Here is a 113937-nt window from a genome sequence, read left to right on the forward strand (position 1 = left end):
GCGCCGGCTCGTGCGGGACTATTGTTTCGACTATGTAACGGTGCCGTACTCGGGCGACAGGATCGTGGATTCGGTCGGTCATGCATACGGCATGATTTCGCTCGGCGAGCCGGCTTCGAACGACGCTTCTCAAGGCGCCGAAGGTGAAATGGTCGGTTCGTGCGACGCGATGCTGGCGCTGTTCCGCTCGATCCGCAAAGTGGCCATGACCGACGCGCCGGTATTTATCTCAGGCGAGTCGGGCACCGGCAAGGAGCTGACCGCGGTCGCGATCCACGAACGCTCGGCGCGCCGTAATGCACCTTTTGTGCCGATCAACTGCGGCGCGATTCCCCCACATCTGTTGCAATCCGAACTATTTGGCTATGAGCGCGGCGCGTTCACCGGCGCCAACCAGCGCAAGATCGGCCGCGTGGAAGCGGCCAACGGCGGCACGCTGTTTCTCGACGAAATCGGCGATCTGCCGCTCGAAAGCCAGGCGAGCCTGCTGCGCTTCCTGCAGGAGCGCAAGGTGGAGCGGCTCGGCGGCCACGGTTCAATCGACGTCGACGTGCGCATCATTTCGGCAACGCACGTAGATATGACGGCCGCGATGATCGAAGGACGGTTCCGCTCCGATCTGTATCACCGTCTGTGCGTGCTGCAAATCGACGAACCGCCGTTGCGTGCACGTGGTAAGGATATCGAACTGCTTGCGCGGCACATGCTGGAACGTTTCAAGAAAGATGCAAGCCGCCGTCTGCGCGGTTTCGCGCCCGACGCCATCGCGGCGCTGCATAACTACGGCTGGCCGGGCAACGTGCGCGAGTTGATCAATCGCGTGCGGCGCGCCATCGTGATGTCGGAAGGGCGCGCGATCACGGCACGTGATCTCGAGTTGGCCGAGTATGTGGAGATCGTGCCGGTCTCGCTCGCGCAGGCGCGCGAAGCGGCCGAACGCCAGGCCATCGAGCTCGCGCTGCTGCGTCATCGCGGCCGTCTCGGCGACGCCGCGCAGGAACTCGGCATTTCACGCGTGACGCTGTATCGCCTGCTGTGCTCGCACGGCATGCGCCATATGGAAGGCGAACCGCTGGTCACGCCGCACGGCGAATTGCCGGCCTCGGTACCGCATCTCTGACGGGCGTCGTTGTCCACTTAGCGCCCGCTCAGTGGCCCAGTTAGTGGCCCCTCAGCCACCGATATTTTCTCCGCGGCGCGCCTCGACCGGGCGCCGTCCGGCTGCGCTTGTTAAAATCGGGTTTTCCGCTCAATCTCCGTGGCGTGTGTGCCTGACCAGGCGCGCGCTTCGTCGAAGGAACCCGCATGAAACAATACCTCGACCTCGTCCGCACGATTCTCGACACCGGCACGTGGCAGGAGAACCGCACCGGCATCCGCACCATCAGCATGCCAGGCGCCATGTTGCGCTTCGACCTCCAGCAGGGCTTTCCCGCCGTCACCACGAAAAAACTGGCGTTCAAGTCGGCAGTGGGCGAGCTGGTCGGTTTTCTGCGCGCCTCGCGCAGCGCCGCGGATTTCCGCGATCTGGGCTGCAAGGTGTGGGACGCGAACGCCAACCAGAATCCGCAATGGCTCGCCAATCCGTATCGCCAGGGCCCGGACGATCTCGGCGACGTGTATGGCGTGCAGTGGCGCCAGTGGCCGGCCTACAAGGTGCTGGACGCAGCCGCCGCCGCGCAGTTGGCCGACGCCACGGCGCGTGGCTTCCAGGTCGTGACGGAATTCGAGGAAGACGGCAGCCCCAAGGTGCTGCTGTACAAGGCGATCGACCAGTTGCGGCAATGCCTCGACACGATCATGCAGAACCCGGCCGACCGGCGAATTTTGTTTCATGCCTGGAACCCCGCCGTGCTGGACCAGATCGCGCTGCCGGCTTGCCACCTGCTTTATCAGTTCCTGCCGAATGTTGCGCGGCGAGAAATTTCGCTGTGTTTGTACATCCGCAGCAACGACGTTGGCCTCGGCACGCCGTTCAATCTGACCGAAGGCGCGGCGTTGCTGCATCTGGTGGGCCGGCTGACGGGTTATACGCCGCGCTGGTTTACCTACTTCATCGGCGACGCACACATCTACGAGAACCAGCTCGACATGCTGCAGCAACAGCTCACGCGCGAGCCTTATGAAAGCCCGGCTTTCGCGATCTCGGACCGTGTGCCGGACTATGCGAAAACGGGCGTGTATGAGCCGGAATGGCTCGAGAAGATCGAGCCGTCGGACTTCTCGCTGGTCGGCTACCGGCATCACGAGCCGCTCACGGCGCCGATGGCGGTCTGAGCGTGAACGCGCGCTGAGCATCTGCTCGCAGGCTGCTCAAAGAAAAAAACCCCCGCGATGCGAATCGCGGGGGTTTTTTCTTGCCGCTTTCCGGCTATCGGGTTGTCAGCGCATCTAGCTGCGCGCGTAACCTTTAGCCTTTGTGATGCTCGTCACGATTGCCGCCGCTCGAATGCTGGTCGGCGTGCTGCGGTTGCGGCTGGGGGCGCGGCTGCTGCGCCTGCTGCGGACGCGGTTCAGGGCGCGGCTGCTGCACCTGTTGCGGTTGCGGGCGCGGTTCAGGGCGCGGCTGCTGCACCTGTTGCGGTTGCGGGCGCGGCTCAGGGCGCGGCTGCTGTACCTGCTGCGGTTGCGGGCGCGGCTCCGGACGTGGCTGCTGCACTTGCTGCGGTTGCGGTTCAGGACGCGGCTGCTGTACCTGTTGCGGCTGCGGACGATATTCCTGACGCGGTTGCTGCTGCGCCTGCTGCATCTGTTGCGGCTGGGCGTGCACTTCAGGTGCGCGCGGCGGCTGCGCTTCTGGCTGGCGCTGAACCTGTTGCTGCGGCCCAGGACGTGCCTCCGGCTGGCGAGCCTGTTCCTGCGGGGCACCGTGCTGCTGCGCCTGCTGGGCCATCGGCGTATGCGGCTGCGTCCATGCAGGCTCGTGCCTTCCTTCTGCGCCCGGTTGCTGACCTGCTTGCATCGGCGCGCCGTGCTGCTGCGCGAAAGCGTTCGGGTTCGCGCCGTTCGCTTGCGGCGGACGGGGCACACCATTGGACGGATGAGCAGCCTCGGTGGGTTGCTGATGCACGTTGGCCATTTGCGGCGGCATGCCTGGCCGCGCCTGTGGTTCGCCGCCGCGTTGCGGTTGACCGTTGACCGGCGCTTCGCCCGGCCGCTGACCAGCCTGCTGCATGCCATTAGGCGCACCCGGCACACCCGGTGCACCCGGCGCTGCACCCGGTGTCCGTCCTGCTATATGCGACTGCACGACCCGCACGTTCTGCACCGGCATGGCCCCAGGACCGCCCGCCATGTGAGCCGGCACCGAGGTTCGCACGATCGGCGCGCCCGCGCCTGGCACTCGTCCGCCGCTCTGCGCAAAACGTTGCGCAAGGCTGTCGTGGTACGCCGCCGGCACGGCCGGACTGCGGGTAGCCACGACCGGGCGCGCCATCGCGCCGGCCGGCGGACGGTAATTCGCGTTACGCAGGCCCGGTCCGAAGCTTTCCTTCACCGGCGCGATCCCCGGACCACCCGGATTGATCCGCGCGTTGCGCCACTGCTGCGGGTCAACCTTCTGCGCGAAGCGGCCCACCGATTGACCATGCACGAAGGCCGTCGCCGGCACCGCGGTCACGCCACCCGGCGCGCGATAGTTGATGTACGTGTTGTGAATGTTGGTCACATTCACGTTCGTCACGTTGCGGTTGTAGTTGTTGACGACCGTCGTGTTGTTGACGCGGTTGTAGTAACCCGGGCTCCAATGATCGTGATCGCCCCAGTGCGGGTGCCACGGTTCGCCCGGGCCCAGCGGGAACCACGCGACGCCGGCCGCGACCGCACCGCCAATCGCCAGGCTCACGCCCCAGTCGACTCCGCCGCCACCGCCGCCCACGAAGGCAACCAGTGCGGGTGCGTAGACAGGCGGTTCGCTGACCACGACTGGTCCCGGCACCCACGCCCACGAGTCGTCGACGTAGGCCCAGCGGCCGTAGTGGTAGGGCGCGAAGCCCCACGGCGCGTCGTCGACCCAGGTCCAGCCCCACGGCGCTTGCCATACCCAATGGCCGTCGTGATAAGGCGCCCACCCTGTGGGTGTCGCGCGCGGCACCCACACTTCACCGTACTGCGGGCTGCTGCGCCACGTACCGTTGGCGTCGAGGTCCTGATAGCCGGGGATGTCGCGCGACAGATAGCGCGCCGACACCGAGCGGTCTTCCGCTGCGTCGCGGCTCGCTGCCCATTGATCGAAGCCGTCGAGACCAGGCGCGCCGTTGTCGGCGACCTGTTGCAGGTTGGTGCCGGCAAAGCGGATCTGCTGGCCGGCCGCGACCGGCACCTGGCCGCTGTCGCCGTACACGGTCGCGCTGCCGCTGCGCACGGTGACGGTGGTGCTGCTGCCGTCCGGCGCAACGTCGACGCGATAGTCGCCGGGGCCGTTCAGGCCGAGCGCCACATTCGGCGTGTCGATTTCATAGGTGGAGCCCGGCGCCAGTTCGCGCACGCGTGCCGACAACGTGCCCTGAGCGACCTTCAGCTGCGCGCTGTTGTCGTCGAGATTGAGGATGTCGAGGCTGGTGGACTGGCCGAGGCGCACGGCCGTCGAACCGATGTGCAGTTCGGAGCGTGCGTTCTGATCGTTCCACAACTGATCGCCGGTAGTGAGCGGGCGATTGATCTGTGCGTATGACCAGTCGGTTGCGCCGGCCGGTTCGGTGGTCACGGCGCCGGCCGTGTAGTTCAGACGTGCAATACGCCCAGGCGGATCGGTGTTCTGTTGTGAAGCAGCCTCTGGCGGCGCCTGTTCGGCTTCCTGCGCGAGGGTGGCTTGCGCCGCGAACAGGAACGCCGCGGCGGCGATCAGTGTGTAGCCGGTGATCCGACGTTTCGATTGTTGGGGTGTGGTTACTGTTCTCATGATTTGGCTCCGACGGACGCGCATTGTGCGGCATCCGTGAGAGTCACTCTACCCTTGCGGTTTGTTTCAAGGCCCCCACTTTTGTAAGGCTTCCCCACGAGCGTGTAACAAAAGGTCTCGATAAGGCGTTTCGTAAGCTGAATGCGCAAATTCTGTAATCGCGTCAATCAGTTAAGCGTGTTTCAAGCGGCCAGGAACGCGTCGAAATGGCGGTGGCCTGCCGGGGTGATGCGCAAGATCCGCGGCCGCTCAGTGCGTTCGACCCAGCCATGCGCCGACCACGAATCGAGCAGCGCGGCGCCGAGCGCGCCGCCCAGGTGCGGACGCCGTTCGCTCCAGTCGGGACAGGTGCAGGCGAAGCGGCGCCGGCGGCTCTTCTGGGTGGACATATCGATGCCCCATTCGGCGAAGCGGGCGGCGCCGTCGGTCGTGGCTTCGAGCGAGGAGCCGTGCAGCGTCAGCAGACCGCGTTCGACCAGCCGCTCGAACACCCGCACCGACAATTCTCCCGCCATATGGTCGTAGCAGGTGCGGGCGTAGCGCATGTCGACCGGCACGGTGCGCACTGGACGCGGCACGGCCCGTTGCGGCGCGCTGACCTGCGCGACGTTGGCGAGCGCTTCGATGGAGGCGGCGATATCCGGCGAGGCGATGCGGAAATAGCGATGCCGGCCGCGCACTTCGAGCGCGAGCAGGCCGCCGTCGGTGAGACGCGCCAGATGAGCGCTGGCTGCCGACGGCGAGAGCCCGGCGATCATCGTCAGTTCACCGGCCGGGCGGGCGCTGCCGTCCATCAGCGACCACAGCATCGCGGCGCGGCCGGGATCGGCGAGCAGCGCACCGATGCGGCTCAAGCCGGGGAAGTGATTCTGTTCGTCGGTGAGAGTGGTGGGCATCAGGCGTCTCCGGTTGGCGGCGCGGGCAAGGCGCCATGCAGTCCACTGTATCCGGCTGCTGTATTCGATGTTTCAGCTTAGCGTGAATCGTCGAATGCAGTGGCTACGAAAATCCGGCGGGAAGGGCCGGCTGGTGGGCGCTTCGATAAGGCGCTGTTTCTGCGCTTCGGCGCGGCGATGCCGCTTTGACGTCGCGTTGGGCCGCCAGGCTAGAATCGAACTCTGTCTTTGCCGGAACACGCTGTCATGAAATTTCTTCTTGCCGCCGCTGTCGCGGTTCTGTTGTTCAGCGCGTGCGCGCAGGGCGGTTCCGGCTCGAGCTCGGGTGCAGGCACGGGCAGCATCACGATGTACGGCACGATCGACGAAGGTATTACGGTTCGCAAGTAAGCGCGAGGCGCGCGGCCACATTTTCAGGTGGCCGAGTGCGGCGATTGGCTGGAATTGATGCATCATTGTCATTCCTGCCACCTCCGGCCATGTGACGATCCAGGCATCGCCACTTTCGCCGTTTGAGGCCTACCGATGCCGCCACCCGCTGCTCCCTCTGCCGCTTCGTCCTTTGCCGGCACGCAAACCGACTCCGGCCACTCCGATCCTCATAGCCGGCGCGCCGCGCGCGTGCTGGCGGTCTGCCAGGCGCTCTACACCTCATCGGTCTCGATCGATCTGACCTTGACCGGTCTGGTCGGCTACACGCTTGCCGATGACAAGGCGCTTGCGACGCTGCCGTTTTCACTGATTACCGTCGCCGCCGCACTGACCACCATCTTCGCGTCGTTCCTGATGGCGCGCATCGGACGGCGCGCGGGCTTCATGCTCGGCGCCGGTGTCGGCGCGCTGGGCGGGGCCGTCTCCGTGTGGGCGATCTTTCATCACAGCTTCTGGGCGTTCTGCGCCGGTACGGCGACCGTCGGCGTGTTCCAGGCGTTCGCGCAGTACTACCGGCTGGCGGCCGCGGATGCGGTGGGAATCGAAGGCAAAAGCCGCGCGATTTCGACGGTGCTCACCGGCGGCGTGGTGGCCGCCGTCTGCGGACCACTGCTCGCCGCATGGAGCAAGGACTGGCTCGCGCCGGTCGCGTTCGCCGGCTCCTATGCGCTCGTCACCGGCTTCGGGCTCGTATCGATTGCCATGCTGGCGCTGCTGTATCGCGACGCCGCACCGTCCGCGAGTGCGGCCGTGACGCACGAAACGGCGCGGCCGCTCGGCGAAATCGTGCGACAGCCGATCTTTGCAGCGGCGCTCGCCAATAACGCGCTCGGCTACGCCGTGATGATGTTCGTGATGACCGCGACGCCGATTGCGGCAGTGGCGTGCGGCCACACGATCGGCGACGGCGCGGCGATCATCCAATGGCACCTCGTCGGCATGTTCGCGCCGTCGCTGTTTTCCGCGCGGCTGATCCGGCGCTTTGGCGTGCTGCCGGTGATCGGTGCGGGGATCGTGCTGTCGGCGCTGTGCGGTGTGTTGGCGCTGCGCTCGACCGATCTGCCGCACTTCTACGCGGCGCTCGCCTGTCTCGGCGTGGGGTGGAATTTCATGTTCGTCGGCGGCTCGACGCTGCTCGCACAATCGTACCGGCCGTCCGAGCGGGCCAAGACGCAGGCGACCAGCGAATTCACGACGTTTGCGTTTTCCGCGCTGGGCTCGCTGTTTGCCGGGCAATTGCTGGCGCGCTTCGGCTGGGCGACGATCAATGCCGCGATCTTTCCGCTGCTGGGGATGGCGGCGTTGGCTACGCTGGCGTATGCGTGGTCGCGGAAGCGGCAACTTGCGGCGGGGGTGTCCTGATGACGGTACGTCATATCGTTTTCGCGGTCGCTCCTGATCTCGTGCTGCTCGATGCATGCGGGCCGCTTGAGGCGTTCTGGCGCGCAGAGTTGACGATGGCGGCTGCGGCGGGCAAGTCCGGCAACGCCGCCGAGCCGGTCGCCTATCGCACGACGGTCGCATCGATCGACGGCGGCGTGCTGCAAACCTTTCCGGGTCTGCCGGTCGTCACCGAACGGCTCGATTCACTCGACGACCAACCGATCGACACGCTGATCGTCCCCGGCGTCCCAATCGACGAACACTGCACGTTGCAGCCGGAACTCGTCTCGTGGATCAGGCGGCGTGCGCCGGAGGCGCGGCGCGTGTGTTCAGTCTGCACGGGCGCCTTCTATCTCGCCGCGGCGGGCCTGCTCGACGGCCGCCGGGCGACCACCCATTGGCGGGAAGCGCCGCATCTCGCGCAGCGCTTTCCCAACGTACAGGTCGACGCTGATCCGATCTTTATCCGCGATGTGGGCCATGGCGAGGGAAAGCGCGTCGTCTGGACATCGGCGGGTGTGACGGCGGGCATCGATCTGGCGCTGGCGCTGATCGAAGAAGATGTCGGCCATGCGGTCGCGATGCAGGCGGCGCGGCGGCTCGTGGTGTTCATGAAGCGGCCCGGCGGCCAGTCGCAATTCAGCGCGGCGCTTGCTGCACAGGCGTCGGCGGGCGGACCGTTCGAAGCGCTGCATAGCTGGATGGCGGGCCATTTGCGCGACGACCTGTCGGTCGAGCGGCTGGCCGAGCGTGCGCAGATGAGTCCACGGACTTTCGCGCGGCGCTACGTCGACGAGGTGGGCCGCACGCCGGCTAAAACGGTGTCGGCACTGCGGCTGGAGGCGGCCGCGCGGGCGCTGGCGGAGTCGCGCCGGCCGCTGAAGCGGATTGCGCTCGATTGTGGCTTCGGCAGCGAGCAGAATTTGAGGCGAGCCTTCGTGCGGCGCTTCGGCGTGTTGCCGCTCGAGTATCGGGAGCGGTTCGAGTCGGCGGTCGTGCCGCAGCGCGCGGCGGTTTCTGCGCTTGTGGCGGCGAGTTAAACAGGTCGCCAAACGAAAGTAAAACGAAAGAATTTCGCTCGTCCAGGCCGAAATTCGGCCACATGTCCCCACCCGATCCGCGACGGAGTCAATATTGCGCTCGTATAATCGCCTCCTTTAAATGCGTCCGATTGACCGGAGTCAAGATGAGCACCCCTGCCTTAGCGCCCCTGGACCGTTCCGAAACCACCTTCCGCTTTCTCGCCGAGCCCAGCTCGGTCAACTTCGGCGGCAAGGTGCATGGCGGCGCGTTGATGAAGTGGATCGACGAAACCGCGTACGCGTGCTCGGCGGTGTGGTCGGGGCGCTACTGCGTGACGGTCAGCGTCGGCAATATCCGTTTTCGCCGGCCGATCCTGGTCGGCAACCTGGTTGAACTGCGCGCGCGGGTCGTGGCGACGGGGCGTACCAGCATGCACATCCACGTCTCGGTGCAGGCGGGCGATCCGAAGGGCGGCGAGCTGCTGCAAACCACGGACTGCCTGGTGGTGATGGTCGCCGTCAACGAGAACGGCCACCCGGTGCCGGTGCCGGCGTTCGTCCCGGAAACGGATGAACAGAAGCGCCTTGCCAGGTACGCGATGGACGTGAAAGACGCGCTCGACGCGATCGTCGAACTAAAGCCGGAAGAAGTGGCGCAGGGGAAGGTTTAAGCGGCGCCTCGGGCGGCATCGGCACGCCTTGCGGAAGACGTGCCGCCGCTTGCCAGAAGCATGCACAACAGGGCGCGCGAACATTGCGTCCGCGCGGCCTGCTATTTGCAATCACGTCAGCGAATCTGCCAGACCGGCCAGGCTCCTGCCGATCCCGCCGGCAATCACCCCGCCGAATGCCCGACCATATCCTTCGGCTGCACCCATTCGTCGAACTGCTGCTCGGTGACATAGCCGAGCTTGAGCGCTGACGCCTTCAGCGTCGTACCTTCCTTGTGCGCCTTCTTTGCAATCTGCGCGGCCTTGTCGTAACCGATGTGCGGATTGAGCGCCGTCACCAGCATCAGCGATTCGTTCAGCAATGTCTCGATGCGCTCGCGATTCGGCTCGATCCCCACTGCACAGTTGTCGTTGAAACTGTGCGCGCCGTCGGCGAGCAAACGGACCGATTGCAGCACGTTGTGCGCAATCATCGGCCGGAACACGTTCAACTCGAAGTTGCCGCTCGCACCGCCGATATTCACCGCGACGTCGTTGCCGAACACTTGCGCGCACAGCATCGTCAAGGCTTCGGATTGAGTCGGATTGACCTTGCCCGGCATGATCGAGCTGCCCGGTTCGTTCTCCGGAATCGACAGTTCGCCGAGGCCGCAACGCGGGCCACTTGCAAGCCAGCGGATGTCGTTGGCGATCTTGTTCAGGCTCGCCGCCACCGTCTTCAACGCGCCGTGCGCGAACACCAGCGCATCGGCCGCGGCCATCACTTCGAATTTGTTCGGCGCGGAGACGAACGGCAAGCCGGTCAGTTTGCCGATCGCGGCCGCCACCTTGTCGGCGAACTGTGGATGCGCGTTCAAACCGGTGCCGACCGCCGTGCCGCCCTGGGCGAGTTCGTACAAATGCGGCAACGCCGATTCCACGTGACGGATGCCATGATCGAGTTGCGCGACGTAGCCCGAAAACTCCTGGCCGAGCGTCAGCGGCGTAGCGTCCTGCAGATGCGTGCGGCCGATCTTGACGATGTCCGCGAAGGCTTTTGCCTTGCCGTCGAGCGTTTCGCGCAGCGTCTTCAGCGCGGGCAGCAGATGCTTGACGATCGCATAGGCGGCGGCCACGTGCATTGCAGTCGGAAACACGTCGTTCGACGACTGGCCGCGATTCACATCGTCGTTCGGATGCACCTTGCGCGCTTCGCCGCGCTCGCCGCCGAGCAGCTCGCTCGCGCGATTCGCGATCACCTCGTTGAGGTTCATGTTGGTCTGCGTACCGGACCCGGTTTGCCAGACCGCGAGCGGAAATTCTTCAGGATGCTTGCCGTCGATGATCTCGTCGGCCGCCTGCATGATCGCCTTCGCCTTGTTCTCGTCGAGCACGCCCAGACCCTGGTTGACCTCGGCGGCGGCGCGCTTGATGACCGCCAGCGCGGTGATCAGTTCGGGCGATTGTTTTTCGGACGAAATGCGGAAATTCTGCAGCGAGCGCTGGGTCTGCGCGCCCCATAGACGAGCGTTCGGTACGGCGATTTCACCGAACGTATCGCGCTCCACTCGTACGTCTTCAGCCATGGTTTAACTCCGCTTCTTAAAGTTCTGCGTTGACAGGCAATAAGGAGAATAGACCCGTTAGCGCGTTCCGGTAAAAACCCGCTTGGGGGTCGAAGATATAGGTGCGGCGCGTGCCGTCTTCGACGTCGGTCCAGACGAGCGGCGAGAGGGGCGCGCCGATCGAGCGCAGATAGGCGAGTTGCGCCGCGTCGGCGAGCGTGACGCGGTAGCTGGCTTCGGGCGCAATGGCGCGTTCGAAGATCTGCGCGACCTGTTCGGCGAGTGCCGGGCTGTGGATGACCAGTGTCTGCTCGGTGTTCAGATTGGCTGAGCGCGGATCGAGATTCATCGAGCCGATCACGAGGATCTTGTGGTCGATGACATAGGTTTTTGCGTGCAGGCTGGCTCGCGAGCTGGATCCGCCGAAACCGACGCGCCGCTCCCTCTGCTGCGATTTGAATTCATACAATTCCACGCCCTGTTGTAGCAGCGGTACGCGGAAGGGGCTATAGCCGGCCTGCACCGCTACCGCATCCGTCGCGGCGAGCGAGTTGGTCAGCACCGCGATGCGCACGCCACGATGCGTCAGTTCGCCGGCCGCCTTGACGCCGCTCTGGTGCGGTACGAAGTAGGGCGAAATAATCAGAAAATCCTTCTGTGCGTCGTGCATCAGCTCGCCCAGCCGCTGCATTGGCGGACTGACGTAGTCCGGCGATGGATGTTCGATTTTCTCCGGCAAGTCTGCCTTGAATTCGGCCGGCGCCCACGTCAAGCCAAGTTGATCCTGGGCAATCTGCGTGGCGAGCGGCGTAGCGTTCAGCGGTTTCGCGTTGTACGGGTCGGCGTTGGTGCGCCAGTGCTGGCGTAAATCGTCGCGCGTCTGGTCGAGTTCCTTTGCATCGAACTTCTGCTTGTTCAAAGCCCGCAGCGGATAGGCGATGCTGCTGTTCCAGTAGTCGTCGAAACTGGCGGAGACGTCGGCGACGACCGGGCCGGCGGCCAGCACGTCGAGGTCGCGGAACTGCAGCGTTTCGCTCGCGCTGAAATATTCGTCGCCGAGGTTGCGGCCGCCGACGATAGCCAACTGGTTGTCGGCGATCATCGACTTGTTGTGCATGCGGCGCGTGAAATGGCCGATCTGCGTGAACACGTTCGTAGTGCGTTCGAATACGCCTTCCTGCGCGCTGCCGAACGGATTGAAAACACGGACCTCGATGTTGTCGTGCGAGTTCAGACCCGCCATGGTCTGGTCAATGTCCTTGAAGTTCAGATCGTCGACCAGCATGCGTACTCTCACACCGTGATCGGCCGCATAGAGCGCTGCGCCGAGCAGCAGCTTGCCGGTGGTGTCCTCGTTGGCGATGTAGTACTGCATGTCGAGGGTTTTCGTCGCCGCGCGTGCGAGCGCAATGCGCATCTGCAAGGCGTCGGTGCCGCTAGCGAGCACCCGGAAACCGGTCTGACCCGGGTGCGCGGCTTCGAGTGGCGCAAGGGCCGTGTGAAGCGGCGTTGTTTCAGTGGCGGGCAGTGCGTGGGTGACCGGACGGTCGAACGCGGTGGCGGGCGGCTTGGTCGCGCAAGCGGTCAGAAATGCCGTTGCGCAACACAGCAGGAAGAAATGTCTCGTCGTCTCCCACGAGGTCTTCCTGCTGGGCGTGATGAACGCGCACTTGCGATGCGATGCGGTCTGATCTTGATTTTGATTTTGATGCCACGACACGCCGGCTCTCCCTGGGTTGCACGCTTCTCATCGCGGCAGCGCGGATAGCGCGCTTACGCTGTCGAGAAATGCATTCTAAGGGGAATCAGGCGTGCGGGCTTTCGATCTTCCGTGTAGCTACGGGGCGCGTCGCAGGTTCGCGATTATCCGCGCTCGACGTTCAAGGCGCGCTCGCCATCCGGATGCGTCGATCCTTTCGCGGGACGGCCTGCCCAATATCCCGCGAGCAGCGAGCCGGACAGGTTGTGCCACACCGAAAACAACGCGCCCGGCAACGCCGCGATCGGCGTGAAATACAGCTTACCGAGTGTTGCCGCGAGTCCCGAGTTCTGCATACCCACTTCGATAGCGAGCGTGCGGCAGACGGCTTCGTCGAAGCCGAGCAGACGGCCGCCCCAGTAGCCGCCGAGCAAACCGATACCGTTGTGCAGCACCACGCCCAGCATGACCACGAGGCCTACCGACGCGATGCTCTTCTGCGTGCCGCCCACCACCGCGCCGATGATCAGCACGATCGCGACCATCGAGATCAGCGGCAAGATCGGTTCGATCTTGCGCACCGCCTTGTTGAACAACTGGTTGACGATGAGGCCGACCACGATCGGCAGCGCGACGATCTGCAGGATGCTCATCAGCATGCCGTGCACGTCGACGGCAATCGATGCATCCACATAAAGACGCGTGAGCAGCGGCGTCGCGAATACGCCGACCAGCGTAGACAACGCGCTGATCGTCACCGATAGCGCCACGTCGCCGCGCGCCAGATAGATCATCACGTTCGACGCCGTGCCGCTTGCCACGCTGCCTACCAGTACCATGCCGGCGGTCAGATCTGGCGGCATGCGCAGTGCCTTGGCGATGACCCACGCGGCGAGCGGCATCACGAGGTAATGCAGCACGATGCCGGCAACGACCGGCGCGGGTCGGGTGAAGACGCGCTGGAAATCGGCCACCGAGAGCGTGACGCCCATGGCCAGCATGATGATCGTCAGGAGGGTGGTGACGTGCGGCGCAATACCGGTGAACGAGGCGGGCGAGAAGTATGCGGCAATCGAAACGAGCACGGCCCAGAGCGGAAATAAACGGGTGACGCGGGCAAGCATGACGGGTGGTCCTTGGTTATGTTTTGTAGCGAGATTCGGCGGTCGGTCGGGTGGCATGGCGCGAGGCGCGGTGCATGCTCGGGGCGCCGCTCGCGAGGAGCGGCGGATGCTGGCGGCGGGTGTCGGGCCGCCAGGCGGCGCGGGCCTTCGTGAGGCGCGCGCGTGGCATCGCGCGGGTGCGCGCGGTTTTGCCAGAGGGCGCATTTTACCGTTCGCGGCGTGTTTGCCGGGAAACGATGGTTGCGGGCGCAACCATCCGCGACATGCCGGGTTAAGGCCGACCGCAGGCTCACCTCAGGTGACTTCAGGTGACTTCAGGTGACTTCAGGCCGAAGGGGCAGGTGGCGTGCCCGGCATAACCGGCACGCGCCGCAAGCTCAGTTTGTGAAAGCGCAGCGTCATCAGCAGCGCGACGCTGGCAAGGCCGGCCGCGAGTCCCCACCACAAACCGCGCGCGCCCAGCCCGAAGTGAAATGCCATCACGTAACCGGTCGGAAAGCCGATGACCCAGTAGCCGAACGTCGCGGCGATCATCGGCACGCGCGTGTCCTTCAGACCGCGCAGGCAACCTGAACCGACCGTCTGCATGCCGTCGACGATCTGGAAGATCGCCGCCACGCCGAGCAGCGAACTCGCCAACGTCACCGTCGCGGCGTTGGCCGGGTCGTCGAGATGCAGATAGAGGCCAACGATCCAGTGCGGCGCGGCGATCAGCACGATGCCCGACAGCGTCATGAAGCCGACGCCGAGCGCGAGCGCGACGAAACCCGCGTGGCGCGCGGCGAGCGGCTGGCCGGCGCCGGACCAGTAGCCGACCCGCACATTGGCTGCCTGACCGATCGCGAGCGGCACCATGAAGGCCACCGAGGCGACGTTCAAGGCGATCTGATGCGCGGCCAGTTGCGACTCGCCGAGCAGGCCGACCATCAGGCCAGTGGCGAGGAACAGCGTCGATTCGACGCCATAGGTGATCGCGACCGGCCAGCCGATGCCGAACAGCTCGCCCATCAACGGCACGTTCGGCCGCGTCGCGACGACGAAATGCTTATAGCGTGGCCGCAGATGCAACAGGGCCATCAGCACGAGCGCGCTCAGCCAGACGGTGATCGAGGTGGCCGCCGCAGAACCGAGAAAGCCCAGGCGAGGCAGTCCGTAGACGCCGTGAATCAGCCCGTAGTTGAGAAAGCCATTGACGAACACACTGATGAGCGACACCCACAGGAGCCGCTTGGCCGCGCCAATGGCCGGCAGGAACGAGCGCATCAGGCCGACGCCGATCAGACTGCCGAGCGAACCCCAGCGCAGCACCGCTGCGTATTCGCCGACGTTGTGCGCGAGCAGCGCGGGTTCGCCGAAGGCCAGCAGGATCGGCGTGGCGAACGACAGCAGGAAGAACGCGGGCACCGACAGCAGCACCGACAGCACAAAGCCGGTCCAGTAGATATGCGGCACGCGGCCTTCGTCCTGCGCGCCGCGCGCATGCGACACGCTGACGCTGACGGAGGTAAGCACGCCCTGCAGCAGCGTCACCACAACGAAGAACAGATTGGCGCCGAGGCCGCCGGCGGCGAGCGCGTCGGGGCCGAGCGAGCCGAGCAGGATCGTGTCGGTGACGCCCATCGCCATTTGCGAAAGTTGCGCGATGGCGAGCGGCGCGGCGAGCCGGGCGGTGTCGGCGGCGTGGCGGGTCAGGGTCGGAGGCCGGGCGGCCACCCGGGTGAAGCCGGATTGAGTCATGGAGCGCTTTGAAGCGGAAGGGGCGACAGCGTGGCGGAGGGCGCAGCCCGGCCGATTCGCGGGGCGTGCGTGCTGCCGGTGAGGCAGCGATGCGGCGAAATGCGCGGGCTCACCGGAGCGTAGGGCGGCTGTCAGCCGATTGTTTGTCTGTCGAAACTGACAGCTTATTGCTTAGGCGCGGGGATGTCGATGGAATGGGCACGATTTTGGTGCGCGCGGTCCCCCGAGTTTTCGGACTCGGCGCGTCAGGCCTCGTGCACCGCGATGCGCGTATCGCCCAGCAGCACGACCTGGCCCGCGCGGATTTTGCAGGTTTTACGCGTTTCGACCCGGCCGTCGACGGTCACCGCGCCGTCCGCGACCATCATTTTTGCCGACCCGCCGCTGTCCGCAAGCCCCGTTATCTTCAGGAGATTGTGCAGTTCGACGTAGTCGCCGGTCAGTGTGAAATCGAGGTTGGGCATGGCGTTTGCGCCTTCAAGCAAAGGGTTCGCATCATAAGCCACAAGCTTGCCCTAATGAATAGTCGGCGTGTAGTCCGTGTACTGCCGGAGCGTTTTCGGGCGATTGCAAGCAGATGTTATGTAGTTGTCAGAAAATGAAACGTTCCGTAACACCGGTCGTCTATTACGAACTTCACTCGTAAAGTGCGGGTCTGTAGAAAAGCTTGCTGGATTTTTCCCGGCAACGAATAGACCGGGCGAGGTGCGCATGGCATGAAGCACACGTCAATGTGCCGCACCGGATACGGCGCCCGCGTCACAACAACCTTAGAGAGGATTTAGCCATGACTCAGATTCGTACGCTCCTGATCGGTACCGCCCTGACTGCTTTTGCTGCCACCGCGGCGTTCGCGCAGACCGCGCAACCGGCCGCCGGTGTGAACGGCCAGGCACAGGTCCAAACCCAAGGCGCCGACGTCGCGCCTGCGGCTCCGGCCGCGCAAGGTGTGCAGCCGGTGACGCCGGCGCCGACGCGTCTGACGGCATCGGGCTCGACCGATCCGCTGGTCCAGAAGCGCGACGCCAACGCGCAGGCTAACGCCGAATACAAGGCGTCGAAGAAGGCGTCCAAGGCGGAGTTGGCGCAACAGCAAAAGGCTGCCAAGTCGCAGTACAAGCAGCAGGTGCGCGACGCCAAAATCAACCAGAAGGCTGACAAGCAAACAGCCAACAACGAAATGAAGATGAACATGCAAGGCCAGGCGTCCGATCAGGACAACGGCGCCGACGTGAAGCACTAAGCCTGAGTTGTTCTGATGAACCACAAGGCGCGGCGACAAGCTTAGCCGCTGCCTCAACCAGCCTTGCCGCGGGACGTCGTCAACGTCTCGCTGTGTCCTGGCAATGAAATGGCCCGGAGCGCGTATGCGTCCGGGCCATTTCTTTTGGGATGCGGTACGGAAAAAAGGGTCGCTTGTCTCCGATACTTGTATGGATATACAGTATGCGTCGCCGCGTCAATTCCACCTCAGACCCGAATCCACTGTGCTCTCCGTCGCTGAATCTTCGCCTCCGTCTGCTTCCGGTACAGATAACGATACCGCCGCCTGGCTGGCCAAGCTCAACCACGCGCAACGCGAAGCCGTCGAATATGGCGCAGACAGCCCTAACGCGCCGCCGGGCGCGCTGCTGGTGATCGCGGGGGCCGGCTCCGGCAAGACCAACACGCTGGCGCACCGGGTCGCCAATCTGGTGGTGAAGGGCGCCGATCCGCGCCGTATTCTGCTGTTGACCTTCTCACGCCGCGCCGCGCTCGAAATGACCCGCCGTGTCACGCGCATCGCCGGAGCGGCGCTCGGTACGCGGGCTGCGCTGGCGCAAGGGCTGACCTGGTCCGGGACCTTCCATAGCGTCGGCGCGCGGCTTTTGCGCGAATACGCGGACCTGATCGGCCTCGCGCCCGCCTTCACGATTAACGACCGCGAGGATTCCGCCGACCTGATGAATCTCGTGCGCCACGAGCTCGGTTTGTCGGCGAAAGAGCGGCGCTTTCCGGCCAAGGGCACCTGCTTTGCAATCTACTCGCGCGTGGTGAATACCGGCGCGTCGCTTGCCGACGTGCTCAACAGCGCCTTTCCCTGGTGCCGCGAGTGGGAAGCCGATTTGCGTATGCTGTTCGCCGCGTACGTCGAAGCCAAGCAGAAGCAGAGCGTGCTCGATTACGACGATTTGCTGCTCTACTGGTCGCATATGGCCGCGGAGCCGGCGATCGCGGCCGATCTGTCGGCGCGCTTCGATCACGTGCTGGTCGACGAGTATCAGGACACCAACCGCCTGCAGGCGTCGATCCTGCTCGCGCTGAAACCGGACGGCCGCGGCCTGACCGTGGTCGGCGACGACGCCCAGTCGATCTATTCGTTTCGCGGCGCGACCGTGCGCAACATTCTCGACTTCCCGGCGCACTTCAATCCGCCCGCGAGGCAAATCACGCTCGAGCGCAATTACCGCTCAACCGGGCCGATTCTGGCGGCGTCGAACGCGGTGATCGAGCTCGCCAGCGAGCGCTATACGAAGAATCTGTGGACCGACAAAGCGTCGGCGCAGCGCCCGCGTCTGGTGACGGTTGCCGACGAAGCGGATCAGGCGCGCTATATCGTCGAACAGGTGCTCGAAGCGCGCGAGCAGGGCATGAAGCTCAAGTCACAGGCGGTGCTGTTTCGCGCCGCGCATCACAGCGCCGCGCTCGAAATCGAACTGACCCGGCGCAACATGCCGTTCGTGAAGTTCGGCGGCCTGAAGTTTCTCGATTCGGTGCACGTCAAGGATGTGCTCGCTGTGCTCCGCTGGGCGGAGAATCCGCGCGACCGTGTCGCGGGTTTTCGCGTCGTGCAATTGCTGCCGGGCATCGGCCCTGCCACCGCTGCGAAGGTGCTGGACGAGGTTGTGGCGCGGGCGCGTGACGGCGATCCGGCCGATTTCACCCACAGCGCCGGTGGCGCGCTGGCCGCCTTTGCGCCGCCCGCTCGCGCGCAGGAGGACTGGCATCCGTTCGTCAAGCTGATGTCGAGCGTGTACGGGCGGCAGACGCCGTGGCCGGCCGATTTCGAAATGGTGCGGCGCTGGTACGAGCCGCATCTCGAGCGCAACCATGAGGACGCAGCGATCCGCCATGCGGACGTGCTGCAGATGGAAAGCATCGCGGGCACCTATGCGTCGCGCGAACGCTTCCTGACCGAGTTGACGCTCGATCCGCCCGACGCCACCAGTGACGAATCGGGCGTGCCTTTGATCGACGAGGACTACCTGATTCTCTCCACGATCCATTCGGCGAAAGGTCAGGAGTGGCGCAACGTGTTCGTGCTGAATGGCGTCGACGGTTGCATTCCGTCCGATCTCGGCACGGGCAGCGAAGAGGAAATCGACGAGGAACGCCGCCTGTTATACGTGGCGATGACGCGCGCGAAGGAAGACCTGCATATCGTCGTGCCGCAGCGCTTTTACGTGCATAACCAGACGCACATGGGCGACCGTCATGTGTGGGCGTCGCGCACGCGCTTCATTCCGGCGCATCTGATGCCTTTGTTCGACGCCTACGCTTGGCCGCGCGTGCCCGTGCCGAGCGCGCCGACAGCGGCGGGACTGGCCGCGGCGGCGCAGGCGAAGATCGAGATCGGCGCGAAGCTCAGAAAGATGTGGGACTGAACCTGCTTTTACCGCGACTGCCGTTGTTGCTGTTGCGGCGCCGGACGCGGCGGTACAAAGAAATTGCGCAGCCAGGCGGCGAGGCGTGAGAACACGTCATACGGTTCTTCGACGAAGATTTCCGGCTTCAGCAGGCGCAGATACTCCATGATCTGCTGCGCTTCCTGCTTCTGGAACGAGCCGTGCGAAATGCCGAGGCGCAGGAGTCCGCGCAGTTCGCCGAGCTTTTCGCGCGCCGTGCTGCCCACGCTTGTTTCGCAGGCCACTTTCGCTTCGTAGACGCGCTGACGCAGCGATTCCACCAGACGCCAGGCCGGCGTCTGCATGACTTCCTCGAGCGCCTGAATGTCCTGCGCGGCGCTCTTGATCTGCGCCGCGAGCGGATCGATCAGCACTGCGTCACCTTCCGCTTCCTTGACGATGGCCGCCGCCCAGTCGCGGCACTGCTTGGTGAGCTCTTCCGGCGTCCATTCCGAGCGGGCCGCAAAGCCGAAACCGAATTCTCCCGCCTGCCTCATCAGAATCGCGACGACGTCCGGGAATTCCTTGTCCAGTGTGCGTTTTGCCCATGCGTACTGGCCACCCTGCAACATCCGCTGAACCGCGTGTTCGGTTAGCGGCACCATGTTGTCGAGCAGCTTGGCGCGCAAAAAATCCTCAAACGACGGCGTCGCGAACTGCGGATCGAGCTTCAGCGAAACCCGCAGAAAAGCGTCGAAGTCCTTGCGCAGCGTCGCAATGGTCTCGTCTTTGAGCGTGAGGGTGATTTGACCCATGTGTTATCCCGTTTGGTCCTGCCGCGCTGCATTGTCATGTCGGCGGTTCGCGCACTAACCCCGTGAGACGCGACGCCCGTGCTAGCGCGGTTGAATCCTGCCTGTTGCCGCGTAACCAGCGGGACGTATCCCGATGAGCGGACCTCGACTTCATATCGGCGGATTCAGGGAAAACTTAAGGGTGTGGGGCGTAGTGGCAGCGGCTTTAGAAGGATGCGTCGCTTGTGAAGGCAGCGCGAGGCGGGCGCCGCCCCATGGCGAGCCCGCTGCGCTTGGCGCCTGCGGCAACGTGGGCGCCGTAGGCGCGGGATGTAGACCTCGCAGTGCTATGAGCTGCGCCTATTTAAGCACAACGCCTTGCCAGACAAAAAAGACTGCCAGGCCGACCGCGATAGTCAGGAGCGGTCGCCGCGTCAGCGCGCTGACGACGATGGCGGCCAGCGCCCCGACCAGTTGCGGATTGCGCCAGGTCAGTTCGGCGTCGGCACCGTGCGGCGAGACCGCCATCGGGACGATGATCGCCGTCAGTACGGTAACGGGCACGAAGCCGAGCGCGGTGCGCACGAGCGGCGGAAACACCAGCCGGTCGCCGAGCACGAAGACCGCGGCGCGGATCACCCACGTAATGGCGGCCATGCCGAGGATCAGAACGACGTAGTTCATCGCGATGCCTCCATGGTTTCCTTCGAGGTTTTCCTCGGGGTGTCCCGGCGGGGGCCCTGTGGGCTTTCACGCGACGCTGCTCGCGAGGATTCGGGATTGCCCCGCGCGCCTCGCCCAAAGCGCGGCGCCGACAGCAGGACACCGATGGCGACGCCCGCGAACACGGCGCCGAGCAGGCCGAGCTTGTACGGCCACGCCTGCCAGAAGAAAGCCAGCGTGCCCGCGGTCGCGGCCGCCGCGATATAGCGCACTGCAACGAGCTGCGGCACGACGATCGCGATGAACGTGGCGACCATCGCGAAATCGAGCCCGAGCGACTGCAGGCCCGGAAAGGCCGCGCCGAACAGCAGGCCGGCGACGGTCCAGAGCTGCCAGTTCAGGTACATGGCCAGACCCGCGCCAAAGAAGTAGTGCGGGCCGACCGTGCCGGGCTCCCGATGCCGGTAATGCTCCCACGCGACCGCGAAGACTTCGTCGGTGAGCAGCGCGCCGAGCGCCCAGCGCCAGCGAGAGGGCAGGTGCGCTACGTGTGGCGCGAGCGTCGCGCTATACAGCACGTGACGCAGGTTGACGACGAGCGTGGTCGCCCAGATCACCGCAAAACTCGCGTGGCCGGCGATCAGGCCCAGCGCGATGAATTGCGCCGAACCGGCGAACACGACGAGCGACATCAACTGTCCGTGCCATAGATGCAACGGGCCGGATGCGACCAGGGTGCCGAAGATCACGCCGAAGGGCGCTGCGCCGACCATCATCGGGATGATGTCGCGCGCGCCGGCGGTGAATTCTTTTAAGTGGCCTGCGCTTGAGGGCTGGCCTGGGTTGGAATGGGTCAATCTTGCCTCCTTGATTCGGGAAGCATAGCGACTGGTGGCGGACGGGGCTTGTACGTTCTTGCGGTGGTCTTGCGGTAGGTGGGGGCGAAGCGTGCGTCAGTTGCCTTGCCAGCGCCCCGGCGGCACGCCGAACATGCGGCGGAAATGGCGCGTGAAATGGCTTTGATCCGTGAAACCGCTCGCCGCGGCGACATCCGTCACGGAAACGCCGGCGCGCAATGGCGCGAGCGCGCGCTGCAAGCGCACCTGGTTGCGCCATGCGTGGGGCGGCAATCCGGTGGTCTGCGTGAAAAGGCGCGCGGCGTGGAAGGGCGAGAGTCCTGCTGCCCGTGCGACCTCGGCTAACGTGACAGCTTCGGCGAGGTCGCCGGTCAGGCGCTCCTGCATTGTCGCGACGCGGGCGTCGTCGGCGGCGAGGCGCCACGCTTCCGGCTGTGTTTGCGCGTAGCGGACCAGCAAGGTGGACAGCGCGTCGAGCATCGCGGCCTCGGCGGCGAGTGGATCGTCGCCGGCCTCCAGCAGGCAGTGAGCGCGTGCCAGACGCTGCGCCAGATCGGGATCGCGGATGACGCCCGGCGCGAACCACGGCAATGCTTGCGGCTTGCCGGCAACGTCGTTGGCAAGCTCGTGAATGAAATCCACCGGCGCATACATCACGCGATAGCGCCAGCCCGCCTCGACAGCCTTCGAGCCCGTGTGCAATTCGCCCGGATTGATGATCGGCACGCTGCCCGCTTCGGCGACATAGTCCGAGCCGAGATACCGATAGCCCTCGGCCCCCGCGACGATCACGGGAATCGTGTACGCATCGTGCCAATGCGGCGAGAACTCGTGATCGTGATATTCCGCCGTGAGCAGATCCGCGCCGGGCAAAAGCGGCGTGCGCCAGTAGCGGGCGGAATCCTGGAAACGATGGGCGGTCATGGTGAAAGTCTGGCGATCCTGCTGTCCGGCATGACCGGTCAGTGTAGCGCGCCGCGGCCGTTGCGGTCACGCATGCGTGTACGTGCGTATACGTTCTTGCGCAGTGAGCGTGGCCGCGGAGCGGCGATTACTTGACCGGAATCGTCGTGCCGGCCGGCATCGGCACGGCGCTCACGCTGTTTTTCGCGCTGCCGCTGACTACACGATCGCTGTACGTCATGTACACCAGCGTGTTGCGCTTCGCGTCGACCACTCGCACCACATGCAGCGATTTGAAGATCAGCGACATGCTGACCGAGAACACATCGGATTGCTGCTTCACAGGGCCGGTGAAATGAATCGCGCCCACTTGCCGGCAAGCGATCGATGCTTCGGTCGGATCTTCGGCGATGCCGAGCGTGCCCTTGACGCCGCCCGTGCGTGCCCGCGAGACGTAGCAGGTCACGCCCTGGACGAGCGGATCATCGTAGGCCTCGACGACCACGCGGTCGGAGCCGGTAATGCGGAAGTTGGTATTGACGCTGGCGACTTCTTCGCTGTGAACGAGTGGGATGGAAAGGGCTGTGGCGGCTGCAAGCGCAAGGCGCATCACGGTGGGTTTCATGGGCGGGCCGGGAATGAGTGCTTGGGTTGGGCGCGAGAGATCCGCGCCGATAAAGCACCATCGTATAACGGTGTGGCCGCCAGAGGGTCAGTGCAAATGCGCCAGGTCATGCGCTATCTTCCGGCCGGAGCCGACCACGTCGCCCCTCGATTCAAGCCACCGGATCCGGCATTGAAATAGGGCAGACCAAAAGGCCAGACCAAAAGGCCAGACCAAAACAAAAAGGCCCGCACGAATGCGGGCCTTTCAAATTTTTGGCTCCTCGACCTGGGCTCGAACCAGGGACCTACGGATTAACAGTCCGGCGCTCTACCGACTGAGCTATCGAGGAACAGCAGTACAACTTGATCTACATAAAAAAGCCCGTATTGGTTAACGGGCTTTTGCAATTCTTGGCTCCTCGACCTGGGCTCGAACCAGGGACCTACGGATTAACAGTCCGGCGCTCTACCGACTGAGCTATCGAGGAACAGAACAACAAACAGCAGAGAAGCGAAATTGTAGGAGGTGACTAGACGCCTGTCAATACCCTGCATTCATCTCGATTTGGTCCGAATGCAACGGCAGGGGCGGGCGCGGCGCCGCTCAGCGTACGAGCAGGGCCAGCTTTTCCTTCACGTCCTTGAATTCGTCGGCTTCCGGCAGCGGCGCTTTGGTCTTGGTGATGCTCGGCCAGTTCTTCGCGAGATCGGCATTCAGCTCGGTGAAGTGCTGCTGGTCGCCCGGCACGTCTTCTTCGGCATAAATGGCGTTCACCGGGCATTCGGCCACGCACACGGCGCAGTCGATGCATTCATCGGGGTCGATCGCGAGGAAGTTGGGACCTTCGCGAAAGCAGTCCACCGGGCACACATCGACGCAGTCGGTATAGCGGCACTTGATGCAGCTTTCGGTCACAACGTGAGTCATTCAGGCAGCTCCTGCATGCGGAATCAGGGGAGGCGAAACGCCAAAAGCGCTATTGTAACGTAACGTCAAGAGCCGCATGCAGCATCGGGCAACGGCTTTTATACGTTTTTGTGATTAGTTTATGGCGTCCGGCGAGCGCCGCCCGCCGACGCGCTGAATCCGGATGCATTCGGGTAACATGCGTCAGGTTGGCGCGCACGGGGCGCGCCGCACGCGCATGGGTTGACGCGGTTGGTCGAGCCAAGCCTTCCGTTTTTCCTGCAGTCCAGTTCGCACCATCATGATTATTACTTCGCTGCTCGACACCGATCTGTACAAGTTCACGATGATGCAAGTGGTGTTGCATCACTTTCCCGCGGCGAATGTCGAGTACCGGTTTCGCTGCCGCACGCCGAATGTCGACCTCGTGCCGTATATCAGCGAGATTCGCGACGAAGTGCGCAAGCTCTGCGATCTGCGCTTCACCGACGACGAGCTCGACTACCTGCGGCGCATGCGCTTCATCAAGGGCGACTTCATCGAGTTTCTCGCCCTGTTCCATCTGAACGAGAAATACATTTCGATTTCGCCCTCGCCGAAGGGCAATGGTGAAATCGACATCGAGATCAAGGGGCCGTGGCTGCACACGATCCTGTTCGAGATCCCGATGCTCGCGATCGTCAACGAAGTCTACTTCCGCAACACCCAGCAGAAGCCTGACTACAGTGAAGGGCGCGGCCGTCTCGTCGAGAAGATCAAGCTGCTCGGCGCCCGCCCGGAATTCGCCGACTGCAAGATTGCCGACTACGGCACGCGCCGCCGCTTCTCGAAGCAATGGCACGAAGAAGTGATTCTCACGCTGAAAGACGGCCTCGGCGAACAATTCGCCGGCACTAGCAATGTCTTTTACGCGATGAAGCACAGCCTCACGCCGCTCGGCACGATGGCGCATGAATACCTGCAGGCGTGTCAGGCGCTCGGTCCGCGGCTGCGCGATTCGCAGATCTTCGGCTTCGAGATGTGGGCGAAGGAGTATCGCGGCGACCTGGGTATCGCACTGTCGGACGTGTACGGCATGGAAGCCTTCCTGCGCGACTTCGACATGTACTTCTGCAAGCTGTTCGACGGCGCGCGCCACGATTCCGGCGACCCGTTCGACTGGGGCGAGCGCTTGCTCAAGCACTACGAGGCGAACCGCTGCGACCCGCGCACGAAGATCCTCGTGTTCTCCGACGCACTCGACATTCCGAAGGTGCTGCAACTGTACGAGCGTTTCCGCGGCCGCTGCAAGCTGGCATTCGGCGTAGGAACGAATCTGACAAACGACCTGGGCTACAACCCCTTGCAGATCGTCATCAAGATGGTTCGCTGCAACGGTCAGCCGGTGGCGAAGCTGTCGGATTCGCCGGGCAAGAACATGTGCGACGACAAGGCCTATCTCGCGTATCTGCGTCAGGTGTTTGGCATTGCGCAACCCGAGGAAGACGCGGCGAAGTAAGGTGGCGTCTGCGCGGCGCGTGTGCGACTCATGTGTCGATGTCTTGTGCCGATATTTTGCTGGGATCTCGCAGAGATCGTGCTCGCCGCGTGGCCGATACGCTGCCTTAGGCCGTTCGGCCAGGGTGTTCGCGCGCAGGGTGGCCGGTATAATTCCCGCCATATCGCACGGCTGTCGACACGAGGATTTCGCATATGGACACATCGATTGCCCGCCGCAACATCCTGGCGCGCATCCGCGCGGCACAAGGGCGCGAGCCTGAGCCCTCCGCTGCCGAGCGCGAGGCGGCTGCGGACTATCTGGCGCGCCATCCCGAGGGTCCGCGTCCGGAGATGCCGGCCGATCTGACCACGCGCTTCATCGAAGAAGCGCAGAGAATGGCCACCACGGTCGACACGGTCGACTCGCTGGGCGACGTGCCTTCCGCCGCGCATCGCTACCTCACTGAACACGCTTTGCCGCTGCAAGCGATCGCATGGCAAACCCTGCAAGATCTTCAATGGGCCGAAGCCGGCCTTCACGTCGAATTCCGCAAACCTGAAGACGGCGACGTAGTCGGTCTCACTGGCTGCTTCTGCGCGACTGCGGAGACGGGCACGCTTGTTCTGTTGTCCGGACCGGAAACCTACGCATCGGCAGGCTTGCTGCCGGAAACGCATATTGCAATCGTGCCGGCTTCGCGCATCGTCTCAGGACATGAAGAGGCATTTGGGCTGATCCGCAGCGAACGCGGTGAACTTCCGCGCGCGGTCAATTTTGTCTCCGGGCCGTCGCGCACCGGCGATATCGAACAGACTATCGTGCTTGGCGCACATGGGCCGTATCGGGTGCATGTGATCGTCGTGCGTGGCGCTTGAGCGTGGCGAGCGGCCAGGCCTCCGGCCGCGCACCGTCACTCGCGCAAATAAGGACTTCAAGAATATGAAACGACATGCCGTGTGGGCGAGCATGACGCTCGCTGCTGCTCTGACGTTGGCCGGGTGGCCTCAACTAGCATCGGCGGCTACGCTTGATGGCGCGACGCTGTCGGCGATGTGGGGCCTGCCGTTTGCGGGCGTGCTGTTGTCGATCGCGGTGTTTCCGTTGGTCGCACCGGCATTCTGGCATCACCATTTCGGCAAGATCGCGGCAGCGTGGGCACTGCTCTTCCTGGTGCCGTTTGCGCTTACCTTCGGCACGGGCGTCGCATTCGGAACCTTGGTGCACGCGGTGCTCGAAGAATACATTCCGTTCATCGTGTTGCTGACGGCGCTTTATACGGTCGCGGGCGGCATCTGCGTGCGCGGCAATCTGCATGGCACGCCGCGCCTGAATACTGCAATTCTCGCGCTCGGCACGCTATTGGCCAGCATCATGGGCACGACCGGCGCGGCGATGCTGCTGATCCGCCCATTGCTGCGCGCAAACGACAATCGCAAGCACGTCGTTCATGTGGTGGTGTTCTTCATCTTTCTGGTCGCGAACGCGGGTGGCTCGTTGTCGCCGCTCGGCGATCCGCCGCTCTTCCTCGGCTTCCTGCAAGGCGTCAGTTTCTTCTGGACCACCACGCATCTGGCGGTGCCGATGCTGTTTGTCTGCGTCGTGCTGCTGGCCGCGTTCTATGCGTTGGATTCGTACTATTTTCATCGGCGTGAAGAAGAGCGTTCGCGCTTTCTCGATCCGACGCCGGATTCGCCGCCGCTAGGCGTCGACGGCAAGATCAACTTCCTGCTGCTTGCGGCCGTGATTGCGCTGGTTCTGATGAGCGGACTCTGGAAATCCGACGTCGTGTTCGACGTTTTCGGTACGCACGTCGCGTTGCAAAATGCCGTGCGCGACGTCGCGCTGATCGGCGTCACCTTGCTCTCGCTGGCGTTGACGCCGCGCGCGGCACGCGCCGGCAATGACTTCAACTGGGCACCGATCGAAGAGGTCGCCAAACTGTTTGCGGGCATCTTCGTGACGATCGCGCCGGTCATCACAATCCTGCGCGCCGGCGAGGCGGGCGCGTTCGCCGGCATCGTCCATCTGGTCAACCCGTCCGGCCAGCCCCACGACCTGATGTATTTTTGGGCGACTGGCCTGCTATCGTCGTTTCTCGACAATGCGCCGACCTATCTGGTGTTCTTCAACCTGGCTGGCGGCGACGCGCAGACACTGATGACCACTGGCGCCACGACGCTCGCGGCGATCTCGGCCGGCGCGGTGTTCATGGGCGCCAACACGTATATCGGCAATGCACCGAACTTCATGGTGAAAGCGATCGCGGAGTCGCGCGGCGTTCGCATGCCGAGCTTTTTCGCGTATCTCGGCTGGTCGGTTGTGGTGCTGGTGCCGCTGTTTCTCGTCACCGGCTGGCTGTTTTTTTGACGCATGATTTCACGCCTATTCTGACGCCGAGGTAGTTGGACTCGACGCGCTATCCGGAGAATTGCAATGCAGAAGATCCTCGTCGCCCGCCCGATCTTTCCCGATGTGATCGAACGGCTCAAACAGTATTTCGATGTCGACTGGCACCAGGGTGAAGTCTTGCCCGCAGACGAGTTGACGCGCCGTCTCGCGGATAAAGACGGCGCGCTGACCGCGGGCGATCCGGTCGGCGCGGCGACGCTCGCCGCGGCGCCGCGTCTGCGCGTGGTGTCGAACATGGCGGTGGGCTACAACAACTTCGATATGGCTGCGTTCAACGCGGCGAACGTGCTCGGCACCAACACGCCGGACGTGCTGAACGAATCGACCGCCGATTTCGGCTGGGCGCTGATGATGGCCGCGGCGCGCCGCATCGCCGAATCGGAGCACTGGCTGCGCGCGGGCAAATGGCAGAAGTGGACCTATGACGGTTTTCTCGGCACCGACCTTTACGGCTCGACACTTGGCGTGATCGGCATGGGCCGGATCGGTCAGGCGCTGGCGCGTCGCGCCAAGGGTTTCAACATGCAGGTGATTTATCACAACCGTTCGCGTGTCGCGCCGGAGATCGAGGCGGAGTTGAACGCGGAATACGCGTCCAAACAGGACCTGCTGCAGCGCGCCGATCACGTGGTGCTCGTCTTGCCGTACACGAAGGAAAACCACCATACGATCGGCGCAGCCGAATTCGCGCAGATGAAGCCGACCGCAACGCTCACCAACATCGCACGCGGCGGCATCGTCGACGATGCCGCGCTGGTCGAAGCGCTCCGCACGAAACAGATTGCCGCAGCGGGCCTGGATGTTTACGAAGGCGAGCCGCGTCTGAATCCGGATCTGCTGACGGTGCCAAATGTCGTACTGACACCGCATATCGCCAGCGCGACCGAAGCAACGCGCCGCGCCATGGCGAACCTCGCCGCGGACAATCTAATCGCGGCACTGGGCGAAGGTCCACGTGCCGGCCGGCCGCCGAATCCGATCAACCCCGAGGTCATCGGCAAGGCGCGTTCATGACAATGATTCTGGTGGCGGCCGTTGCCGTGCTGGCGGTCGCCTTGGTCATCGCGTTGGCGTTGCTGATGCGCGGTAGTCGCACTGACGGAAGCGAGCAGTTCGAGATTCTCAGCGAACGTATCGATACGGCGGCGGATGCGCAGTCGCATGCTTATGAGCGGCTCGAGCGGCAACTGCGCAACGACATCACGGAAACGGCGCGCGTCTCGCGCACCGAGCAGAGCAGTGGGTTCGCGCACTTCCAGCAAACGCTGGCATCGCAATTCAGCAGTATGACGACGGTGCAGGGCGGCAAGATCGATGGCTTCGCGCAGCAACTCGACGCCGTGCGTCACAGCTTGCAGCAGCAGGCGCAGCAGGCACGCGATGAGCAGGGGCGCACGCTCAAGCAGTTCGGCGACACGCTGACCCTGCAACTGGGCCAGCTCACCGAGTCGAACGATCGCCGCTTCGCCGAAGTGCGTGCGACCATCGAGCAGCGCCTGAAAGACATCGAGGCGAACAACTCGACCAAGCTCGACGAGATGCGTCGCACCGTCGACGAAAAATTGCACGCCACGCTCGAACAACGCCTGGGCGAATCGTTCAAGCTGGTGTCCGACCGGCTGGAGCAGGTGCATCGCGGTTTGGGTGAAATGCAGACGCTGGCTGCGGGTGTCGGCGATCTGAAGAAAGTGCTCACTAACGTCAAAACGCGCGGCACGTGGGGCGAAGTGCAGCTCGAAGCATTGCTCGAACAACTGCTCACGGCGGATCAATACGCAAAGAACGTCGCGACGATACCGAAGAGCGCCGATCGCGTCGAATTCGCGATCAAACTGCCGGGCCGTGCGGAGGTGGGTGGTCCAGCTACGCCGGTCTGGCTGCCGATCGACGCCAAGTTCCCGCGCGAAGACTACGAGCGGCTGATCGAGGCCCAGGAGCGCGCCGATCCGGTTGCGGTGGAGGAGGCGTCGCGCGCACTCGAAGCGCGGATTCGCGCCGAGGCACGCACGATTGCAGAGAAGTACGTGTCACCGCCGCACACCACTGATTTCGCGCTCCTGTTTCTGCCGACCGAAGGTCTGTACGCAGAAGTCCTGCGTCGGCCGGGCCTGACGGACCTGCTGCAACGCGACTATCGCGTGACGATTGCCGGCCCGACCACGCTGACCGCCTTGCTCAATAGCCTGCAAATGGGCTTCCGCACGCTGGCGATCGAGCAGCGGTCGAGCGAAGTGTGGCAAGTGCTCGGCGCGGTGAAAACGGAGTTCGGGAAATTCGGTGACGTGCTGGCCAAGACCAAGGCGCAGCTTGAAACCGTCACGCGTTCGATCGAAGCCGCGGAGACGCGCACCCGCGTCATGAACCGCAAGCTGCGTGACGTCGAGGCGTTGCCGGGTGAAGAGGCGAGCGGGTTGCTCGGCGATGCGCTAACGGGTGTGGATCCCGACGAGCAGTAGAGTCTGACGGTTGGCTTGAATGTAAACTCAGGAAGCGGCTGCGGCGGCCAACTGTTCCAGCGCGTCGCCCGTCAGACGCACGACGCGCCAATCCGGCATCACTGTCGCGCCCAATTTTTCGTAGAAGCTAATGGCCTGCTTGTTCCAGTCGAGCACGGTCCATTCAAAGCGTCCGCATTGCCGCTCGACTGCCAGTGCCGCCAGCCTCGCGAGCATCGCGGCGCCTAGCCCGCTACCGCGCTGACCCGGTTGCACGTAGACATCTTCGAGATATAGTCCGCGCTTGCCGGCGAAGCTCGAGTAATTGTGGAAGAACAGCGCATAGCCGACGATGCGTCCTTCGTTTTCCGCCACCAGTGCTTCGATCGAGGGCCGCGCGCCGAACAGGGCGTCGCGCAATCCGTCTTCGGTCGCGACGAATACGTGCGTGAGGCTCTCGAATTCGGCCAGTTCGTACGTCAGCGCGAAGATAGCGCCCGTATCCGCAGGCGTCGCGGCGCGGATCGTGGCGGGCATTACGCTTCTTCCGGCGCGTCGGTCAGTTGGATTTCGATACCGCCAAAGCGCGACGCCACCCAGTTGTAGGCGTGGCACGCAATCCACAGCAGGATGAAGCCGAGAATCGCGTTCAGCAGCAGCGCACTGAACACGGTGCTCAGTTCGACCGAGCCATAGCGGATGAACGCCACCAGCACGCCGAGCAGCACGATCGGCACCGAGAATGTCAGGTACACGAGGATAAGCGCTTTGGCCGTCTGTCCCGGTGCAATGAACGAGATCTGTTTTTTCATGTAAGTCAAACCCGTGTGTCGTAGTGGTAATGGGTAAAGCGTGCAAATGAGGCTGAAAGCGCGGCCGCAAAACGCCGCCGCGAAAGCGTTCAGTCAGGCGTCAGATCAGGCCGTCGAACAACATGATATCGACGTGCTCGCCCTCGCCAATATCGGCTTCATCGTGCCCGAGAACGATGAAACAATTTGCTTCGCTCATCGAACTCAGCACGCCGGAGCTTTGAGAGCCGGTCGGCGTGACATGCCATTGGCCGTGCGCATCTTGCCCGGCGACGCCGCGCTGGTATTCGGTGCGGCCGGCGCGCTTGCGGATGGCCTGGCGGCTGGCGGCGCGCAAGACCGGCAGCGGCTGCGGCGTAGCGCCGGACATCAGCAGCAGCGCTTCGCGCACGATCTGGTAGAACGTCACCATCACGGCCACGGGATTGCCCGGCAAGCCGAAGAATAACGCGGGTAGCCCGAGACCCGGATGCGCGCCGGACCAGACGCGGCCAAAAGCGAGCGGCCGGCCCGGACGCATCGCGAGACTCCAGAAGGCGACGTCGCCGAACGTCTGCAGCAATTGCTTGGTGAAATCCGCCTCGCCGACCGAGACGCCGCCCGACGTCAACACCACGTCGGCGCTGGCTGCGGCGCTGCGCAATGCAGCCTCGAGCGCCGCGGGTTCGTCGCGCACCACGCCCAGATCGAGCGTATCCATGTTCAGGCGCCGAAGCATCGCAAACAGCGTGTAGCGGTTGCTGTCGTACACCGAACCCGGGTCGAGCGGCTCGCCCAGCGAGCGCAATTCGTCGCCGGTTGAGAAAAACGCGACGCGCAGGCGCCGCCGCACGTTGACTTCGCCGATGCCAAGCGAAGCCAGCAAGCCGAGGTCCGACGCGCGCATGATGCGGCCGGCGCGTAGCGCGGCATGGCCGCGGGCGAGGTCTTCGCCGGCGAGCCGCCGGTTGGCGCCGCCCCGCAAGGCGTTGGCGGCAAAACGGATCGAGGTGGAATCGGCGCTGCGCTCGACAAGCTCCTGCGGCACGACGGTGTCGCAGTCAGCCGGCATGCAGGCACCCGTCATGACGCGTACGCATTGCGTCGTGTCGACGTGGCCCTGGAACGGATGACCCGCCAGCGCTTTGCCGGCGATCGTCAAATTGACCGTGGATTCACTCGTTGCCAATGCCGCGCTATTGAACGCGTAGCCGTCCATGGCCGAATTGTCGTGCGACGGGACGTTGATCGGCGAAACGATATCGGCTGCGAGCACGCGGCCGAGCGCATCGCGCAAGGGCACGCGTTCGACCGCCGTGACGGGCGTTGCCCATTGACGGACGATCGCCTGGGCGGCCGAAACAGGTAGCGCATGAGGATCGTACTGCGCGACGCAGCTGGAAAATTCGTTAAGCGTGGTCATGAAGGGCTGGACGTCGCGATCGGCGGCGGAAGCGGCTGTTGCCGTGCGGCCGGAGCGGGATTTCAACCGGGGCCTCAGCAACGCTCGAGGTCGGCGAGTTCTTGTAACGAATTGATATTGTAAAACGCGCGCTCGTCGGTAAAGGCGACTTCGACCGTCTTGTGGCGCGCGTACCACGCGCGAACCTTACGCTCGCCGGCGTCGAGAAAGGCCGCCAGGTCGTCGGCGAGACTCGTGCGCAGCAATGCGAACACGGGATGGAGCGAGACGTGGCCTTCGGCGTTCGTGGTCGTGACGGTGGCGATGTCGGCCTGATGCGAGCTCAGTGCCTGCGTGAGATGGGCGGCGAGATCGGCGGGCAGCCCGGGCGTGTCGCAGGGCGCGCTTAGCACGTACGCGGTGCCGGCCGCGCGTAGACCGGCGAGCAGGCCCGCCAGCGGTCCGGGGAAGCCGGGCAGGGTGTCCGCAAGCACCTTGGCGCCGAACGGCGCGCCCAGCGCCGTATAGACCTCAGGGTGACGATTGGCGCTGATCAGGAGGGCGCCGGTTTGCGGTGCGAGCCGCTTCAGCACGTGAGCGGCGAGCGGCTCGCCGTGCAGCGTTTGCAGGCCCTTGTCGACGCCGCCCATACGCACGCCGCGTCCGCCCGCGAGGACCAGACCGGTGATGTGTTCGCGAGCCGGGTTCATGGGCGCGGCCGGTTTAGCCGCCGATGTACGACATTTCCACGCGGCGGGCGTCCTGCGCGCGCGGTGCGGCTGCATTGCTGCCGCGCAATTGTGAATAACGGTCGCCGCGGCCTTGCCAGATTTCGGCGACGGCGGTGGCGATATCGGCATCGCTCGCACCGCTGCGCAGCAGCCCACGCAGATCGTGACCGGACGAGGCGAACAGGCACAGATACAGCTTGCCCTCGGTCGACAGACGCGCTCGCGTACAACTGCCGCAAAACGCGCGCGTCACGCTCGAAATCACGCCGATTTCGCCACCGCCATCCACGTAACCCCAGCGCTGGGCGGTTTCGGCTGCGCTGTGCGCTTCGAGCGGCATGAGCGGGAAATGCTCGGCGATGCGCGTCACGACGTCGGCGGAAGGTAATACCTCGGTCATGTTCCAGCCGTTCGACGTGCCCACGTCCATGTATTCGATAAAGCGCAACACCGCGCCCGAGCCTTTGAAATGCCGCGCCATCGGCACGATTTCGCCGTCGTTGGTGCCACGTTTGACGACCATGTTGACTTTCACCGGCGCGAGTCCCACCGCGTGCGCCGCGGCGATCCCGTCCAGCACGTCGGCGACCGCGAAGTCGGCGTCGTTCATGCGGCGAAACAGGGTGTCGTCAAGCGCGTCGAGACTCACCGTCACGCGGGTCAGGCCGGCGTCTTTCAGGCTGCGCGCCTTACGCTCCAACAGCGAGCCGTTGGTGGTCAACGTCAGATCGAGCGGGCGGCCTTCCGGCGTGGCGAGTTGCGCGAGCCGTTCGATCAGGAATTCCAGATTTTTGCGCAGCAGCGGCTCGCCACCCGTAAGACGGATTTTCTCGACGCCGTGCGCGACGAAGAGCCGCGCCAGCCGTTCGATTTCTTCGAAGCTGAGCAGTGCGCTATGTGGCAGGAAGGCGTAATCCTTGTCGAACACCGCGCGCGGCATGCAGTAGACACAGCGGAAATTGCAGCGATCCGTCACCGAGATGCGCAGATCGCGCAGCGGGCGCGCCAGCGTGTCGTGCAGCGCGCCGCTGGGCGCCTGCACGGGGCCGGTAATGACCGGCACCGCGCTGAGATCGGCAACAGGGATGATGCGTCGGGACATGAATTGCTTCGCTTGATGCTTCGTTTCGGGCTGCTTAAGTGCCGGGCCTGGTGCTGCGACCGGTGCTGCGATTGGAACCTAGATATTCATTCTAGCGGAAATGCATCCGGCGGCTGCCGGCGCCAGGACGCCGTCCGGGTATACGGGGAGGGGCATAAAGCCCGTAATCGGACGGGGCCGCGGCGCCCATAAAACAAAAAGCCCGCCGGTGAGGGCGGGCTTTTTGCCTGGCGGCGGTTCGCTTACTGCGGATGCTTACCGGTTTCCACCATTTGCATCGGCGCGGTTTCGACCGGCGGCAATGCCTTACGCTCGCGACCTACGCGAACCGGCTTGGCCGCTTGCGCAGCCGCTTCCTGCGCGGCCCGCAGCTTGTCGGCGTCGGTGTTCACCCAGACGAGACCGGCTTGTTCCAGCACCGGCTTCAGGGCTTCAGCCGACACACCGGCATTACGTGGCGCTTGCGGCGCAGCAACTGCAACGGGCGTCGGCTCAATTGCTGCCGGTTCAACGACCGCTTCAACTGCCGGTGCGACCCCTGCCGCGACCGGTTGCGCTTCGAAGATATCGGCTTGCCGTGCCGGCTGGGCGGCCGGCGCTTCGACCACTGCTGCCGGAGCCACCGTTTCCACCGGAGCCGGTGCGGCTTGCGCTTCAACTACCGGAGCAACTGCCGGCGCTTCGACCCGAGTTTCAACCGGAGCTTCAAAGCGGGCGACCGGTTCGGCGAGCGAAACCGTCTCGCTGGCAGCCGGCGCAGCTTGCGCGGCTTCAACCGGCGCGGCAACGGCTTGCGCCACCGGCGCTTCCACGGCCTGCTCGACCGCAACCGGTGCAACCGGCGCTTCTGCGACCGGCACAACCGTTTCCGTCTTCGCAGCCTGCTCGGCGGCCAGCGCCGGCGTTTCGGTTACAGCGTGCAGTTCGCTGACCACAACGGTTTCCGTCGCGACAGCAGCAACAACCACTTCCACCGGCTTGACTGCAGCCGCTTCGTTGACTTCAGCCTTGTGCTCGACCGCTTGGTGCGCGGTGCGCACCGGTGCGTCATCGGTCACATTGATGTTGTCGCCTTCACCTTCCGCAACGTCCGCAGCCAGGTTGCCGTTCACGTCTTCTTCACGCTCACGACGACCACCACGACGGCCGCGACGGCGACGACGGCGCTCTTCACCTTCACGCGCCACCGCTTCCTGATCGACCGGCATACCGTTTTCGCCCAGGGCGGTCTGGTTTTGCGCCAGCTCTTCCGCCGTTTGCGCGTCGCTCTGCGTCAGTGCATCTGCGGCTTCCGGCTGCTGCTTGCGGCGTTCGCCACGTTCAGCGCGCTCGCCACGCTCACGGCGTTCGCCGCGTTCCTGGCGTTCACCACGTTCCTGGCGTTCACCACGTTCGGCGCGCGGTGCGCCCTCGACGGTTTCCGCACGATCGCTGCCGCGATTGTCGCGGTCACGGCCCTCGCGACCTTCACGCGGCTCACGAGCCTCGCGCGGTTCGCGGCCTTCACGGGTCTCACGCGGTTCACGCTGCTCACGGTTAGCGCGCGGCTCGCGCGATTCACGTGCTTCACGCGGCTCACGACCTTCGCGTGCTTCACGCGGTTCGCGTTCCTCGCGACGCTGCGACGGTTGCTGACCCTGAGCCTGACGGCCGCCGGTCGCGCCTTCGCCACGGCCCGTTGCATCGCGGCCGCCTGCGCCGCTACGGCGGTTGCGGTTGCGATCGCCGCCGCGTTCGCCGGTGCGCTCACCGCGCTCCGTGCGTTCGCCGCGTTGCGGACGCGTCTGCTTTTCGGTCGTAGCCGGTGCGACAGGCGCCGGCGCGGCCGGCTGCATGCCGAACAGATTCTTCAACCAGCCAATAAAGCCGCCGCCGGCCGGAGTGACGGCCACCGGTGCCGGGGTTACTGCCGGACGGACCGGCGCGCTCGGGGCCGGCTTCTCAGGCGTGATGCCCTTGACCGCGGCTTCCTGCTTCGGCTTCACTTCCTCGGCGCGCTTGCTGTAACCGGTTTCCGATTCCAGTTCACGGGCCGCTTCTTCGGCCATCTTCCACGAAGCGCGCGGCTCGTCGAGGCGCGCATCGTCGTGACGCAGGCGCTCGAGCTTGTAATGCGGCGTGTCGAGATGCTTGTTCGGGATCAGAACGACGTTGACCTTGAAACGCGATTCGATCTTGTTGATTTCGGCGCGCTTTTCGTTCAACAGGAAGGCGGTCACTTCGACCGGCACCTGGCAATGGATCGCCGCGGTGTTTTCCTTCATCGCTTCTTCCTGAATGATCCGCAGCACTTGCAGCGCGGACGATTCGGTATCGCGGATGTGGCCCGTGCCATTACAGCGCGGGCACGTCACATGGCTGCCTTCCGACAGAGCCGGGCGCAGACGTTGACGCGACAGTTCCATCAGGCCGAAACGCGAGATCTTGCCCATCTGGACGCGTGCACGGTCGTGCTTCAGCGCGTCTTTCAGGCGTTGCTCGACTTCGCGCTGGCTCTTGGCCGATTCCATGTCGATGAAGTCGATCACGATCAGGCCGCCCAGGTCGCGCAGGCGCAACTGGCGGGCCACTTCGTCGGCGGCTTCGAGGTTGGTGCGTGCCGCCGTTTCCTCGATGTCGGCGCCCTTGGTGGCGCGTGCCGAGTTCACGTCGATTGCGACTAGCGCTTCCGTGTGGTCGATCACGATGGCGCCGCCCGAAGGCAGCGGGACCGTGCGCGAATACGCGGTTTCGATCTGGTGTTCGATCTGGAAGCGCGAGAAAAGCGGCACGTCGTCGTGATACCGCTTCACCTTGCTGACATTATCCGGCATCACGATATCCATGAAGGCGCGAGCCTGGTCATGGATTTCGGTGGTGTCGATCAGAATTTCGCCGATATCCGGCTGGAAATAGTCACGAATCGCGCGAATAACGAGGCTCGATTCGAGATAAATCAGCATCGGCTGGCCGCTCGAACCGCTTTGCGACGCGGCTTCGATGGCGCGCCACAGTTGCATCAGGTAGTTCAGGTCCCACTGCAGCTCTTCGGCGGAGCGGCCAATACCGGCCGTACGCGCGATGATGCTCATGCCTTCCGGCAATTGCAGTTGCGCCATGGTTTCGCGCAGTTCCTGGCGGTCGTCGCCTTCGATCCGGCGCGATACGCCACCGCCGCGCGGGTTGTTCGGCATCAGAACCAGATACCGGCCGGCGAGCGAGATGAAGGTGGTGAGGGCCGCGCCCTTGTTGCCGCGTTCTTCCTTTTCGACCTGAACGATCAGTTCCTGGCCTTCACGGAGGGCGTCCTGAATGCGCGCGGAGCGCATGTCGACGCCGTCACGGAAATACTGGCGGGCGACTTCCTTGAACGGCAAAAAGCCGTGGCGGTCTTCGCCGTAGTTGACGAAACAGGCTTCGAGCGACGGCTCGATGCGGGTGATGATGCCCTTGTAAATATTGCCTTTGCGCTGTTCGCGGCCGGCGGTTTCGATGTCGATATCGATGAGTTTTTGCCCATCGACGATGGCGACGCGCAGTTCTTCCTGCTGCGTCGCGTTGAACAACATTCGTTTCATTGAACGGCTCCAGGCGGCTTAGCTAGCCCTCAGCTGCGCGGTTGTCAGTCGCGAGAGCCACGAGGGCAGCGGCATGCCGCGCCTTATTGTGTTTTCACAAGCACGCTGGAGCGGGAAAAATGGCGGGAGAATTGCCTGAGAGGGCCCGGCCCCATTGAAAAATGGGCGCGGTGCCGCAGGGCACATGCGAACACGGCTTCAAATAACGACCCGACACGCCGCGGGTTCTGCCAGCAGACCTTCATAAGCCTTTCGTCCACTCGCGCCGGTGCGCCAACTGGGCGCGTGACCGGAGGGCCGGAGGCTGCGGTCATGCCGCAGCGGGAAGTTCGCGCAGTCGGCGCGTCTTTTCTCGCTGGGGGTGTCTCGCCTCATTTTGACGTCGCCATGTCTTGTATTTTCTACAAGACGCCTCGGGCGCACGCCGTATTTTCGCAACTCGCAGCTTCCTACAGCAGGGCGTCAGACCGCCCGATACCGAAGCTGAAAGTTAAATTCTTTTTTACCAAAATTCCGTTACCGTCGAAGCCGACCTTGACCGAACGCGCCTGTGGGCGCCGTCCCTGCCGGGCACTGACTTCGTGCGTGCAACATGTTGCATCTCATTTTCAGGGTGAGCAACCAGACCCCGGCGCAAGTAAAATAACGGTTTATCGCTTGCACCTGCGCAATCCGCCCGAATTCCGGACACTGCGCCGGCCGCCGCAGACTGCTGGGCAAATTATATTCATAATGAAAGAGTTAGGCAAAATATCCCAGAAATCGGTCGCAAGCGACCAGGTCTCGATGATCGAGATCGATGACAGTGCGGCCGGACAGCGCATTGATAACTTCCTGTTGCGCGTCTGTAAGGGCGTGCCCAAAAGCCATATTTACCGCATCCTGCGTAGCGGCGAGGTGCGTGTGAATAAGGGTCGGATAGACGCGCAGTACCGCCTCGAGCTGGGCGATCTGGTGCGCGTGCCGCCCATTCGCGTCGCTCAACCGAACGAAGCGATTGCCCAGGTGCCAGTGCCGAACGCCGATTTCAAAATTATTTTTGAAGACGAGCACATGCTCGTGCTCGATAAACCGGCCGGCGTGGCGGTCCACGGGGGTAGCGGCGTGGCGTTCGGCGTGATCGAACAGATGCGCGAAGCGCGGCCCCAGGCGAAATTCCTCGAATTGGTGCATCGGCTGGACCGTGAGACCTCCGGCATCCTGATGCTCGCCAAGAAGCGCTCCGCGCTGGTCAATCTGCACGAGCAGATTCGCGAGAACAAGATGGATAAGCGCTACTATGCGTGCGTCCACGGCGAATGGGCGAGCGACTGGGGCCGCCGCCGCGCGGTCAAGGAGCCGCTGCATAAGTATTTGACTGCGGACGGCGAGCGACGCGTGCGTGTCCAGGCCGACGGCCTCGCGTCGCACACGGTTTTCAATCTGATCGACCGCTGGCCGGGGTACGCGCTGCTCGAGGCGGAACTGAAGACCGGCCGCACGCATCAGATCCGCGTCCATTTGCAGCATCTGGAACTGCCGATCGTCGGCGATGCCAAATACGGCGACTTTGCGCTGAACAAGGCGCTGGCGCGCGCCAACGCCAAGCCTGGCCTGAAACGCATGTTCCTGCACGCATACCGCCTTAAGCTGACGCATCCGGCGACCGGCGCGCCCGTGCAGTTCGAGGCGCCGCTGCCGGCCGAATGCCGCAGTTTCGTGGCGCAGCTCAATGAATTACGTGAATCACAAAATGGGTCAAACCCGGAGACGACACCGCATGGCTAGAGAGCAATTTGATCTGATCGTCTTCGACTGGGACGGAACGCTGATGGATTCGACCGCGCACATCACGCGCAGCATCCAGTCGGCGTGCCGCGATCTCGGTCTGCCGGTTCCCGCCGATGAGGCCGCCAGCTATGTGATCGGCCTCGGCCTGCGCGACGCGCTGCAAATCGCCGCGCCTACGCTCGATCCGTCCGACTACCCGCGTCTGGCGGAGCGCTATCGCTTCCACTATTTAGTGAAGGATCAGACCACCGAGCTGTTCGTCGGCGTGCGCGAGATGCTGCAAGAATTGCGCGATCTGGGTTATCTGCTGGCGGTGGCGACCGGCAAGAGCCGCGTCGGGCTGAATCGCGCGCTCGACCAGTCGCGTCTGACGAGCCTGTTCGACGGCACTCGCTGTGCGGACGAAACCTTCTCGAAGCCGCATCCCGCGATGCTGCACGAGCTTACGCGTGAACTGGGGCAGGATCCGGCGCGCACGGTGATGGTGGGGGATACGACGCACGATCTGCAAATGGCGATCAATGCGGGCGTCGCGGGCATTGGTGTCACATACGGCGCGCATCCTGCCGGCTCGTTGACGGCTTTGTCGCCGAAATTTGTCGCCTCGAGCGTGACCGACCTGTCCGGTTGGCTGCGAGAGAACGCATGAGTACGGGTATAACCGAGGCGGCGACGGAAGCGGTTCGCATTTGCGCGTCCGAAGAACTGGTCGATGGCGGCGCTGGTGTACGGCGCGCGGCCAGGCTCGGTGGTGGCGACGTCGTGGTATTTTTTGTTCGCTATGATGGCCGTGCATACGGCTATTTGAATCGCTGCGCCCACGTGCCCATGGAGCTCGACTGGGCCGAAGGGCAGTTCTTCGAATCGTCCGGTTTATACTTGATGTGCGCCACACATGGCGCGATTTACGCGCCAGATACGGGCAAATGCGTCGGCGGCCCGTGCCGTGGCGGCCGCTTGCGCCCCGTCCAGGTTGATGAGCGGGATACACCTGAAGGCCGTGCCGTGTTCTGGCTGCCGGACGGCGAACTGCGCCCGGCCACCCCCTGATTTTTCGCCTCTTCGATCTTTCCACTGCACCGCATGTCCGACAATTTGACTCCCGAACCGAAGGAACCGTCCCTGACAGGCCGCCCCCGCACGCCTGCCGATGAGCCGGGCTGGGAGCGCGCCGCGCTCGAGCGCATCGCGCTTGCGGCCATCACCGAGCAACGCGCGGCACGGCGCTGGAAGATCTTCTTCCGGTTTGTGTTCCTGATCGTCCTGCTGCTGGCGGTATGGGGCGCGTTCGATTTCTCGGGCGACAAGGTAACGACCACTGGCCGGCATACGGCCATGATCACGCTTGACGGCGAAATCTCCGCTGATACGAACGCGAACGCGGAAGATATCAACACCGCGCTGGAAAGTGCGTTCGACGATGCGGGTACGGCAGGCGTGATCCTGCGTTGCAACAGCCCGGGCGGCAGCCCGGTGCAGGCGGGCATTATCTACAACGAGATTCGCCGGCTGCGCGCCAAGTATCCGTCGATCCCGTTGTATGTGGTGGTTGGCGATATGTGCGCGTCGGGCGGCTATTACGCGGCCGCGGCGGCCGACAAGATTTACGTGGACAAGGCGAGCATCGTCGGTTCGATTGGCGTGCTGATGGATAGCTTCGGCTTTACCGGCTTGATGGACAAGCTGGGGATCCAGCGCCGCCTGCACACTTCGGGTGAGAACAAGGGCTTTTTCGACCCGTTCTCACCGGAAACGCCGAAGATGGACGAACATGCGCAGGATATGCTCGACCAGATTCACGCACAGTTCATCGACGCCGTGCGTCAAGGTCGCGGCAAACGCCTGCACGAAACGCCGGACATGTTCTCGGGCCTCTTCTGGACGGGGCAGAAGAGCGTCGAGCTGGGGCTTGCAGATGGTCTCGGCGACGCGGATTACGTTGCGCGCGACCTTTTCAAGGCGCCGGATATCGTTGACTACACGGTCAAGGAGAGCATTACGGACCGCGTGGCGCGCAAGTTCGGTGCGGCAGTCGGCAGTGGCGCCGTTCACGCGATGGCGCTTGGCGGGAAGATGAGCTTGCGGTAATTCAATATGGAAAAAGCCCCGTGCGATCGAGTGCTGATCGCGCGGGGCTTTTTTGCTTTTTGACGTTAGTAAACAGCGACCGATCGCCAAGCTGATCGGTTCGAGCCGCGGCAGCGGTCAGACGGCGAGGATCAGGAAAATTGCCGGCCGTTTGTGGAGATCGATCGCCGGTTTCTTTTTCCAGTCGGCCACAGTGCGGCTGGCGATGGTTTCCGTTTCCAGCGTCAGATCGACGGCGACGCAGACCAATGTGGAGGGCGCGCACGTCGCCAGCAAGGTGTCGAGCAGCGGCTTATTCCGATAAGGCGTCTCGATAAAGATCTGCGTTTGTTTGGCTTTGCGCGACTGCTGTTCCAGGTCGCGCAGGCGCTTGGCCCGTTCAGTGGCGTCGACCGGCAGATAGCCGTGGAACGCAAAACTCTGGCCATTCAGGCCGGAAGCCATCAACGCCAGCAGAATCGAGCTCGGCCCGACAAACGGCACGACCTTCACGCCGCGCTCATGCGCGCGGCGCACCAGCAGGGCGCCCGGATCGGCGACCGCCGGGCAACCGGCTTCGGAAACTAGGCCGGCATCCGTCCCCGCCAGCAAAGGCGCGAGCAGTTTGTCGATCTCACCGGCCGGCGTGTTGACGTTCAGTTCGCGAATCTCGATTTCCTGGATCGGTTTTTCGGTGCCGACCTTCTTCAGGAAAGCGCGGGTGGTTTTCGCATTTTCGCCGATGTAATAGCTGAGCGAGGCCGCGCGGGCGCGCACCGGCGCGGGCAGGACGGCGTCGAGGGCGTCGGCATCGCCTTCGCCTAGTGTGTTCGGGATCAGATATAAGGTGCCGCTCATTGCGCCCCCAGGAGTGGATAGCCTACTGCGAGCAGCATGCGCGACAGTGCAATCAGCGGCAGTCCGATCAGCGCGGTCGGGTCGTCCGAGTGAATGGCTTCGAGCAGCGCGATGCCGAGGCCTTCGGATTTGGCGCTGCCCGCGACGTCGTAGGGCGTTTCGGCATGCAGATAGGCGTCCAGCGCGGCGTCCGGCAGGTCACGGAATTGCACGCGAGTGATGATGTCGGCGGTTTGCGCCGCCCCCGAACGGCTGTCGAATAGGCACAGCGCACTATGAAACAGCACTTCGCGGTCGCGCATTGCCTGCAACTGGGCGAGCGCCTTGTCATGTGTGCCGGGCTTGCCGATCTGCAGACCGTCGTAAGTGGCAACCTGATCCGAGCCGATCACGAGTGCGGCTTCACCGGCGCCGAGCCTGGCTGCCGCCGCGCGGGCTTTTGCCTCGGCGAGGCGCAGGGCCGTCACTTCGGGCGTTTCGCCGGCGAGCGGCGTTTCGTCGATTGCCGGCACGACGACTTCGAACGGAATCCGCAGGCGCTCGAGCAGCTCTCGACGATAAGGTGAACTCGACGCCAGGATCAGGCGTGGCGGGCGATTGAGGGAATCTGGCATGTGCAACCAACGGCTAGAGAGGCGGGTCGTACGAGGCTGTGCGGGTGGCGCACGTGTACGGGCTTAAGTGTTTGACTCGAAAAGACAAAACGGATATGATTTCGGGCTTTTCATCGGTATGCTATTGCACAGGCGGGCCGCTGCTTAGGTAGCGCGCTTGGGTCAGTGAGCAATACCGACTGAGCAACGCGGGGCAGCGCATGAGTTCCGCGGACTGCTTTGCAAACCGATTTACCCCCGGCGAAATCCTTGCCGACGCAGGAGCGCACATGACTCAACATCCTGGCAACCCTGCTGGTCTGTCCGACCCGCACGATATCGATCTGTTCGAATTTGCGCGGAGTGGGCGTCAGGCCGCGGGTGTCGTGCGCGTCTCGCAACTGCCGCGCATGTTAAACGAAGTCCCGGTTGAAGCGCCAGACCGCGATACCGCGTTCACCTGGCAAGCCGAAGGGGCGACGCAGCCGGAATTGCAGGACGACGGCACCGAGGGTCCACAGCCTTATCTGAGGCTGGCGATTCACGGTGCTGCATGGCTCGAATGTCAGCGGTGCATGACACCGTATCTGCAGGCGTTCAATGTCGATGCAACTTACCGGATCGTCAGCACTGAGGCGGAAGCCGAAGAGTTTCCGCTCGACGAGGATGAAGTCGAAGTGATCGTGGGCTCGCGCCAGTTCGATCTCATCGACTTGATCGAAGAAGAGTTGCTGCTTTCCTTGCCGCTCGTGCCCAAGCACGAGGTGTGTCCCGAAGTGTACGAGAGCCTTGTCTCTGGTGTGGCTGGAGCAGAAGGCGAGGGCAACGAGGCTGCGCCGGATGAAGCTGGTGAGGGCGGTGAGCCTGAGCGGCCCAATCCGTTTGCGGCGCTCGAAAGTCTCAAGCGCGGTGAGCCGGGCGACAAGAAGCACTGAACAGTTGCATGGGAGCGCGAAGCGGGCGCATTGGCCATTCGGTCAATGGCGGACACCGGGTCGGGCTGTGTTAGAATTCGGAAAATTTTTAGGAGTTAGTCATGGCAGTTCAACAAAATAAGAAGTCGCCGTCGAAGCGCGGCATGCACCGTTCGCACGATTTCCTGACGGCAGCGCCGCTGGCCGTGGAACCGAGCACGGGCGAAGTGCATCTGCGTCACCACGTTAGCCCGAACGGCTACTATCGCGGCAAGAAAGTCGTCAAGACGAAGAACGACTAATCGTTTCACTGCGTTGCGCCCCTTGGCGTTTCGCGTGGCGATCGGCTCGCTTGACATTTTCCCGGCTCGGCAAAAAGGCGGCATTCATCTGCCGCTTTTTTGTGTCGATCGCAGTTGGCGCTTTAGCGCTTACTGTGGTTCCATGCAGGGCGCCTGAAATTCGTCGCACTCCATGACAGTAAAGCTCACGATAGATTGCATGGGAGGCGACCACGGCCCGTCCGTGACCGTTCCCGCAGCCGTCAACTTCGTTCGTTCGCATCCTGATGCTGAGCTCCTGCTCGTCGGCATTGAAAGTGCGATTCGTGCGCAGCTGAAGAAGTTGAAGGCTCAAGACCTGCCGGCGCTGACCGTCGTACCTGCTTCCGAGATCGTCGCCATGGACGATCCGGTCGAAGTCGCGCTGCGCAAGAAAAAAGACTCATCCATGCGCGTGGCGCTCAATCGCGTCAAGGAAAACGAGGCGCAAGCCTGCATTTCCGCCGGCAATACCGGCGCGCTGATGGCGGTCTCGCGCTATGTGCTGAAAACGCTGTCGGGCATCGAACGCCCGGCCATTGCGTCGGCACTGCCCAATCCCAATGGCTACACGATGATGCTCGACCTGGGCGCCAACGTCGATTGCGAGCCGCAGCATCTGCTGCAGTTCGCGGAGATGGGGCACGCGCTCGTGTCCGCGCTCGAGGGCAAGGAGCGGCCCACCATCGGCCTGCTCAACATTGGCGAAGAAGCCATCAAGGGCAACGACACCATCAAACGCGCCGGCGAACTGCTGCGCGCGAGTACACTTAACTTTCACGGTAACGTTGAAGGCAACGACATCTTCAAGGGCACGGTCGACGTGATCGTCTGCGACGGTTTTGTCGGCAATGTCGCGCTGAAGACGTCGGAAGGCCTCGCGCAGATGCTCTCCAACATCATCAGGGAAGAGTTCGGCCGCTCGTGGCTCACCAAGGTGATGGCGGTGCTCGCCTTGCCGGTATTGATGCGCTTCAAGAAGCGCGTCGATCATCGGCAATACAATGGCGCCGCGTTGCTGGGCCTGCGTGGGCTGGTGATCAAAAGCCACGGTTCGGCGGATGCCTACGCGTTTGAGTGGGCTATCAAACGCGGGTATGATGCCGTCAAAAACGGCGTGCTGGAACGCCTTGCGCGAGCAATGGAAGAGAATGCAGGTTCTCTCGAACAGGCAGCGCGCGATGCAAGCGGTGCGGGCCACGCAAGCCCGATCGCAGGCCAGCCAGCCGAGCCCTACGCTGCGCAATCCTCGAAGGCATAATGGCTCAATCGACAATTTATTCCCGCGTGCTGGGCACCGGCAGCTACCTGCCGCCCGGGCGCGTCACCAATCAGGATCTGGCCGAACGTCTCGCCAAGCAGGGTGTCGAGACGAGCGACGAATGGATCGTTGCCCGCACGGGCATCCATGCACGCCACTTCGCCGAACCCGATGTCACCACCAGCGATCTGGCGCTCATCGCCTCGCAACGCGCGATCGAAGCGGCGGATATCGATCCGCAATCCATCGATCTGATCATCGTTGCAACCTCCACGCCTGACTTTGTGTTTCCGAGCACGGCGTGCCTGTTGCAGAACAAGCTCGGCATCAAGAATCACGGCGCGGCATTCGACGTGCAGGCCGTCTGTTCGGGCTTCGCTTATGCGGTGGCAACGGCGGACAGCTTCATTCGTAGCGGCCAGCATCGCACGGCGCTCGTGATCGGCGCGGAAACCTTCTCGCGCATTCTCGATTTCAAGGACCGCACCACCTGCGTGCTGTTCGGCGACGGCGCCGGCGCGGTGATCCTGCAGGCGTCCGAAGAACCGGGCGTGCTGGCGAGCGCTCTGCACGCCGACGGCAGCCATTCGAACATTCTCTGCACGCCGGGCAATGTGAACGGCGGTGTGATCGAAGGCAGCGCGTTCCTGCATATGGACGGCCAGGCTGTATTCAAGCTCGCGGTCAATGTGCTCGAAAAGGTCGCGGTCGAGGCACTTGCAAAAGCGAATCTGTCGGCCGAGCAGATCGACTGGCTGATTCCGCATCAGGCCAATATCCGCATCATGCAAAGCACCTGCCGCAAGCTCGGCTTGCCGCAGGAACGCATGGTCGTCACGGTGGGCGAGCACGGCAATACGTCGGCTGCGTCCATTCCGCTCGCATTCGACGTCGCGGTGCGCGACGGCCGCATCAAGCGCGGCCAGAACGTGCTGATCGAAGGCGTCGGCGGCGGCTTCACCTGGGGCGCGTCGGTTATCCGCTACTGATAGCGGCGACGTTATGGCGAGCGCTCTTTGCGGCGCTCGGCTACGCTTGAGCGCGCTTGCCATCAATCGGGCGCGCCACCCACATCTGACAACATCGATTTTGGGGACGATATGAAATTTGCGTTCGTTTTTCCTGGGCAAGGTTCGCAGTCGGTTGGCATGCTTAACGCATTCGCCGATCACGCGGTCGTGCGTGAGACGGTTCAGGAAGCGTCCGACGCGCTCAATCAGGACCTCGGCAAGCTGATCGCCGAAGGCCCCGCCGAAGATCTGAACCTCACCACCAATACCCAACCGGTCATGCTGACCGCCGCGTACGCGATTTACCGCGCGTGGCAGCAGGCCGGCGGCCCGAAGCCGGCTATCGTCGCCGGTCATAGCCTCGGCGAATACACCGCGCTGGTCGCGGCAGGCGCGATCGCGTTTCGCGATGCCGTGCCGCTCGTGCGTTTTCGCGCGCAAGCTATGCAAACGGCCGTGCCGGTCGGCGTTGGCGGCATGGCCGCGATTCTCGGCCTCGATGACGATACGGTCCGCGCGGTTTGCGCCGAAGCGTCGGTCGCGGGTGTCGTCGAAGCGGTGAATTTCAACGCGCCGGCGCAAGTCGTGATCGCGGGTCACAAGGCCGCCGTCGAAAAGGCCTGCGAAGTTGCGAAGGCGAAGGGCGCCAAGCGCGCGTTGCCGCTGCCGGTGTCGGCGCCGTTCCACTCGTCGCTGTTGAAGCCCGCGTCGGATCAATTGCGCGAGTATCTGGCCAGCGTCGACGTGCAGGTGCCGTCGATTCCGGTGATCAACAACGTCGACGTCGCGGTGGTCAACGAGCCGGCAAAGATCAAGGACGCGCTGGTGCGTCAGGCAGCCGGTCCGGTGCGCTGGGTCGAAAGCGTGCAGGCAATGGCTGCGCAAGGCGTCGCGCATGTGATCGAATGCGGTCCGGGCAAGGTCCTCGCGGGCTTGACGAAGCGTATCGACGGCAATCTGGTCGGCGCTTCGGTGTTCGACCCGGCTTCGCTCGAAGAAACGCTCAAGCTGGTGACGGCGGGCTAAACGCAGCCTCCTGGGGCGCCAGCAGGGCACCAGGCCTGACATCAAGAATCAATCAGCCCTCCGAAAGGGCATTCGGACTGACAGATGGAAAAGACTCTCGACAAGCAAATCGCAATCGTGACGGGCGCATCGCGCGGCATCGGCCGTGCGATCGCGCTGGAACTGGCGCGCCAGGGCGCGACGGTGATCGGCACGGCAACCAGCGAAAGCGGCGCGGCAGCGATCAGCGAAGCCTTTAACGCGGCTGGCGTAAGCGGCCGCGGCGCGGTGCTCAACGTCAACGACGCCGCCGCAGCCGAAGCGCTGATCGACGGCACCGTGAAGGAATTCGGCGCGCTGCACGTGCTGGTGAACAACGCCGGCATCACGCAGGACCAGCTCGCCATGCGCATGAAGGACGACGACTGGGACGCGGTGATCGACACCAATCTCAAGTCGGTCTTCCGCCTGTCGCGCGCGGTGCTGCGTCCGATGATGAAGGCCAAGGGTGGCCGGATCATCAACATCACGTCGGTGGTCGGCTCGGCCGGCAACCCGGGGCAGGTCAACTATGCAGCCGCGAAAGCGGGCGTAGCAGGCATGACGCGTGCGTTGGCACGCGAGATCGGCAGCCGCGGCATCACGGTGAATTGCGTGGCGCCAGGCTTCATCGATACCGACATGACCAAGACCCTGCCGGAAGAGCAGCAAGCCGCACTGAAGACGCAGATTCCGCTCGGCCGCCTCGGCAGCCCGGACGACATCGCACACGCTGTGGCGTTCCTCGCGTCGCCGCAAGCGGGCTATATCACCGGCACGACATTGCATGTGAACGGCGGAATGTACATGTCGTAACCAAATTCGGTTACTATCCGCGCCTTGACGCGTTTGCAAAAGCGTAAGGCGCATGCCTTGACAGGAACCCGATGCGCCGCTTTTTTGCCGGGTCAAACCTGATAAAATGCGCGCACCTGTATTTTTGAACTTCTTTTCCCTTGGAGGGGTAATGGACAATATCGAACAGCGCGTCAAGAAGATCGTCGCAGAACAACTGGGCGTTGCAGAAGCTGAGATCAAGAACGAAGCTTCGTTCGTGAACGACCTCGGCGCCGACTCGCTCGACACCGTTGAACTCGTGATGGCCCTCGAAGACGAATTCGGCATGGAAATTCCGGATGAAGAAGCCGAGAAGATCACTACCGTTCAGCAAGCGATCGACTACGCTCGCGCGAACGTCAAGGCCTAAAGTCATTCGCGCCTGCGTTTCTGCGTTGGCGGCGTATGACGCCCTGCCGTGTCGGTTTCCGACGCCAGCAGGGCTGGCGCTTTTTGCCGTGCAGGAGCCAGCGATGTTGACAGCGCAACTTTTCGCGCGATTGCCGACTTTCAAGAAAACGCCGGGCCGCCCCAAGTTTTCTTGCCCCTCTCGGGGGGACCTGGTGCGAAGCGCCGGGGGTAGGGGGCGGCTAACAGCCACAGGGCACACAGGGCAGGTTCCTGTGGCCGCTGTGGCTTTTGTGCTTTTGTCATCTATGAAAAAGGGGTTACCGTGAGCCGCCGTCGTGTTGTTGTTACAGGCCTGGGGCTGATTTCGCCTGTTGGCAATAATGTTGCCGACGGCTGGGCCAATCTGGTCGCCGGCAAGTCGGGTATTGCCAATATCACGAAGTTCGATGCGTCGAACTTCTCGACTCGTTTCGCCGGCGAGGTGAAGGGCTTCAACATCGAGGACTACATCCCCGGTAAGGAAGCGCGCCACATGGATACGTTTATCCATTACGGCGTCGCGGCCGGCATCCAGGCGATGCAGGACAGCGGCCTCGAAGTCACCGACGAAAATTCGGAGCGCATCGGCGTGGTGGTCGGTTCGGGCATCGGCGGTCTGCCGATGATCGAAGCGACGCAAACCGAGCTGCTCAATCGCGGCCCGCGCCGTATTTCGCCGTTCTTCGTGCCGGCATCGATCATCAACATGATCTCCGGTCACCTGTCGATCAAGTTCGGCATCAAGGGTCCGAATCTCGCCATCGTTACCGCGTGTACCACGGGTCTGCACTGTATCGGCGAGGCTTCGCGCCTGATCGAATACGGCGACGCCGACGTGATGATCGCAGGCGGTGCCGAATCGACCGTGTCGCCGCTCGGCGTCGGTGGCTTTGCGGCGGCGCGTGCGCTGTCGCAACGCAATGACGATCCGGCAACGGCGAGCCGTCCGTGGGACAAGGATCGCGACGGTTTCGTGCTGGGCGAAGGCGCCGGCGTGATGGTGCTCGAAGAGTACGAACACGCGAAGGCGCGTGGCGCGAAGATTTACGCCGAAATCAGCGGCTACGGGATGAGCGGCGACGCCTATCACATGACCGCTCCGCTGGAAGATGGCGACGGCGCGCGCCGCTGCATGCTGGCCGCGTTGAAGAATGCGGGCATCAATTCGGATCAGGTGAATTACCTGAACGCGCACGGCACGTCCACGCCGCTGGGCGACCTGGCTGAAACCACCGGCATCAAGCGCGCTTTCGGCGACCACGCCAAAGACATGGTCGTGAATTCGACCAAGTCGATGACAGGTCACCTGTTGGGCGGCGCCGGCGGTCTGGAGTCCGTGTTCACCGTGCTCGCCGTGCATCATCAGGTGTCGCCGCCGACAATCAACATCTTCAATCAGGATCCCGCCTGCGATCTCGATTACTGCGCCAACACCGCGCGGGAGATGAAGATCGACGTCGCGCTGAAGAACTCGTTCGGGTTCGGCGGCACGAATGGCACGCTGGTCTTCAAGCGCGCCTGATCGCTTGCTGACACGCCAGTCGAAAACGCCGGCTTGCCCGGCGGTTTCCCTCGAATCGGCAACGCCCGACGGAGCGCCACAGCGGATCACGTTGCGGCGCTCCGTCGCCATGCGCGCCGCTTTGGGTATGTTCGTCCTGATGGCGACTGGCGCTGCCTATACATGCTTCGCGTCGCATCTGGGCGCCTGGCAGGCGGTTCCGTTGACGCTTGCCGTGTGGGCGCTGCTGACGCTCTGTGCGGTAAAGCATGAGCATGCGCAGCCGGTCGCGCTGAAAATCGGCCCAGACGGAGTGTCCACCTGGAACCGGGCCGGCAGTTTGTTGACGCAGGGTCGCATTGCCGGCTGTGCGCAATGGAGCGGTCGCCTGCTCGTTCTGGCGCTGGCGCCGGATCATGGGCGCTGCCGCACGCTGCTTCTTGCTGCCGACGCGCTTCCTGCGTCCGTTTTCCGGGAGCTGGCCGTGCTGGGCCGGCGTGGCGCCGGCGCCTGACTGTAACGACTGTAACCGCTGTTACCGGAGTAACGTGCCGCGATGATGGGGACGCTACAATGGTCCCCCGCCATGCGCCCTATAGTTAACGGATTTATCAGGTGAGCGAAAAAGAAATTGATCAGGTGCTGGTCGAGCGCGTCCAGAAGGGCGACAAGGCCGCGTTCGAGCTTCTGGTCTCCAAATACCACCGCAAGATTCTCCGGCTGATCTCCCGCCTCGTGCGGGACCCGGCCGAAGTGGAAGACGTCGCTCAGGACGCCTTTATCAAGGCGTACCGGGCGTTGCCGCAATTTCGCGGCGAATCGGCCTTTTATACGTGGTTGTACCGGATTGCGGTCAATACGGCAAAGAACTACCTTGCGACCCAAGGGCGGCGCGCACCGACTTCGACCGAAGCAGATGCTGAAGAAGCTGAAACTTTCTCGGACGCCGACCAACTAAGGGATATCAACACGCCTGAGTCGATGTTGATGAGCAAGCAGATCGCTGAGACGGTCAATGCTGCGATGGCGGTTTTACCGGAAGAGTTGCGCACCGCCATTACTCTTCGTGAAATTGAAGGTTTGAGTTACGAGGAAATCGCTGAGATGATGGGTTGCCCAATTGGCACAGTCAGATCACGAATTTTCCGCGCTCGCGAAGCCATTGCGGCAAAATTGCGTCCGTTGCTTGACACACCTGAAGGCAAGCGCTGGTAAACACCAGCCCGCCGGACGGGGCGCGGGTGCAATATCTGGATTAGTGGTGTCACTACGGGGTATTTGTAAGATGGGGAGCATCATGGGGTCGGTCTCGATGCAATCGCAAGCCAGCTCGCGCGGCGAGCGTCTGTCCGCTTTTGTCGACGGTGAGCTGTTCGGCGAAGAGCATCTGAACACGTTTGTTTCCGAACTGGACGGCGAAGATCGTGCCGCCTGGTCGTGCTATCACCTGATCGGCGACGCTTTGCGTTCCGACGATCTGGCGGTCAGCCCGGCGGCGAGCAGCGCGTTTCTGAGCGGTTTTGCCGCACGTTTCGACAATGAGCCGCACGTGCTCGCGCCTGCTGCAATGCCGGTCGCGCGGCGTTTGCTGGCGCTGCGCCGCCGCGTTGTGCCGGCGTTTGCTGTTGCCGCCGCCGCTGCCACGCTGACGTGGATCGTCGTGCCGCAACTGCAAGGCGTGCCGGGCGGCCCGGGTGTGGCGCAAGTTGCGTCGACCCAGTCGCATGGTGGTTCGCTGCAACGTGTGGCTATGGCGTCGGTGCCGGCCGCTACGCTCCAGCCGGTTGCGCAAGACGCCAACATCATTCGTGACGCCAGTCTCGATCAGTATCTGGAAGCTCACCAGCAATTCGCGCAACAGCCGGTCATGCCGGGCTCGATGCCGCTGATTCGCGCTGCCGCCGTTTCTACGCAAGGCCAATAGTTTGATGCAGACTCCGCGGTTGAATAAAACGACTATCTGGGGGCGGCTGCCGGCATTTCTGTTCTGCGCAGCCGTATTGTTGTCCGCCACGCCGCGGGTCTTTGCACAAACCGACGATCCGCTCGTCGCCCGTCGCACGGCCGCAGAGCTGCTCGATCGCATTCATCAGGCTGCCCAGCAGCAGAACTACGAGGGTGCGTTTGTCTATCAGCGCGGCAATTTCGTCCAGACGTCGCGGATCGCGCACTACGCGACCCGTACTGACGGCGAATTCGAGCAACTCGAAAGCCTCGACGGCAAGCCGCGCAAAATGCTTCGTCACAACGAAGATCTCTACACGTTCGTGCCCGAGCGACATCTGTGCGTGGTCGAGAAGCGCCAGAACAAAGATTCGTTTCCCGCGCTGCTCGCTGTAAGCGGCGAGCAGGTGCTGTCCGTCTACGAGCCGAAGCTGCTCGGCGACGACCGCGTCGCGGGTATCGATAGCCAGGTAATCGAGCTCGATCCGAAAGACGCATATCGCTTTGCTTACAAACTGTGGGCCGACAAGAAGACCGGCCTGCTGTTGCGTGCGCAAACGCTCGATCCGAACGGCCAGGTGCTCGAACAGTTGTCGTTTTCGCAGATTCGTATCGGCGTGCCGGTCGACAAGACCGCCATCGTCAACGGCATTCGTAATACAACGGGTTGGACGGTAGTGCGTCCGCCGGTCGAGCCGGTCGATATGGCTGCGCAAGGCTGGCAAATCACGCCGACGGTGCCGGGCTTCCGCAAGATTCGCGAGCTTCGCCGTCCCATGGCCGCGCGTGACCCCGGCCAGCCCACCATTCCGGTTGATCAGGCTGTATTCTCCGACGGCCTTGCGGCCATTTCGGTATTCGTCGAGCCGGTCGAGAACAATACTCGCAAGGAAGGCGCGGGCAGTAGCGGCGCCACGCACGTGCTGGTCAAGCGGCGCGGCGACTTCTGGATTACTCTGCTTGGTGAAGTGCCCCAGACCACATTGCAGCAATTTGCGTCTGCCATAGAATATAAAGCTCCGAAGTAATCCTCCGAATCACACGAATCCCTCGGCTTGCTACGATATGACGACTTTCTCGGTGCGCAAATTCCTCGCGGCCGCGGTGGTAGCGGCGTGTTTGCCGCTCGTGCCGCACACGGCATCGGCCGCTCCCGCAGCCAATCTGCCCGACTTTACTGACCTCGTCGACAAGGTCGGCCCGGCAGTCGTCAACATTCGCACGACCACGCGCGTGTCGACCAGCGGTGCTCGCGGCGGGTTGCCGCCAGGCATGGACGACGGCGACATGTCGGAGTTTTTCCGGCGCTTCTTCGGCATCCCGTTACCGCAGTCGCCGCAATCGCCGGGTTCGCCACGCGGTGGCGACAACGGTGGCAGCGGCAGTGGCGGCAACCAGGACTCGCCGGATAACAGCGATCCCGAACAGAACAGCGGCGTCGGCTCAGGCTTCATTCTGTCGGCGGACGGCTACGTGATGACCAACGCGCACGTCGTGGACGACGCAGACACCATTTACGTCACTCTCACTGACAAGCGCGAGTTCAAAGCCAAACTGATCGGCGTGGACGATCGGACCGATGTTGCCGTCGTGAAGATCAGCGCGGCCAACTTGCCGACCATCACGATCGGTGATTCGAACAAGGTGCGGGTGGGCGAGTGGGTGGTGGCAATCGGTTCGCCGTTTGGTCTCGAGAACACGGTGACAGCCGGTATCGTCAGCGCCAAGGGGCGCGATACGGGCGATTATCTGCCGTTCATCCAGACTGACGTGGCCGTCAATCCGGGTAATTCGGGCGGTCCGCTGATCAATATGCAGGGCGAAGTGATCGGCATCAATTCGCAGATTTACAGCCGTACTGGCGGCTTCATGGGCATCTCGTTCGCGATTCCGATCGACGAGGCGATGCGCGTGGCCGATCAGCTGAAGGCATCGGGCAAAGTCGTGCGTGGCCGGATCGCGGTGGCGATCGGTGAAGTCACTAAAGATGTTGCCGATTCGCTTGGTTTGCCGAAGGCGCAGGGCGCGCTGGTCAGCAGCGTCGAACCGGGTGGCCCGGCAGACAAAGCCGGCGTGCAGCCGGGCGACATCATCCTGAAGTTCAATGGCCATTCGGTCGACACGGCAACGGACTTGCCGCGTATGGTCGGCGATACGAAGCCGGGCACCAAGTCGACCATTACGATCTGGCGCAAGGGTCAGACGCGCGATCTGCCTGTCACGATTGCCGAGATGCAGCCGGACAAGACCACCAAGGCGGATGATAAGAAGCCGCCGGTGCCGAAGCAGCGCGCCACGAACGTGTTGGGTCTTGCCGTTAGCGATATCCCCGCCGACCAGATGAAGGCGCTGAAGCTGCGCAACGGTGTGCAGATCGACGCGGTAGACGGCCCGGCCGTGCGCGTTGGACTGCAAAAGGGCGACATCGTCCTGCGTGTGGGCGATACGGATATCACGAGCGCGAAGCAGTTCGACGAGCTGACAGCGCACCTCGACCCGCAGAAGATGGTTGCGTTGCTGGTCCGTCGCGGCGAGAACACGCAGTTCGTGCCGATTCGCCCGCGCAGCGCCCAGAAATGAAGTCAATGGCGCCACTCACGCTCTACGGGCGCGCGTGGTGCCACTTATGCGACGACATGCGCGCCGCGCTCGAGCCGTTGCTGGCCGAATTCGCTGCGCAAGTCGTCGTGATCGACGTCGACACGGATCCTTTGCTGGAAGCCCGTTATAACGAGCTGGTTCCGGTTCTGGTCTGTGACGGCGTCGAACTGTGTCACTATCACCTTGACGTGGCGCGGGTTCGCGCCGCGCTTACTGCACGCGTTGTAGTAACCCATCCGGGATCCGGTTAAGGGTCCAAAACAGGCGCGAACGTGCGCTGTTCACACCCCGTTTCACGTCTCTCCTAAGCCGTCTTTTCCGCCCGAGCCTTGCAAGATGCGCCGGGCGATAGCCTTTTCGGCTAAAATAGATAGGTTTTTCACCTACTTACAAGGCGTGCTCCGCTATTGTCCGAGCGCGCCTTTTTTGCTTGATCGGCACTGAATGGATCATATTCGTAACTTCTCGATCATTGCGCACATCGACCATGGCAAGTCGACGCTCGCTGATCGCATCATCCAGATCTGCGGTGGCTTGTCCGACCGCGAGATGGAATCTCAAGTGCTCGACTCGATGGATCTCGAGCGCGAGCGCGGTATCACCATCAAGGCACAAACTGCTGCACTGACGTACAAAGCCCGTGACGGGCAGATCTACAACCTGAACATGATCGATACGCCGGGCCACGTCGACTTCTCGTACGAAGTCAGCCGCTCGCTGTCCGCGTGTGAAGGCGCGTTGCTGGTCGTTGACGCAAGCCAGGGCGTGGAAGCGCAAACCGTCGCCAACTGCTACACCGCGATCGAACTCGGTGTCGACGTTATTCCGGTGCTCAACAAGATCGATCTGCCGGCCGCGAATCCCGAGAACGCGATCGAAGAAATCGAAGACGTGATCGGTATCGACGCAACCGATGCGACGCGTTGCAGCGCGAAGACCGGCCTCGGCGTGGAAGACGTACTCGAAGCGCTGGTCGCTAAAGTGCCGCCGCCCAAGGGCGATCCGGAAGCACCGCTGCAGGCGCTGATCATCGACTCGTGGTTCGATAACTACGTGGGCGTCGTGATGCTGGTGCGTATCGTCAACGGCACGCTGCGCCCGAAAGACAAGATCCGAATGATGGCGACCGGCGCGCAGTATCCGGTCGAGCATATCGGCGTGTTTACGCCGAAGTCGAAGAACCTCGAATCGCTGTCGGCGGGGCAGGTGGGTTTCATCATCGCCGGCATCAAGGAATTGGCCGCTGCGAAGGTGGGGGACACCGTCACGCTGTTGAACCGTCCTGCTGCCGAACCGCTGCCGGGCTTCAAGGAAGTGAAGCCGCAGGTGTTCGCCGGTCTCTATCCGGTCGAAGCGAACCAGTATGACGCGCTGCGCGACTCGCTGGAAAAGCTGAAGCTGAACGACGCCTCGCTGATGTACGAGCCGGAAGTGTCGCAGGCGCTCGGCTTCGGTTTCCGTTGCGGCTTCCTCGGCCTGCTGCACATGGAGATCGTGCAGGAGCGTCTCGAGCGCGAGTTCGACATGGACCTGATCACCACGGCGCCGACCGTGGTGTACGAAGTTCTGCAGCGCGATGGCACGATCCTCATGGTCGAAAACCCGGCCAAGATGCCGGAGCCCTCGAAGATCGAAGAAGTGCGCGAGCCGATCGTCACCGTGAATCTGTACATGCCGCAAGACTACGTCGGCTCGGTGATCACGCTGTGTACGCAAAAGCGCGGCAACCAGATCAACATGCAGTACCACGGCCGTCAGGTGCAGTTGACCTACGAAATCCCGATGGGCGAAGTCGTGCTCGATTTCTTCGATCGTCTGAAGTCCATCTCGCGCGGCTACGCGTCGATGGATTACGAGTTCAAGGAATATCGCGCGGCCGACGTCGTGAAGGTCGACATGCTGATCAACGGCGACAAGGTGGACGCCTTGTCCGTGATCGTGCACCGTTCGCAAAGCCAGTATCGCGGCCGTGAAGTCGCGGCGAAAATGCGTGAACTGATTCCGCGCCAGATGTACGACGTGGCGATTCAGGCCACCATCGGTTCGAACATTATTGCCCGCGAGAACATTAAAGCCTTGCGTAAGAACGTGCTGGCAAAATGCTACGGCGGCGACATTTCCCGTAAGAAGAAACTGCTCGAGAAACAAAAGGCAGGCAAGAAGCGAATGAAGCAGGTCGGGTCCGTCGAGATTCCGCAAGAAGCTTTCCTCGCGATTCTGCGTGTCGAAGACAAATAAGACGAACAACGGAACCCTATGAATTTTGCGCTGATTCTTTTTGTGCTCGTCATTTTGACGGGCGTCGCATGGGTCGCAGACAAACTGGTTTTCATGCCGCAACGGCGGCGCGCGGCGGAAGCCGTGGTCGCCGAGTTCGACCGCCAGCAGGCGCGCGTCGGCGAGCGTTTCGCCGACGAAAACGCGGCGCAAACGCGTGCCCGTCTGCGTGACGACAAGCTGCGTCAACCGTGGTGGCTCGAGTATTCGGCGAGCTTTTTCCCGGTGATTCTGGTGGTGTTCGTGGTGCGCTCGTTCGTGGTCGAGCCGTTCAAGATTCCGTCGGGTTCGATGGTGCCGACGCTGCTGGTGGGCGACTTCATCCTCGTCAATAAATTCGACTACGGCATCCGTCTGCCGATCACCAACACGAAGATCACCGAAGGCCGTCCGCTCGAGCGTGGCGACGTGGTGGTGTTTCGCTACCCGAAAGACGAATCGGTCGACTACATCAAGCGCGTGATCGGTCTGCCGGGCGACACTGTCGCTTATCAGGACAAGCAACTGACGATCAACGGCAAGCCGGTGCCGGAAACGCCGCTGCCTGACTACCTCGACGAAGAGCGTCTCGGCTACGCAAAGCAATTCGAAGAAAATCTCGACGGCCGCAAGAACGCGATTCTGAACAACCCGGCCGTGCCGCCGTTCATCGTCGGCGCGGAAGATTATCCGTATCGCGATAACTGCACGTACAACGCACGCGGCGTGATCTGCAAAGTGCCGCCTGGCAATTACTTCATGATGGGCGACAACCGCGATAACAGCGCGGACAGCCGTTACTGGGGTTTCGCGCCGGATAAAAATATTGTCGGTCGCGCGTTTTTCATCTGGATGAACTTCAGCGATCTGAAACGCATCGGCTCATTCCACTGAGCACGCATGTCTTGATCGCACAGCACGCCGCGCGGGTGGCCCACACTTAGGTCACATCAGTCGCGGCGTGTTATCACGCTACTTTAAGAATCTGCGGTAACGTCGCTTCACCACGCTTTTTCCGCTGGCCGTCCCGCGTTTTCGCCGGGGCAGGCGCCCGCGTTATACTCTGCCCATGCCCCTATCTCCGTTGGAAAGCCGTCTGCGCTACGAATTTCGCAATGCGGAATTGTTGCGCCAGGCTTTAACGCACCGCAGTCATAGCTCCACGCACAACGAACGGCTCGAGTTTCTCGGCGACTCCGTTCTAAATTGCGCGGTGGCTGCGCTTTTGTTCCAACGTTTCGGCAAACTGGACGAAGGCGACCTGTCGCGCGTCCGCGCCAATCTGGTCAAACAGCAGTCGCTTTACGAAATAGCTCAGGCCCTTAATATCTCTGAAGGCCTGCGTCTCGGTGAGGGCGAACTGCGCAGCGGCGGCTTCCGCCGTCCGTCGATCCTCGCTGACACGCTCGAAGCCGTGCTGGGCGCGGTGTTCCTCGACGGTGGGTTCGATGCCGCCCAGACGGTCATCAAGCGCCTTTACGTTCCGATTCTCGATCACATCGACCCGCGCACGCTCGGCAAGGACGCCAAGACGCTGCTGCAGGAGTATCTGCAGGGCCACAAGATCGCGTTGCCAACCTACACGGTCGTCGCGACGCATGGTGCGGCGCACAATCAGCAATTTGAAGTTGAGTGCACGGTGCCGAAACTGGACGTTAAGGTGTCCGGTTCTGGCGCGAGCCGTCGTGCGGCCGAGCAGGCCGCGGCCAAGAAGGCGCTCGACGAGGTCATGGCTGCCGCGCCCGCCGTGGTCGCCAAGCCGAAGCGTTCAAAGGGTGCCCGTGCCGCGAAGAATGCCGAGCAGGAGGTCGTGCCCGGCGTGACCGGCGTACAGGCCGCGCTCGACTTGCGCAGCCCGGATCGCAAGAGCGAACGCGGGACTGGGCGGGGTGAAACACGCTCGGCGCCGGCGGCGGAGTCCGTAGCCGAACGGCAGACCTTGACCGCGACGTCCGCGCCGCTGGCGGTGATTCGCGCCGCGCACGTGGAATACAGCGGGCAGGACAAGTCAGAGCGCGCTGAGAGAGCTGACAGGTCTGCTGACAAAGCGGCAGCCGACAAGCCCGACGCCAAATCTGCTGAAATCAGATCCGAAGCCGGGAAGCCCGTAGACGCAAAGGCTGCTGAAGCCAAGCCCGCAGACGCAAAGGGCGCAGAAGCCAAGCCAGAAGCCGTCTCCCGCAGCGCCGACAAACACCGCAGCCGTGAAACCACACCCGGCGCAGCCGTGCCCACGCCTGGCGTGCCGGCACCTATCGAACACGAACCCGGCGTAGCCGACGCGGTGCAAACCCGCGTCGCCGATGCGGGCCATTGATTTCCATCGGCGCGCCATTCCCCGCGCGTCGATCTGAACCTGCCGTAGCCCGAATATGAACGCTCCCACTCCCACTGGTTTTCGCTGCGGCATGGTCGCGATCGTTGGCCGCCCGAACGTCGGCAAATCCACGCTGATGAATGCGCTGGTCGGCCAGAAAGTCAGTATCACGTCGCGCAAGGCGCAGACCACGCGCCACCGCATCACCGGCATTCACACATTTGAAGACGCGCAGTACATCTTCGTCGACACGCCGGGTTTCCAGACCAAGCACAGCGGCGCGCTGAACCGTTCGCTCAACCGCGCGGTCACGTCCACGCTGAGTTCGGTCGACGCGATTCTGTTTGTGATTGAAGCCGGCCGCTTCGGCCCGGACGATCAGAAGGTGCTCGACCTGATTCCGCCGTCGGTACCCACGCTGCTGATCGCGAACAAGCTCGATCGCGTGTCGGATAAGGACTCGCTGTATCCGTTCATGCAGCAGGTGAGTGCGCTGCGTCAGTTCAACGAGATCGTGCCGCTGTCGGCGAAGAATGCGGACGACATCAAGCGTTTGCTGGAGACGATCAAGCCGTTCCTGCCGGAAGGCGCACCGATTTACGGCGAAGACGATCTGACCGATCGTAGCGAGCGCTTTCTTGCCGCCGAAATCCTGCGCGAAAAAGTGTTCCGCTGGACCGGCGACGAACTGCCGTACACGAGCACCGTGCTGATCGACAAGTTCGAAACCGAGGGGCGTCTGCGCCGCATTTTCGCGACCATCCTGGTGGAGCGCGATACGCAAAAAGCGATGATCATCGGCCAGAAGGGCGCCAAGCTGAAGCAGATCAGCACCGAAGCGCGCCTTGATATGGAAAAGCTGTTCGACGGCCCGGTGTATCTGGAAACCTTCATCAAGGTGAAGAGCGGCTGGGCTGACAACGAAGCCGGACTCCGTGCGTATGGGTACGAATGACGCGTGGATGACGCTGAATTCCGACGCTGACCCGGACGACTCGGCGCCGGCAGCGCCGGCACGCGAGCCGTCCAAACCGGCTCGCAGTACCAAAAAATCCTCATCGAGCGCCAAAAGCGCTCAGCGTGCTCAAAGCGGCGCTCAAGGCGCCGAAGGCGAGCCGCGCAAAGCGCCGGCGCGCCGCGCGCCTCGCACCTCCGCGTCCGATTACCGGATCGCTGAGCAACCCGCTTTTGTCCTGCACAGCTATCCGTATCGTGAGACCAGCCTGATCATCGACGTGCTGTCGCGCGATCACGGCCGTCTTGCGCTCGTCGCAAAGGGCGCGAAGCGTCCGCACTCCGCTTTGCGCGGCGTGCTGCAGACGTTCCAGCCGCTCGCCTTGTCGTGGACCGGCAAATCCGAAGTGCGCACGCTGACCGGCGCCGAATGGGTCGGCGGCATGTTGCCTTTGGCGGGCGACGCGCTGCTCTGCGGTTTCTATGTCAACGAACTGCTGGTCAAATTCTGCGCGCGCGAAGACCCGCATCCGCAACTGTTCCATCACTACGTCGTCACGATGACGCGCCTCGCGCATGACGAGCCTCCCGTGCAGGTGCTGCGTTCGTTCGAGCGCGTGCTGCTGCGGGAAACCGGTTATGCGATGGCGCTCGATCGCACCGTTGCGCGCAAAGCGGTGCAGGCCGAAGGTCGCTACGTGTTCGATCCGGAGCGCGGCGTGCGCGAAGCCTCCGACGATCTGCCCGCGCAATGGCCGGTGATTGCCGGACAGACCTTGCTCGATATGGAAAAGGACGATTACCATCGAGCGCAGACTGTGGCGCAAAGCAAAACGCTGATGCGCTTTCTGCTCAACACTTACCTTGGCGGCACGCCGCTCGCGACGCGCCAGATACTGATCGACTTGCAGAACTTATGAGCTTCTTTCTTACGTCGCCGAACGTGATTGACCTGGGCGTGAACATCGATCACGTCGCCACGCTGCGCAACGCGCGCGGCACGTCTTACCCCGATCCGATCCGCGCCGCGTTGATGGCCGAAGAGGCCGGCGCTGATGTGATCACGCTGCATCTGCGTGAAGACCGCCGCCATATCGTCGACGCCGACGTGCGCAAGCTGCGGCCGCTGTTGAAAACGCGCATGAATCTGGAATGCGCGGTCACGCAGGAAATGCTCGACATCGCGTGCGAAGTGCAGCCGCACGACACTTGCCTCGTGCCGGAAAAGCGCCAGGAACTGACGACTGAAGGCGGCCTCGACGTCGTCGGCCAGTTCGAAGCCGTGCGCGCCGCATGCAGGCAACTCGCCGAAGCGAGCTCGCGCGTGTCGCTCTTCATCGATCCGGACGAAACGCAAATCCGCGCCGCGCACGAAGCGGGCGCGCCCGTGATCGAGCTGCACACGGGCCGCTATGCCGAAGCGCACGATCCCGCCGAACAGCAGCGCGAATATGAGCGCGTGGTGCGTGCCGTCGAATTCGGCGCGACACTCGGCATCAAGGTCAATGCGGGTCACGGCCTGCACTACACCAACGTTCAGCAGATTGCCGCGATCGAAGGCATCGTCGAATTGAATATCGGTCACGCGATCGTCGCGCATGCGATCTTCGCCGGGTGGGACAACGCCGTGCGCGAGATGAAGGCGATCATGGTCGCCGCCCGTCTCGGCGCAAGTGCGTAACGCCGCGGCGCCGAACATGACAATCTACGGCATCGGTACGGATATCGTTCAGGTCAGCCGCGTGGCCGCGGTGATGACACGCACCAACGGCCGCTTCGCTGAGAAGGTGCTCGGCCCGGACGAGCTGCGCGTGTATCACGCGCGTCACGCGCGGTCGGCGGCGCGCGGACTCGCATTTCTCGCCACGCGGTTCTCGGCCAAAGAAGCCTTCTCAAAAGCGATCGGCCTCGGCATGCGTTGGCCGATGACCTGGCGCGCGCTGCAAACGCTCAACAAACCGAGCGGCGAGCCGATGGTGGTGGCATCGGGCGAACTGGCCGAATGGCTCGACGCGCGCGGCATCACGGCGCGCGTGACGATCAGCGACGAACGCGATTACGCGGTGTCGTTTGTGATTGCGGAAACCGGGGATGCGGCGCGAGGGCCGGAGCCCCCCCACGCACCCGCCAGCGACGAATAAAAATATTCTGAACGCGGCGCACGTCGGCCGTGTCTCTCTTAGCTTCAGGCTTTTTCTAGCGGAATTCGATGAAACTCACTCCCGGACCGGTAATGCTCGACGTGGTCGGCACAAGGCTGAACCACGACGACAAACGCCGCCTTGCCCATCCGATGACCGGCGGCGTGATCCTGTTCACCCGGCATTACGAGAGCCGCGCACAATTGATCGCGCTCACCGATTCGATTCGCGCGATTCGCGACGATCTGCTGATTGCCGTCGACCACGAAGGCGGCCGCGTGCAGCGCTTTCGCACCGACGGCTTCACGGTGTTGCCGGCCATGGGCAAGCTCGGTACGTTGTGGGACAGCGACGTGCTGCACGCCACGAAGGTGACGACTGCAGTCGGCTACATTCTCGCGTCTGAGTTGCGCGCGTGCGGCATCGATATGAGTTTTACGCCGGTGCTCGATCTGAATTACGGCCAGTCGCAGGTGATCGGCGATCGCTCGTTTCATCGCGACCCGCGCGTCGTGACCTTGCTGGCGAAGAGCCTCAGTCACGGCCTTGCGTTGGCCGGCATGAGCAATTGCGGCAAACATTTCCCAGGACACGGCTTCGCGCACGCGGACTCCCACGTCGCGATGCCGGTCGACGACCGTTCGCTCGATGAAATCCTGCGCGAGGACGCGGCGCCGTACGACTGGCTCGATGTGTCGCTCGGGGCGGTGCTGCCCGCCCATGTGGTTTATCCGCAGGTCGATTCGAAGCCGGCGGGCTTCTCGCGTGTCTGGCTGCAGGACATCCTGCGCAAGAAATTGCGTTTCGAAGGCGCGGTCTTCAGCGACGATCTTTCGATGGAAGCCGCGCGCCAGGGCGGCACGCTGACCGAAGGCGCGACCGCCGCACTGCAGGCCGGCTGCGACATGGTGCTGATCTGCAATCAGCCGGACGAAGCGGAGAAGGTGCTGGACGCGCTGCGCTTCACGCCGTCGAAGGAGTCGCAGCAGCGGCTCAAGCGCATGCGGCCGCGCGGCAAGGCGCTCAAGTGGAGCAAGCTGGTCGCCGAGCCGCAGTATCTGCAAGCGCAAACTTTGTTGCGCAGTGCGTTTGCTTGAGCAATCGATAGCAGCCGCTTGCAACTGATAGAGAGCAGATCTACAACTCAAGCGGTTGCATCGAACAAAAAACGGCGCCTCTTTCAGGCGCCGTTTTTCCATTCAAGCGAGGCCTGCCGCAAAGCCGGCCTCACCCGGTCAGTTCAAACGCATCCGTTGCAGCTTGTTGTACAGCGTCTTCGGACTGATCCCCAGCAGCGACGCCGCGCGATGGCGTGTGCCGCCAACCGCATCGAGTGTTGCGCGAATCAGCATTTCCTCGACGTCCGCGAGGGGCGTGCCGACGGTGACCTGCACGCGGCTGCCGTTCAGATCGCGCCCGTTTACCGAGCCCGCTTCATCGGCGCGCAACGATTCCAGGACGTCGCCCGATGCGTGATACGCGCGGCGCACGCGATCCTGCAACTCGCGCACATTGCCCGGCCACTCGTACGAGAGGCACTCGCGCAGGAAGTTGGGTCCGACCTGCTTGGCCGTTTCCGAGGTGCCGCGCGTGATCGCTTCGTGATTCAACTCGTCGACAACGGCTTGCGCGATCAGCGTCGGATCGTCGCCGCGCTCGCGCAACGGCGGCAGCGATATCGCGGCCGCTTCGAGACGCAACGCCAAGTCTTCGTGCAGGCTGCCGTCGGCGACTGCCGCGCGCGGGTTTTTGCGCGTCGAGGCGATCAGCCGGAAGTCGGTCGCCACCTGATTCGTGCCGCCGACCCGCATGAAGGTCTGCGAATCGAGTGCGCGCAGCAGCGCTTCCTGCTGGGCGCGCGGCAACTCGGCGATTTCGTCGATGAACAGCGTACCGCCGCTGGCCTGCTCGAACAGGCCCGGCTCGCGCTGTTCGGCACCGCTGAACGCGCCGCGTTCGTGGCCGAACAGCACGCTGTCGAGCGAGCGGTGCGCCGCGACGCTGGCCGCCGTCCGGCAGTCGAACGTAATGAACGGTCCTTTCCGGCGCCGGCTCATGTCGTGCAGCGTGCGCGCGGCAAGCTGCTTGCCCGTGCCGGCTTCGCCGGAAATCAGCACGGCGGCTTCGGTCGGCGCGATATGTTCGATCGTGTCGTAGACATGCTGGATCGCACCGCTGCGGCCGAGCAGCGAGCCGAAACGACCGAGTCGGCGCAGCGACGCGCGTAGCGTCTGGACTTCTTCGGTCAGCTCGTACGGACGCGGAATCCGGGCGAGCAGGCTGCGCAGGCGCGGGATATTGACCGGTTTAAGCAGATAGTCCCAAATGCCGTGCCGCAGACCCTCGATCGCGCTCTCGACCGTCGCGTTGCCGGTCATCACGATCACGGGCAGGGCGCCGCCGGGCGGATGCGCGGGCAGGTGCTGCAACACGTCGAGCCCGCTGCCGTCCGGCAGATTCAGGTCGACCAGCACGACATCGGGGATGAAGCGCGTCAATGCGGCCCGGGCCTCGGCGATGGTGGTCGCGGTGTCGACAGAGAAGCCGTCGGCGGCGAGGATGGCGGACAGGCCTGACAGGCTATTGGGATCGTCTTCAACAATCAGGGCGTGTGGCATGGCGAGCGCTATTTTTGGATGGACGGAATACCCGATACGCCGCGCCGGTGCTCTGGCGCGCGCCACGGGCGCGATGGCTGGCCGGTACTGTCGGTCGAATGCCGGACCGCATGGGCAGCGCCTGCCGGGACGGCGGGATAGCCGCGGCCCGATTGGCATGGGCGCAGCGCAAGCCGCGGAACACGGCCTGCAAGCGGATCTGGGGCGATTCGACTCACGTAGTTCTGGTCCTTTGCTTTTCAGTGGATGCCCGCCCTGACGCGTTGTGACGCGTGGAGGGGCACCTGTATTTTCTTCATTCGACCGGTCAGAAATCCCGATGGCTGTCGAAGAAACGCCGTACCTCGAGTTCCGCTTGCTGGCGAGTCTTACCGTAGCGTTCCTGGATCAGGCCGGCCAATTTGTCGACCCGGCCTTCTGCCTTGGTCAATTCATCGTCCGTCAATTCACCCCATGCTGTCTTGGCCTTGCCGACCATTTGCTTCCACTTGCCTTCAGCGATGTCGTGATTCATGTCGCATCTCCGGAGTTGAGGGAATCAAGCCTTACTGGCCTCTATCGGAGAGAAGCATGGACTGTGCCACAGACAATTACTTAAGCTTATCAATGGTTTATTTGACGCAAGATAGGAAGGAAAGCACAACGGACAGGCATTTTTGAGAAAGGGCCGGTAAAGATTTCCACAACCATACACGGCGGCGCAAAAAAGAAAAAGCGCCCAAAGTGGGCGCTTTTTTCTTGCCAATTATTTTTCGCCGCGCCGGACTTGCTCCGCCGCGGGATTCAGGCTGCAGGCGCTTAGGCGCGGCTGCGGTACTCGTGCGTACGCGTGTCGATTTCGATCTTGTCGCCGATGTTGCAGAAGAGCGGCACTTGCAGTTCGAAACCGGTGGTCAGCTTGGCGTTCTTCAACACCTTGCCCGACGACGTATCGCCCTTGACTGCCGGTTCCGTGTAGATGATTTCACGGACCAGCGTGGTCGGCAGTTCGACGGAAATGGCTTTCTCGTTGTAGAAAACGACTTCGCAAGCCATGCCGTCTTCGAGGTAATGGAGGGCGTCGCCCATCATTTCACCTTCGACTTCGAACTGGTTGTAGTCGGCGTCCATGAACACGTACATCGGGTCAGCGAAGTACGAGTACGTGACTTCCTTGCGTTCCAGCACGACGACGTCGAACTTGTCGTCAGCCTTGTACACGCTTTCCATGCCTGCGCCACTCAGCAGGTTCTTGAACTTCATCTTGACGACGGCGGAGTTGCGGCCCGATTTGTTGTATTCGGCCTTTTGCACGACCATCGCGTCTGCGCCGATCATGACTACGTTGCCGGTGCGGAGTTCCTGTGCGGTCTTCATAAAACTGTCCTGTACGAAATAAGTAGCTTCAACTTTTGCTCAACGGCATACGGCGCAAGCGGATTGGCCTGCCGGGTTTGCCTTGCGAATTGGTCTGGCCCGTGGGTCTAGCCCCTGAGTTTGGTCCCTGAGTCTGGCCCTTGAGTCTTGCTCCGTTATCCGGGCGAATTTGCCAGACGAATTTGCAAGACGAGTCTGCCGGATGAATTGGTCAAACGAGTTTGCCAAACCTCGCCACGGTCGGGCCGCGCTTGCGCCGTCGGCCGTTGGATAACCGCTTATTTTAACTGAGTTTTTGCGAACAAGGCCAGATTTCCGGCGAGGTCGCCCACCTGGACCAGTTCGCCGGACCATTCGGCCGCGCGCTGCTTCAGCGCCGCGCGGTGGCGCTGGAATTCCGCCCAGTCCGGCCGGCCCGCGCCGTTCCATGCGTGCCAGAAGCGCGCGAGGGCGTCCCGCGCCTCGGTGGGCAGGGTGCGGGCGTAGTGGGCGAGCGCGGCATCGAGCTTCGGCAGATGGGCGTCGTCGGCCTGGGGGTAGATGTGCCAGACAAAGGGTTTGGCGGCCCATTGGGCGCGCACGAACGAATCTTCGCCGCGCACGAAATTGACGTCGCTGGCCCACAGGAGCGTGTCGTAACCCGGTTGCTCGGTGAAAGCGAGTGCGTGAACGCCGAGGCTGCCGCGCTCGGCGTGCGAACCGGCAGCGAATGCCGGCAACCCGAAAAAGCGCGCGACCGCGCCCGAAATGCGCCCTTCCGGCACCAGCAGAACGACCGGTTCGGCGCTGTCGCGCCATTGTTCGAGCAGGCTGTCGATGGCGGGGTTTTCGTAGGCGAACAGCGAGACGACTGTGGCTGTGGGCGGGGGCGGCGCACGGCCGGTGGTCTTGAGCCACCACGCTTCGCGCTCCGGTTGCGAGGCCTCGAAGGCCGCGCGTGCGGCGTCTAGATGCCGCTCCTTGAGTACGCCGCCGGTGCCAAGGCCGAGTCCCGGGAAAAAGAAGGTCTTGGTCAGCGGGTAGCGTGGATGCGGCGACGGTCGCAGATGGAAATCCGCGACCCAGTCCTCGGCGCTCAGGTATTCGAGGTTGAACCAGACCGGCGCTCGCTCGCGCCGCGCCATTGCGGCGACGTAGATCGGCGGCAACTCGCAGCCGAATGCCTCGATCACGACGTCAGCCACTTCGAGCGTATCGCCCGCGTGGGCCGGCTCGTGCCAGTGCTCGACGATGATGCCGCCGACTGCCTGGCGCGCGCGATCCGGCACCAGCGACGGGCACAGTTTCTGGAACGCATGCAGATCGTCGACGAACACACGCACCTGCCAGCCGTGCTCGCTTGCCAGTTGGCGCGCGAGACGCCAGCACACGCCGATATCGCCGAAATTGTCGATCACCGCGCAGAAGATGTCGCAGGCAATCCCTGTGGGCGCGGCCGCGGGTTGTTCGGAAACGGGCCTAACGGAGGAAGCGGAGGACATGGTGGCGTGGTCGCAGAGTGGAACAGGTGGCGCGGTCGGGTTCGGCAGGGTCTTGCTGGCGGGTGGCGCAAGCGGCTTCAGCCGCCGGCTTCTCCCGGAGCATCACACCATTCGATGCAGCAGGGTTCGAACGCACGCGGAATGCTCTAAACTGGCGATTCTAAAGCACTCGCCCGCGGTTCCGCGCCTCAGTGAGCACTCAGCGCGCCGCGTGTAGGCAGAGGCTTTGCGACACTGTCCCAGCCAACCGATTCTGCATGACCGAACCCGAAGCAACTGACGTTTTCGAGCCGAAAAAAGTGCTCGCCCAATTGCCGCATCTGCCCGGCGTCTATCGCTATTACGATACGCAGGGCACGGTGCTTTACGTGGGCAAGGCGCGCGATCTCAAGAAGCGCGTCTCGAGCTACTTTACGAAGACGCAACTGTCGCCGCGCATCGCGATGATGGTGACGCGCATTGCGCGCATCGAGACGACCGTCACGCGTTCCGAGGCCGAAGCGCTGCTGCTCGAAAACAACCTGATCAAGGCGCTGGCGCCGCGTTACAACATCCTGTTTCGCGACGACAAGTCGTATCCCTATCTCAAGCTGACCGGTCACAAGTTTCCGCGCATGGCGTACTACCGCGGCTCGGTGGATCGCAAGAACCAGTACTTCGGGCCGTTCCCGAGTGCGTGGGCGGTGCGCGAAAGCATCCAGATCCTGCAGCGCGTTTTTCAGTTGCGCACGTGCGAGGACTCCGTGTTCAACAACCGCACGCGGCCGTGTCTGCTGCATCAGATCGGCCGCTGCACGGCGCCGTGCGTCGCGGCGATTAGCGAAGAAGATTACGCGCGCGATGTCGCCAATGCGTCGCGCTTTCTGCTCGGCCGGCAGGGCGAGGTAATGAAGGAGCTCGAGCAGAAGATGCACGCGTTCGCGAGCGAGCTGAAGTTCGAGCAGGCCGCGGCGGTGCGCAATCAGATGAGTTCGCTGTCGACGGTGCTGCATCAGCAGGCGATTGAAGTCGGCGGCGATAGCGATGTGGATATTCTCGCGGTGGTCGCGCTCGGTGGGCGCGTGTGCGTGAATCTCGCGATGGTGCGCGGCGGGCGGCATCTGGGCGACAAGGCGTATTTTCCGTCGCACGTGGAAAGCGCATTGACGGTCGGCGAGGGCGGGCTTGAACAAGGCGGCGACGATGAACTGCTGGTCGATGTCGCGAGCGATGCTGACCTGGTGTCTGACGAGGCCGCAAACAGCATGAACACATCGTCCGATGCAGCTGACGCGCTCGCAATCGCCGGGGAGATGCCGTCCGAAGAAGATGACGACGAGGCCGATGCTGCTGTCGAGGCTGAAGGTGAAGAGGGCGATGAGATCGAGTCCGAAGTCGAGCCTTCGGCGCCACGCAAAGGCCGTGCAACCGTCGGCGGGATCGAATCTGAAGTGCTGGAGGCGTTCATCGCGCAGCACTACATCGGCAATCGCGTCCCGCCGGTGCTCGTGGTCAGCCATGCGCCGTCCACGCGCGAACTGGTCGACGTGCTGATCGAGCAAGCCGGCCACAAGGTGACGGTGCTGCGCCAGCCGCAAGGTCAACGGCGCGCATGGCTCGCAATGGCCGAGCAGAACGCGCGGCTCGCGCTCGCACGCCTGCTCTCGGAACAAGGCTCGCAGCAGGCCCGTACGCGCGCGCTCACCGACACGCTCGGCATGGAGTGCGATGACCTTGCGCATCTGCGTATCGAGTGCTTCGACATTAGCCACACGATGGGCGAGGCGACGCAGGCGTCGTGCGTGGTGTATCACCATCACAAGATGCAGTCGTCCGAATACCGGCGCTATAACATCACCGGCATTACGCCCGGCGACGACTACGCGGCAATGCGTCAGGTGCTGACGCGTCGCTACGAGAAGATGGTCGCGCAGGCGGCTGCGAACGCCGCGGACGAAGCCGCCGAATTGCAAAGCGACGCGGCCGCGGACCCGTCGCTCGCAGCGGATGCCGCGGAACCGGCTGCGGCCGGCGGCATCCTGCCCACCATTGTGTTGATCGACGGTGGCAAGGGTCAGGTTGAAATCGCGCGCCAGGTGTTTACCGAACTGGGTCTCGATACCGGCATGCTGGTCGGTGTCGCGAAGGGCGAGGGACGCAAGGTCGGTCTCGAGACCTTAATTTTCGCGGACGGCCGTGCGGCGCTCGAACTTGGCAAGGAGAGCGCGGCGCTGATGCTGGTCGCGCAAATTCGTGACGAGGCGCACCGCTTTGCGATTACCGGCATGCGCGCGAAGCGCGGCAAGACTCGCCAGACCTCTCGGCTCGAAGAGCTCGAAGGGGTAGGCGCGAAGCGGCGTCAGAGGCTATTGGCGCGCTTCGGCGGGCTGCGTGGGGTGGTTGCGGCCAGTGTCGAGGATCTGGCTAGCGTCGAAGGAATTTCGCAGGCGCTTGCTGAGCAGATCTATCGGCAATTGCACTGATCTGTTGTACGCCACGCTGCCCCAGGCGGGCAACGTGCGGCCAATGGGTCGCGCAGAAGCGCTCAGCAAGCTGCTGATAAGTGCCCGACAAACGGTGCTCCGGCGCGGCGCCTGCCAGGCCCCGCGCGCCGCTTTGCTTGTGGCAGGCCCTGTGACACGGCACAATTGCATCTCCCTTGTCAGACGCTGCGCCTGCCCATGCCGTTTAATTTCCCGATTTTCCTGACTTGGCTGCGGATCGTCCTGATTCCGCTCGTCGTCGGCGTGTTCTATTTGCCCGACATGATGATGAGCCCGGCGCACCGCAATCTGGCCGCCGCGACGATTTTCATTCTGGCGGCGCTCACCGACTGGTTCGACGGCTTTCTGGCCCGCAAATGGAATCAGACCTCGGCGTTCGGCGCGTTTCTCGATCCGGTCGCCGACAAGCTGATGGTGACGGCTGCGTTGCTGGTGCTCGTGCAACTCGCACGGATCGATTCGGCGATCGCGCTGGTGATCGTCGGGCGCGAGATCGCCATCTCGGCGTTGCGTGAATGGATGGCGCAGATCGGCGCATCGAAGAGTGTCGCGGTGAATTCGCTCGGCAAGTTCAAGACGGTGTGCCAGATGGTCGCGATTCCGATGCTGCTGTTCTACGGGCCGTTGCCGTTCGGTGGCGGGGTGTCTGTCGATACGCGCGTGTGGGGCCTGTGGCTGATCTATCTGGCCGCGTTCCTGACGATCTGGTCGATGCTCTATTACATGAAACTCGCGTGGCCGCAGATCCGCGAACGGAGTGGCGTCGCCTGATTGGAAAACGTTCGGGGCGCGATGCCCGAGCGGCTGAAGCGTGCCCGAACGTCGGTCAAGCATGAGTGAAATCTTTTCCGTTAAAGACATTCGCAAAAGGGGTTGACACGTTTCAGTCGTTTCTCCATAATCTCGTTTCTCCGATGCACGCAGTTTGAAGCGCGGTGGCAGTAAGAGAGTAGTTGCAGTAACAAGGCAGAAGTTAGCAGCACATTGCGGGAGTAGCTCAGTTGGTAGAGCGCAACCTTGCCAAGGTTGAGGTCGCGAGTTCGAGCCTCGTCTCCCGCTCCAAATTTTGAAGCAACGCGTTGTTTGGCGCAGTAAAAGTGCAAGGCGTTGTGAAGTAGGGCAATGCGGGAGTAGCTCAGTTGGTAGAGCGCAACCTTGCCAAGGTTGAGGTCGCGAGTTCGAGCCTCGTCTCCCGCTCCATACATAAGGGGAAGCAACGCTTCCCTTTTTGTTTGGTGGGTCAGTCCTTACGGTCGCCCGCCAGACAAATCTGAGAATCTGCAGCTAGATTCCAGTCCGCTTGCGGCGCGATAGCAAAGCGGTTATGCAGCGGCCTGCAAAGCCGTTTAGGCCGGTTCGACTCCGGCTCGCGCCTCCAGTAGTTGATGTAAAGAAAAGCCCCGACTTGTCGGGGCTTTTCTTTTTTCGGCGACGTTGTCGCCGAAATCAACCTGGCGCGTTTCGGTGTCCGGCATCAGCGCTTACCGTGTTGCACCACGCAGCCGAACAACCGCTACTTCAAATCAAATGGGATGATTCAGATCGGCCGCGAGCTGGGATGCGATGTTGTTCGCCCCTTCCGTCAAACCCTGCTTGATGTCGGTAGCAGACACATTCAACTTCGCGTAGTTGAACGTTTTCCGGTATATGGCATTACCGGAATTGAGCGGGTCGGAATCGTTCGGTTTATTCCTGAACTGCCGCAAGTTGTCGGACTTCGGATACATCACGACATTAGCGGACACATAAAGGTTTCCAGACTGCAACTGGTAGCCGACATCGACGAACATGACTGCGCTTGCTGAAGCATTGTCAAAGACGATTCTTTTCTGCGTGCTCGAGTTGACAGTCTCGACATTGAGCGGCGCTGCAAACTTGATGGTCTCGAGCGAGCCGACTGCGTCGTTGGACGCCTGCTTCATGACGGCGCGGAAGTCATAATCGTGCAGTTGCTCAAACATCGGAGCGGCGGCGCTTTCCGCCGAGGATCGGCGGGCCGCATCGATGCCCGCTACAATCAGCGCGCCGAGCAGGCCTGCGCCACCGGCGTTGGTCGGCGTTACTGTCACCAACAAGCTATTCTGGGGAATGAATAGCGCACCGGCTACCGGCCCAAGTTCATGCTGCTCCTGCTTCGTTACCGACATGGGCGGCGTCGTCGCGCATCCCGCCAACGCTGCGATAGACAGCAATAAAAAGAGGTTTCTCAGGTTCATTTAGGGGATCAGCTTCCGAGTTAGCGTGTAATTAAGATTTCAGCGCTCGTAAGCCATATGGCCTTCCCACCCGTCGTTTCGGCGAAGTCCTGCGGTATCGCAGAAAGTCGAATAGAGGAAGTCAAATGGATCGTGCGTCTGCGATATTCTTAACGACAGATCCGCGGTTAACTTTAGCGCACGGTGACATTAAAGCGTCGTCGAAGACGGGCTGCATTCAGCGAGGGGTCGTTCTCGAATCGTGCGGTCTGTATTCACGAAGAGGGCAGTGACTCAATACAAGCAAGCCTGAGAGGTCCATGCCATCGCGACTGTTATCGGTTAGCCGTGACCGGTCATCTGTGTCTTTCATTTTTGTTGTTTTGTCTTTCAATTTTATTCCAGGTTTTTTTAGAGTCCGGAATAAAGCATTGATCGCTGGCGGTTCGACGCCGATCATGTAAAGTAGCTCAGGCTGCTTCGCATATTCGGAAACATCGTTAGAGATACGATGCAATGGTTCTAGATGTTTCCAGGTCGCGAAAGCACGGGGCAGGGCAAACCCGCTGTTAATACAACATACGACCAATGAAAAAAAACATAACCGCTGCTGTGCTGTTTACCATTGGGTTGCCACTGCTGGCGATCGCGCAATCGGCACCGCCTCCCGACATTAAAGGCGGGGATTCGTGGACCTACGTCAACACCTTTGAGAAAACGCCTTCAATATGGCGCCAGACGCACGACGAAGTGACGGTCCTGCGCGCAACCCCTGCCCACATTTATTACACCTCGAAGCAGGCGGGCTCGACCCAGGTGCCGAACGAAGTGATAGCAGGCGCCGACTGGAGCCGCGAGCGCAACGTGAATGGCGCGGAGGTGGTCGTCAATCGGCCGTTCGTTTTCCCGCTATCGCCGGGCAAAACCTGGAACCTCGAATATACGGAACAGCATCCGAACAAGACCTTCGCTTCGCAAAAGTGGAGCAGCCAGTATCGGGTGGTGGATACTGAAACCGTCGAGGTACCGGCAGGAAAATTCCAGGCGATTAAAGTCGAAGCGGAAGGCGAATGGGTTGCGCAACTCGAGCCGACTCAGACCGTTACTCAAGCCGTGCAGACGCAGCAAGGCGACACCGCCATGATCACTCACGCACAGAAAACCGGCCCCGTTCAGGTGACCGGACGCACTTATAAAGCGTTCTGGTATGTGCCTGAGATTGGCCGCTGGGTAAAGTCAGTGGAAGAATATTACGGCAGTAATGGTGTGCGAAACGAGCGCTATACAGGCGAACTGGAGTCGTTCAAAAGAGGCACGGAATGATTCGAATGTTGACGATTAAACTGTCCGCTTTTGCTGCGTAAAAGAAAAAGCCCCGTACGCCGGGGCTTTTTTAATCCTTTCTGAATGCAAAACGGATAAGACATGCGTATCGCAAACTCCGTACGCCGCTCCTTCTATTTGCGCCTGATCTACGCGCTGTGTCTCTGCGGCGCCACCTGGACGCATCTGCAGGTGGCTTTGATCCACGGGCTCGGGTGGGACTACGGCGGCGCGGCGCCGCTGACACAAATCTACTGGACGTCGCTGCTCTTCATCGATCCGCTAACGGTTCTGCTATTGCTGTTGAGTCCGAGAGCAGGGCTGATCCTCTGCGTCGCTGTCATCTTCACGGACGTGGTGCACAATTCATGGTTCGCGTTGCACTATCCGATCCGCTTGGACCTGTACGTTTCGCAGATCGCTTTCCTGCTGTTCGTCGCGTTCACGGTGCGGACCGCATGGCGAGGGGCCGCGAGTCGGGCCGCCGCCCCGCGCGCCGCTGATTGAATTGCCCGATTGCCGCTTTGCGCAATTGCCCGTCTACACGAGGCTGCATGTACCTACAACTCACCGGCACCAACGTCCGTCTGCTCGGCTCGATGCATCTGTTTCCAGCGACGAGCCGCAGAACGCCGCCATGGATCGCCGAAGCGTATGACTGGGCCGAATCGCTGGTATTCGAATCCGATCCGCCGACGATCCTGCCGTTTCTCAAGGCGCCCCCGCAGGGCGGTGCCGATCAGCTGCGGCCTTTGCTCTCCGCCGATGCCTGGAATCAGCTCCAGGCTGTGTGGCCCGTCGAGGGCCCGTTGGCGCCGCTCGTCGAGCTACGTCCTTGGGCCGCGCTGATCGTCGCGCCGACGCTGTTCCAGCAGGTCGTCGAAGGTGTCGAGCCGCGCATGCTGCGCTCGGCGCTCACGCAAGCCAAACCGTACCAGTATCTCGAGACCGCGCAGGACGTGGCGGCATCGCTCGAATCGATTTCACTTGAAGCAGTTGGCACTGCGCTCGGCATGCTGATGTCCGATCTCGACGAACCGCAGCGCACGCTCGAGCGGATGCACGCCGCGTGGTTGCATGGCGATCTGGAAGCCGTGCACCAGATCGCTGTCGAGTCGCCGATGTTCAACCTGCCCGGCATCCGCCACGCCATTCTCGATGCGCGCAATCGCGCGTGGGCGGCGCGCGTGACGGCGCTGCTCGGGCGGCCGGAGCGCACGCTGGTGGTGGTGGGCGCGCTGCATCTGTGTGGGCCCGGTAACCTGATCGACTGTCTCGCACAGCCCGTCGAGCCGGTTTTCTTAAGCTGCTAGCGGATTTGCCGCCGGGCGGCAGCGCCGGCGCAATTCACCGTCAATACCGTGATAGCGGGGCCGGGTAGGACCCAGGTAGGGCCCGGATTAGGGCGCAATCAGGCGGAACTCCGGCAGCCGGGCTCAATCCGACGGTATGGATGCCGCTATACACTATGTGCCTGCGACGCCGGTCAACCTCCATGGCTTTACGGAATACGACATGCATGTCCCACTGACGCCCGTTAATGAAAGCGCCCGCCTCGACACACTGCGTGCGCTGAACATCCTGGATACCTTGCCCGAAGAGCGTTTCGACAGGCTGACGCGTCTCGCCAAACGGCTATTCGGCGTGCCGATCGCGCTCGTGAGCATCGTCGATGCAGACCGGCAGTGGTTTAAGTCGTGCGTCGGCTTGAGCGCGAGCGAGACTTCTCGCGACGTGTCGTTCTGTGCACACGCAATTCTCGGCGACGAAATCCTGATGATCCCCGACACGCTGGCCGACGAGCGTTTCCACGATAACCCGCTCGTCACGAACAATCCGAATATCCGTTTCTATGCCGGCTGTCCCCTTACGGTTCCGAACGGCAGCAAGCTCGGCACGCTTTGTCTCATCGACGTAAAGCCACGCGGGCTCGACGAGGAAGAGCGCGAGTTGTTGCGCGATCTGGCGCGTATGGCTGAACAGGAACTGATGGCGGTGCAACTGGCCACACTCGACGACCTGACGTTGTTGTCGAACCGCCGCGGTTTCGAAGCGCTCGCACAACATGCGTTGAATGTCTGCAAGCGGATGGACAAACCGGCGTCGCTGCTGTTTTTCGATCTGAACGATTTCAAGCTGATTAACGATACCCACGGCCACGCGGAAGGCGACCGCGCATTGAAGACCTTCGCCGAGGTGTTGCGCTCTGCGCTGCGCGAAAGCGATGTGATCGGGCGGCTCGGCGGCGACGAGTTCGTCGCGCTTCTGACCGACTCGGACAGCGCGGAGACGCTGGAGGTCACGCAACGTCTCACGAAACTGCTGGACGAGCGCAATGCAGAGGCACAGCGTGGTTATCAGATCCGCTATAGCGTCGGCCAGATTCAGTACGATCCTGAGCGGCATGCGTCAATCGCCGAATTGCTCGCGGCGGCCGATGCGGCGATGTATAGCCACAAACAGGCGTCGAAAGCGCGGGCGGCGCGCGGCGGTTGAGCGCGGCCGAATGAAGCGTGCGTGCGGGTGGGGCGTCGGTCGTGGGTCGCAGCTGAACTCGCCAGGATCTGCGCGGCATAGTCTAAGATCCCCACGCGCGGCATAATTTCGCATTGCCGCCACCCCTGCTGGCGCACCTCTCTTTGAAGCCTTCCCATGACTGAACCGCAGCAAACTGCCAGCACGCGACTGGCGCAACTCGAATGGCGCTGGAAAGCGTTCGAAGACCTCACGGCCGCGGAAGTTTACGCGATGCTGGCCGCGCGCAGCGCGGTGTTCGTCATCGAGCAGAACTGCTTGTATGGCGATATCGACGGGCTCGATTCAGATGCCTGGCACCTGTTTGCCTTTGGCCCCGGTGAAAAGAAGCCGGCGCTCGCGGGCTATCTGCGCGTGCTGTTGCCGGACGCCGACGACACCGATATCCGCATTGGCCGCGTACTGACCACGGCGGAATTCCGCGGCATCGGCGTCGGCAACGCGATGCTCGAACGCTCGCTCGCGCATATCCGCGCGCAGTGGCCGGGTACGCCGATCCGTTTGCATGCGCAGGCGCATCTGCAAGGCTTTTACGGGGCATTCGGCTTTACGCCGGTGTCGGAGATTCACGAAGAGGACGGCATCCCGCACGTGTGGATGCGTTCGGCCTGAAAAGCCAGGGCGCAACCGGACTCGGCGTTCGCGCGCCGACCGGCTTCAACCGCCGCGACTTCAATCGATTCGAGAATGCTTAGCGCTGGCTGCTCGCAGGCGCTGACGCGGGCTGCGTCAAACCGTGCGTCGCCTTGACGCGCCGCTCGCTGCGCAGCCGTCCGCGTGCCGACAAGCGCATCCAGTGACGCAACGCCAACAGCGCGCCGATCACGCTCATCATCGAGCCCGGAATCCACAGCAACAGCCCGCCGATTTGCTGATCGCGCATCGGGCTCAGCCACGTGAAGGCGCGGCCGCAAATCGAGTAGATCGGATACAGTTCGCGCGGCGTAAAGAAGATAAACGCGCCGAGCATGATCTGCGGCGGAATCGCAGCAATCACCACCAGTACGCGCTTGCCGGGCGACAAACGCGCCGGCGGCGCCGGGCGCGGATCGAGCACGAGCCACCAGAACAGCAGCCCGTCGATCACCATGCTCCAGTTCATCACGCGATAAAGCCGCCAGTCGAGCATCGCCATGAAATGAATTGGCGACATCAGCCAGAAGTAGATCAAGCCGACGAACAACGTGACGGCGACCACCGGATGCATCACCACGTCGAGCAGCTTGCGTACTACCGGCGTCTCCAGCGCAGGCCGCACGAAGCGTTGCCGCCAGCTGAATGGAATGCCCGCGCGCAACGCGGCGCCCGGATAGGAGAGGGCGATAAAGAACGGCCCGAGGTGATGCAGCACCAGATGCTGCGCGCGATGCATGAAGAACTCATGCTCGAAGAAATAATCGAGCCGCGTATGCAGCGCGACGTACAACGCCACCAGCCCGAACCAGAAGGAAATGCGCCGGCGAATCGACACCTTCGCCTTGTGCGCACCGCGCACGAAAAGAATCGCCGGCACCAGCAAGGCGATGATGACGGTCGGCGAAAACTCCCAGGGGTCGAGCCAGTAGAGCAGGTTCATCGCGAGGCGTTACTTGGTCTGGGCGGGCGACTTGACGGCGAACGGTGTATCGAGCGTTTCGCCGTCGGAGAACTTCAGCGTCAGATGCACGGTGTCGCCCGGCGCGACCTTGTGCTTCGCGTCTTCGAGCATCACGTGATAGCCGCCCGGCGCAATCGCCACCTGGCCGTGTGCGGGCACCGTCAGCTTGTCGACCATCACCATCTTTTGCGTCGAGCCGTTCGATACGGTTTGATGCAGCATCGCGTCGCCGTAATCGTTGCTGGAAATATCGACGAGGTCGACCGGCTTGTCGCTCGCGTTCACCAGCGTCACGTAGCCGGCGGCGGGGAGATTGTTCGGCAGCCAGCGCACCCACGCGTCCTTGACGCTGATCGCGTTCGCACCGGCGGCATGCGCGGCCGATGCGAAACCGAATGAGAGGGCGAGGGTGCAGCTCAGTGCGGCGAACGTTTTGATCTTGATCGACATGGGTGAACTCGAGAAAGGTCAGGAACGGTCATCAACGATGCGGCGCAGGTCTTGTGCGATCGCATCGGGCGTATCGTGATCGGTGGCGAGCAGGCGCGCGTGGCCTTGCGGGTCGAACACGTAGACGGCCGAGCTATGGGTGACTTCGTAGTTGCCGTTGGGGTCGCGCTTTTCCATCTGATAGGCGACCCGGTACCGCTTGGCGAGCGACTCGATCTGCCAGTCGGTGCCGGTCAGGCCTTCGGCGTGCTGCGAGTCGAAGGCGCCGACGTAGTCATGCAGCGCTTTGGGCGTGTCGCGCGCCGGATCAACCGTGATGAACAGGATGCGCACTTTTTGCGCGTCAGGGCCGAGTTTGCCGAGTACCTGCATCAGGCGGCCCATCGTTTCTGGGCAGACGTCCGGACAATGCGTATAACCAAAGTAGACGAGCGACGTGCGGCCTTTGAACGAATCACCGGTTACGGCGCGGCCGTCGTCGCCAGTTAGCGTGAAGTCGAGATCCGGCAAGTGGCCGGTCACGTTGGTCAACTGGAACGGTTCGGTGGGATGCGTGCAGCCGGTTAGCGCAGCGAGGGCGCCCACCATCGCGGTCAACGCGACCAGGCGCCCGGGCCACGGCCGGCGTGGCGTTAAGCGGTTCGACTGTTGGTGGCGGGGCGAGAGGATGGGGAACAAAGCAGGGTTCAATGACTCGATTGAAGAGCGGCGCGTGACGCTGCCCGTGAACGGACTCGGTTGATTCGTGCCAGGCGTGCGGCCTGTCATGGTGTGCGAATAGGGTCGTCGCTGCAATGGTCTGCGTGGCAGCGACTGTATCGCAAAATCTTCGATGACGTCGTGCAGCGCCCGCGGGCGCGCGGTTTGCGAGGCAATTTGACGCAGGCGACTGAAAGCTCGCTGAAGCCCGATTGTTCTCTTTTTGAACGCAATCGTGAGCGGCGTCGGCTGCGCCGGCCTGCCAGGCTTGTGTCCCGGCTTACTTTCTCGAAAAATTGACGGATGCGCGGTAAGATGCGCACACTTTTCCGGCCGCAGAAGGCTGAAAGGCAAAATTAACCGATGCAAGCACTTCCGGCTGTTCTGTCTCCTGGTGAGACGGCATTTTTCTTCGACTTCGACGGCACGCTCGTCGAACTTGCGCCCACGCCGGACGGCGTGCTGGTGCAACCGCGCGTGATCGGGCTGCTGACCGAGTTGCGCAGTCTCACGAACGGCGCGGTCGCGATCGTGTCGGGCCGCGGCATCGACAGCATCGACAGTTTTCTCGGCATGCCCGATCTGCCGATCGCGGGTCTCCATGGCGCCGAGCGGCGCGACGCGAACGGCGACACACAGCGCATCGGTTTTCACGACGAGCGCCTGTTGCGTATGGAGCAGGTGCTCGCGCAGGTCGTCAACGAACATCCCGGCATGCTGCTCGAGATCAAAGGGGCGGCGCTCGCGCTGCACTACCGCAACGCGCCCGACCGCGAGCCGGTGGCGCGCGAGGCGACCGAGCGGCTGGTGGCCGATTATCCCGGTTCGTATGTGTTGCAGCCGGGCAAGATGGTCTACGAAATCAAGCCGAAGGACGTCGACAAGGGCCGCGCGATGCGCGCGTTCCTGGAAGAGCCGCCGTTCGTGGGGCGCACGCCGGTGTTTGCCGGCGACGATCTGACCGACGAGAAAGGCTTTGCCGTCGTCAACGAGCGCGGTGGCCTGTCGATCAAAGTAGGCGCGGGCGACACGATGGCGCATACGCGAATCGAGTCGGTCACGGCGCTGCTCGACTGGCTGGAATCGATTGTCGCGGCCGCGCGCGGAGCGTGATCTTGACACCGCCCGTGGCGCCTCATCCCCTAACGACTATGACTTACTGCATCGGGAATCGCGCTTCATGAGCCGACTGATCATCGTATCGAACCGGGTTGCGCCGATCTCGGAGGGCGGCCCAGCGGCGGGCGGCCTGGCAGTCGGCGTGTACGACGCGCTGAAAGAAACCGGCGGCATGTGGTTCGGCTGGAGCGGCGATGTGCTGAGCTCGGGCCAGCCGCAGATCAAAGTGGAAGAGCGTGGGCCGGTGACCTTCGCGACCATCGCGCTGATGCGCCGCGACTACGACCAGTACTACCGCGGTTTCTCGAACGCCACGCTGTGGCCCGCGTTCCACTATCGCGCCGATCTGCTGCAGTACGACCGGCACGATTTCGAAGGCTATTGCCGCGTCAACGCGTGGCTCGCCCAGCAACTGGTCCCGCTATTGCGCGAAGACGACGTGATCTGGGTCCACGACTATCACCTGATTCCGTTCGCCCAGGCGTTGCGTGCGGCCGGCGTGAAGAATCGCATCGGCTTCTTTCTGCATATTCCGTTTCCGGCATCGCAGGTATTGCTGGCCGTGCCGCCGCATCGCGAGCTGGTCGAAGCGCTGTGCTCGTTCGATCTGCTCGGTTTCCAGACCGCGCCGGATTTGCGGGCGTTCTGCGACTACATCATCAATGAGGCGAACGGCACGGTCGACATATCCGCCAGCGGCCCGCTCACGGTCCATGCGTTCGGCCGCACCTTGCGCGCGGCGGCGTATCCGATCGGCGTCTATCCGGACGAAATCGCCGAGCTCGCGAAGGCGGGCGAGCGCGGCAAGCCGGTTCGCACGATGAAGACGGCACTGCATTCGCGCAAGCTGATCATGAGCGTGGACCGCCTCGATTATTCGAAGGGGCTGGTCGAACGTTTCCGCGCGTTCGAGCGCTTGCTGGAACATTTCACCGCGCAACGCAACCAGGTGTCGTTCCTGCAAATCGCACCGCCGACGCGGGCCGACATGAACGCGTATCAGGACATCCGCCTGCAACTCGAAGGGGAGTCGGGGCGCATCAATGGCCGTTTTGCCGAACTGGACTGGACACCAATCCTGTACATCCATAAGCAGTACGAGCGCTCGGTGCTGGCTGCGCTATTTCGTACCGCGCATGTCGGCTACGTCACGCCGTTGCGCGACGGCATGAACCTCGTCGCCAAGGAGTACGTGTCGGCGCAGGATCCGGACAATCCGGGCGTGCTCGTGCTGTCACGCTTTGCCGGCGCCGCGCAGGAACTGGATGGTGCGCTGATCGTGAATCCGGTCGACATTGACGGCATGGCCGAGGCGCTGGCGCGAGCGCTGGAGATGCCGCTTGTGGAGCGTCAGGCGCGTCATCGCGACATGATGGTGCAGCTGCGCGAGAACAACGTATCGGTGTGGCGCGACAACTTCATGCGCGATCTTCAGCGCGTCGATGGTGCGAAAAGCACCAGAACCGTGAAGGTGCGTGCCGGATCGGGCAAGAAGACGGCGCGCGAAACCACGGTCGGATAGGTGGTTTCGAGGCCAATTAGAATTGCCTCTGGAAAACAAAAAAGCCGCTAGGAAGCGGCTTTTTTGTTTGTTGCTGCTGCGATTCTCGCTGAAGCAGCAGAAGGCGGTGTGTTGACTAGACCACGTGCTGTTCATCCACCTTCTTGCCGCCGACATGCAGCGTGGTGCCCTTGCCGTACTGCTTCGAGAGCAGATCGCGATACAGGCCCGGCCGCTGGCGCAACTCTTCCGGACTGCCGTCGTCGATAACCTTGCCCTGGCTCATCACGATGATCCGGTCGAAGTTATTCAGCGTCGACAACCGGTGCGCGATCGCGATCACCGTGCGGCCCACCATCAAGCGGTCGAGCGCCTTCTGAATCGCTTCTTCCGATGCGCTGTCGAGCGCCGAGGTGGCTTCGTCGAGCAGCAGGATCGGTGCGTTCTTCAAGATCGCGCGCGCAATCGCGATGCGCTGGCGCTGTCCGCCGGAGAGCTTGACGCCGCGGTCGCCGACGATCGTGTCGAATCCTTCCGGCATGGCTTCGATGAAATCGCTGCAGCGGGCTTCGCGCGCGGCAGCGACCACTTCTTCCCGGGTCGCCTCAGGGCGGCCGTAGGCGATGTTTTCATACACCGTGCGATGGAACAGGGAAATATCCTGCGGCACCAGTGCGATTGCGTGGCGCAGGCTGTCCTGGGTAATCGCGGCGATGTCCTGTCCGTCGATCTTGATGGCGCCGCCCTGCGTCTCGTAGAAGCGTTGCAGCAGCGCCAGCACGGTGGATTTGCCCGCGCCCGACTTGCCGATCAGGCCGACCCGCTGGCCCGGCTCGATATGCAGATCGAAGTGATCGAGAATCGGCCGGCGGCGCGGGTAGGCGAACGTCACGGCTTCGAAATCGACCCGGCCGCCTTGCGGCACGAGTTCGGTAGCGCCATCGCGGTCCGGCATGCCGTGCGGCTCGAGCAGGGTGCGAACGGCTTCCGCGAGCCGCGCGACGTGCTGCGTGACGTCGACCAGCGCCACGGCCAGATCACGCGTGCCGTGCAGAATCGTGAAGCCGAGCGAGCTGACCAGCACGATGTCGCCGGAGGTCGCCTTCCCTTGATCCCACAGCCACAGCGCCCAGCCCAGCAAGCCGGCTGAGAGCAGCGCCGTGATCACCGCATGCAGCAGGCGCAGCTTTTCCAGATACAGCAGGCTCTGCTGGCGCGCTTCCATCTCCGCTTTGACGGTCGCGCCGAAACGCTGCTGCTCGCGAAACGTCATGCCGAAGGCCCGCACGAGGCCCATGTTGCTGATCACGTCGACCAGCTCACCGTCCACCGACGCTGCTTTGGTGGCGAAATGGTGATGCCGCGCCGAGCCACGCCCGGCAAGTTTGTAGAGCACGACCGACAGAATGGCCGAGCACAGCATCAGGCCGCCGGCCATCAGCGGATTCACGGCGGTGATCATGACGATCGCGCCGAGCACGGCAATACACGGCGGCAGCACGTTCCAGGCGGTGGTGTTCTCGGCCGTGTAGACCGCGTTCGAGGTTGCCGTGATGCGGCTCGCCAGCATGCCCGGCTGTTTCTCCGAGTAGTAAGTCGGCGAGTGGCCGCTCAGATACTGGAAGAGGTCGCGCCGCAGGTCGCCGGTCACGGCTACGAAGGTATGCGCGGCCACCCATCCGCCGACCCGCCACAGCAGGTTGTCGGCGGCGATCAAACCAACCAGGATGGCGAACGCGCCCCACAGCGGACCGGGATGATGCCGGCCTTCGCCGAGCACATCGATCAGATGCTTGATCGCGTATTGCGAAGCGAGCGCACAGCCCACGGCCGCGAACACGCTGCACAGGACGATCGCATGCGCGAGCGGATGGCGGCGAATAAAGCGGAAAAGAAACGCAAGCGGCCTGTGCGCATAGCTCGCAAGCTTTGCGTTCTGGGCGTTACGCTGGGCGATGGTTAAGTGTTCCAATTGATCGTGAGGTCGGTGTGTTTCAGGTTGTGCATGCAAGGCATGGGCCACAGCAAAAGCGTTCGCCGCGAAGCCGATGCTTCGCATTGTAAACATGCAAAAGCGATTGCGCCCTGTGTATCCGGGCGATGGCGCGACTGATTTCGCGATAGACGACCGCGACCTACTGTTGCTCGACCCGCCGATCGGGCGGTGGTTCACGCAGGCTGCGGAATATTTCGGGATATAATTACAAATTGCATTCAACTGCGGTGCGGCATTTCTTCAATGCCTGCCGGCAAAGTTGACTCAGGACCTTACAGCTGCCGTATTCGGGTCAGCGTTGCAAGCCAGTTGCTACTGTAGAACTGTCTTATAAAACAAGGGTTTGTAAAGTGTTTCGCCTTTGTAACAACGTAAAGACTTTGAAATGTTGTGGTGCAGCGAGATCCCCGGCATTGATAATGCATGCTCTGCTAGCCCACCGAAATATCTGACAGTTTGTCAACGTAGGTGTCATGTGTGCGTTTACCGGCACATGCGCAGACAGCAAACTGCTGATCTGGGCTCACTACCCAAGCGATCCATCGCAGGATTTCTCGAAAGAATCAGGCCCGCGCCGGCATATCCGGCCAGACTGCCCTGGCGAGCAAGCGAATCGCTTTTACCAAACGCAGTACTTTTGCCTGATTTTTTACGAGGAGTTCTTCATTATGCGAATCGCTCAAATCGCTCCCTTGCACGAGGCGGTTCCTCCCAAGCTTTACGGCGGGACGGAACGCGTGGTGTCCTACCTGACCGAAGCGCTGGTTGAACAGGGCCATGACGTCACGCTTTTCGCAAGCGGCGATTCGCAAACCTCGGCGAAGCTCGAAGCGTTCTGGCCGCAGGCATTGCGCCTCGACCCGACCATCCGCGACGTGATGGCGCCGCACATGCTGCTGCTCGAAGAAGTGCGCCGCCGTGCGGACGAATTCGACGTGCTGCATTTCCACATCGACTACTACCCGTTCTCGCTGTTCGCCCGCCAGCCGGTGCCGTTCCTGACCACACTGCACGGCCGTCTCGATCTGCCGGAACTGCAGCCGATCTTCAACACGTTCAACGACGTGCCGGTGGTGTCGATTTCGGACAACCAGCGCATCCCGCTGCAACAGGCGAACTGGCTGCAAACCGTTTATCACGGCCTGCCGGAAAACGTGCTCACGCCGATCAAGGACGTCGAGCCGGGCTACCTCGCATTCCTTGGCCGTGTCTCGCCGGAGAAGGGTCTCGACCGTGCGATCCGCATCGCCGGCCAGGCAGGCATGAAGCTCAAGGTCGCCGCCAAGATCGACAAGGCCGATCGTGCCTATTACGAAGAAGTGATCAAGCCGCTGATGGCGCTCCCGCACGTCGAATACATTGGCGAAATCGGCGAAAGCGAAAAGCGTGAGTTCCTCGGCAACGCGCATGCACTGGTGTTCCCGATCGACTGGCCGGAGCCCTTCGGTCTGGTGATGATCGAAGCAATGGCTTGCGGTACGCCGGTGATCGCGTTCAACCGTGGTTCGGTGCCGGAAGTGATCGAAAACGGCGTGTCGGGTTTTGTCGTCGAAGACGAAATCAGTGCGGTCGCCGCAGTGAAGCGTCTGCACACGCTGCCGCGCACCAAGGTGCGTGCCGCATTCGAATCGCGCTTCTCGTCGAAAGTGATGGCGCAGAACTACGTCGCCGCCTACGAAGAGTTGCTGCGTCAGAAGCATCGCACGGTGCTGCGCGAAGTTAACGCCAGCTGAGCGCCAGCTAAGTACGGTACGTAAAAGCAGCCAGACCGGCTGGCCGGGCGCGCACTTTCGGCGCCCGGTGATCGATGGTCCGGCTGCCCCAGCAACGCCCCGCGTGCATCTCGCCTGCGGGGCGTTGTTGCATGCGCGCCGAGATTTTGCGCGTATGCGGCAGAAAGTACGGTTTTGGGACCGGCAAGCATGAGCCTGTCTCGGTAATATCCCTATAATGGCCCTGCCGCAAATCTGGCTGCGGCGCCGTCGACGACAGGAGGATGCTTTGGCGAGAACGAAAGAGACGCGTGCGAACGCGGCGCCCGGCGCCGGAATGATTTTCGCGCTGCGCGCCATCGGTCTCGTGCTCCTCACTCGCTGGCTTTTTTCGATGGCGCAGATGGACCTGGGCGCGTCGTTGTCGGCGATGGTGTCTTCGCCGTGGGCGTGCATCAACCTGGTGTTCCTGTTCCTGCTGATCTTCCTGCCGGGCGCCCGCGCCGTGGCTGAGCGTCCGTTGCATCCGCTGCCGCAATGGTTGCGGCAGGCAGTGCGCCTGTTTGCTTTCCTCGGATTCCTGTTTGCTGTCTGGTCGGTCGGCGCGTTTGCGGCGAGCGCCGGTTGGCGGCGCGCCGCGCAGGCGGTGGCGGCTACCAACGGCTGGCTGTTGGCGGCACCGGCGTTGTACGCGGCGGTCGTGTGGATTTGCCGGCCGCGCGCGCTGTGGCGAACCAATATCGCCGCGCGACGCTTTGCGATCGGCCGCTATGCGGTCGCGCTCGATCCGGCCACACGCACGGTGGTCGTCTGGGCCGAGCGTCGCAAGGTAGGGCAGTACGACGCCCGCGAATTGTCCGTGCGCTGGGCGGCGGCCCCTGGCATGAGCGCGCCGTCGGCGCCTGCTCCTGCGGTGGCGTTCGGTGTTGCCGGCGAGGCGGGTGGACCTGCGGCGCCGCTCGGTTCGGTCGGCGCGCCTGCGCTGGTGCGCGGCGGCTTCGGCCGACGTCCGAAAATCGAATTGCTGTGGGATTCGCCGGCTGCGGCGGGCCACAACCGGCAAACCGTGTTCCGCACCGCGCTGACTACCGAGGGCGATCGGGTCGCCGCGCGAGCGCTCGACACATCGTTGCGGCAAGTCTGAAACTGTCGCTTCGTTCGGTCAGCTACAACGCGCGGGTGAAGCAGACGTCGTAAAGTGCGGTAGTCGATAATAAGACATGTAAGAAAAAGTGCCGCCCGGCGTTTCGGCGGGCGAGTGAGAGATACATCGATCGTATTGCGTCGTTTGCAGGAGTCGCTATGCTGGTTCGCTGGTTGCTTGCCGCCCTTCATCTACTTGCTTATGGCTTTGCCCTCGCGTCGATTCTCCGGCGCACCTGGTCACTTCGGCGAGCCAGCGTGCCTGCTGCGCTGCGATCCGTATTCCGCTCCGACTCGCGCTGGGGTCTTTCGGCTTTGGTGCTGATCGTCACCGGTCTGATGCGCGCCTTCGGCGGTTTCGAAAAGGGCGCCGACTATTACCTGCATGAACCGCTCTTTCACTTGAAGATGACGCTGCTCGTGCTGATCCTCATTCTCGAAGTCCCGACGATGCTCGGCCTGATGCGCTGGCGCGCCAGCATCAGAAAAGGCGCCACGCCTGATTTGCGAAAGGCGCGTACGTATGCGCGTTTCAGTGTGATCCAGACCGTGCTGCTGGTGTTGATGGTGTTCGCGGCGACCGGCATGGCGCGCGGCATCGGGCTGCCTGCGGGCGTGGTGTAGGCGTGCGTTAGGGGGCGAGCGCCTGCAGAAAGCGCCTGTTACGGCGGCTTCTGCAGGACGTCCCGCATGCTTTTTCTTAATTTACTTCTCGACGAGCAAGTCCGAATCATCGAGTCGATTCGCTTTCGCGGCATTGGTCTTGTGCGCGACCTCCGAATCGCCCAGGCCCTTGATCAACTCCAGCGCCTGACGTTCGAACAAGCGCCTGTACAAGCCGTTCTCGAGTCTGATCAACGCCTCGTGACTGCCTTCCTCGATGACCTTGCCCTTGTCCAGCACCAGCAGTCTGTCCAGCGCTCGCACGGTGGAGAGGCGGTGCGCCACCACCAGCGTCGTGCGGCCCATCATCAGCCGTTCCATGGCCTGCTGGATCAGCACTTCGCTTTCGCTATCGAGGCTCGAAGTCGCTTCGTCCAGAATCAGGATCGGCGCGTCCGCGAGAAACGCCCGCGCGATCGCGACGCGCTGACGTTCGCCACCCGAGAGCTTGATGCCGCGTTCGCCCACCAGCGTGTCGTAGCCTTGAGGCAGCGCCGAGATAAAGCCGTGCGCACTCGCGAGCTTCGCGGCGCGTTCGATCTCGGCACGGCTCGCGTCGGGCCGTGCATAGGCGATGTTCTCCGCCAGCGAGCGGTGAAACAGCACCGGCTCCTGCTGAACGATCGCGATCTGGCTGCGCAACGACGCCTGCTGCACACGGGCAATATCCTGACCGTCGATCGTGATCCGGCCTTCTGAAATGTCGTAGAGCCGCTGGATCAGCTTGATGAAAGTCGTCTTCCCCGAACCCGAATGTCCGACCAGTCCGACGCGTTCTCCTGGCGCGATGCGCACGGAGAAGTTGTCGTAGAGCGGCGTGGCCTTCGCACCGTAGTGGAAGGTAACGTGCTCGAAGCGAATTTCGCCTTTGCCGATCGCGATCGGGCCTGCGCCGGGACGGTCTTCGATACCCAGCGGCTGGCTCTCCAGCGACACCAGTTCTTCCATGTCGTTGACCGAACGCTGCAGGTTGCGGATGTGCATGCCCACGTCGCGCAGATAGCCTTGCAGCATGAAGAACATCGTCAGCGCGAAGGTGATGTCGCCGACACTCGCCTCGCCGCGCACCCACAACAGCAACGCGACGCCGAGAATGGCGGCCTGAATCGCCACCAGCATGCTGCCTTGTACGCCGCCGTTGATCGTGCCGCGAATCCACGTGCGGCGCGTGCGATGACGCCACTTGACGATCACGCGCTCGAGCAGGGCTTCTTCGCGATCTTCGGCGCCGAACGCTTTCACCACGCCGTTGCAACTGACCGCGTCGGCGAGGGCGCCACCCATGCGTGTGTCCCACGCGTTAGCGAGGCGCGCGGCGGGCGCAACGAAGCCGAGCGACAGCGCCACGGTCACCGCGATATAGAGCACCGAACCGATACCGACAACCGCGCCCATCATCGGCCAGCGCCAGCCGAGCAGCACCGTTGCGCCGACCAGCATGACCAGCGACGGCAGCAACGCGACCAGCAACGTGTCGTTGAGCAGGTCGAGTGCCCACATGCCGCGCGTGATCTTGCGCACGGTGGATCCGGCGAAGCTGTTGGCATGCCAGTCTGTCGAAAAACGCTGCACGCGATGAAAGGCGTTGCCGGCGATCTCGCTCATCATCTTGAGCGTCAGCCTGATGAGGTTGAAGAACACGCCTTGACGAAGCAGCTCGGCGCCGAGCCCGAGCGCACCCAGCACGCAGAAGGCCGTGATCGCCGCGTGCCACGCGACGGCGTTACTGGCGGAGCCGGATGCGATCGCGTCGACGAGCCGTCCGGCGAACATCGGCGTGAGTACGTCGGCCAATGCCGAGAGCAGCACCAACGCCGCAGTGACGAAGATGCGCCAGGGCTGTTTGGCCCAGTGACGGAAGGTAAAGCCGAGGACGTCCTTGAAGGCTTGTCCACGAAAGTCGAGTTTTTTTCTAGTCATTTGCCACGACCCGGTGGCGCGTGAGCGCACCGAGGTTCCAGTCAAGAAGCGAAAGGAAGAGACAGTCAAGCGAGCCGCGCTGTGTTGACAGCAATGCCGGCAATGGGACTACGGACTGTCTGGGAATTGCGCGGAACGCCTGATCAGGCAGCACCGCGTGAGCGACAACGCGACAAACTTAAAGTCGCGAGAATGGTCGTGAGGCCATCCCAGGGAGAGCGATATGCACTGCGAACATGTGACGCCTCCCTGTAGTCGAATGAAGTGAAGGAATGGACGGGGCAAGTGCCCGAAAACTGACTATATCAGCAGTATTTGGCCGCCGCAATCGTACGGAAGTTCGGTGTTGACTTCGAAGCAGAGCGGGCGCAGATGCCTACCAACGTACGCGCACTTGAATCAAAAACAAAAAAGCCCTCGACTTTCGTCTAAGGGCTTTCTCTTGTGGTTCTTCGGGAACCAGCGAATCTGGTGGGTGGTACAGGGATTGAACCTGTGACCCCTGCCGTGTGAAGGCAGTGCTCTACCGCTGAGCTAACCACCCGAAGAGAGCCGAATTATGTCAGGGATTTTTCGACTCGTCTAGTACTTTTTAAGCGGTTTGCTCATCCGCGGCCGCAGCCGGAGCCGGTTCGAGACGCCACACGCTCGTGCCTTTGACCGCTTTGTCGAGACCGTCGAGCACGGCCTGATGTTCGGCGACTTCGTCGTCGCTCGCGGCGATCACGACCAGATTCAGCGAATCGATCGCGATGCGCGGTGCACTCGCATCGCCGCCGCCGTGCGAATCGCCGAGCATGTCGATGACGAGGCTCTCCTGGCCGCGCGTCATCGCCAGATAAACCTCGGCAAGCAGTTCCGAGTCGAGCAGTGCGCCGTGCAAGGTGCGGTGTGCGTTGCTGATGCCGAAGCGGTCGCACAGCGCGTCGAGCGAATTGCGCTTGCCCGGGAACATCTGCTTGGCGCGCGCGAGCGTATCGATGATCTCGCCGCAGTAGGTTTTCACCGGCGGCAAACCTAGCAACGCAAATTCGGCATCGAGAAAGCCGATGTCGAACGGCGCGTTGTGAATGATCAGTTCCGCGTCCTGAATGAAGTCGCGAATCTGGTCGGCGATCTCGGCGAACTTCGGCTTGTCGCTCAGGAACTCGGTGGTCAGCCCGTGGACCGCCAAAGCGCCCGGATCGCTTTCGCGTTCCGGGTTGATATAGAAATGCAGGTTGTTGCCCGTGAGCCGGCGGTTCACCATTTCGACGCAACCGAGTTCAAGGATCCGGTCGCCGGTTCGTGCATTCAGGCCGGTGGTTTCGGTATCGAGGATGATTTGACGCATGTCGGATTAGCCTGCTCTAAAAAAAATCAGCAAAAAAAGAAGGGCGCGCGAGTGATTGTTGCAGCGGGCGTCATGGCACGCGTCACATTTCCGCGAGTGACGCGACGCCGCGATTGGCCAGTTGATCCGCGCGTTCGTTTTCCGGGTGGCCATTGTGACCGCGCACCCAGCGCCATTCAATTTCGTGCTGCGCGACGAGCGCATCGAGCCGCTTCCAGAGATCGGCATTCTTCACCGGTTGCTTCGCGGCGGTGATCCAGCCTTTTTTCTTCCAGCCGTGAATCCATTCGCTGATGCCTTTCTGCACGTACTGCGAGTCGGTGTGCACGACGGCCTTGCAGGGACGCTTGAGCGCTTCGAGCGCGGCGATCACGCCCATCAGTTCCATACGATTGTTAGTGGTGTTGGGCTCACCGCCGAACAGTTCTTTTTCCTGGTCGCCGAAGCGCAGCAGCGCGCCCCAGCCGCCGGGGCCGGGGTTGCCCTTGCAGGCGCCGTCGGTGTAAATATCGATGATGTCGGGAGTCATTGAGTGTGGTTGCGTGTGTTCGGAGTGGCGGCGGGCGCGAGGCCCGCGGCGAGGACAGGTTTCTTCACTTTCAGCGGGCCGACGAGGCGCATGCCACGCACGCGCTTGATCGCCTTGATCATGTAGGTGGCGCCGAAAATCGGCCACCAGCGGTCGCCGGCGGCTTCCATGAAGCCATAGCGGGACAGCCATTGTTCGCTGCCGAGCGGCGGACGATAGCAGCCGAAGCGCCCGCGTTCAAGGTCGAAACCCAGCAATTTGATCCAGTCTTTCAGGCGCGTGAAGGCGATCAGGTCGACTGCGGCGGGCACGAACGGCCGGCCGGTCATCTTGCCGACCGATTGGCGCGCGCCCCACAGCGACAGCGAATTGAAGCCGAGAATGATCAACTGTCCTTCGGGCATCAGCACGCGCTCCGCTTCGCGCAGCAGCCGGTGCGGGTCGCTCGTGAATTCCAGCGTATGCGGCATCACGATCAGGTCGACGCTTTGTGCTTCGAACGGCAAGTCGAGCAGATCGCACCAGACCGCGCTGCGCCCAGCGGGCGCAGGCAAACCCGCGGGCAGACCCTGCGCGGCGCTGTTACCCATGTTCTTGCCCGAGCCGTTCCCGGCGCGCCCGAGGCCGCGCGGAAAAGTGTAGGGCGCGCTCGCGCCGCTCGCTGCGTCGAGCACAAGCCCGCGGCACGGCATGCGGTTCTCGCGCAACGCGTCGAGCTGCGGCAGGCCGAGTTGCAGCGCATGGTAACCGAACACGTCGGACACCACGCGATCGAGCTGGGTCTGTTCCCACTCGAGTACGTAGCGCCCTGGCGGCGAATCGGTCCAGGCAGGCCAGTCTATAATTGCTCGATCAGTCATATCAGAGAATGCGTCGCCTATGAATGCGCTCGAGTACGTACCGGTCCCGGCGTTTGAAGACAATTACATCTGGGTCGTTTCCGACGGGCATCATGCGGTGGTCGTCGATCCGGGTGAGGCCGCCCCCGTGCGCGCATATCTGGCGAAACGGGGTTGGCGGCTGAGCGCTATTTTACTCACCCACCATCACCAAGACCATGTCGGTGGGGTGGCCGATCTGCTGAACGGCCAGGCCGTTCCCGTGTACGGCCCCGCTGGCGAGGCGATCCAGCATCTCACGTATCGTCTCAAAAACGGCGATCATGTGACGATTGCGGCCCCCGCGCTCGAATTCAGCGTGCTCGACGTGCCTGGTCACACGAGCGGTCACATCGCCTATTTTCAGGCGGCCGACCCGCGCGGCACGCCGCACGTGTTTTGTGGCGACACGCTGTTCGCATGTGGCTGCGGCCGCTTGTTCGAAGGCACGCCCACGCAGATGCTGGCGTCGCTGGATTCGCTGGCCGCGCTGCCCGGCGCGACCGAGGTTCACTGCGCCCACGAGTACACCTTGTCGAACATCCGCTTCGCGCTCGCCTGCGAACCGGGCAACGCCGAACTGCAAGCCTGGCGCGACACGGCGAGCGAATTGCGCGCTCGCCATGTGCCGACGCTGCCCACTACCATCGCCCACGAACGCGCCGTGAATCCGTTTTTACGCGCCGACAGTCCGGCGATTCGCGCCACCTTGCAGGAGCAGTTGCACGAAAAAGTGTCCGATCGTTTGGCGGCATTTACGCTGATGCGCGAATGGAAAAACCGCTTCCGTTGACCCGTTCAGCATCAGGGTATTGCTCACGCGAAGAATCGCAAAAATTCGCCAAGCCCAAGATTTCCTTGATATTTTTCGTAATTTTCCGATTGACGTAAACGTTGCCGTTTCGTACTATCGGCTGCAAATTCCAGCCCTTGTGGAAGCCGAGACGTTCATGCGATTTATCTTTAGTGCGTTGTTGGTCCTGACACTCGCCGCTTGCGCGAGTCAGGGACCGGCGACGAATAGCCCTACCACCGCAACAAACCTCGCCAGCCAGCAAGCCGTAGCCGACGCCCTTCGCAAGACAGCCACCGCCAAAGAGACGATCAACGTCGATCAAGGCTCGGTCAGTCAACTGACGAGCGCGGACGCCGATTTGTGGGGCCGTATTCGCCGTGGTTTTCAAATGCCGGATCTGCAAACCGACCTCGTCGACATGCAGGTCAACTGGTATGCGCAGCGCCCGGATTACGTGCAGCGCATGACCGAGCGCTCGCAGAAATACCTGTACCACATCGTCGAAGAGCTCGAGGCGCGCAATATGCCGACCGAGCTCGCGTTGCTGCCGTTCATCGAATCCGCGTACAGCCCGCAGGCGTTGTCGGTGGCGAAGGCCGCGGGCATGTGGCAGTTCATGCCGGGCACGGGCCGCACCTACAACCTCAAGCAGAACATGTGGCAGGACGAGCGCCGCGACGTGCTGGCTTCGACTAGCGCCGCGCTCGACTACCTGTCGCGTCTGCATGACATGTTCGGCGACTGGCAACTGGCGCTCGCCGCGTACAACTGGGGTGAGGGTAACGTGCAGCGCGCGATCGCGCGCAACGAAGCGGCGGGTCTGCCCACCGACTACCTCAGCCTGCGCATGCCGAACGAGACGCGCAACTACGTGCCCAAACTGCAGGCGGTGAAGAACATCGTGATGAACCCGCAGATGTACGGGCTCACGCTGCCGTCGATTCCAAATCACCCGTATTTCGTCACGGTCACGACTTCGCACGACATCGACGTGGACATGGCGGCGAAACTCGCCAATCTGTCGCCGGACGAATTCCGCTCGCTGAACCCGTCGTTCAGGAAGCCGGTGATTCTCGGCGCCACGCAGCCGCAAATCCTGCTGCCGTTCGATAACGCCAGCGCCTTCGAACGTAATCTGAAGGCCTATTCCGGCTCGCTGTCGTCCTGGACCACGTACACGGTCACGGAGCGTTCGGCACCGGCGGCTATCGCGCAAAAGATCGGTGTCGACGCCGACACGCTGATGGAAGTGAACAAGATTCCGGCCGGCATGCGTTTGAAACCGGGCTCCACGATCGTGGTGCCGCGTGGTTCGGACGACGACGAAGACATCAGCGCCGACGTCGCGGAAAGCGCCGTGCTCGCCATGGAGCCTGACGTTCCCGACACGCGCAAGATGCTGATCCGCGTGCGTCGCAATCAATCCATGGCCGCGATCGCAGTGCGTTACGGCGTTTCGATCGGTCAATTGAAAGCGTGGAATCGCACGCATCGCGATCAGGTTTCGCGCGGCCAGGTGATCGTGCTGCACGTGCCGGTCGGCAAGGCGATGCCGAGCGAACCGGGTCCCGAGCGCATCGCAACCGACGTGCAGGGCGGCGGCGTCGAGAAGATCGGCACCCGTGTCACAGACACGAAGAACGATTCGCGCTACGATAAGAAGAAGGGTCGTGGCCGTTCCGCCGTGGTGAAGGTATCTGATCCGGTGGTTAAAGCGAGCAAGCCGACAACGTCCGGCGCCACCAAGGGCAAGGTGACGAAGGTGTCGGCTTCCACGTCCAGCAAGGCGTCGAAGGCCGCGGCAGATAGCCGCCAGAAGACCGTGGCCAACGCGAAGAAGGGTAAGTAGACCAAAAAGCGGCTCCACGGTAGTGACCACATGCGTTGCGGGGGCAGCGCATGAATTGCGCTCCGATCACGCACCGTGTTATTCCGACGCCGTCACCTCAGGGTGACGGCGTTTTTCATTCTGCAGATCAAATCAGGCGAATTTCGCTCATTTCATTTATCGTTCGTGCTCAGGCCTTGTCGGCCGCTCTTTTCAAAGCTCATGTCGTCCACCCAGTTGCGCGTTTTCCTCCTGTTTTCTGCCGGTTACTTCGTTTCGTACCTGTTTCGCGGCGTCAATCTGGGCTTTGCGCCCTTCATCACGCACGATCTCGGCTTGTCGGCCACTGATCTCGGTTTGCTGACCAGTCTGTATTTCCTCGGCTTCGCGGGTGCGCAGATTCCGGCGGGTGTGTTGCTCGACCACTTCGGCGCGCGTCGGGTGACGGCGGCCACTCTGCTATTTGCCGCGCTGGGAATCTGGGTGTTCGGCGCGGCGCACGGCGTTGGCGCGATGATGATCGGGCGTCTGCTGATCGGCGTCGGCGTGTCCGTGTGTCTCGGCGCCGCCTTCAAGGCGTTGGCCCAGCATTTCGCGTCGGCACGGTTGCCGCTGATGAACGGGCTGGTGATGGCAATTGGCGGCTTCGGCGGCGTGATGGTCGGCTCGCCACTCACGTGGGTGCTGGGTTTCGCCAGTTGGCGCGCGGTCTGCGTCGGCTTGGGCTTGCTGACGGTTCTTGTGGCGGTCGCGCAGTGGACCCTCGCGCCGGACGCAAAGGAAACACATCACCAGGCAAGTCTCGGCGCCCAGTTCAAGGGCACTTTGCACATCCTGAAGAGCGCGGCGTTCTGGAAGATCGCGTCGTTTTCAGTCGTGACGCAAGGTGTGTTCTACGCGATGCAATCGCTGTGGGTTGGCGCCTGGTTGCGCGACGTGCAGGGCTTCGAGCCGCGAGAAGCTGCCGCGCTGGTATCGATTCTCGGCTTCGCGATGATGGCCGGCTGTGTGGGCTTCGGCGCGGCGGCGCGCAGCCTCGAGCGGCGCGGTATCTCGCTGTACGTGTTTTGCGGCATCGGTATGGCGCTGTTCGTCGTGACCCAGTTGCTGATCATGTTCAATGCGCCGCTGCCCGCGAGCCTCCTGTGGGCCGCGTATGGGATCTTTGGCGGGACCGGGATTCTCAGCTACGCGGTGATGGCGCGGCACTTCCCGGCGCAGATGATCGGCCGGGTGAATACCACCCTGACGCTGATCATTTTTTTGCTGATTTTTGGGTTTCAGATCGGTGTCGGCGCAGTGTTGTCGCACTGGCCGGCCAGTGGCGGACACTATCCGGCCGCCGCACATCTGACCGCCTGGGGCATTCTGATGGCGCTGCAATTGTTAAGCGCGATCTGGTACGTATTGCCCGGCCGCGCAGAGCTTCAGCCGGCGCACGCGCACGCCGAGCGGCAGGTTTAAGGTCGTTATAGAGGGTTCGGCCGGCCGGGTCATATTTACCGGCGCTATCCCGATTCTGGCCCTCGCAAATTTTGTAGGCCGGCTTCTGAGCCATGCGCAGCAAGACTTCGACCCGTTTGGGAGGGCGCGCCGCTCTGCCGGCGCCCCATCTCGGATTTGGAGGGAAGGGTAGTTTCACGCTATAATTTCAAGGTTTGAGCTTATCAACCCGCACCCTAGCGCCTACCTCTCCCATACCGTTCATCCGCCGCGCGCTTTTGACGCCCCGCACCCCAGCCCGAGCCGTCCACACAATGGACCCATCGCGCCCCTTGCGACGTCGCTAGCAGTACGCGAGCGAGTCTGCGCGCGCATCCTTGCCGGTGCGTTTCGCTGCGGCTCGCAGTCGGATAGACAGGTCGGCAACAGGGTGTTCCCCAAGGAGTCTCCCGTGTTGCCGTCATTTTCTCCCGCTTTGCTCGCACTCGCCGACGGCACGGTCTTTCGTGGTTACTCGATCGGCGCCCCCGGGCATACGATCGGCGAAGTCGTGTTCAACACCGCTATCACCGGTTATCAGGAAATCCTGACCGACCCGAGCTACGCGCGCCAGATCGTGACCCTCACGTATCCGCACATCGGTAATGTCGGCGTGAATGCCGAAGACGTCGAAGCCACGAAAGTCCATGCCGCCGGCCTGATCATCCGTGATCTGCCGGTTCTCGCGTCGAACTTCCGCATGGAGCGCACGCTCCCGCAATACCTGAAGGACGAAGGCGTGGTCGCCATCGCCGGTCTCGACACCCGTATGCTGACGCGCGTGCTGCGCGACAAGGGTGCGCAGAACGGCGCCATTCTGGCCGGTTCGGACGACGAAGCGAAGGCAATCGAACTCGCGCGCTCGTTCCCGGGTTTGTCGGGCATGGACCTCGCGAAGGTCGTGTCGACCAAGGAAAGCTACGAATGGACCCAGACCGAATGGCGTCTAGGCACCGGCTACGGCACGCAGAACGCGCCGAAGTACCGCGTGGTCGCGTTCGATTACGGCGTGAAGTACAACATTCTGCGCATGCTGGCTGAGCGCGGCTGCCACGTCACCGTGCTGCCGGCGCAAGCTTCCGCGGCTGATGCGCTCGCGCTCAACCCGGACGGCGTGTTCCTGTCGAACGGCCCCGGCGATCCGGAACCGTGCGACTACGCAATCGCGGCGACCAAAGAGCTGATCGAGCGCGGCATTCCGACGTTCGGCATCTGTCTCGGCCACCAGATCATGGGCCTCGCGCTCGGCGCCAAGACCCTGAAGATGAAGACGGGCCACCACGGCGCGAACCATCCGGTCAAGGATCTCGAAGACGGCCGCGTGGTCATCACGTCGCAGAACCACGGTTTCGCGGTCGACGCCGACACGCTGCCGGCCAACGCCAAGGTCACGCACATCTCGCTGTTCGACGGCACGCTGCAAGGCTTCGCGCTGACCGACAAGCCGGCGTTCTGCTTCCAGGGCCACCCGGAAGCATCGCCCGGTCCGCACGACATCGCCTATCTGTTCGATCGCTTCACCGCGTTGATGGACACGAAGAAGGCCGGCAAGGCGACAGCGGCATAAGCAATAGAGTGTGAGGCGCCCAGGCGGCGCACGGCTTGCGGCGCGAACAGCGCCTCAGCGCACAAGCGCAGCGAGCCGCACACAACAGAGCGCGCGCAACGTATCAACGCAGCGCGCCGACGGAAAGAATTCAGGAATACATTAGCGAGAGCGTTATGCCCAAGCGGACAGACATTAAAAGCATCCTCATCATCGGCGCGGGTCCGATCATCATCGGCCAGGCGTGCGAGTTCGACTACTCGGGCGCACAGGCATGCAAGGCGCTGCGTGAGGAAGGCTACAAGGTCATTCTCGTCAACAGCAATCCGGCGACGATCATGACCGACCCGAACACGGCCGACGTCACCTACATCGAGCCGATCACGTGGGAAGTGGTGGAGCGCATCATCGCCAAGGAGCGTCCGGACGCGATCCTGCCGACGATGGGCGGCCAGACCGCGCTGAACTGCGCGCTCGATTTGCACGCGCACGGCGTGCTGGAGAAGTACAAGGTCGAGCTGATCGGCGCCTCGCCGGAAGCGATCGACAAGGCGGAAGACCGTCAGAAGTTCAAAGACGCGATGACCAAGATCGGCCTCGGTTCGGCCAAGTCGGGCACCGCGCATTCGATGGAAGAAGCACTCCAGGTGCAGGCCGACATCGCGACGCAAACGGGCAGCGGCGGTTATCCGGTCGTGATCCGTCCGTCGTTCACGTTGGGCGGTTCGGGCGGCGGTATCGCGTACAACCGCGACGAATTCGAAGAGATCTGCAAGCGCGGTCTCGACCTGTCGCCTACGCGTGAGCTGCTGATCGAAGAATCGCTGCTCGGCTGGAAAGAGTACGAGATGGAAGTGGTCCGCGACAAGAAGGATAACTGCATCATCGTTTGCTCGATCGAAAACCTGGACCCGATGGGCATCCACACCGGCGACTCGATCACCGTCGCGCCGGCGCAAACGCTCACGGACAAGGAATATCAGATCCTGCGTAACGCATCGCTCGCCGTGCTGCGCGAGATCGGCGTGGACACGGGCGGTTCTAACGTGCAGTTCTCGATCAATCCGAAAGATGGCCGGATGATTGTGATCGAAATGAACCCGCGCGTGTCGCGTTCGTCGGCATTGGCCTCGAAGGCGACCGGCTTCCCGATCGCCAAGGTCGCGGCAAAGCTGGCGGTAGGCTACACGCTGGACGAGCTGAAGAACGAAATCACCGGCGGTCAAACCCCGGCATCGTTCGAACCGACGATCGACTACGTCGTCACCAAGATTCCGCGTTTCGCATTCGAGAAATTCCGCGAAGCCGATGCGCGTCTGACCACGCAAATGAAGTCGGTCGGCGAAGTGATGGCAATCGGCCGCACCTTCCAGGAATCGTTCCAGAAGGCGCTGCGTGGCCTCGAAGTGGGCGTGGATGGTCTCGACGAAAAGACCAATAACCGCGACGAGATCATCCGCGAGATCGGCGAAGCCGGTCCGGATCGCATCTGGTATGTCGGCGACGCGTTCCGGGTCGGCATGACAGCCGAAGAGATCTTCGAAGAGACCTCGATCGACCCGTGGTTCCTCGCGCAGATCGAACAGATCATCCTGAAGGAAAAGGCGCTGGCCGGCCGTACGCTGGCAAGCCTGTCGAAGGAAGAGCTCAAGTATCTGAAGCAAAGCGGCTTCTCGGATCGCCGTTTGGCCAAGCTGCTCGGCGCGAAGCCGGCGGAAGTGCGCCAGCGCCGTATCGAGTTGAACGTGCGCCCGGTCTACAAGCGCGTCGACACGTGCGCGGCCGAATTCGCCACGAAAACCGCTTACATGTACTCGACCTACGAGGAAGAGTGCGAAGCGAACCCCACGAACAACAAGAAGATCATGGTGTTGGGTGGCGGCCCGAACCGGATCGGCCAGGGTATCGAGTTCGACTACTGCTGCGTGCACGCTGCGCTCGCCATGCGCGAAGACGGCTACGAAACGATCATGGTCAACTGCAACCCTGAAACGGTTTCGACCGACTACGACACGTCCGATCGTCTGTACTTCGAATCGCTGACGCTCGAAGACGTGCTCGAAATCGTCGACAAGGAAAAGCCGGTTGGCGTGATCGTGCAGTACGGCGGTCAGACGCCGCTGAAGCTCGCACTCGATCTCGAAGCGAACGGTGTGCCGATCGTCGGCACGTCGCCGGACATGATCGACGCCGCCGAAGACCGCGAGCGTTTCCAGAAGCTGCTGCAGGACCTTGGCCTGCGTCAGCCGCCGAACCGCACCGCGCGTGCTGAAGACGAAGCGCTCAAGCTTGCTGAAGAAATCGGCTACCCGCTGGTGGTGCGTCCGTCGTACGTGCTGGGTGGCCGCGCCATGGAAATCGTCCACGAGCCGCGTGACCTCGAGCGCTATATGCGCGAGGCCGTGAAGGTCTCGAACGATTCACCGGTGCTGCTCGACCGCTTCCTCAACGACGCGATCGAATGCGACGTGGATTGCATCTCGGATGGCGAAGCCGTGTTCATCGGCGGCGTGATGGAGCACATCGAACAGGCAGGCGTTCACTCGGGCGACTCGGCTTGCTCGCTGCCGCCGTACTCGCTGTCGAAGGAAACGATTGCCGAGCTGAAGCGTCAGACCGGTGCGATGGCCAAGGCGCTGAACGTGATCGGCCTGATGAACGTGCAGTTCGCGATTCAACAAGTGCCGCAGGCGGATGGTTCGAAAGAAGACGTGATCTACGTGCTCGAAGTGAACCCGCGTGCCTCGCGTACCGTGCCGTACGTCTCGAAGGCGACCAGCCTGCCGCTCGCCAAGATTGCCGCGCGCGCGATGGTCGGCCAGACGCTCGCGCAACAGGGCGTGACGAAGGAAATCGATCCGCCGTACTTCAGCGTGAAGGAAGCCGTGTTCCCGTTCGTCAAGTTCCCAGCAGTCGATCCGGTGCTCGGACCGGAAATGCGCTCCACGGGTGAAGTGATGGGCGTGGGTCAAACGTTCGGCGAAGCGCTGTTCAAGTCGCAGCTCGCCGCAGGCTCGCGTCTGCCGGAGTCGGGCACGGTACTGCTGACCGTGATGGATGCCGACAAGCCGAAGGCCGTCGAAGTCGCGCGCATGCTGCACGAACTCGGCTATCCGATCGTCGCGACCAAGGGCACGGCAGCCGCAATCGAAGCGGCCGGTGTGCCGGTCAAGGTCGTCAACAAGGTGAAGGACGGCCGGCCGCACATCGTCGACATGATCAAGAACGGTGAAATCGCGCTGGTCTTCACGACCGTCGACGAAACCCGTGCCGCGATCGCCGACTCGCGTTCGATCCGCATGAGCGCGCAGGCGAACAAGGTCACGTACTACACGACGATGTCGGGCGCACGGGCCGCGGTTGAAGGTTTGCGCTATTTGAAGGACTTGGAAGTCTATGATTTACAAGGTCTTCACGCTCGCCTAAACTAAGGCTTCGAATACCTGTCCAAGATGTAAGTGCCGCGGTTAAGCGGCGTTCCGCAGGTGCTGGGCCCCGGGCTTTGTCCGGCGCTCTGGCCCCCGCGGAATGCACTTAACCGCGGTGATTTTTTTTACGGCTGTTTTTTGCATAGAGTTGTTTATGAGCACTGTTCCATTGACTAAGCGCGGCGCGGAAATGTTGCGCGATGAATTGCAGCGCCTGAAATCGGTTGAGCGTCCCTCGGTGATCAATTCGATCGCGGAAGCGCGTGCCCAAGGCGATCTGTCGGAAAACGCGGAATACGACGCGGCGAAGGAAAAGCAGGGTTTCATCGAAGGCCGCATTGCCGAAATCGAATCGAAGCTGGCCGGGGCGCAGGTGATCGACCCGGCAGCGGTCGAAGCGGACGGGCGCGTGGTGTTTGGCGCGACGCTCGAACTCGAAGACCTCGATTCCGGTGCGAAGGTCAAATACCAGATCGTCGGCGACGATGAAGCGGACATCGACCACGGTCTGATCTCGATCAGCTCGCCGATCGCGCGCGCATTGATCGGCAAGTCGGAAGGCGACGTTGCATCGGTGCAGGCGCCGGGCGGCGTGCGCGAGTACGAAATCATCGCGGTTAGCTACGTTTGAAGGCGGCCCCGGTGTCCTTGATGCCGCATCGACTGTTCCGTCTGCTGACGGTTGTTTGGGTCGGTAGTCTGTTGACTATTGGCTATGCCGTCGCGCCGGTGTTGTTCACATCGCTCGATCGCATGACGGCGGGCGCCGTGGCGGCGCAACTGTTTCGCATCGAGGGCGTGCTGGGTGCGGTGTGCGGCATTTTGCTGCTGGGCTTGGCGAACGTACTGGTGCGCCGGGGCAGCGACGCTTATCGCCGTTTGCGCTGGTTGATCGTCGGCATGCTGGTGTGCGTGCTGGTGGGTTACTTTGCGCTGCAGCCGTTCATGAATGCAATGCGCATTGCCGCGCTGGAAGCGGGCAGTGATGTCGGGCATTCGGCTTATGCGACGCGCTTCGGCATCCTGCATGGCGTATCGAGTCTGTTTTACCTGATCGAGAGCCTGCTGGGTGTGGCGCTGGTGTGGAAACTGCCGGCGAGCCTCGGTGTCGTGAGCACGGAGCAGGGCGCTCGCAGCGCTGCGGGGAAAGTAACCAGTTGAGTGGTATGGTTCTACCTTGCTTGAGCGGGTCTGCCCATAGCGTTACCCAGATGGGCATCAAATAGGCATCACCCGGGCCCGCTGAGCAGTTCACCCCAAGGTGCGGACACCGCCCGCACCCTCATCATTCGCTTACTTCGACGACTGATGCGCGCGCTTCGCGCTGGTCTGGCGCTTCTTGGCGCGTTTGATATTGCCGCCTTGCGTGACGCGTTCATTGCCGCGCACCACGACCGCTTTTGCCTTCGGCTTGCGCATCGGGATTTCGCTGGGCTTCACCACCGTGACCACGCGCGGTGCGCGGCCTTTGCCCGGTTTGGCTTCGACAGCCGCTTCGCGGGCGCTCGGCAGGGCGCCGCGCTTGGCCTTGACAGCCGGTTGCACCGCGGCTTCCGGCTTCCAGATCACCAGCAGCTTGCCGATATGCTGAATCGGCGCCGCGTTCAGCGTGTCGCAGATCTGTTCGTAAATGGCGATGCGTTCTTCGCGTTCGTCGCCGAACACGCGGATCTTGATCAGTTGATGCGCGCCAAGGTGGACCTTGATTTCCGACAGCACAGCGTCGGTCAAGCCTTCGGCGCCGACGAGCACGACCGGTTTGAGCGCATGTGCCTGGGAGCGCAACTCGGCGCGTTGGTCGGAAGAGACTTTAAGGGCTGGCATGGAAAGTGGGAGACTCGACTAAAATGGCGGCACCTGCATTTCCGAGAGATTCGGCCAATAGCGCAGGGCGGCGCGTCAGAACAACAGAATCGCGGATGACTGCCAGTTTTGGCGGTGGCCGCGCGAATTAACCGCGTATTATCCCCTAAAGCGCCACATTTCGCAGCAAGAGTTCACCTTTAATGGCAAAAAACAAGTTCAACACGGCGTGGTTGCATGATCACATCAACGACCCGTACGTCAAAATGGCGCAGCGGGAGGGCTATCGCGCCCGCGCGGCCTACAAGCTGAAGGAAATCGACGAGCAGGACAAGCTGATCCGGCCAGGCCAGGTAATTGTCGACCTCGGCTCGGTGCCGGGCAGCTGGAGCCAGTACGCCCGTAACAAGCTCGCCAAGGGCTCGCAGCGCGACGCCGAGCGCGAGGGCGGCATCGACGGCACGATCATCGCGCTGGACATGCTGCCGATGGAGCCAATCGCCGACGTGCATTTCATCCAAGGCGACTTCCGCGAAGACTCGGTTCTCGAGCAACTCGAAGAATTAGTCGGAGAACGCCAGGTTGATCTTGTAATTTCGGATATGGCGCCCAACCTGTCGGGAGTGGCGGTGGCGGATGCCGCGCGAATCGAGCATCTGTGCGATATCGCGATGGAATTTTCGCAAAACCACCTGAAGCCGGATGGCGCCCTTTTAGTCAAATGTTTTCATGGCAGCGGTTATAGCCAGATTGTCGAAAAGTTCAAGCGCCAGTTCAAGGTGGTGGCGGCCCGCAAGCCGAAAGCCTCGCGGGACAAATCGTCAGAAACGTTTATTTTGGGTAAGCATCTGAAGCGCCCCGCGTAGGTGCGCTGCAGGAAGGTTCCGCATCTGCCGATAATGTGCCGACAGCACCGGAAATTGGCGCTGAAATGGCCCGCTGCGCTATTTGTGTGGTAGCGAAACCTTATGGCAGGGGTCTGCGGACTGGATTAGAATGCTTTCGTGGTGCCGCAAGGCAAATGTAGGCGCCCGTCTAAGTGAAGGAGTGGTGCTTTGAACAACAATATGTTTTCGAAAGCAGCAGTGTGGCTGGTTATCGCACTGGTGCTGTTTACGGTGTTCAAGCAGTTCGACAAGCCCCGTGTCCAGGAAGGCGTTTCCTATTCGCAGTTCATGGACGACGCGAAGAACGGCAAAGTCAAGAACGTCATTGTCCAGGGGCGGAACCTCACGGTCACTCCAGCAGACGGCCAGAAGTACCAGATCGTGTCGCCCGGCGACATCTGGATGGTCGGCGATCTGATGAAGTATGGCGTTCAGGTGAGCGGCAAGGCTGATGACGAACCGAATGCGCTGGTGTCCGCGCTGTATTACCTCGGACCAACGATCCTGATCATCGGCTTCTGGTTCTACATGATGCGACAGATGCAGGGAGGCGGGAAAGGCGGTGCGTTCTCGTTCGGTAAATCCCGTGCACGTCTGATCGACGAAAATAACAACGCTATCAATTTCACCGACGTCGCCGGTTGCGACGAAGCCAAGGAAGAAGTTTCCGAACTGGTCGACTTCCTGCGCGATCCGCAGAAATTCCAGAAGCTGGGCGGACGCATTCCGCGCGGCGTGCTGCTGGTGGGCCCTCCGGGAACGGGTAAGACCTTGCTGGCGCGCGCTATCGCCGGCGAGGCGAAGGTACCGTTCTTCAGCATCTCGGGTTCGGACTTCGTGGAAATGTTTGTGGGTGTCGGTGCGGCTCGTGTGCGCGACATGTTCGAGCAGGCCAAGAAGCATGCGCCGTGTATCGTGTTCATCGACGAAATCGACGCGGTCGGCCGTCATCGCGGCGCCGGCATGGGCGGCGGTAACGACGAACGCGAACAGACCTTGAACCAGATGCTGGTCGAGATGGACGGCTTCGAAGCGAATTCGGGCGTGATCGTGATCGCTGCAACGAACCGTTCGGACGTGCTCGACAAGGCGCTGCTGCGTCCGGGCCGTTTCGACCGTCAGGTGTACGTCGGTCTGCCGGACATCCGCGGTCGCGAGCACATCATGAAGGTTCACCTGCGCAAGGTGCCGATTTCGAACGACGTCGACGCAGCGGTGATCGCACGCGGCACACCGGGCTTCTCGGGCGCCGATCTGGCGAACCTGGTCAACGAAGCAGCCTTGTTCGCGGCTCGCCGCGGCAAGCGCATCGTCGAGATGAACGACTTCGAAGACGCGAAAGACAAGATCTTCATGGGTCCGGAGCGCAAGTCGGCCGTGATTCGCGAAGAATCGAAGCGTGCTACGGCGTATCACGAGTCGGGTCACGCAGTCATCGCCAAGCTGTTGCCGAAGGCCGATCCTGTGCACAAGGTCACGATCATCCCGCGCGGCCGTGCGCTGGGCGTCACGTGGCAGTTGCCGGAGCATGACAACGAAACGTATTCGAAAGACTACCTGCTGGACCGCCTCGCGATCCTGTTCGGTGGCCGTGTCGCGGAAGAGCTGTTCCTGAACCTGATCAGCACCGGCGCATCGGACGACTTCAACAAGGCGACGGCTACGGCCCGCGCCATGGTGGCTCGCTTCGGTATGACGGACGCACTCGGACCGATGGTCTACGTCGACGACGAAAACGACGCAACGCCGTTTGGTCGTGGCTTCACGCGCACCATTTCGGAAGCGACGCAACAGAAGGTCGACGCGGAAATCCGCCGCGTGCTCGACGAGCAGTACAACCTCGCCAAGCGCCTGCTGGACGAGAACCGCGACAAGGTCGAAGCGATGACCGCCGCACTGATGGAGTGGGAAACGATCGACGCCGATCAGATCAACGACATCATGGCAGGCCGTCCGCCGCGTTCGCCGAAGAGCTCGCCGCCGTCGGCAAGCGACGCCTCGTCGGGCGGCAGCCCGGGCACCGAGGTCAAGCCGGGCAGCGCGACCGCGCCGGCCTGATCGGCGACCAGTAGAAAGTGCGGGCCGGTGTGATTCACACCGGCCCGTTTTGCATTTATTCGTTTTACGTGATTGACCGCTACGTGTCGAAAGTCGAATTTCCCTCTCTTCCCATTCCCGAACCGCTGCAATGCGGCCGCTTCAAGCTGACCTTTGAACGCCCGTTAGTCATGGGCATCCTGAACGTCACTCCCGATTCGTTTTCCGATGGCGGCCAGTACGCGATGCGCGGCGACGCGTTACGCCAGGCCGAGCGCATGCTGCTCGACGGTGCGGACATCATCGACATCGGCGGTGAGTCGACCCGTCCGGGTGCGCCGCCCGTGCCGCTCGATGAAGAGCTGGAGCGGGTGATCCCGCTGGTCGAACTACTGCATGGCGCGAACGTGCCGCTGTCGGTCGACACCTACAAGCCGGAAGTGATGCGTCACGCACTGACCGCGGGTGCGGACCTGATCAACGATATCTGGGGTTTCCGGATGCCTGGTGCGATCGACGCCGTTCGCGACAGCGAATGCGGTCTGTGCGTGATGCATATGCTCGGCGAGCCGCAGACCATGCAGCTCGGTGAGCCTGCCTATGACGACGTGGTAAGCGAGGTTCGGCAGTTTCTCGAAGAACGGGTGGCAACGCTGAAGCAGGCGGGCATCGCTCGTGCTCGCATCAGCGTGGACCCGGGCTTTGGTTTCGGCAAAGCGGTGATCGAACACAATTACGCGCTGCTCGTGCATCTGCCGGATACGGCGCCGCGGGCCGAGCCGCCGTATCCCATTCTCGCCGGCATGTCGCGCAAGTCGATGGTCGGCGCGGTCGTCGGACGCCCGGCGCCGGAGCGCGTGGCGGGTAGCATCGCCGCCGCGGTGTGTGCCGCCGGGCGCGGTGCGGCAATTCTGCGCGTGCACGACGTCGCGCAAACAGTGGATGCATTGAAAGTATGGGCTGCCATGCGCGACGCGGCGAATCACAGCCGCGCGCGCGGCTGAACCCACAAGCCAAGGAGGAACATAAAACATGGCACGTCGTTATTTCGGAACAGACGGGATTCGGGGCAAGGTCGGCGAAGGGCCGATTACGCCGGAGTTTGTATTGCGGCTCGGCTACGCGGCCGGCAAGGTGCTCGCGGGCGCGGACCGCTGGGCGAGAACGGGCGCACGGCCCACGGTGCTGATCGGCAAAGACACCCGCGTGTCGGGCTATATGCTCGAAGCCGCGCTCGAAGCGGGCTTTTCCGCGGCGGGTGTCGACGTCATGCTGGCCGGGCCGATGCCGACCCCGGGTATCGCCTATCTGACGCGTGCACTGCGGCTCGCCGCGGGCGTCGTGATCAGCGCGTCGCACAATCCGTACTACGACAACGGCATCAAATTCTTCTCCGCCGACGGCAACAAGCTGCCCGACGAAGTGGAATTGCAGATCGAAGAACAACTCGATCTGCCGCTCGCATGCGCCGCCTCCGAGCAACTCGGCAAGGCGCGGCGCCTCGACGACGCAGCCGGCCGCTACATCGAATTCTGCAAAAGCACGTTCCCGGCAGCATTCGACTTGCGCGGCCTGAAGCTGGTGGTCGATTGCGCGCACGGTGCCGCGTACGACGTCGCGCCGCACGTGTTCCATGAGCTCGGTGCCGATGTGATTCCGATCGGCGTCGCGCCAAACGGTTTCAATATCAACGACGGCGTCGGCGCGACCGCACCGGACGCGCTGGTGCGCGCGGTGCGCGCAAATCACGCGGACCTCGGCATCGCGCTCGACGGCGACGCCGACCGGCTGCAGGTCGTGGACGCGGCAGGCCGCCTGTATAACGGCGACGAGCTGCTCTACGTGCTGGTCAAGGACCGGATGGCGACCGACGGCAAAGTGGAAGGCGCGGTCGGCACCTTGATGACCAACATGGCGGTCGAGGTCGCGCTGCAGGAAGCCGGCGTGAAGTTCGTCCGCGCGGCGGTGGGCGACCGTTACGTGCTCGAACAGTTGCGCGAACACGGCTGGCAACTGGGCGCGGAAGGTTCCGGCCATATTCTCTCCCTTGACCGCCATTCGACCGGCGACGGCATCGTGTCGGCCCTGCTGGTGCTGGCCGCAATGAAACGCAGCGACAAAACGCTCGCTGAGCTGCTCCACGGCGTGACGCTGTTCCCTCAGAAGCTGATCAACGTACGGATGCAGCCCGGCGCGGATTGGAAGGGCAGCGACGCGATCCGCCGCGCCATCAGCACGGCCGAGGCAGCGCTGAACGGCCGCGGCCGCGTGCTGATCCGGGCCTCGGGCACCGAGCCCGTTCTGCGCGTGATGGTGGAGGCGGAAAAAGTCGACGACGCCATTCGCCACTCCGAAGCGATCGCCAACGCGGTCAAGCTGGCCACGGCCTAAACCGCGCCTGGCCTACGGCGGCGAGGGACGACCATGAGCGCGTCCCCGCTGCCGCACCCCTCCGCTGTACATCTCCGCAGCGCCCCTCCAAACACACGCAAACGTTCGCGTCCCATTTTTTTCGCCTAATCTGTAAAACGGCGCCCGCGACGCCGCCAAAGCGGCGATTTGTCCGCGCTGACGCCTTTCACCTTAGTAATCTCACTGTCACATCCGTTTCACGGTTAGTCACGTTACTGTCACAAAGAGACCCTAAGCTTCGCGGTGTTCGTGTTATTCGCTCACACCGCTCACACCCTTGGAGGTCTCATGAAATTGATGCAAACCGTGTTCGCTGGCGTCGCTGGCGCGCTTTTCGCGATCGCAGCGCAAGCCGCAGACATCACCGGCGCGGGCAGCACCTTCGCAGCACCGATCTACACGAAGTGGGCCGATGCCTACCAGAAGTCGGGTGGCGGCAAGGTCAACTATCAAGGTATCGGTTCGTCGGGTGGCGTGAAGCAGATCGTCGCGAAGACTGTTGACTTCGCTGGTTCGGACGCTCCGCTGAAGGACGAAGAGCTCGCGAAGGAAGGCCTGTTCCAGTTTCCGACGGTTGTCGGCGGCGTGGTGCCGGTTGTTAATGTGCCGGGCGTGACGCCGGGTGAACTGACGCTGTCGGGCGAAGTGCTCGGCGACATCTACCTGGGCAAGATCAAGAAGTGGAACGATCCGGCGATCGTTGCACTGAACCCGAAGGCTAAGCTGCCGGATACCGACATCGCCGTGGTTCGCCGCGCCGACGGTTCGGGCACCAGCTTCATCTGGACGAACTATCTGTCGAAGGTCAACGCTGACTGGAAGTCGAAGGTGGGTGAAGGTTCGACGGTCAACTGGCCGACGGGTACGGGCGGCAAGGGCAACGACGGCGTCGCAGCCTTCGTTCAACGTCTGCCGGGCGCAATCGGCTACGTCGAATGGGCGTACGCGAAGCAGAACAAGATGACGTATGTCGGCCTGAAGAATTCGTCGGGCACGGTGGTCGAGCCGAAGACGGAAACGTTCAAGGCAGCGGCAGCGGGCGCGGACTGGTCGAAGTCGTTCTACCAGATCCTGACGAACGAGCCGGGCAAGAACGCATGGCCGATCGTCGGCGCAACGTTCGTGCTGCTGCACACGGCGCAGGACAAGCCGGCACAAGGCACCGAAACGCTGAAGTTCTTCGACTGGGCGTTCAAGAATGGCTCGCAAGCTGCGAACGATCTGGACTACATTTCGCTGCCGGATTCGGTTGTGTCGGAAATCCGCACGCAGTGGAAGTCGAAGGTGAAGGACGCTGCAGGCAAGCCGATCGCTGACTAAGCGACGTAGCATGCAGTAAGCAGCAATACATTGGCCGTCCTCATTCGAGGACGGCCAATGGCGTTACCCCGGCATTAGCCAGCATTGTCCGCCGCGCGACAAGTGTCGTACGGCAACTGGAAACAGGTCCATCAGGCTCTCATGTCCGATATCCAATTAGCGTCTGGCGCGGCGAAATCGACACCGCCCGGCAGCACGTCGCAGCAGAAAGCGCCTAGCCGCGCCGGCGACGTCATCTTCGGCGGCCTTGCCCGTCTCTCCGCCATCGTCACCTTGTTGCTGCTCGGCGGCATCATCGTTTCGCTGATCGTCGCTTCGCTGCCGTCGATCAAGCAGTTCGGCCTCGCGTTCCTATGGACCGCCGACTGGGATCCACCAAGCAAGCAATTCGGCGCATTGGTGCCTATTTACGGCACGATCGCGACCTCGCTCATTGCACTCATCATCGCGGTGCCGGTCAGCTTCGGCATCGCACTTTTCCTGACCGAACTCGCGCCCGCGTGGCTGCGCCGTCCGCTCGGCATCGCCATCGAACTGCTTGCCGCGATTCCGTCGATCGTCTACGGCATGTGGGGTCTGCTGGTGTTCGCGCCGATCTTCGCGACTTGGTTCGAAAAGCCGCTTGGCACGCTCCTCGGCGGCATTCCTATCGTCGGCGCGTTGTTTCAGGGGGCGCCGATCGGCATCGGCATCCTGTGCGCCGGGGTCATCCTCGCCATCATGATCATTCCGTACATCGCTTCAGTGATGCGCGACGTGTTCGAAGTCACGCCGGTCCTGTTGAAGGAATCGGCCTACGGCATCGGCTGCACGACGTGGGAAGTGATGTGGAAGATCGTGCTGCCCTTCACCAAGAGCGGCGTGATCGGCGGCGTGATGCTCGGCCTCGGCCGCGCGCTCGGCGAGACCATGGCAGTCACGTTCGTGATCGGCAACACCAATCTGCTCGATAACGTCTCGCTGTTTTCGCCGGGCAACAGTATTACCTCGGCGCTCGCCAACGAATTCGCGGAAGCGGATCCGGGCCTGCATACGTCGGCGCTGATGGAACTCGGGTTGATCCTCTTTGTGATTACTTTCATCGTGTTGGCGATCTCGAAGGTCATGCTGCTTCGCCTCGAAAAAGGGGAGGGCGCGAAATGAGCCAGCCCACTTTGAATATGCCGGGTTCGAACGACGCCGTCGCGCTCGAAGCAATGCGCGTGCGCCTGCAAGGTCGCCGCCGCGCGAAGAATGCCGTTGCGCTGACCATGTCGCTCGCGGCTATGGCGTTCGGTCTGCTGTGGCTTGTGTGGATTCTTTATACGACGCTGCGCCTTGGCATCGGCGGGCTGTCGGTCGAATTGTTCACGCAGTCGACGCCGCCGCCGAATACCGATGGCGGTGGTCTCGCCAATGCGATCGTCGGCAGCGTGATGCTGGTTGCGCTCGCAACTTTCGTCGGCACGCCGATCGGTATTCTGGCGGGCGTGTATCTCGCCGAGTATGGTCAGAAGGGCTGGCTCGCCAGTCTCACGCGTTTCATCAACGACATTCTGTTGTCGGCGCCGTCGATCGTCGTCGGTCTGTTCGTCTACGCGCTCGTCGTGGCGAAGATGGGCCACTTCAGCGGCTGGGCCGGCGTATTCGCGCTCGCGTTGCTGCAGATTCCGATCGTGATCCGCACCACCGAGAACATGCTGAAGCTGGTGCCGAATGCGCTGCGTGAAGCCGCTTTCGCACTCGGCACGCCGAAGTGGAAGATGGTGATGTCGATCACGCTGAAAGCTTCGATCGCGGGCATTATCACCGGCGTGCTGCTCGGCGTCGCGCGCATTGCCGGTGAAACGGCGCCGCTGCTCTTCACCGCGTTGTCGAACCAGTTCTTCTCGTGGAACATGGACCAGCCGGTTGCGAACCTGCCGGTCACGATCTACAAGTTCGCGATGAGCCCGTTTGCGCAGTGGCAATCGCTCGCATGGGCCGGCGTCTTCCTGATCACGCTCGCGGTGCTGGGATTGAACATCCTCGCGCGCACGATCTTTTCGAATAAGTAAGGGCGGAGTGTAATCCGATGAATATGGCAGAAACTCAACTCAATCCGGGCACGCGTCCCACGGCGCCGGCCGGTTTCGATCCCGCCCAAAGCGGCCAGGCGCAAGCCCAGTCGCGTCCGAAGATCGAAATCAACGACCTGAACTTCTTCTACGGCAAGTATCACGCGCTGAAGAACATCAATCTGCGGATTCCTGAAGGCAAGGTCACCGCCTTCATCGGCCCGTCGGGTTGCGGCAAGTCGACCTTGCTGCGTACGCTCAACAAGATGTACGCGCTGTATCCGGAGCAACGCGCCGAAGGCGAGATCCTGATGGACGGCGAAAACCTGCTGACCTCCAAGCGCGATATTTCGCTGCTGCGCGCGCGGATCGGCATGGTGTTCCAGAAGCCGACGCCGTTTCCGATGTCGATCTACGACAACATCGCGTTCGGCGTGAAGATGTTCGAAACGCTGCCGCGCTCGGAAATGGACGACCGCGTGGAATGGGCGTTGACCAAGGCCGCGCTGTGGAACGAAGTCAAGGATAAACTGGGCCAGAGCGGCTATGGTTTGTCCGGCGGCCAGCAACAGCGTCTGTGTATCGCGCGCGGTATCGCGATCCGTCCTGAAGTGCTGCTGCTCGACGAACCGTGTTCCGCGCTCGACCCGATCTCCACGGGCCGCATCGAAGAACTGATCGCCGAATTGAAGAGCGATTACACGGTTGTAATCGTGACGCACAACATGCAACAGGCCGCGCGCTGTTCGGACTACACTGCCTATATGTACCTCGGTGAACTGATCGAATTCGGCGACACCGAAAAGATCTTCATCAAGCCGGTCCGCAAGGAAACCGAGGACTACATCACTGGCCGCTTCGGCTAAGCCGCCGCGCAAAACAACGGAGTACGACATGTCCGATAAACATCTGTCCAGCCAGTTCGACGCCGACCTGAACCTCGTTTCCTCGAAGGTGCTCGAAATGGGCGGCCTGGTCGAGTCGCAGATCGTCAACGCGATGATCGCGCTCAACAACTTCGACCTCGATGTATGCGAGCAGGTGATCGCCGCTGAAGACCGTCTGAACACGATGGAAGTCGAGATCGACGAAGAGTGCAGCAACATCATCGCGCGCCGTCAACCGGCCGCGCGCGACTTGCGCCTCCTGATCGCGATTTCGAAGACCATCACGAATCTCGAGCGCGCCGGCGACGAAGCTGAAAAAATCGCCAAGCGCACCAAGCGTCTGATGGAAGACGGCGCTTCGCGCAGCATCAATATCGCCGAGATCAAATTGTCGGGCGAAATGGCAGTGTCGATCCTGCGCCGCGCGCTGGACGCCTTTGCGCGTCTGGACACGGTCGCCGCCGCACAGATCATGCGCGACGACAAGGCGATCGACGAAGAATTCCGCGCTTTCGTTCGCAAGCTGATTTCGTACATGACTGAAGATCCGCGTTCGATTTCGGTGGGCCTCGATTTTCTGTTCATCGCCAAGGCGATCGAGCGGATCGGCGATCACGCGAAAAACATCGCTGAATTCATCATCTACATCGTCAAGGGCACCGACGTGCGGCACAAGTCGCGCGACGCGCTCGAACGCGAAGCACTCAGTTAATCAGTTATAAGGACCAGAGGTGCCGATGCCCAGCAGCATTCTCGTCATTGAAGATGAGCCCGCCATTTCCGAACTGATTTCGGTCAATCTTCAACACGCCGGACACTGCCCGATTCGCGCGTACAACGCGGAACAGGCGCAGAACCTGATCAGCGACGTACTGCCCGACCTCGTGCTGCTCGACTGGATGTTGCCGGGCAAGTCGGGCATCGCGTTCGCTCGCGATCTGCGCAACAACGAGCGCACCAAGCACATTCCGATCATCATGCTGACCGCACGTGGCGATGAGCAGGACAAGGTGCTCGGCCTCGAAATCGGCGCGGACGACTACGTCACCAAGCCGTTTTCGCCGAAAGAACTGATGGCGCGTATCAAGGCGGTGTTGCGCCGCCGTGCGCCGCAGTTGACCGAAGACCTGGTCGCGATCAACGGGCTGAAGCTCGATCCGGCAACGCACCGCGTCGCCGCGCACGCCGAAGGCAGCGAGATCAAGCTCGATCTCGGCCCGACCGAATTCCGTCTGCTGCACTTCTTCATGACGCACCCGGAGCGCGTGCACAGCCGTACGCAGTTGCTCGATCAGGTGTGGGGCGACCATGTGTTCGTCGAAGAGCGCACGGTGGATGTGCACATCAAGCGTCTGCGCGCGGCACTGAAGCCGGCCGGGTGCGATGCTATGATTGAGACGGTACGCGGCAGCGGCTACCGTCTCGCGAAGAGCGCGTGACTTTGCGGTAGCACTTTTCTCTTCGATCGCTAGAACATGAACATCATCTGGGCGCGCTCCATCGTGTCGGTCGTGCT

At 62.6% G+C, this 113937-nt stretch carries 103 protein-coding genes, 6 tRNA genes and 1 pseudogene (2 of these 110 only partly in view); 72 read left to right on the forward strand and 38 right to left on the reverse strand.

What is annotated here, in order from left to right:
- Together M0D66_RS06400 and M0D66_RS06405 are read left to right on the forward strand one after the other, a co-directional pair.
- On the forward strand, positions 1–1120 hold the 3' portion of the coding sequence (locus M0D66_RS06400) for a sigma-54 dependent transcriptional regulator (protein WP_093640579.1). 275 nt of this gene lie to the left of the window's left edge; 1120 of the gene's 1395 nt are visible here — the last part of the coding sequence; its start codon lies off the left edge, out of view; its stop codon occupies positions 1118–1120.
- A 185-nt stretch (positions 1121–1305) separates the two neighbouring features.
- Positions 1306–2277, forward strand: coding sequence for a thymidylate synthase (locus M0D66_RS06405; RefSeq protein ID WP_266209525.1), 972 nt, complete (start codon positions 1306–1308; stop codon positions 2275–2277).
- 133 nt (positions 2278–2410) lie between these two features.
- Here the strand turns inward: M0D66_RS06405 and M0D66_RS06410 are convergent, their stop codons facing one another.
- Together M0D66_RS06410 and M0D66_RS06415 are read right to left on the reverse strand one after the other, a co-directional pair.
- Positions 2411–4900, reverse strand: coding sequence for a DUF6600 domain-containing protein (locus M0D66_RS06410; RefSeq protein ID WP_266209527.1), 2490 nt, complete (start codon positions 4898–4900; stop codon positions 2411–2413).
- 182 nt (positions 4901–5082) lie between these two features.
- Complete coding sequence (locus tag M0D66_RS06415) at positions 5083–5796, reverse strand: helix-turn-helix transcriptional regulator (RefSeq protein WP_200653477.1); 714 nt, start codon at positions 5794–5796, stop codon at positions 5083–5085.
- Positions 5797–6042: 246 nt separating this feature from the next.
- Between M0D66_RS06415 and M0D66_RS06420 the strand changes: the two genes are divergently transcribed.
- The 4 genes from M0D66_RS06420 (at position 6043) to M0D66_RS06435 (ending at position 9304) form a co-directional block, all read left to right on the forward strand.
- Complete coding sequence (locus M0D66_RS06420) at positions 6043–6186, forward strand: hypothetical protein (protein ID WP_266209529.1); 144 nt, start codon at positions 6043–6045, stop codon at positions 6184–6186.
- A gap of 135 nt (positions 6187–6321) precedes the next feature.
- The gene (locus M0D66_RS06425; protein WP_266209530.1) at positions 6322–7590 is read left to right on the forward strand and encodes an MFS transporter; all 1269 of its coding nucleotides are present in this window, start codon (positions 6322–6324) and stop codon (positions 7588–7590) included.
- The gene (locus M0D66_RS06430) at positions 7590–8651 is read left to right on the forward strand and encodes a GlxA family transcriptional regulator (protein WP_093640564.1); all 1062 of its coding nucleotides are present in this window, start codon (positions 7590–7592) and stop codon (positions 8649–8651) included. The genes M0D66_RS06425 and M0D66_RS06430 overlap by 1 nt, the downstream gene beginning before the upstream one ends.
- 146 nt (positions 8652–8797) lie before the next feature.
- A complete protein-coding gene (locus M0D66_RS06435) occupies positions 8798–9304 on the forward strand; it encodes an acyl-CoA thioesterase (RefSeq protein ID WP_093640561.1) in 507 nt (168 codons plus the stop codon).
- 164 nt (positions 9305–9468) lie between these two features.
- Here M0D66_RS06435 and fumC read toward each other — a convergent pair whose 3' ends face one another.
- From fumC to M0D66_RS06460, 5 genes are all read right to left on the reverse strand, one after another.
- A complete protein-coding gene (gene fumC / locus M0D66_RS06440; RefSeq protein ID WP_266209531.1) occupies positions 9469–10869 on the reverse strand; it encodes a class II fumarate hydratase in 1401 nt (466 codons plus the stop codon).
- 16 nt (positions 10870–10885) lie between these two features.
- A complete protein-coding gene (locus tag M0D66_RS06445; protein WP_266210426.1) occupies positions 10886–12508 on the reverse strand; it encodes a phospholipase D family protein in 1623 nt (540 codons plus the stop codon).
- Positions 12509–12711: 203 nt separating this feature from the next.
- On the reverse strand, positions 12712–13671 hold the full coding sequence (locus tag M0D66_RS06450; RefSeq protein WP_256455421.1) for a bile acid:sodium symporter family protein: 960 nt from the start codon (positions 13669–13671) through the stop codon (positions 12712–12714).
- A 324-nt stretch (positions 13672–13995) separates the two neighbouring features.
- A complete protein-coding gene (locus M0D66_RS06455) occupies positions 13996–15408 on the reverse strand; it encodes an MATE family efflux transporter (RefSeq protein ID WP_093640550.1) in 1413 nt (470 codons plus the stop codon).
- A 245-nt stretch (positions 15409–15653) separates the two neighbouring features.
- Positions 15654–15872, reverse strand: a complete 219-nt coding sequence (locus M0D66_RS06460) for an RNA-binding S4 domain-containing protein (protein WP_011489423.1) — start codon at positions 15870–15872, stop codon at positions 15654–15656.
- Between the two features lie 323 nt (positions 15873–16195).
- Here M0D66_RS06460 and M0D66_RS06465 point away from each other — a divergent pair, with 323 nt between their 5' ends.
- Both M0D66_RS06465 and M0D66_RS06470 read left to right on the forward strand, forming a co-directional pair.
- Positions 16196–16651 carry a hypothetical protein gene (locus M0D66_RS06465; RefSeq protein WP_200621410.1) on the forward strand — a complete coding sequence of 152 codons (456 nt, stop codon included), beginning with the start codon at positions 16196–16198 and terminating at the stop codon, positions 16649–16651.
- 190 nt (positions 16652–16841) lie between these two features.
- Positions 16842–19052, forward strand: coding sequence for an ATP-dependent helicase (locus M0D66_RS06470; RefSeq protein WP_266209543.1), 2211 nt, complete (start codon positions 16842–16844; stop codon positions 19050–19052).
- A gap of 8 nt (positions 19053–19060) precedes the next feature.
- Here M0D66_RS06470 and M0D66_RS06475 read toward each other — a convergent pair whose 3' ends face one another.
- The 8 genes and pseudogenes from M0D66_RS06475 to fdxA form a co-directional block, all read right to left on the reverse strand.
- A complete protein-coding gene (locus M0D66_RS06475; protein ID WP_093640544.1) occupies positions 19061–19828 on the reverse strand; it encodes a DUF4088 family protein in 768 nt (255 codons plus the stop codon).
- A gap of 339 nt (positions 19829–20167) precedes the next feature.
- Entirely contained in the window at positions 20168–20491 is a 324-nt protein-coding gene (locus tag M0D66_RS06480) for an AzlD domain-containing protein (protein ID WP_200618359.1), read from the reverse strand.
- Positions 20492–20613: 122 nt separating this feature from the next.
- Positions 20614–21327, reverse strand: a pseudogene (locus tag M0D66_RS06485) (AzlC family ABC transporter permease); the annotation flags it as partial.
- A gap of 96 nt (positions 21328–21423) precedes the next feature.
- The gene (locus tag M0D66_RS06490; protein ID WP_093640538.1) at positions 21424–22251 is read right to left on the reverse strand and encodes an AraC family transcriptional regulator; all 828 of its coding nucleotides are present in this window, start codon (positions 22249–22251) and stop codon (positions 21424–21426) included.
- 127 nt (positions 22252–22378) lie between these two features.
- Complete coding sequence (locus M0D66_RS06495) at positions 22379–22855, reverse strand: CreA family protein (protein WP_093640536.1); 477 nt, start codon at positions 22853–22855, stop codon at positions 22379–22381.
- Positions 22856–23110: 255 nt separating this feature from the next.
- Positions 23111–23186, reverse strand: a tRNA-Asn gene (locus tag M0D66_RS06500).
- 62 nt (positions 23187–23248) lie between these two features.
- Positions 23249–23324, reverse strand: a tRNA-Asn gene (locus tag M0D66_RS06505).
- Positions 23325–23440: 116 nt separating this feature from the next.
- Positions 23441–23764: a ferredoxin FdxA gene (fdxA, locus tag M0D66_RS06510; RefSeq protein WP_054036179.1), complete on the reverse strand. Its 324-nt coding sequence runs from the start codon at positions 23762–23764 to the stop codon at positions 23441–23443.
- Between the two features lie 280 nt (positions 23765–24044).
- On the opposite strand from fdxA, the gene pncB reads away from it, so the two are divergent.
- From pncB to M0D66_RS06535, 5 genes are all read left to right on the forward strand, one after another.
- Positions 24045–25241: a nicotinate phosphoribosyltransferase gene (gene pncB, locus M0D66_RS06515; protein WP_093640533.1), complete on the forward strand. Its 1197-nt coding sequence runs from the start codon at positions 24045–24047 to the stop codon at positions 25239–25241.
- A 194-nt stretch (positions 25242–25435) separates the two neighbouring features.
- On the forward strand, positions 25436–26098 hold the full coding sequence (locus tag M0D66_RS06520) for a lactate utilization protein C (protein WP_093640530.1): 663 nt from the start codon (positions 25436–25438) through the stop codon (positions 26096–26098).
- Positions 26099–26162: 64 nt separating this feature from the next.
- Positions 26163–27590 carry a sodium:proton antiporter gene (locus tag M0D66_RS06525; protein ID WP_200618360.1) on the forward strand — a complete coding sequence of 476 codons (1428 nt, stop codon included), beginning with the start codon at positions 26163–26165 and terminating at the stop codon, positions 27588–27590.
- 66 nt (positions 27591–27656) lie between these two features.
- A complete protein-coding gene (locus tag M0D66_RS06530; RefSeq protein WP_211706025.1) occupies positions 27657–28646 on the forward strand; it encodes a D-glycerate dehydrogenase in 990 nt (329 codons plus the stop codon).
- Positions 28643–30088 carry a DNA recombination protein RmuC gene (locus tag M0D66_RS06535; protein WP_266209551.1) on the forward strand — a complete coding sequence of 482 codons (1446 nt, stop codon included), beginning with the start codon at positions 28643–28645 and terminating at the stop codon, positions 30086–30088. The genes M0D66_RS06530 and M0D66_RS06535 overlap by 4 nt, the downstream gene beginning before the upstream one ends.
- A gap of 27 nt (positions 30089–30115) precedes the next feature.
- On the opposite strand, the gene M0D66_RS06540 is transcribed toward M0D66_RS06535, so the two are convergent.
- From M0D66_RS06540 to M0D66_RS06565, 6 genes are all read right to left on the reverse strand, one after another.
- Positions 30116–30604 (reverse strand): GNAT family N-acetyltransferase, encoded by a 489-nt coding sequence (locus tag M0D66_RS06540; protein ID WP_175051062.1) that lies wholly within the window; start codon positions 30602–30604, stop codon positions 30116–30118.
- Positions 30604–30879: a hypothetical protein gene (locus M0D66_RS06545; RefSeq protein ID WP_054036190.1), complete on the reverse strand. Its 276-nt coding sequence runs from the start codon at positions 30877–30879 to the stop codon at positions 30604–30606. Before M0D66_RS06545 ends, M0D66_RS06540 begins: the two co-directional genes overlap by 1 nt.
- A gap of 100 nt (positions 30880–30979) precedes the next feature.
- Positions 30980–32281 carry a gephyrin-like molybdotransferase Glp gene (glp, locus tag M0D66_RS06550; RefSeq protein ID WP_266209552.1) on the reverse strand — a complete coding sequence of 434 codons (1302 nt, stop codon included), beginning with the start codon at positions 32279–32281 and terminating at the stop codon, positions 30980–30982.
- Between the two features lie 74 nt (positions 32282–32355).
- The gene (gene mobA, locus M0D66_RS06555) at positions 32356–32970 is read right to left on the reverse strand and encodes a molybdenum cofactor guanylyltransferase MobA (RefSeq protein WP_093640515.1); all 615 of its coding nucleotides are present in this window, start codon (positions 32968–32970) and stop codon (positions 32356–32358) included.
- A 13-nt stretch (positions 32971–32983) separates the two neighbouring features.
- Positions 32984–34093 carry a GTP 3',8-cyclase MoaA gene (gene moaA, locus M0D66_RS06560; RefSeq protein WP_093640512.1) on the reverse strand — a complete coding sequence of 370 codons (1110 nt, stop codon included), beginning with the start codon at positions 34091–34093 and terminating at the stop codon, positions 32984–32986.
- Between the two features lie 242 nt (positions 34094–34335).
- On the reverse strand, positions 34336–37650 hold the full coding sequence (locus M0D66_RS06565; protein WP_266209553.1) for an Rne/Rng family ribonuclease: 3315 nt from the start codon (positions 37648–37650) through the stop codon (positions 34336–34338).
- A gap of 732 nt (positions 37651–38382) precedes the next feature.
- Here M0D66_RS06565 and M0D66_RS06570 point away from each other — a divergent pair.
- From M0D66_RS06570 to M0D66_RS06585, 4 genes are read left to right on the forward strand one after another with little or no spacing between them, the layout of a single operon-like run.
- Positions 38383–39417: an RluA family pseudouridine synthase gene (locus M0D66_RS06570; RefSeq protein WP_266210427.1), complete on the forward strand. Its 1035-nt coding sequence runs from the start codon at positions 38383–38385 to the stop codon at positions 39415–39417.
- Positions 39410–40069, forward strand: a complete 660-nt coding sequence (locus tag M0D66_RS06575) for an HAD-IA family hydrolase (protein ID WP_200618366.1) — start codon at positions 39410–39412, stop codon at positions 40067–40069. Before M0D66_RS06570 ends, M0D66_RS06575 begins: the two co-directional genes overlap by 8 nt.
- Positions 40066–40470: a Rieske 2Fe-2S domain-containing protein gene (locus M0D66_RS06580; protein WP_200618367.1), complete on the forward strand. Its 405-nt coding sequence runs from the start codon at positions 40066–40068 to the stop codon at positions 40468–40470. The genes M0D66_RS06575 and M0D66_RS06580 overlap by 4 nt, the downstream gene beginning before the upstream one ends.
- Before the next feature lie 33 nt (positions 40471–40503).
- Entirely contained in the window at positions 40504–41508 is a 1005-nt protein-coding gene (locus tag M0D66_RS06585) for a S49 family peptidase (RefSeq protein ID WP_200652966.1), read from the forward strand.
- A gap of 117 nt (positions 41509–41625) precedes the next feature.
- Here M0D66_RS06585 and M0D66_RS06590 read toward each other — a convergent pair whose 3' ends face one another.
- Both M0D66_RS06590 and M0D66_RS06595 read right to left on the reverse strand, forming a co-directional pair.
- Positions 41626–42345 carry an SAM-dependent methyltransferase gene (locus M0D66_RS06590; protein WP_200618368.1) on the reverse strand — a complete coding sequence of 240 codons (720 nt, stop codon included), beginning with the start codon at positions 42343–42345 and terminating at the stop codon, positions 41626–41628.
- Entirely contained in the window at positions 42342–42959 is a 618-nt protein-coding gene (locus tag M0D66_RS06595; RefSeq protein ID WP_266209554.1) for a Maf-like protein, read from the reverse strand. Before M0D66_RS06595 ends, M0D66_RS06590 begins: the two co-directional genes overlap by 4 nt.
- Before the next feature lie 269 nt (positions 42960–43228).
- On the opposite strand from M0D66_RS06595, the gene M0D66_RS06600 reads away from it, so the two are divergent.
- From M0D66_RS06600 to nagZ, 22 genes are all read left to right on the forward strand, one after another.
- Positions 43229–43873 carry a DUF177 domain-containing protein gene (locus tag M0D66_RS06600; protein ID WP_266209555.1) on the forward strand — a complete coding sequence of 215 codons (645 nt, stop codon included), beginning with the start codon at positions 43229–43231 and terminating at the stop codon, positions 43871–43873.
- A gap of 101 nt (positions 43874–43974) precedes the next feature.
- Positions 43975–44154, forward strand: coding sequence for a 50S ribosomal protein L32 (rpmF, locus tag M0D66_RS06605; protein WP_006051932.1), 180 nt, complete (start codon positions 43975–43977; stop codon positions 44152–44154).
- A 172-nt stretch (positions 44155–44326) separates the two neighbouring features.
- A complete protein-coding gene (gene plsX, locus M0D66_RS06610; protein ID WP_266209556.1) occupies positions 44327–45433 on the forward strand; it encodes a phosphate acyltransferase PlsX in 1107 nt (368 codons plus the stop codon).
- Positions 45433–46422: a beta-ketoacyl-ACP synthase III gene (locus M0D66_RS06615; protein ID WP_093640482.1), complete on the forward strand. Its 990-nt coding sequence runs from the start codon at positions 45433–45435 to the stop codon at positions 46420–46422. Before plsX ends, M0D66_RS06615 begins: the two co-directional genes overlap by 1 nt.
- 111 nt (positions 46423–46533) lie before the next feature.
- Positions 46534–47469: an ACP S-malonyltransferase gene (gene fabD / locus M0D66_RS06620; protein ID WP_266209557.1), complete on the forward strand. Its 936-nt coding sequence runs from the start codon at positions 46534–46536 to the stop codon at positions 47467–47469.
- Between the two features lie 84 nt (positions 47470–47553).
- Entirely contained in the window at positions 47554–48303 is a 750-nt protein-coding gene (fabG, locus tag M0D66_RS06625) for a 3-oxoacyl-ACP reductase FabG (RefSeq protein ID WP_093640475.1), read from the forward strand.
- A gap of 151 nt (positions 48304–48454) precedes the next feature.
- The gene (gene acpP, locus M0D66_RS06630) at positions 48455–48694 is read left to right on the forward strand and encodes an acyl carrier protein (RefSeq protein WP_004197638.1); all 240 of its coding nucleotides are present in this window, start codon (positions 48455–48457) and stop codon (positions 48692–48694) included.
- Between the two features lie 303 nt (positions 48695–48997).
- The gene (gene fabF / locus M0D66_RS06635) at positions 48998–50236 is read left to right on the forward strand and encodes a beta-ketoacyl-ACP synthase II (protein WP_093640472.1); all 1239 of its coding nucleotides are present in this window, start codon (positions 48998–49000) and stop codon (positions 50234–50236) included.
- Between the two features lie 109 nt (positions 50237–50345).
- A complete protein-coding gene (locus tag M0D66_RS06640) occupies positions 50346–50729 on the forward strand; it encodes a protein YgfX (RefSeq protein WP_266210363.1) in 384 nt (127 codons plus the stop codon).
- A gap of 101 nt (positions 50730–50830) precedes the next feature.
- A complete protein-coding gene (gene rpoE, locus M0D66_RS06645) occupies positions 50831–51430 on the forward strand; it encodes an RNA polymerase sigma factor RpoE (protein ID WP_006051939.1) in 600 nt (199 codons plus the stop codon).
- Positions 51431–51512: 82 nt separating this feature from the next.
- Positions 51513–52139, forward strand: coding sequence for a sigma-E factor negative regulatory protein (locus M0D66_RS06650; RefSeq protein ID WP_211706017.1), 627 nt, complete (start codon positions 51513–51515; stop codon positions 52137–52139).
- A 4-nt stretch (positions 52140–52143) separates the two neighbouring features.
- The gene (locus tag M0D66_RS06655) at positions 52144–53187 is read left to right on the forward strand and encodes a MucB/RseB C-terminal domain-containing protein (protein ID WP_093640668.1); all 1044 of its coding nucleotides are present in this window, start codon (positions 52144–52146) and stop codon (positions 53185–53187) included.
- A gap of 37 nt (positions 53188–53224) precedes the next feature.
- On the forward strand, positions 53225–54739 hold the full coding sequence (locus M0D66_RS06660; protein ID WP_211706016.1) for a DegQ family serine endoprotease: 1515 nt from the start codon (positions 53225–53227) through the stop codon (positions 54737–54739).
- On the forward strand, positions 54736–55011 hold the full coding sequence (locus M0D66_RS06665) for a glutaredoxin family protein (protein WP_211706015.1): 276 nt from the start codon (positions 54736–54738) through the stop codon (positions 55009–55011). Before M0D66_RS06660 ends, M0D66_RS06665 begins: the two co-directional genes overlap by 4 nt.
- 193 nt (positions 55012–55204) lie before the next feature.
- Positions 55205–56998, forward strand: coding sequence for a translation elongation factor 4 (gene lepA, locus M0D66_RS06670; RefSeq protein WP_093640463.1), 1794 nt, complete (start codon positions 55205–55207; stop codon positions 56996–56998).
- 18 nt (positions 56999–57016) lie between these two features.
- Positions 57017–57910 carry a signal peptidase I gene (gene lepB, locus M0D66_RS06675; RefSeq protein ID WP_054036224.1) on the forward strand — a complete coding sequence of 298 codons (894 nt, stop codon included), beginning with the start codon at positions 57017–57019 and terminating at the stop codon, positions 57908–57910.
- Between the two features lie 175 nt (positions 57911–58085).
- A complete protein-coding gene (gene rnc / locus M0D66_RS06680; protein WP_200652971.1) occupies positions 58086–59333 on the forward strand; it encodes a ribonuclease III in 1248 nt (415 codons plus the stop codon).
- 55 nt (positions 59334–59388) lie between these two features.
- Entirely contained in the window at positions 59389–60288 is a 900-nt protein-coding gene (gene era / locus M0D66_RS06685) for a GTPase Era (RefSeq protein WP_200652972.1), read from the forward strand.
- Positions 60275–61207 (forward strand): DNA repair protein RecO, encoded by a 933-nt coding sequence (recO, locus tag M0D66_RS06690; RefSeq protein ID WP_200618377.1) that lies wholly within the window; start codon positions 60275–60277, stop codon positions 61205–61207. Before era ends, recO begins: the two co-directional genes overlap by 14 nt.
- Positions 61204–61968, forward strand: a complete 765-nt coding sequence (gene pdxJ, locus M0D66_RS06695; RefSeq protein ID WP_200652973.1) for a pyridoxine 5'-phosphate synthase — start codon at positions 61204–61206, stop codon at positions 61966–61968. Before recO ends, pdxJ begins: the two co-directional genes overlap by 4 nt.
- A 16-nt stretch (positions 61969–61984) precedes the next feature.
- Entirely contained in the window at positions 61985–62428 is a 444-nt protein-coding gene (gene acpS / locus M0D66_RS06700; RefSeq protein ID WP_200652974.1) for a holo-ACP synthase, read from the forward strand.
- 68 nt (positions 62429–62496) lie between these two features.
- Complete coding sequence (gene nagZ / locus M0D66_RS06705; RefSeq protein WP_093640447.1) at positions 62497–63525, forward strand: beta-N-acetylhexosaminidase; 1029 nt, start codon at positions 62497–62499, stop codon at positions 63523–63525.
- A 138-nt stretch (positions 63526–63663) separates the two neighbouring features.
- On the opposite strand, the gene M0D66_RS06710 is transcribed toward nagZ, so the two are convergent.
- From M0D66_RS06710 to earP, 4 genes are all read right to left on the reverse strand, one after another.
- A complete protein-coding gene (locus tag M0D66_RS06710) occupies positions 63664–65046 on the reverse strand; it encodes a sigma-54 dependent transcriptional regulator (RefSeq protein WP_093640444.1) in 1383 nt (460 codons plus the stop codon).
- Between the two features lie 307 nt (positions 65047–65353).
- Positions 65354–65560 (reverse strand): CsbD family protein, encoded by a 207-nt coding sequence (locus M0D66_RS06715; protein WP_200618380.1) that lies wholly within the window; start codon positions 65558–65560, stop codon positions 65354–65356.
- 284 nt (positions 65561–65844) lie between these two features.
- Positions 65845–66402 carry an elongation factor P gene (gene efp / locus M0D66_RS06720; RefSeq protein WP_093640439.1) on the reverse strand — a complete coding sequence of 186 codons (558 nt, stop codon included), beginning with the start codon at positions 66400–66402 and terminating at the stop codon, positions 65845–65847.
- Positions 66403–66680: 278 nt separating this feature from the next.
- Positions 66681–67883: an elongation factor P maturation arginine rhamnosyltransferase EarP gene (gene earP / locus M0D66_RS06725; RefSeq protein ID WP_266210379.1), complete on the reverse strand. Its 1203-nt coding sequence runs from the start codon at positions 67881–67883 to the stop codon at positions 66681–66683.
- Positions 67884–68140: 257 nt separating this feature from the next.
- On the opposite strand from earP, the gene uvrC reads away from it, so the two are divergent.
- The 5 genes from uvrC (at position 68141) to M0D66_RS06750 (ending at position 71744) form a co-directional block, all read left to right on the forward strand.
- On the forward strand, positions 68141–70345 hold the full coding sequence (gene uvrC / locus M0D66_RS06730) for an excinuclease ABC subunit UvrC (RefSeq protein WP_200618382.1): 2205 nt from the start codon (positions 68141–68143) through the stop codon (positions 70343–70345).
- A gap of 198 nt (positions 70346–70543) precedes the next feature.
- Positions 70544–71137, forward strand: a complete 594-nt coding sequence (gene pgsA, locus M0D66_RS06735) for a CDP-diacylglycerol--glycerol-3-phosphate 3-phosphatidyltransferase (RefSeq protein ID WP_054036235.1) — start codon at positions 70544–70546, stop codon at positions 71135–71137.
- Positions 71138–71352: 215 nt separating this feature from the next.
- A tRNA-Gly gene (locus M0D66_RS06740) sits at positions 71353–71428 on the forward strand.
- A gap of 62 nt (positions 71429–71490) precedes the next feature.
- A tRNA-Gly gene (locus M0D66_RS06745) sits at positions 71491–71566 on the forward strand.
- 104 nt (positions 71567–71670) lie between these two features.
- Positions 71671–71744: transfer RNA gene (locus M0D66_RS06750), tRNA-Cys, on the forward strand.
- A gap of 145 nt (positions 71745–71889) precedes the next feature.
- Here the strand turns inward: M0D66_RS06750 and M0D66_RS06755 are convergent.
- Positions 71890–72582: a hypothetical protein gene (locus M0D66_RS06755; RefSeq protein ID WP_143131759.1), complete on the reverse strand. Its 693-nt coding sequence runs from the start codon at positions 72580–72582 to the stop codon at positions 71890–71892.
- Positions 72583–73149: 567 nt separating this feature from the next.
- On the opposite strand from M0D66_RS06755, the gene M0D66_RS06760 reads away from it, so the two are divergent.
- From M0D66_RS06760 to M0D66_RS06780, 5 genes are all read left to right on the forward strand, one after another.
- Complete coding sequence (locus tag M0D66_RS06760) at positions 73150–73884, forward strand: hypothetical protein (protein ID WP_093640427.1); 735 nt, start codon at positions 73150–73152, stop codon at positions 73882–73884.
- 102 nt (positions 73885–73986) lie between these two features.
- Positions 73987–74391, forward strand: a complete 405-nt coding sequence (locus M0D66_RS06765; protein WP_200618384.1) for a hypothetical protein — start codon at positions 73987–73989, stop codon at positions 74389–74391.
- 47 nt (positions 74392–74438) lie between these two features.
- A complete protein-coding gene (locus M0D66_RS06770) occupies positions 74439–75197 on the forward strand; it encodes a TraB/GumN family protein (RefSeq protein ID WP_266210386.1) in 759 nt (252 codons plus the stop codon).
- Between the two features lie 202 nt (positions 75198–75399).
- The gene (locus M0D66_RS06775) at positions 75400–76380 is read left to right on the forward strand and encodes a sensor domain-containing diguanylate cyclase (RefSeq protein WP_266210388.1); all 981 of its coding nucleotides are present in this window, start codon (positions 75400–75402) and stop codon (positions 76378–76380) included.
- 156 nt (positions 76381–76536) lie between these two features.
- A complete protein-coding gene (locus M0D66_RS06780; protein WP_093640413.1) occupies positions 76537–77031 on the forward strand; it encodes a GNAT family N-acetyltransferase in 495 nt (164 codons plus the stop codon).
- Positions 77032–77110: 79 nt separating this feature from the next.
- On the opposite strand, the gene M0D66_RS06785 is transcribed toward M0D66_RS06780, so the two are convergent.
- The 3 genes from M0D66_RS06785 to M0D66_RS06795 are packed head-to-tail and all read right to left on the reverse strand — an operon-like array spanning position 77111 to position 79054.
- The gene (locus M0D66_RS06785; RefSeq protein WP_093640410.1) at positions 77111–77995 is read right to left on the reverse strand and encodes a cytochrome c oxidase assembly protein; all 885 of its coding nucleotides are present in this window, start codon (positions 77993–77995) and stop codon (positions 77111–77113) included.
- A gap of 9 nt (positions 77996–78004) precedes the next feature.
- Positions 78005–78466: a copper chaperone PCu(A)C gene (locus M0D66_RS06790; RefSeq protein ID WP_054036246.1), complete on the reverse strand. Its 462-nt coding sequence runs from the start codon at positions 78464–78466 to the stop codon at positions 78005–78007.
- An 18-nt stretch (positions 78467–78484) separates the two neighbouring features.
- A complete protein-coding gene (locus M0D66_RS06795) occupies positions 78485–79054 on the reverse strand; it encodes an SCO family protein (protein ID WP_236077936.1) in 570 nt (189 codons plus the stop codon).
- 474 nt (positions 79055–79528) lie between these two features.
- On the opposite strand from M0D66_RS06795, the gene otsB reads away from it, so the two are divergent.
- Together otsB and otsA are read left to right on the forward strand one after the other, a co-directional pair.
- A complete protein-coding gene (gene otsB, locus M0D66_RS06800) occupies positions 79529–80278 on the forward strand; it encodes a trehalose-phosphatase (RefSeq protein ID WP_200653102.1) in 750 nt (249 codons plus the stop codon).
- Positions 80279–80345: 67 nt separating this feature from the next.
- Positions 80346–81806: an alpha,alpha-trehalose-phosphate synthase (UDP-forming) gene (otsA, locus tag M0D66_RS06805; protein WP_200618390.1), complete on the forward strand. Its 1461-nt coding sequence runs from the start codon at positions 80346–80348 to the stop codon at positions 81804–81806.
- Between the two features lie 115 nt (positions 81807–81921).
- On the opposite strand, the gene M0D66_RS06810 is transcribed toward otsA, so the two are convergent.
- Entirely contained in the window at positions 81922–83757 is a 1836-nt protein-coding gene (locus M0D66_RS06810) for an ABC transporter ATP-binding protein (RefSeq protein WP_093640662.1), read from the reverse strand.
- Between the two features lie 692 nt (positions 83758–84449).
- Between M0D66_RS06810 and M0D66_RS06815 the strand changes: the two genes are divergently transcribed.
- The 3 genes from M0D66_RS06815 (at position 84450) to M0D66_RS06825 (ending at position 87260) form a co-directional block, all read left to right on the forward strand.
- Positions 84450–85514 (forward strand): glycosyltransferase family 4 protein, encoded by a 1065-nt coding sequence (locus M0D66_RS06815; protein ID WP_200653103.1) that lies wholly within the window; start codon positions 84450–84452, stop codon positions 85512–85514.
- Between the two features lie 268 nt (positions 85515–85782).
- On the forward strand, positions 85783–86637 hold the full coding sequence (locus M0D66_RS06820; RefSeq protein ID WP_093640656.1) for a hypothetical protein: 855 nt from the start codon (positions 85783–85785) through the stop codon (positions 86635–86637).
- Between the two features lie 158 nt (positions 86638–86795).
- Positions 86796–87260 (forward strand): DUF2214 family protein, encoded by a 465-nt coding sequence (locus M0D66_RS06825; RefSeq protein ID WP_093640397.1) that lies wholly within the window; start codon positions 86796–86798, stop codon positions 87258–87260.
- An 81-nt stretch (positions 87261–87341) separates the two neighbouring features.
- On the opposite strand, the gene M0D66_RS06830 is transcribed toward M0D66_RS06825, so the two are convergent.
- The 5 genes from M0D66_RS06830 to M0D66_RS06850 form a co-directional block, all read right to left on the reverse strand.
- On the reverse strand, positions 87342–89219 hold the full coding sequence (locus tag M0D66_RS06830; RefSeq protein ID WP_266210401.1) for an ABC transporter ATP-binding protein: 1878 nt from the start codon (positions 89217–89219) through the stop codon (positions 87342–87344).
- A 469-nt stretch (positions 89220–89688) separates the two neighbouring features.
- A tRNA-Val gene (locus M0D66_RS06835) sits at positions 89689–89763 on the reverse strand.
- A 48-nt stretch (positions 89764–89811) separates the two neighbouring features.
- Positions 89812–90552, reverse strand: coding sequence for a DNA polymerase III subunit epsilon (gene dnaQ / locus M0D66_RS06840; RefSeq protein ID WP_266210403.1), 741 nt, complete (start codon positions 90550–90552; stop codon positions 89812–89814).
- 82 nt (positions 90553–90634) lie between these two features.
- A complete protein-coding gene (gene rnhA / locus M0D66_RS06845; RefSeq protein ID WP_266210405.1) occupies positions 90635–91081 on the reverse strand; it encodes a ribonuclease HI in 447 nt (148 codons plus the stop codon).
- Complete coding sequence (locus tag M0D66_RS06850; protein WP_093640385.1) at positions 91078–91941, reverse strand: class I SAM-dependent methyltransferase; 864 nt, start codon at positions 91939–91941, stop codon at positions 91078–91080. Before M0D66_RS06850 ends, rnhA begins: the two co-directional genes overlap by 4 nt.
- Before the next feature lie 19 nt (positions 91942–91960).
- Here M0D66_RS06850 and gloB point away from each other — a divergent pair, with 19 nt between their 5' ends.
- The 7 genes from gloB to M0D66_RS06885 all read left to right on the forward strand — a co-directional run bounded on the left by gloB (position 91961) and on the right by M0D66_RS06885 (position 102200).
- Positions 91961–92752, forward strand: a complete 792-nt coding sequence (gene gloB / locus M0D66_RS06855; RefSeq protein WP_266210406.1) for a hydroxyacylglutathione hydrolase — start codon at positions 91961–91963, stop codon at positions 92750–92752.
- Between the two features lie 157 nt (positions 92753–92909).
- On the forward strand, positions 92910–94604 hold the full coding sequence (locus M0D66_RS06860; RefSeq protein ID WP_266210407.1) for a transglycosylase SLT domain-containing protein: 1695 nt from the start codon (positions 92910–92912) through the stop codon (positions 94602–94604).
- A 201-nt stretch (positions 94605–94805) separates the two neighbouring features.
- Positions 94806–96047: a nitrate/nitrite transporter gene (locus M0D66_RS06865; protein WP_200653107.1), complete on the forward strand. Its 1242-nt coding sequence runs from the start codon at positions 94806–94808 to the stop codon at positions 96045–96047.
- Positions 96048–96477: 430 nt separating this feature from the next.
- Complete coding sequence (gene carA / locus M0D66_RS06870; protein ID WP_054036255.1) at positions 96478–97632, forward strand: glutamine-hydrolyzing carbamoyl-phosphate synthase small subunit; 1155 nt, start codon at positions 96478–96480, stop codon at positions 97630–97632.
- A 155-nt stretch (positions 97633–97787) separates the two neighbouring features.
- On the forward strand, positions 97788–101042 hold the full coding sequence (gene carB, locus M0D66_RS06875; RefSeq protein WP_200618398.1) for a carbamoyl-phosphate synthase large subunit: 3255 nt from the start codon (positions 97788–97790) through the stop codon (positions 101040–101042).
- 151 nt (positions 101043–101193) lie between these two features.
- The gene (greA, locus tag M0D66_RS06880; protein WP_054036257.1) at positions 101194–101670 is read left to right on the forward strand and encodes a transcription elongation factor GreA; all 477 of its coding nucleotides are present in this window, start codon (positions 101194–101196) and stop codon (positions 101668–101670) included.
- 20 nt (positions 101671–101690) lie between these two features.
- Positions 101691–102200: a DUF4149 domain-containing protein gene (locus tag M0D66_RS06885; RefSeq protein ID WP_093640373.1), complete on the forward strand. Its 510-nt coding sequence runs from the start codon at positions 101691–101693 to the stop codon at positions 102198–102200.
- Between the two features lie 132 nt (positions 102201–102332).
- Here the strand turns inward: M0D66_RS06885 and M0D66_RS06890 are convergent, their stop codons facing one another.
- Positions 102333–102863, reverse strand: coding sequence for a YhbY family RNA-binding protein (locus M0D66_RS06890; RefSeq protein ID WP_093640370.1), 531 nt, complete (start codon positions 102861–102863; stop codon positions 102333–102335).
- Between the two features lie 182 nt (positions 102864–103045).
- On the opposite strand from M0D66_RS06890, the gene M0D66_RS06895 reads away from it, so the two are divergent.
- The 11 genes from M0D66_RS06895 to phoR form a co-directional block, all read left to right on the forward strand.
- Positions 103046–103708 carry an RlmE family RNA methyltransferase gene (locus M0D66_RS06895; protein ID WP_054036258.1) on the forward strand — a complete coding sequence of 221 codons (663 nt, stop codon included), beginning with the start codon at positions 103046–103048 and terminating at the stop codon, positions 103706–103708.
- Positions 103709–103897: 189 nt separating this feature from the next.
- The gene (gene ftsH, locus M0D66_RS06900; RefSeq protein WP_054036261.1) at positions 103898–105787 is read left to right on the forward strand and encodes an ATP-dependent zinc metalloprotease FtsH; all 1890 of its coding nucleotides are present in this window, start codon (positions 103898–103900) and stop codon (positions 105785–105787) included.
- An 83-nt stretch (positions 105788–105870) separates the two neighbouring features.
- The gene (gene folP / locus M0D66_RS06905) at positions 105871–106770 is read left to right on the forward strand and encodes a dihydropteroate synthase (protein ID WP_256455395.1); all 900 of its coding nucleotides are present in this window, start codon (positions 105871–105873) and stop codon (positions 106768–106770) included.
- Between the two features lie 28 nt (positions 106771–106798).
- Positions 106799–108157 carry a phosphoglucosamine mutase gene (glmM, locus tag M0D66_RS06910; protein ID WP_093640368.1) on the forward strand — a complete coding sequence of 453 codons (1359 nt, stop codon included), beginning with the start codon at positions 106799–106801 and terminating at the stop codon, positions 108155–108157.
- Positions 108158–108466: 309 nt separating this feature from the next.
- Positions 108467–109498, forward strand: a complete 1032-nt coding sequence (gene pstS / locus M0D66_RS06915; RefSeq protein WP_093640365.1) for a phosphate ABC transporter substrate-binding protein PstS — start codon at positions 108467–108469, stop codon at positions 109496–109498.
- 141 nt (positions 109499–109639) lie between these two features.
- Complete coding sequence (gene pstC, locus M0D66_RS06920) at positions 109640–110641, forward strand: phosphate ABC transporter permease PstC (RefSeq protein ID WP_211702277.1); 1002 nt, start codon at positions 109640–109642, stop codon at positions 110639–110641.
- Positions 110638–111534, forward strand: a complete 897-nt coding sequence (gene pstA / locus M0D66_RS06925) for a phosphate ABC transporter permease PstA (protein WP_093640359.1) — start codon at positions 110638–110640, stop codon at positions 111532–111534. The genes pstC and pstA overlap by 4 nt, the downstream gene beginning before the upstream one ends.
- 17 nt (positions 111535–111551) lie before the next feature.
- A complete protein-coding gene (gene pstB / locus M0D66_RS06930; RefSeq protein ID WP_054036269.1) occupies positions 111552–112400 on the forward strand; it encodes a phosphate ABC transporter ATP-binding protein PstB in 849 nt (282 codons plus the stop codon).
- Positions 112401–112428: 28 nt separating this feature from the next.
- Entirely contained in the window at positions 112429–113133 is a 705-nt protein-coding gene (gene phoU, locus M0D66_RS06935; RefSeq protein ID WP_054036271.1) for a phosphate signaling complex protein PhoU, read from the forward strand.
- A gap of 25 nt (positions 113134–113158) precedes the next feature.
- Positions 113159–113860, forward strand: a complete 702-nt coding sequence (gene phoB, locus M0D66_RS06940) for a phosphate regulon transcriptional regulator PhoB (protein ID WP_028199153.1) — start codon at positions 113159–113161, stop codon at positions 113858–113860.
- A gap of 36 nt (positions 113861–113896) precedes the next feature.
- Positions 113897–113937 carry the 5' end (the start) of a phosphate regulon sensor histidine kinase PhoR gene (phoR, locus tag M0D66_RS06945; protein ID WP_256455394.1) on the forward strand. The gene runs 1273 nt beyond the window's last position, so only the first 41 of its 1314 coding nucleotides appear in the window; it begins with the start codon at positions 113897–113899; its stop codon lies beyond the right edge, outside the window.

This window comes from Paraburkholderia sp. SECH2, from assembly GCF_030464795.1.
Taxonomy (GTDB): Bacteria; Pseudomonadota; Gammaproteobacteria; order Burkholderiales; family Burkholderiaceae; genus Paraburkholderia; species Paraburkholderia aspalathi.

Excerpts from the sequence above, each read along its gene's own strand:
- glp (WP_266209552.1), bottom strand. The coding sequence starts at position 32,281 with ATGACCACGCTTAACGAATTTTCCAGCTGCGTCGCGCAGTACGATCCT.
- M0D66_RS06710 (WP_093640444.1), bottom strand. The coding sequence starts at position 65,046 with ATGCCACACGCCCTGATTGTTGAAGACGATCCCAATAGCCTGTCAGGC.
- pgsA (WP_054036235.1), top strand. The coding sequence starts at position 70,544 with ATGCCGTTTAATTTCCCGATTTTCCTGACTTGGCTGCGGATCGTCCTG.
- M0D66_RS06755 (WP_143131759.1), bottom strand. The coding sequence starts at position 72,582 with ATGAACCTGAGAAACCTCTTTTTATTGCTGTCTATCGCAGCGTTGGCG.
- plsX (WP_266209556.1), top strand. The coding sequence starts at position 44,327 with ATGACAGTAAAGCTCACGATAGATTGCATGGGAGGCGACCACGGCCCG.
- pstC (WP_211702277.1), top strand. The coding sequence starts at position 109,640 with ATGTCCGATATCCAATTAGCGTCTGGCGCGGCGAAATCGACACCGCCC.
- otsB (WP_200653102.1), top strand. The coding sequence starts at position 79,529 with ATGCAAGCACTTCCGGCTGTTCTGTCTCCTGGTGAGACGGCATTTTTC.
- efp (WP_093640439.1), bottom strand. The coding sequence starts at position 66,402 with ATGAAGACCGCACAGGAACTCCGCACCGGCAACGTAGTCATGATCGGC.
- uvrC (WP_200618382.1), top strand. The coding sequence starts at position 68,141 with ATGACCGAACCCGAAGCAACTGACGTTTTCGAGCCGAAAAAAGTGCTC.
- lepB (WP_054036224.1), top strand. The coding sequence starts at position 57,017 with ATGAATTTTGCGCTGATTCTTTTTGTGCTCGTCATTTTGACGGGCGTC.
- glmM (WP_093640368.1), top strand. The coding sequence starts at position 106,799 with ATGGCACGTCGTTATTTCGGAACAGACGGGATTCGGGGCAAGGTCGGC.
- M0D66_RS06405 (WP_266209525.1), top strand. The coding sequence starts at position 1,306 with ATGAAACAATACCTCGACCTCGTCCGCACGATTCTCGACACCGGCACG.
- M0D66_RS06640 (WP_266210363.1), top strand. The coding sequence starts at position 50,346 with ATGCGCGCCGCTTTGGGTATGTTCGTCCTGATGGCGACTGGCGCTGCC.
- M0D66_RS06780 (WP_093640413.1), top strand. The coding sequence starts at position 76,537 with ATGACTGAACCGCAGCAAACTGCCAGCACGCGACTGGCGCAACTCGAA.
- M0D66_RS06430 (WP_093640564.1), top strand. The coding sequence starts at position 7,590 with ATGACGGTACGTCATATCGTTTTCGCGGTCGCTCCTGATCTCGTGCTG.
- pstA (WP_093640359.1), top strand. The coding sequence starts at position 110,638 with ATGAGCCAGCCCACTTTGAATATGCCGGGTTCGAACGACGCCGTCGCG.
- otsA (WP_200618390.1), top strand. The coding sequence starts at position 80,346 with ATGAGCCGACTGATCATCGTATCGAACCGGGTTGCGCCGATCTCGGAG.
- M0D66_RS06790 (WP_054036246.1), bottom strand. The coding sequence starts at position 78,466 with ATGTCGATCAAGATCAAAACGTTCGCCGCACTGAGCTGCACCCTCGCC.
- M0D66_RS06850 (WP_093640385.1), bottom strand. The coding sequence starts at position 91,941 with ATGACTGATCGAGCAATTATAGACTGGCCTGCCTGGACCGATTCGCCG.
- M0D66_RS06650 (WP_211706017.1), top strand. The coding sequence starts at position 51,513 with ATGGGGTCGGTCTCGATGCAATCGCAAGCCAGCTCGCGCGGCGAGCGT.
- M0D66_RS06715 (WP_200618380.1), bottom strand. The coding sequence starts at position 65,560 with ATGAATCACGACATCGCTGAAGGCAAGTGGAAGCAAATGGTCGGCAAG.
- M0D66_RS06575 (WP_200618366.1), top strand. The coding sequence starts at position 39,410 with ATGGCTAGAGAGCAATTTGATCTGATCGTCTTCGACTGGGACGGAACG.
- M0D66_RS06520 (WP_093640530.1), top strand. The coding sequence starts at position 25,436 with ATGGACACATCGATTGCCCGCCGCAACATCCTGGCGCGCATCCGCGCG.
- M0D66_RS06615 (WP_093640482.1), top strand. The coding sequence starts at position 45,433 with ATGGCTCAATCGACAATTTATTCCCGCGTGCTGGGCACCGGCAGCTAC.
- M0D66_RS06830 (WP_266210401.1), bottom strand. The coding sequence starts at position 89,219 with ATGACTAGAAAAAAACTCGACTTTCGTGGACAAGCCTTCAAGGACGTC.
- M0D66_RS06450 (WP_256455421.1), bottom strand. The coding sequence starts at position 13,671 with ATGCTTGCCCGCGTCACCCGTTTATTTCCGCTCTGGGCCGTGCTCGTT.
- lepA (WP_093640463.1), top strand. The coding sequence starts at position 55,205 with ATGGATCATATTCGTAACTTCTCGATCATTGCGCACATCGACCATGGC.
- pncB (WP_093640533.1), top strand. The coding sequence starts at position 24,045 with ATGATTATTACTTCGCTGCTCGACACCGATCTGTACAAGTTCACGATG.
- M0D66_RS06895 (WP_054036258.1), top strand. The coding sequence starts at position 103,046 with ATGGCAAAAAACAAGTTCAACACGGCGTGGTTGCATGATCACATCAAC.
- M0D66_RS06460 (WP_011489423.1), bottom strand. The coding sequence starts at position 15,872 with ATGCCCAACCTCGATTTCACACTGACCGGCGACTACGTCGAACTGCAC.
- M0D66_RS06540 (WP_175051062.1), bottom strand. The coding sequence starts at position 30,604 with ATGCCCGCCACGATCCGCGCCGCGACGCCTGCGGATACGGGCGCTATC.
- M0D66_RS06490 (WP_093640538.1), bottom strand. The coding sequence starts at position 22,251 with ATGACCGCCCATCGTTTCCAGGATTCCGCCCGCTACTGGCGCACGCCG.
- M0D66_RS06770 (WP_266210386.1), top strand. The coding sequence starts at position 74,439 with ATGTACCTACAACTCACCGGCACCAACGTCCGTCTGCTCGGCTCGATG.
- M0D66_RS06420 (WP_266209529.1), top strand. The coding sequence starts at position 6,043 with ATGAAATTTCTTCTTGCCGCCGCTGTCGCGGTTCTGTTGTTCAGCGCG.
- fdxA (WP_054036179.1), bottom strand. The coding sequence starts at position 23,764 with ATGACTCACGTTGTGACCGAAAGCTGCATCAAGTGCCGCTATACCGAC.
- moaA (WP_093640512.1), bottom strand. The coding sequence starts at position 34,093 with ATGTCCCGACGCATCATCCCTGTTGCCGATCTCAGCGCGGTGCCGGTC.
- M0D66_RS06525 (WP_200618360.1), top strand. The coding sequence starts at position 26,163 with ATGAAACGACATGCCGTGTGGGCGAGCATGACGCTCGCTGCTGCTCTG.
- M0D66_RS06465 (WP_200621410.1), top strand. The coding sequence starts at position 16,196 with ATGACTCAGATTCGTACGCTCCTGATCGGTACCGCCCTGACTGCTTTT.
- recO (WP_200618377.1), top strand. The coding sequence starts at position 60,275 with ATGGGTACGAATGACGCGTGGATGACGCTGAATTCCGACGCTGACCCG.
- M0D66_RS06470 (WP_266209543.1), top strand. The coding sequence starts at position 16,842 with ATGGATATACAGTATGCGTCGCCGCGTCAATTCCACCTCAGACCCGAA.
- pstB (WP_054036269.1), top strand. The coding sequence starts at position 111,552 with ATGAATATGGCAGAAACTCAACTCAATCCGGGCACGCGTCCCACGGCG.
- M0D66_RS06535 (WP_266209551.1), top strand. The coding sequence starts at position 28,643 with ATGACAATGATTCTGGTGGCGGCCGTTGCCGTGCTGGCGGTCGCCTTG.
- phoB (WP_028199153.1), top strand. The coding sequence starts at position 113,159 with ATGCCCAGCAGCATTCTCGTCATTGAAGATGAGCCCGCCATTTCCGAA.
- M0D66_RS06775 (WP_266210388.1), top strand. The coding sequence starts at position 75,400 with ATGCATGTCCCACTGACGCCCGTTAATGAAAGCGCCCGCCTCGACACA.
- M0D66_RS06545 (WP_054036190.1), bottom strand. The coding sequence starts at position 30,879 with ATGAAAAAACAGATCTCGTTCATTGCACCGGGACAGACGGCCAAAGCG.
- M0D66_RS06455 (WP_093640550.1), bottom strand. The coding sequence starts at position 15,408 with ATGACTCAATCCGGCTTCACCCGGGTGGCCGCCCGGCCTCCGACCCTG.
- rpmF (WP_006051932.1), top strand. The coding sequence starts at position 43,975 with ATGGCAGTTCAACAAAATAAGAAGTCGCCGTCGAAGCGCGGCATGCAC.
- nagZ (WP_093640447.1), top strand. The coding sequence starts at position 62,497 with ATGAAACTCACTCCCGGACCGGTAATGCTCGACGTGGTCGGCACAAGG.
- M0D66_RS06825 (WP_093640397.1), top strand. The coding sequence starts at position 86,796 with ATGCTGGTTCGCTGGTTGCTTGCCGCCCTTCATCTACTTGCTTATGGC.
- M0D66_RS06425 (WP_266209530.1), top strand. The coding sequence starts at position 6,322 with ATGCCGCCACCCGCTGCTCCCTCTGCCGCTTCGTCCTTTGCCGGCACG.
- M0D66_RS06590 (WP_200618368.1), bottom strand. The coding sequence starts at position 42,345 with ATGAGCGGCACCTTATATCTGATCCCGAACACACTAGGCGAAGGCGAT.
- earP (WP_266210379.1), bottom strand. The coding sequence starts at position 67,883 with ATGTCCTCCGCTTCCTCCGTTAGGCCCGTTTCCGAACAACCCGCGGCC.
- acpP (WP_004197638.1), top strand. The coding sequence starts at position 48,455 with ATGGACAATATCGAACAGCGCGTCAAGAAGATCGTCGCAGAACAACTG.
- M0D66_RS06860 (WP_266210407.1), top strand. The coding sequence starts at position 92,910 with ATGCGATTTATCTTTAGTGCGTTGTTGGTCCTGACACTCGCCGCTTGC.
- pdxJ (WP_200652973.1), top strand. The coding sequence starts at position 61,204 with ATGAGCTTCTTTCTTACGTCGCCGAACGTGATTGACCTGGGCGTGAAC.
- fumC (WP_266209531.1), bottom strand. The coding sequence starts at position 10,869 with ATGGCTGAAGACGTACGAGTGGAGCGCGATACGTTCGGTGAAATCGCC.
- greA (WP_054036257.1), top strand. The coding sequence starts at position 101,194 with ATGAGCACTGTTCCATTGACTAAGCGCGGCGCGGAAATGTTGCGCGAT.
- rnhA (WP_266210405.1), bottom strand. The coding sequence starts at position 91,081 with ATGACTCCCGACATCATCGATATTTACACCGACGGCGCCTGCAAGGGC.
- M0D66_RS06795 (WP_236077936.1), bottom strand. The coding sequence starts at position 79,054 with ATGGTGGGCGCCCTCGCTGCGCTAACCGGCTGCACGCATCCCACCGAA.
- era (WP_200652972.1), top strand. The coding sequence starts at position 59,389 with ATGAACGCTCCCACTCCCACTGGTTTTCGCTGCGGCATGGTCGCGATC.
- phoU (WP_054036271.1), top strand. The coding sequence starts at position 112,429 with ATGTCCGATAAACATCTGTCCAGCCAGTTCGACGCCGACCTGAACCTC.
- fabG (WP_093640475.1), top strand. The coding sequence starts at position 47,554 with ATGGAAAAGACTCTCGACAAGCAAATCGCAATCGTGACGGGCGCATCG.
- M0D66_RS06665 (WP_211706015.1), top strand. The coding sequence starts at position 54,736 with ATGAAGTCAATGGCGCCACTCACGCTCTACGGGCGCGCGTGGTGCCAC.
- M0D66_RS06815 (WP_200653103.1), top strand. The coding sequence starts at position 84,450 with ATGCGAATCGCTCAAATCGCTCCCTTGCACGAGGCGGTTCCTCCCAAG.
- M0D66_RS06495 (WP_093640536.1), bottom strand. The coding sequence starts at position 22,855 with ATGAAACCCACCGTGATGCGCCTTGCGCTTGCAGCCGCCACAGCCCTT.
- M0D66_RS06785 (WP_093640410.1), bottom strand. The coding sequence starts at position 77,995 with ATGAACCTGCTCTACTGGCTCGACCCCTGGGAGTTTTCGCCGACCGTC.
- M0D66_RS06865 (WP_200653107.1), top strand. The coding sequence starts at position 94,806 with ATGTCGTCCACCCAGTTGCGCGTTTTCCTCCTGTTTTCTGCCGGTTAC.
- dnaQ (WP_266210403.1), bottom strand. The coding sequence starts at position 90,552 with ATGCGTCAAATCATCCTCGATACCGAAACCACCGGCCTGAATGCACGA.
- rnc (WP_200652971.1), top strand. The coding sequence starts at position 58,086 with ATGCCCCTATCTCCGTTGGAAAGCCGTCTGCGCTACGAATTTCGCAAT.
- M0D66_RS06660 (WP_211706016.1), top strand. The coding sequence starts at position 53,225 with ATGACGACTTTCTCGGTGCGCAAATTCCTCGCGGCCGCGGTGGTAGCG.
- M0D66_RS06480 (WP_200618359.1), bottom strand. The coding sequence starts at position 20,491 with ATGAACTACGTCGTTCTGATCCTCGGCATGGCCGCCATTACGTGGGTG.
- carB (WP_200618398.1), top strand. The coding sequence starts at position 97,788 with ATGCCCAAGCGGACAGACATTAAAAGCATCCTCATCATCGGCGCGGGT.
- M0D66_RS06595 (WP_266209554.1), bottom strand. The coding sequence starts at position 42,959 with ATGCCAGATTCCCTCAATCGCCCGCCACGCCTGATCCTGGCGTCGAGT.
- M0D66_RS06530 (WP_211706025.1), top strand. The coding sequence starts at position 27,657 with ATGCAGAAGATCCTCGTCGCCCGCCCGATCTTTCCCGATGTGATCGAA.
- pstS (WP_093640365.1), top strand. The coding sequence starts at position 108,467 with ATGAAATTGATGCAAACCGTGTTCGCTGGCGTCGCTGGCGCGCTTTTC.
- M0D66_RS06890 (WP_093640370.1), bottom strand. The coding sequence starts at position 102,863 with ATGCCAGCCCTTAAAGTCTCTTCCGACCAACGCGCCGAGTTGCGCTCC.
- M0D66_RS06580 (WP_200618367.1), top strand. The coding sequence starts at position 40,066 with ATGAGTACGGGTATAACCGAGGCGGCGACGGAAGCGGTTCGCATTTGC.
- M0D66_RS06475 (WP_093640544.1), bottom strand. The coding sequence starts at position 19,828 with ATGGGTCAAATCACCCTCACGCTCAAAGACGAGACCATTGCGACGCTG.
- M0D66_RS06760 (WP_093640427.1), top strand. The coding sequence starts at position 73,150 with ATGAAAAAAAACATAACCGCTGCTGTGCTGTTTACCATTGGGTTGCCA.
- M0D66_RS06885 (WP_093640373.1), top strand. The coding sequence starts at position 101,691 with ATGCCGCATCGACTGTTCCGTCTGCTGACGGTTGTTTGGGTCGGTAGT.
- M0D66_RS06600 (WP_266209555.1), top strand. The coding sequence starts at position 43,229 with ATGACTCAACATCCTGGCAACCCTGCTGGTCTGTCCGACCCGCACGAT.
- M0D66_RS06415 (WP_200653477.1), bottom strand. The coding sequence starts at position 5,796 with ATGCCCACCACTCTCACCGACGAACAGAATCACTTCCCCGGCTTGAGC.
- M0D66_RS06435 (WP_093640561.1), top strand. The coding sequence starts at position 8,798 with ATGAGCACCCCTGCCTTAGCGCCCCTGGACCGTTCCGAAACCACCTTC.
- M0D66_RS06585 (WP_200652966.1), top strand. The coding sequence starts at position 40,504 with ATGTCCGACAATTTGACTCCCGAACCGAAGGAACCGTCCCTGACAGGC.
- fabD (WP_266209557.1), top strand. The coding sequence starts at position 46,534 with ATGAAATTTGCGTTCGTTTTTCCTGGGCAAGGTTCGCAGTCGGTTGGC.
- M0D66_RS06410 (WP_266209527.1), bottom strand. The coding sequence starts at position 4,900 with ATGAGAACAGTAACCACACCCCAACAATCGAAACGTCGGATCACCGGC.
- M0D66_RS06570 (WP_266210427.1), top strand. The coding sequence starts at position 38,383 with ATGAAAGAGTTAGGCAAAATATCCCAGAAATCGGTCGCAAGCGACCAG.
- M0D66_RS06765 (WP_200618384.1), top strand. The coding sequence starts at position 73,987 with ATGCGTATCGCAAACTCCGTACGCCGCTCCTTCTATTTGCGCCTGATC.
- M0D66_RS06565 (WP_266209553.1), bottom strand. The coding sequence starts at position 37,650 with ATGAAACGAATGTTGTTCAACGCGACGCAGCAGGAAGAACTGCGCGTC.
- M0D66_RS06655 (WP_093640668.1), top strand. The coding sequence starts at position 52,144 with ATGCAGACTCCGCGGTTGAATAAAACGACTATCTGGGGGCGGCTGCCG.
- gloB (WP_266210406.1), top strand. The coding sequence starts at position 91,961 with ATGAATGCGCTCGAGTACGTACCGGTCCCGGCGTTTGAAGACAATTAC.
- acpS (WP_200652974.1), top strand. The coding sequence starts at position 61,985 with ATGACAATCTACGGCATCGGTACGGATATCGTTCAGGTCAGCCGCGTG.
- mobA (WP_093640515.1), bottom strand. The coding sequence starts at position 32,970 with ATGAACCCGGCTCGCGAACACATCACCGGTCTGGTCCTCGCGGGCGGA.